The sequence below is a fragment of the Enterobacter sp. CPE_E890 genome (assembly GCF_046521475.1).
GTDB classification, from domain to species: domain Bacteria; phylum Pseudomonadota; class Gammaproteobacteria; order Enterobacterales; family Enterobacteriaceae; genus Enterobacter; species Enterobacter adelaidei.
In genome coordinates this window covers 1-97517 of record NZ_JBKFZW010000004.1, presented here as the reverse complement: position 1 = coordinate 97517, position 97517 = coordinate 1, and the positions used below count along the sequence as shown (strand labels likewise).

General features: G+C 45.7%; 95 protein-coding genes and 1 pseudogene. 55 read left to right on the top strand and 41 right to left on the bottom strand.

The features are described 5' to 3' along the window. From ACLHV9_RS26780 to ACLHV9_RS26730, 11 genes are all read right to left on the bottom strand, one after another. On the bottom strand, positions 1-2604 hold a 2604-nt coding region (locus ACLHV9_RS26780; RefSeq protein WP_410397582.1), incomplete at its 3' end, for a DotA/TraY family protein. Between the two features lie 2 nt (positions 2605-2606). Next, entirely contained in the window at positions 2607-3821 is a 1215-nt protein-coding gene (traW, locus tag ACLHV9_RS26775) for a conjugal transfer protein TraW (protein WP_326979379.1), read from the bottom strand. Position 3822: 1 nt separating this feature from the next. Next, positions 3823-6855, bottom strand: coding sequence for a hypothetical protein (locus tag ACLHV9_RS26770; RefSeq protein ID WP_326979380.1), 3033 nt, complete (start codon positions 6853-6855; stop codon positions 3823-3825). A 1-nt stretch (position 6856) separates the two neighbouring features. Next, the gene (locus tag ACLHV9_RS26765) at positions 6857-7285 is read right to left on the bottom strand and encodes a hypothetical protein (protein WP_326979381.1); all 429 of its coding nucleotides are present in this window, start codon (positions 7283-7285) and stop codon (positions 6857-6859) included. A gap of 43 nt (positions 7286-7328) precedes the next feature. Continuing rightward, a complete protein-coding gene (locus tag ACLHV9_RS26760) occupies positions 7329-7688 on the bottom strand; it encodes a TrbC/VirB2 family protein (protein WP_326979382.1) in 360 nt (119 codons plus the stop codon). Positions 7689-7709: 21 nt separating this feature from the next. After that, a complete protein-coding gene (gene traQ, locus ACLHV9_RS26755; RefSeq protein ID WP_326979383.1) occupies positions 7710-8225 on the bottom strand; it encodes a conjugal transfer protein TraQ in 516 nt (171 codons plus the stop codon). Next, positions 8225-8944 (bottom strand): hypothetical protein, encoded by a 720-nt coding sequence (locus ACLHV9_RS26750; RefSeq protein ID WP_326979384.1) that lies wholly within the window; start codon positions 8942-8944, stop codon positions 8225-8227. The genes traQ and ACLHV9_RS26750 overlap by 1 nt, the downstream gene beginning before the upstream one ends. 43 nt (positions 8945-8987) lie before the next feature. Further along, complete coding sequence (locus ACLHV9_RS26745; protein WP_326979385.1) at positions 8988-10298, bottom strand: DotG/IcmE/VirB10 family protein; 1311 nt, start codon at positions 10296-10298, stop codon at positions 8988-8990. A gap of 3 nt (positions 10299-10301) precedes the next feature. Then, the gene (locus tag ACLHV9_RS26740; protein ID WP_326979386.1) at positions 10302-11420 is read right to left on the bottom strand and encodes a DotH/IcmK family type IV secretion protein; all 1119 of its coding nucleotides are present in this window, start codon (positions 11418-11420) and stop codon (positions 10302-10304) included. Between the two features lie 24 nt (positions 11421-11444). After that, complete coding sequence (locus tag ACLHV9_RS26735) at positions 11445-12158, bottom strand: DotI/IcmL/TraM family protein (RefSeq protein ID WP_326979387.1); 714 nt, start codon at positions 12156-12158, stop codon at positions 11445-11447. A gap of 350 nt (positions 12159-12508) precedes the next feature. Continuing rightward, entirely contained in the window at positions 12509-12904 is a 396-nt protein-coding gene (locus tag ACLHV9_RS26730; RefSeq protein ID WP_326979388.1) for a hypothetical protein, read from the bottom strand. Positions 12905-13022: 118 nt separating this feature from the next. Between ACLHV9_RS26730 and ACLHV9_RS26725 the strand changes: the two genes are divergently transcribed. The 3 genes from ACLHV9_RS26725 to ACLHV9_RS26715 all read left to right on the top strand — a co-directional run bounded on the left by ACLHV9_RS26725 (position 13023) and on the right by ACLHV9_RS26715 (position 15572). After that, a complete protein-coding gene (locus ACLHV9_RS26725; RefSeq protein ID WP_045336782.1) occupies positions 13023-13286 on the top strand; it encodes a hypothetical protein in 264 nt (87 codons plus the stop codon). Positions 13287-13591: 305 nt separating this feature from the next. Further along, positions 13592-14815 carry a replication initiation protein gene (locus ACLHV9_RS26720; RefSeq protein ID WP_326979389.1) on the top strand — a complete coding sequence of 408 codons (1224 nt, stop codon included), beginning with the start codon at positions 13592-13594 and terminating at the stop codon, positions 14813-14815. Between the two features lie 85 nt (positions 14816-14900). Continuing rightward, positions 14901-15572 (top strand): hypothetical protein, encoded by a 672-nt coding sequence (locus tag ACLHV9_RS26715; RefSeq protein ID WP_326979390.1) that lies wholly within the window; start codon positions 14901-14903, stop codon positions 15570-15572. 2038 nt (positions 15573-17610) lie between these two features. Here the strand turns inward: ACLHV9_RS26715 and ACLHV9_RS26710 are convergent. The 3 genes from ACLHV9_RS26710 to ACLHV9_RS26700 all read right to left on the bottom strand — a co-directional run bounded on the left by ACLHV9_RS26710 (position 17611) and on the right by ACLHV9_RS26700 (position 19332). Continuing rightward, complete coding sequence (locus tag ACLHV9_RS26710) at positions 17611-18402, bottom strand: tyrosine-type recombinase/integrase (protein ID WP_326979391.1); 792 nt, start codon at positions 18400-18402, stop codon at positions 17611-17613. A 432-nt stretch (positions 18403-18834) separates the two neighbouring features. Further along, positions 18835-19110 (bottom strand): hypothetical protein, encoded by a 276-nt coding sequence (locus ACLHV9_RS26705; protein WP_407221243.1) that lies wholly within the window; start codon positions 19108-19110, stop codon positions 18835-18837. A gap of 21 nt (positions 19111-19131) precedes the next feature. Next, on the bottom strand, positions 19132-19332 hold the full coding sequence (locus ACLHV9_RS26700) for a hypothetical protein (RefSeq protein WP_326979393.1): 201 nt from the start codon (positions 19330-19332) through the stop codon (positions 19132-19134). Between the two features lie 421 nt (positions 19333-19753). Between ACLHV9_RS26700 and ACLHV9_RS26695 the strand changes: the two genes are divergently transcribed. From ACLHV9_RS26695 to ACLHV9_RS26670, 6 genes are all read left to right on the top strand, one after another. After that, on the top strand, positions 19754-21082 hold the full coding sequence (locus ACLHV9_RS26695) for an FRG domain-containing protein (protein WP_407221242.1): 1329 nt from the start codon (positions 19754-19756) through the stop codon (positions 21080-21082). A 12-nt stretch (positions 21083-21094) separates the two neighbouring features. Continuing rightward, positions 21095-21436, top strand: a complete 342-nt coding sequence (locus tag ACLHV9_RS26690; protein WP_326979395.1) for a hypothetical protein — start codon at positions 21095-21097, stop codon at positions 21434-21436. Continuing rightward, positions 21433-22002, top strand: a complete 570-nt coding sequence (locus tag ACLHV9_RS26685; protein ID WP_326979396.1) for a hypothetical protein — start codon at positions 21433-21435, stop codon at positions 22000-22002. The genes ACLHV9_RS26690 and ACLHV9_RS26685 overlap by 4 nt, the downstream gene beginning before the upstream one ends. Positions 22003-22423: 421 nt before the next feature. Continuing rightward, positions 22424-22930, top strand: coding sequence for a hypothetical protein (locus ACLHV9_RS26680; RefSeq protein WP_326979397.1), 507 nt, complete (start codon positions 22424-22426; stop codon positions 22928-22930). Between the two features lie 23 nt (positions 22931-22953). Then, positions 22954-23718: a hypothetical protein gene (locus ACLHV9_RS26675; protein ID WP_407221241.1), complete on the top strand. Its 765-nt coding sequence runs from the start codon at positions 22954-22956 to the stop codon at positions 23716-23718. 46 nt (positions 23719-23764) lie between these two features. Then, positions 23765-24469 (top strand): IS6-like element IS26 family transposase, encoded by a 705-nt coding sequence (locus tag ACLHV9_RS26670; protein ID WP_001067855.1) that lies wholly within the window; start codon positions 23765-23767, stop codon positions 24467-24469. A gap of 51 nt (positions 24470-24520) precedes the next feature. Here the strand turns inward: ACLHV9_RS26670 and ACLHV9_RS26665 are convergent. Continuing rightward, positions 24521-25780: pseudogene (locus ACLHV9_RS26665) on the bottom strand (Tn3-like element TnShfr1 family transposase); the annotation flags it as partial. A 158-nt stretch (positions 25781-25938) separates the two neighbouring features. On the opposite strand from ACLHV9_RS26665, the gene ACLHV9_RS26660 reads away from it, so the two are divergent. From ACLHV9_RS26660 to ACLHV9_RS26650, 3 genes are read left to right on the top strand one after another with little or no spacing between them, the layout of a single operon-like run. Continuing rightward, positions 25939-26229 (top strand): nucleotidyltransferase family protein, encoded by a 291-nt coding sequence (locus ACLHV9_RS26660; protein WP_001247892.1) that lies wholly within the window; start codon positions 25939-25941, stop codon positions 26227-26229. Then, a complete protein-coding gene (locus ACLHV9_RS26655) occupies positions 26226-26627 on the top strand; it encodes a DUF86 domain-containing protein (RefSeq protein ID WP_001293886.1) in 402 nt (133 codons plus the stop codon). The genes ACLHV9_RS26660 and ACLHV9_RS26655 overlap by 4 nt, the downstream gene beginning before the upstream one ends. Continuing rightward, positions 26617-26973 carry a cupin domain-containing protein gene (locus ACLHV9_RS26650; protein WP_000215515.1) on the top strand — a complete coding sequence of 119 codons (357 nt, stop codon included), beginning with the start codon at positions 26617-26619 and terminating at the stop codon, positions 26971-26973. Before ACLHV9_RS26655 ends, ACLHV9_RS26650 begins: the two co-directional genes overlap by 11 nt. A gap of 182 nt (positions 26974-27155) precedes the next feature. Here ACLHV9_RS26650 and ACLHV9_RS26645 read toward each other — a convergent pair whose 3' ends face one another. The 6 genes from ACLHV9_RS26645 to ACLHV9_RS26620 all read right to left on the bottom strand — a co-directional run bounded on the left by ACLHV9_RS26645 (position 27156) and on the right by ACLHV9_RS26620 (position 30770). Continuing rightward, a complete protein-coding gene (locus ACLHV9_RS26645; protein ID WP_001067855.1) occupies positions 27156-27860 on the bottom strand; it encodes an IS6-like element IS26 family transposase in 705 nt (234 codons plus the stop codon). A gap of 151 nt (positions 27861-28011) precedes the next feature. Continuing rightward, positions 28012-28341: a helix-turn-helix transcriptional regulator gene (locus tag ACLHV9_RS26640; RefSeq protein ID WP_326979411.1), complete on the bottom strand. Its 330-nt coding sequence runs from the start codon at positions 28339-28341 to the stop codon at positions 28012-28014. 71 nt (positions 28342-28412) lie between these two features. After that, positions 28413-28901 carry a lytic transglycosylase domain-containing protein gene (locus ACLHV9_RS26635; protein WP_326979412.1) on the bottom strand — a complete coding sequence of 163 codons (489 nt, stop codon included), beginning with the start codon at positions 28899-28901 and terminating at the stop codon, positions 28413-28415. 4 nt (positions 28902-28905) lie between these two features. Then, on the bottom strand, positions 28906-29565 hold the full coding sequence (locus ACLHV9_RS26630) for a hypothetical protein (protein WP_326979413.1): 660 nt from the start codon (positions 29563-29565) through the stop codon (positions 28906-28908). Positions 29566-29589: 24 nt separating this feature from the next. Further along, positions 29590-30336 (bottom strand): hypothetical protein, encoded by a 747-nt coding sequence (locus tag ACLHV9_RS26625; protein ID WP_326979414.1) that lies wholly within the window; start codon positions 30334-30336, stop codon positions 29590-29592. Next, positions 30333-30770, bottom strand: coding sequence for a hypothetical protein (locus ACLHV9_RS26620; protein WP_326979415.1), 438 nt, complete (start codon positions 30768-30770; stop codon positions 30333-30335). The genes ACLHV9_RS26625 and ACLHV9_RS26620 overlap by 4 nt, the downstream gene beginning before the upstream one ends. A gap of 437 nt (positions 30771-31207) precedes the next feature. Here ACLHV9_RS26620 and ACLHV9_RS26615 point away from each other — a divergent pair, with 437 nt between their 5' ends. The 9 genes from ACLHV9_RS26615 (at position 31208) to ACLHV9_RS26575 (ending at position 41278) form a co-directional block, all read left to right on the top strand. Next, entirely contained in the window at positions 31208-31564 is a 357-nt protein-coding gene (locus ACLHV9_RS26615; protein WP_326979416.1) for a plasmid mobilization protein, read from the top strand. Between the two features lie 2 nt (positions 31565-31566). Continuing rightward, positions 31567-34125 (top strand): LPD7 domain-containing protein, encoded by a 2559-nt coding sequence (locus ACLHV9_RS26610; RefSeq protein WP_326979417.1) that lies wholly within the window; start codon positions 31567-31569, stop codon positions 34123-34125. A 29-nt stretch (positions 34126-34154) separates the two neighbouring features. Next, complete coding sequence (locus tag ACLHV9_RS26605; protein WP_326979418.1) at positions 34155-34961, top strand: hypothetical protein; 807 nt, start codon at positions 34155-34157, stop codon at positions 34959-34961. Positions 34962-35324: 363 nt separating this feature from the next. Further along, positions 35325-35588: a hypothetical protein gene (locus ACLHV9_RS26600; protein WP_326979419.1), complete on the top strand. Its 264-nt coding sequence runs from the start codon at positions 35325-35327 to the stop codon at positions 35586-35588. Next, positions 35585-36178 (top strand): hypothetical protein, encoded by a 594-nt coding sequence (locus ACLHV9_RS26595; protein WP_326979420.1) that lies wholly within the window; start codon positions 35585-35587, stop codon positions 36176-36178. Before ACLHV9_RS26600 ends, ACLHV9_RS26595 begins: the two co-directional genes overlap by 4 nt. Before the next feature lie 236 nt (positions 36179-36414). After that, positions 36415-38436 (top strand): acyltransferase family protein, encoded by a 2022-nt coding sequence (locus tag ACLHV9_RS26590; RefSeq protein WP_410375996.1) that lies wholly within the window; start codon positions 36415-36417, stop codon positions 38434-38436. Positions 38437-38489: 53 nt separating this feature from the next. Next, complete coding sequence (locus tag ACLHV9_RS26585) at positions 38490-38717, top strand: Hha/YmoA family nucleoid-associated regulatory protein (protein ID WP_326979422.1); 228 nt, start codon at positions 38490-38492, stop codon at positions 38715-38717. Continuing rightward, positions 38714-39670: a hypothetical protein gene (locus ACLHV9_RS26580; RefSeq protein WP_326979423.1), complete on the top strand. Its 957-nt coding sequence runs from the start codon at positions 38714-38716 to the stop codon at positions 39668-39670. The genes ACLHV9_RS26585 and ACLHV9_RS26580 overlap by 4 nt, the downstream gene beginning before the upstream one ends. A gap of 204 nt (positions 39671-39874) precedes the next feature. Beyond that, positions 39875-41278, top strand: a complete 1404-nt coding sequence (locus ACLHV9_RS26575; protein ID WP_001567368.1) for an ISNCY-like element ISKpn21 family transposase — start codon at positions 39875-39877, stop codon at positions 41276-41278. A 28-nt stretch (positions 41279-41306) separates the two neighbouring features. Here ACLHV9_RS26575 and ACLHV9_RS26570 read toward each other — a convergent pair whose 3' ends face one another. Beyond that, on the bottom strand, positions 41307-41939 hold the full coding sequence (locus ACLHV9_RS26570) for a DUF6904 family protein (protein WP_001567369.1): 633 nt from the start codon (positions 41937-41939) through the stop codon (positions 41307-41309). A gap of 196 nt (positions 41940-42135) precedes the next feature. On the opposite strand from ACLHV9_RS26570, the gene ACLHV9_RS26565 reads away from it, so the two are divergent. Both ACLHV9_RS26565 and ACLHV9_RS26560 read left to right on the top strand, forming a co-directional pair. Then, entirely contained in the window at positions 42136-43542 is a 1407-nt protein-coding gene (locus tag ACLHV9_RS26565) for an ISNCY family transposase (protein ID WP_000125669.1), read from the top strand. 51 nt (positions 43543-43593) lie between these two features. After that, positions 43594-44640 (top strand): DUF3800 domain-containing protein, encoded by a 1047-nt coding sequence (locus tag ACLHV9_RS26560; RefSeq protein ID WP_000627692.1) that lies wholly within the window; start codon positions 43594-43596, stop codon positions 44638-44640. A 235-nt stretch (positions 44641-44875) separates the two neighbouring features. On the opposite strand, the gene ACLHV9_RS26555 is transcribed toward ACLHV9_RS26560, so the two are convergent. The 3 genes from ACLHV9_RS26555 to ACLHV9_RS26545 all read right to left on the bottom strand — a co-directional run bounded on the left by ACLHV9_RS26555 (position 44876) and on the right by ACLHV9_RS26545 (position 46064). Beyond that, positions 44876-45520 carry a pentapeptide repeat-containing protein gene (locus ACLHV9_RS26555; RefSeq protein WP_096891228.1) on the bottom strand — a complete coding sequence of 215 codons (645 nt, stop codon included), beginning with the start codon at positions 45518-45520 and terminating at the stop codon, positions 44876-44878. A gap of 229 nt (positions 45521-45749) precedes the next feature. After that, positions 45750-45872 carry a damage-inducible type I toxin DinQ gene (dinQ, locus tag ACLHV9_RS26550; RefSeq protein ID WP_326979424.1) on the bottom strand — a complete coding sequence of 41 codons (123 nt, stop codon included), beginning with the start codon at positions 45870-45872 and terminating at the stop codon, positions 45750-45752. A gap of 45 nt (positions 45873-45917) precedes the next feature. Next, positions 45918-46064 (bottom strand): hypothetical protein, encoded by a 147-nt coding sequence (locus tag ACLHV9_RS26545; RefSeq protein WP_326979425.1) that lies wholly within the window; start codon positions 46062-46064, stop codon positions 45918-45920. Between the two features lie 504 nt (positions 46065-46568). On the opposite strand from ACLHV9_RS26545, the gene ACLHV9_RS26540 reads away from it, so the two are divergent. Further along, a protein-coding gene (locus ACLHV9_RS26540; protein ID WP_114139429.1) for an IS3 family transposase occupies positions 46569-47776 on the top strand; the annotation gives its coding sequence in 2 pieces (ribosomal slippage) (positions 46569-46890 and positions 46890-47776; 1209 coding nt in all). Between the two features lie 198 nt (positions 47777-47974). Here the strand turns inward: ACLHV9_RS26540 and ACLHV9_RS26535 are convergent. The 6 genes from ACLHV9_RS26535 to ACLHV9_RS26510 all read right to left on the bottom strand — a co-directional run bounded on the left by ACLHV9_RS26535 (position 47975) and on the right by ACLHV9_RS26510 (position 60521). After that, positions 47975-55231 carry an SNF2-related protein gene (locus tag ACLHV9_RS26535; RefSeq protein WP_407221240.1) on the bottom strand — a complete coding sequence of 2419 codons (7257 nt, stop codon included), beginning with the start codon at positions 55229-55231 and terminating at the stop codon, positions 47975-47977. Positions 55232-55286: 55 nt separating this feature from the next. Further along, a complete protein-coding gene (locus ACLHV9_RS26530; protein WP_410397581.1) occupies positions 55287-56573 on the bottom strand; it encodes a ParB/RepB/Spo0J family partition protein in 1287 nt (428 codons plus the stop codon). Beyond that, positions 56566-57633 carry a ParA family protein gene (locus tag ACLHV9_RS26525; RefSeq protein ID WP_326979428.1) on the bottom strand — a complete coding sequence of 356 codons (1068 nt, stop codon included), beginning with the start codon at positions 57631-57633 and terminating at the stop codon, positions 56566-56568. Before ACLHV9_RS26525 ends, ACLHV9_RS26530 begins: the two co-directional genes overlap by 8 nt. A 92-nt stretch (positions 57634-57725) precedes the next feature. Beyond that, positions 57726-57896: a hypothetical protein gene (locus ACLHV9_RS26520; protein WP_154816632.1), complete on the bottom strand. Its 171-nt coding sequence runs from the start codon at positions 57894-57896 to the stop codon at positions 57726-57728. 196 nt (positions 57897-58092) lie between these two features. Beyond that, positions 58093-58476: a hypothetical protein gene (locus ACLHV9_RS26515; protein WP_326979429.1), complete on the bottom strand. Its 384-nt coding sequence runs from the start codon at positions 58474-58476 to the stop codon at positions 58093-58095. Continuing rightward, entirely contained in the window at positions 58473-60521 is a 2049-nt protein-coding gene (locus tag ACLHV9_RS26510; RefSeq protein ID WP_410397580.1) for a DNA topoisomerase 3, read from the bottom strand. Before ACLHV9_RS26510 ends, ACLHV9_RS26515 begins: the two co-directional genes overlap by 4 nt. Positions 60522-60597: 76 nt before the next feature. On the opposite strand from ACLHV9_RS26510, the gene ACLHV9_RS26505 reads away from it, so the two are divergent. The 5 genes from ACLHV9_RS26505 to ACLHV9_RS26485 are packed head-to-tail and all read left to right on the top strand — an operon-like array spanning position 60598 to position 67565. Next, positions 60598-61749, top strand: a complete 1152-nt coding sequence (locus ACLHV9_RS26505; protein ID WP_326979431.1) for a hypothetical protein — start codon at positions 60598-60600, stop codon at positions 61747-61749. After that, positions 61742-62806 (top strand): hypothetical protein, encoded by a 1065-nt coding sequence (locus ACLHV9_RS26500; RefSeq protein WP_407221237.1) that lies wholly within the window; start codon positions 61742-61744, stop codon positions 62804-62806. The genes ACLHV9_RS26505 and ACLHV9_RS26500 overlap by 8 nt, the downstream gene beginning before the upstream one ends. Then, positions 62803-64062, top strand: coding sequence for a DNA primase (dnaG, locus tag ACLHV9_RS26495; protein ID WP_326979433.1), 1260 nt, complete (start codon positions 62803-62805; stop codon positions 64060-64062). The genes ACLHV9_RS26500 and dnaG overlap by 4 nt, the downstream gene beginning before the upstream one ends. Next, complete coding sequence (locus ACLHV9_RS26490) at positions 64059-66182, top strand: hypothetical protein (RefSeq protein ID WP_326979434.1); 2124 nt, start codon at positions 64059-64061, stop codon at positions 66180-66182. Before dnaG ends, ACLHV9_RS26490 begins: the two co-directional genes overlap by 4 nt. A gap of 21 nt (positions 66183-66203) precedes the next feature. Beyond that, a complete protein-coding gene (locus ACLHV9_RS26485) occupies positions 66204-67565 on the top strand; it encodes a helicase HerA domain-containing protein (protein ID WP_407221234.1) in 1362 nt (453 codons plus the stop codon). Between the two features lie 51 nt (positions 67566-67616). Here ACLHV9_RS26485 and ACLHV9_RS26480 read toward each other — a convergent pair whose 3' ends face one another. From ACLHV9_RS26480 to ACLHV9_RS26455, 6 genes are all read right to left on the bottom strand, one after another. After that, positions 67617-68201, bottom strand: a complete 585-nt coding sequence (locus ACLHV9_RS26480) for a hypothetical protein (protein WP_326979436.1) — start codon at positions 68199-68201, stop codon at positions 67617-67619. Positions 68202-68534: 333 nt separating this feature from the next. Continuing rightward, complete coding sequence (locus ACLHV9_RS26475) at positions 68535-69044, bottom strand: hypothetical protein (RefSeq protein ID WP_325814577.1); 510 nt, start codon at positions 69042-69044, stop codon at positions 68535-68537. 610 nt (positions 69045-69654) lie between these two features. After that, positions 69655-70386 (bottom strand): DotD/TraH family lipoprotein, encoded by a 732-nt coding sequence (locus ACLHV9_RS26470; protein WP_326979437.1) that lies wholly within the window; start codon positions 70384-70386, stop codon positions 69655-69657. A gap of 15 nt (positions 70387-70401) precedes the next feature. Beyond that, positions 70402-70611 carry a hypothetical protein gene (locus tag ACLHV9_RS26465; protein ID WP_326979438.1) on the bottom strand — a complete coding sequence of 70 codons (210 nt, stop codon included), beginning with the start codon at positions 70609-70611 and terminating at the stop codon, positions 70402-70404. A 248-nt stretch (positions 70612-70859) separates the two neighbouring features. After that, complete coding sequence (gene traJ / locus ACLHV9_RS26460; RefSeq protein WP_326979439.1) at positions 70860-72029, bottom strand: plasmid transfer ATPase TraJ; 1170 nt, start codon at positions 72027-72029, stop codon at positions 70860-70862. Then, a complete protein-coding gene (locus ACLHV9_RS26455; protein WP_326979440.1) occupies positions 72029-72874 on the bottom strand; it encodes a type IV secretory system conjugative DNA transfer family protein in 846 nt (281 codons plus the stop codon). The genes traJ and ACLHV9_RS26455 overlap by 1 nt, the downstream gene beginning before the upstream one ends. A 379-nt stretch (positions 72875-73253) precedes the next feature. Here ACLHV9_RS26455 and ACLHV9_RS26450 point away from each other — a divergent pair, with 379 nt between their 5' ends. The 26 genes from ACLHV9_RS26450 to ACLHV9_RS26325 all read left to right on the top strand — a co-directional run bounded on the left by ACLHV9_RS26450 (position 73254) and on the right by ACLHV9_RS26325 (position 93897). Continuing rightward, a complete protein-coding gene (locus ACLHV9_RS26450; protein ID WP_326979441.1) occupies positions 73254-74102 on the top strand; it encodes a toxin co-regulated pilus biosynthesis Q family protein in 849 nt (282 codons plus the stop codon). A 3-nt stretch (positions 74103-74105) separates the two neighbouring features. Then, entirely contained in the window at positions 74106-75797 is a 1692-nt protein-coding gene (locus tag ACLHV9_RS26445) for a PilN family type IVB pilus formation outer membrane protein (protein WP_326979442.1), read from the top strand. Beyond that, positions 75787-77184, top strand: a complete 1398-nt coding sequence (gene pilO2 / locus ACLHV9_RS26440; protein ID WP_407221249.1) for a type 4b pilus protein PilO2 — start codon at positions 75787-75789, stop codon at positions 77182-77184. The genes ACLHV9_RS26445 and pilO2 overlap by 11 nt, the downstream gene beginning before the upstream one ends. Beyond that, positions 77150-77590 carry a type IV pilus biogenesis protein PilP gene (gene pilP / locus ACLHV9_RS26435; protein ID WP_326979444.1) on the top strand — a complete coding sequence of 147 codons (441 nt, stop codon included), beginning with the start codon at positions 77150-77152 and terminating at the stop codon, positions 77588-77590. Before pilO2 ends, pilP begins: the two co-directional genes overlap by 35 nt. Before the next feature lie 9 nt (positions 77591-77599). Continuing rightward, positions 77600-79144, top strand: a complete 1545-nt coding sequence (locus ACLHV9_RS26430; protein WP_326979445.1) for a GspE/PulE family protein — start codon at positions 77600-77602, stop codon at positions 79142-79144. Then, complete coding sequence (locus ACLHV9_RS26425; RefSeq protein WP_326979446.1) at positions 79137-80201, top strand: type II secretion system F family protein; 1065 nt, start codon at positions 79137-79139, stop codon at positions 80199-80201. The genes ACLHV9_RS26430 and ACLHV9_RS26425 overlap by 8 nt, the downstream gene beginning before the upstream one ends. A gap of 11 nt (positions 80202-80212) precedes the next feature. Continuing rightward, on the top strand, positions 80213-80722 hold the full coding sequence (locus ACLHV9_RS26420; RefSeq protein WP_326979447.1) for a type 4 pilus major pilin: 510 nt from the start codon (positions 80213-80215) through the stop codon (positions 80720-80722). 49 nt (positions 80723-80771) lie between these two features. Continuing rightward, the gene (locus ACLHV9_RS26415) at positions 80772-81719 is read left to right on the top strand and encodes an ATPase, T2SS/T4P/T4SS family (RefSeq protein WP_326979356.1); all 948 of its coding nucleotides are present in this window, start codon (positions 80772-80774) and stop codon (positions 81717-81719) included. 2 nt (positions 81720-81721) lie between these two features. Beyond that, a complete protein-coding gene (gene pilV, locus ACLHV9_RS26410; protein WP_407221248.1) occupies positions 81722-83026 on the top strand; it encodes a shufflon system plasmid conjugative transfer pilus tip adhesin PilV in 1305 nt (434 codons plus the stop codon). Positions 83027-83045: 19 nt separating this feature from the next. Further along, the gene (pilM, locus tag ACLHV9_RS26405; RefSeq protein WP_326979359.1) at positions 83046-83465 is read left to right on the top strand and encodes a type IV pilus biogenesis protein PilM; all 420 of its coding nucleotides are present in this window, start codon (positions 83046-83048) and stop codon (positions 83463-83465) included. A gap of 2 nt (positions 83466-83467) precedes the next feature. Then, positions 83468-84187, top strand: a complete 720-nt coding sequence (locus tag ACLHV9_RS26400) for a prepilin peptidase (protein WP_407221247.1) — start codon at positions 83468-83470, stop codon at positions 84185-84187. Next, on the top strand, positions 84163-84648 hold the full coding sequence (locus ACLHV9_RS26395) for a lytic transglycosylase domain-containing protein (protein ID WP_326979360.1): 486 nt from the start codon (positions 84163-84165) through the stop codon (positions 84646-84648). The genes ACLHV9_RS26400 and ACLHV9_RS26395 overlap by 25 nt, the downstream gene beginning before the upstream one ends. A 139-nt stretch (positions 84649-84787) precedes the next feature. Next, positions 84788-85264 carry a thermonuclease family protein gene (locus ACLHV9_RS26390; RefSeq protein ID WP_326979450.1) on the top strand — a complete coding sequence of 159 codons (477 nt, stop codon included), beginning with the start codon at positions 84788-84790 and terminating at the stop codon, positions 85262-85264. Between the two features lie 81 nt (positions 85265-85345). Continuing rightward, complete coding sequence (locus ACLHV9_RS26385) at positions 85346-85678, top strand: hypothetical protein (RefSeq protein ID WP_326979361.1); 333 nt, start codon at positions 85346-85348, stop codon at positions 85676-85678. A gap of 4 nt (positions 85679-85682) precedes the next feature. Beyond that, positions 85683-86420 carry a hypothetical protein gene (locus ACLHV9_RS26380; RefSeq protein WP_407221246.1) on the top strand — a complete coding sequence of 246 codons (738 nt, stop codon included), beginning with the start codon at positions 85683-85685 and terminating at the stop codon, positions 86418-86420. Between the two features lie 72 nt (positions 86421-86492). Beyond that, the gene (locus ACLHV9_RS26375) at positions 86493-86873 is read left to right on the top strand and encodes a hypothetical protein (RefSeq protein ID WP_326979364.1); all 381 of its coding nucleotides are present in this window, start codon (positions 86493-86495) and stop codon (positions 86871-86873) included. 95 nt (positions 86874-86968) lie between these two features. After that, on the top strand, positions 86969-87274 hold the full coding sequence (locus tag ACLHV9_RS26370) for a hypothetical protein (RefSeq protein ID WP_326979365.1): 306 nt from the start codon (positions 86969-86971) through the stop codon (positions 87272-87274). Positions 87275-87561: 287 nt separating this feature from the next. Continuing rightward, positions 87562-87990 carry a translesion error-prone DNA polymerase V autoproteolytic subunit gene (umuD, locus tag ACLHV9_RS26365; protein WP_326979366.1) on the top strand — a complete coding sequence of 143 codons (429 nt, stop codon included), beginning with the start codon at positions 87562-87564 and terminating at the stop codon, positions 87988-87990. Continuing rightward, positions 87990-89258 carry a Y-family DNA polymerase gene (locus ACLHV9_RS26360; protein ID WP_326979367.1) on the top strand — a complete coding sequence of 423 codons (1269 nt, stop codon included), beginning with the start codon at positions 87990-87992 and terminating at the stop codon, positions 89256-89258. The genes umuD and ACLHV9_RS26360 overlap by 1 nt, the downstream gene beginning before the upstream one ends. A 330-nt stretch (positions 89259-89588) precedes the next feature. After that, positions 89589-91505 carry a ParB N-terminal domain-containing protein gene (locus ACLHV9_RS26355; RefSeq protein WP_407221245.1) on the top strand — a complete coding sequence of 639 codons (1917 nt, stop codon included), beginning with the start codon at positions 89589-89591 and terminating at the stop codon, positions 91503-91505. Positions 91506-91570: 65 nt separating this feature from the next. Continuing rightward, entirely contained in the window at positions 91571-91900 is a 330-nt protein-coding gene (locus ACLHV9_RS26350) for a hypothetical protein (protein WP_326979369.1), read from the top strand. Positions 91901-91939: 39 nt separating this feature from the next. Continuing rightward, positions 91940-92227 carry a hypothetical protein gene (locus ACLHV9_RS26345; protein WP_410397579.1) on the top strand — a complete coding sequence of 96 codons (288 nt, stop codon included), beginning with the start codon at positions 91940-91942 and terminating at the stop codon, positions 92225-92227. 3 nt (positions 92228-92230) lie between these two features. Further along, positions 92231-92677 carry a hypothetical protein gene (locus ACLHV9_RS26340; RefSeq protein WP_326979370.1) on the top strand — a complete coding sequence of 149 codons (447 nt, stop codon included), beginning with the start codon at positions 92231-92233 and terminating at the stop codon, positions 92675-92677. Between the two features lie 89 nt (positions 92678-92766). Further along, on the top strand, positions 92767-93099 hold the full coding sequence (locus tag ACLHV9_RS26335) for a type II toxin-antitoxin system RelE/ParE family toxin (RefSeq protein ID WP_326979371.1): 333 nt from the start codon (positions 92767-92769) through the stop codon (positions 93097-93099). A 71-nt stretch (positions 93100-93170) separates the two neighbouring features. Further along, complete coding sequence (locus ACLHV9_RS26330) at positions 93171-93455, top strand: DNA-binding protein (protein WP_407221250.1); 285 nt, start codon at positions 93171-93173, stop codon at positions 93453-93455. Positions 93456-93495: 40 nt separating this feature from the next. Continuing rightward, positions 93496-93897, top strand: a complete 402-nt coding sequence (locus tag ACLHV9_RS26325; protein ID WP_326979373.1) for a hypothetical protein — start codon at positions 93496-93498, stop codon at positions 93895-93897. A 32-nt stretch (positions 93898-93929) separates the two neighbouring features. Here ACLHV9_RS26325 and ACLHV9_RS26320 read toward each other — a convergent pair whose 3' ends face one another. The 4 genes from ACLHV9_RS26320 to ACLHV9_RS26305 form a co-directional block, all read right to left on the bottom strand. Next, the gene (locus tag ACLHV9_RS26320; protein WP_326979374.1) at positions 93930-94610 is read right to left on the bottom strand and encodes an SOS response-associated peptidase family protein; all 681 of its coding nucleotides are present in this window, start codon (positions 94608-94610) and stop codon (positions 93930-93932) included. 83 nt (positions 94611-94693) lie between these two features. Further along, positions 94694-95764, bottom strand: a complete 1071-nt coding sequence (locus ACLHV9_RS26315) for a hypothetical protein (protein ID WP_326979375.1) — start codon at positions 95762-95764, stop codon at positions 94694-94696. Positions 95765-96109: 345 nt separating this feature from the next. Next, positions 96110-96508 (bottom strand): hypothetical protein, encoded by a 399-nt coding sequence (locus ACLHV9_RS26310; protein WP_326979376.1) that lies wholly within the window; start codon positions 96506-96508, stop codon positions 96110-96112. A 204-nt stretch (positions 96509-96712) separates the two neighbouring features. Continuing rightward, the gene (locus tag ACLHV9_RS26305) at positions 96713-97300 is read right to left on the bottom strand and encodes a hypothetical protein (RefSeq protein WP_326979377.1); all 588 of its coding nucleotides are present in this window, start codon (positions 97298-97300) and stop codon (positions 96713-96715) included. Between the last annotated feature and the right edge of the window lie 217 nt (positions 97301-97517).

Below are 97517 nucleotides of genomic sequence, written 5' to 3'. Positions count from 1 at the left end.
CATATCTCTGCCGAGACTTTGACTCATATGTCCTCCTACCCAGTTGATAACTTGATCAGGTACAACATTAATCAATGAGAAGGAAGAACCCACGAGAGCAATAGCTGTTCCACAATATAAAACTAAATATCCGATAAGAGTTGCTATTCCTGTTATTGAATCAAACTGAGCATTAGCCATTGCGGCGGGCATGAATTTGTTTAGTAACGTTCCGCCAATGATGACGATACCTCCGCCTAATAAAAACCCTCCAACCATTAATGTTGGTCTGAACATTAGATTCAAAATGAAAATGTAGCCGTGGGTAGTTTTTTGCCCCATGCCTTCACCATTGCCTAACAAATGGGCAAAGGCCCATAAAGCTGAAGCATAAATGGCCTCGCCTATTATGACGAAATAATTTACGCACGCTGCAAGCCATATTAAGAACGGCATCAGCGGAATGTAAATTGCTAATGTTATCCCGCATCCAATTAACATTATAAAGCTAAGGTTAATATAAACACCCAGAGACTCAGCTAACGACTCAATTGCTTTACCTACACCTGAGAATTTGTTAATAACATTTCCAAGAAGTGATTCGTTTGCTCCAGCCATAAATGCTTTGATAGCGGCGAAGCTCAGTATTCCAGCCTCTGAACTTGTTATGACGTAATCGCCAAGGTTTTTCATAGCAATGACTGGGTTCACTTGTCCAGACTCATTTTGTGACAAATTGATCAGTTTGGTTGTAAGAGACTGACCTGCTGTATTAAATACGTATCCAAGAAAACTTGATGCGTCAGTAATGTTGTTAGCTTCGTATGATGATTTTGCTGTTAGAACTCCAGCACTTGAATTGTCAGTTACGGAGCGCTGTGCCTGATATGCGCTCATGACGAGTCGATACTCATCATCCACTGCAGGGCCTTGCCCCGTTGATGCACCAAATGCCGAGCCTTTAGCGGCTGCTGTATTCCCAATACGATTATTCGCAACGGCTAAAGTTTGATACCAGCTTCCTAACGACATCCATCCTTCAGTCTTGATGGTGTCCCCGACCTGGCTGGTGAGGTTTTTCAGTTGGCTATTAATATTTGATGACCTGATTGCCGCTGTTACCTTGTTCTCGTAAATCTGACTGGCGTTCTGGATGATAGCTTCCGCGTTTACCAGATTGGCGTTTTCGTTCTGCTGGCGGGCCAGCACACCGTCTACGAATTGTTGTGCGCCATCACGCAGAGCTCGTTGCATCTCATTAAGGCCGGTAGCGTGAGCTTCACGAATCGCATTAATGTCAACATCAGCTGAAATGCCAAGCTTTGCCAGTAATGACTGATCTTCTTCCACGGCGATAGTCGCTCCACCGCACGTATAGCTACGGGACTTGAGAATGAAACCATTGTCACCGGCCAAGCCAGACTGGTTGATATAGTCGCCTGCTGAAGAAAAGCCGCCAACAGAATTAAGGTTATCGAGGCTGGCATTGATGCCGAACATGCAGAGGTTCGCCTCAAAAAGAGAACGTGATAATTCGACAGTTGAAGGCGCTGCAGGTTGCAGTACAAACGACTGACCATTCATAAACGCATCTACTGTGAGGTCTGTGGCAATATTCGCTCCGCCCACACCAACTTTTGCCGCGGCGTAAAGCATTAGCAGTGCGCTCAGACTCCACCCATTAGGTAGTGGAGTTAAGAGTGAAAATGCCGCCAGGACGCGGATAGGCATCCATACTGATGCCTGGTCCTTATCAAGAAATACACCATCATGCGCTGTCTGGCTGGTCTTCCTTAGAATGATATAACCGCCCATGGCTGTGCCGACTATAAGGAGAGTAGAGCTGAAGACTTTGAGAACCTGAGAGACAAGGCTGTCCCCTCCGTCCTCAAGAATACCGTTCAAAGGGTCATTAACGATCTGGCCAAAAAGCGTTACCATTGCCTGCCGGCTAATGTCGGTACCGCGATCGGCAGCAGTTGTAAGATCATCGAGATTCTCCGCATGGCCAGCTATAGGTGCACCCAGGGAAACAACAAGCAGAGCCGTCAGAAGAGTTCTGCTTACCTGTGATTTCAGGCGCGGATTAAGCGTATCGCGCACCCAGTTTGTTTCAGCCCGAAAATCAGCAAATCCCCCCTTCTCGCTTTTGCTTAAACGCCGGTTGTCAATTTGCCAGATACGGAATTGTGCCGGCACGGCAAACAACATCATCGATGCTGAGAAAATTAACATACCCATGCCAAACAGCATGGAGGTACGCATCAGGGTAAACGTGCCCCCCAGAAAAATTAAATATGCCAGCGCCAGGATCATTCGCTTCCGGATGACCAGCATCTGTCGCACTTCTGCGAGACTGTATTGTTGTCCACGGATGGCCGCATTTCTTTCAGCAAGCTGTACAGCCTCTTCAAACGACAGTTCTGCACTGTCTTCCTGTTGGTCCTCCGTCCGGGCCTGGCCTTTGCGCGCGGCCAGCTTTTGCCGTATGTCGGCATGGAGAGCACCGATAACGGCGCGGCTGTTATCGTGAGTTCGCTGCAGTCGCTTTATGGTGTAGACAAGCGGAAGTAACGGTACCCAGATTGGAGAGGATACGGCTTTGCCAATTGTTTTTAATTTCATGATTACTCTCCACCCATGCGTGCACCGATCGCCTGATACTGCTTATCGAGTAACGGACCATATTCAGCCCTGACCTGTGAAGCGAGCTGCTGTCCGGCCACGACATTACCAGCCTGAATTTCATTACGCAGTTCCAGAAGCAGTGAATTCTGGAGGGCATTTACTCGGATGATTTCCCGCTGAAGATTTTCCCCGTCCATCTCCTGCAGGTCCTTTTGATATGCAGTATTTGCATATCTGCGACCCACTTCGAATTGAAGGAATTCGGCTTTCGACATTTTCCCCGTTGAACGGGCTACGTCTGACGCGGTTTCGTCGAAATAGGATTTCGCGCTTGGTGACTGAAGGGCTTCCTGCAGCAGCTCTTTCGTTTCATCAAGTGGCTGGCGTTCAGCAAGCATACGTTCCTGAGGGTCAGCCGCAGCGCTGATGGAAGCATTCATTTGGGTTGTGACGCCCAGGTACACTTTCCCGGCCGCACTGCTTGCTTCAGCTTTTGTCAGGTCTTTGCTTATCGAGCGGCGCGTCGAGTTCTGGATATACATCCGGGCAACGTCGGTCTGCTCCTGAGAAAAGGTAAGATCAGGTTTTTTCCCATCCTTACCTGCCCCTGTCATAAGAGAATCAACACGCTTGTCTGCACCGGGCATACTGGTATTTACTGCCGGGCAGGCATCAGAGCCGCCGTATGCCGCATAATCAATCGCGTCACAGTATTTCGCGTGAACGGCTGCAGAGCGAGAAGCGTCAGCTGTCGGGTTTACTGCTGGTTTATTTACGGCATTATTGATACTTGCGTTAGCCACCCCGCCCCCACCAGGGCGCAAAGAGCCCTTCGCTGCACTGCTGCCGGAAGATACAGAAGTGGCACCACCCGATGCGGATTCACTACAAATACTGCTGGAAACCTCCAGATCGTGCTTCGTTTTATTGATGCGCTCCTGACGGCTTTTCTCCGTCTGAAATTCCCGATCGGCTTTTGCGGCAGCTTCGACGGTCGTTGCCACTTTGCTGCCGTTCTGATTGATCGAAGATCCAATTTGAGTGAGTAGTGTCCCCATCTGCGTCTGGAATGTACCAATCTGAATCGCAAGTGCATTGAACCCTGTTTTTACTACAGTAATCAGAGTTGTATCTGTTACTTGCATAGCTGCCCATACTCCGCCGCTGACAGTACAGCCAAGTACTAGGACCAATAGTTTCTTTCGAAAATTCATCTTATGCTCCGTCCCGGATTTCTTTCGATATCTCTTCAATCAGGTAGCCCGCTACGGTCTGGTTTTCCTGATTAAGCCCACGTTCCTTGATGCGTTCCTGGTAGCTTGAGGAGCTGCCTGAGGGGAAGCGTTTAACCAGGTGCGATCGCGCAACGTCTGTACCAAAACGTTTATAAAGCTCATCACGAATGATTGTGTCTTTCTGGCTGGTACTGAAGGCCCACAACTCAGTAGCGCTCGCGGTGTTATTCAGGATGTGGCAGACATTACCAAGCTGGGTCTTGAAGAAAGCAAGGAAGTTGGCGCCGTTCGGCCCGGGACCACGACATTCCCGGCGCAGGCGAATGATTGTTTCAGGCGTGACCTTAAATTCTTCCTGAAGGATTTTTTCATCACTGGCGCTGCCGCCACGCAGAACAAAGACGTCAGTCGCTGCTTCGCGGATCAGGGGGTGATGGTCTTTGAGGTATTGTGATACCAGCTCAATGACAAGGCCCAGTTTTCGCCCCTGGCGCCCATCTACAACAAACTGATTTGACGTGAAGGGATCGTCGCTAAAATTGTGCGTTTCATCGGCGGCGATCATGCGTTTCTCAGCCCGGTTGGCCAGGATGCGCGCTTCATGATGCGCCTTATAACGGTCGGGGCAGTAAGGCATGAATGTTTCGGTATCGAGGAAGAAGCTACGGGTACCGAGATGCCGCGCCAGCATATAGAACAGACCAGCATGTTCTTTCTTGGTCGCCAGCACCTTTCCGAGTTCAACGGACAGTATTCGGGTTTCAGAAGATATTTCGAAACGCGTGCGGCCAGCGAACATGGGGAAGGTGGTCGCTACGTCACGTAAATGACGGATAACATACTGCTGGATACTTTCGCCGGTTTCACTGACTCTTAATTCTGGGTACAGGTTGCTGAGTTGCTCTGATGCAGCAATACTCGACAACATGGTGAACTCGGGTACAGCAAATCGCTGGGCAGACGCTGCCAGTTGCGGGTGACCGGCGTCGAAAAGCATATCAACCACTTCCCACCAGGTGACCGTTTCCCACCAACGTTCATCACGTTCGGATGTCTGACGGATCTCAGCCAGTGCCGTGTCCACTTTGTGGTCCCGACCTGGCTCGTAATGGAACTGAGATTCAGGGTTTTCAGTAGCTTTGTAAGCCATGTCGATGAGCTGGGAGACAAAGCCTTCGACCCCTTCAGGGATCTGCAAAGAAGTGACACCTTCTTCACTGGTTTTCCGCTGTGCGCATAGACGTTTGATAAAGTTATTTATGAATTCCCTTTCGTGAGCCAGGGGCAGACGAAGTCCGAGCTGGGTGTCGAAAATATTGGTGCAGTATTCGCGACTGTTTTCGAGCTCAATGGCCATCACTTCATTTTTACGATGCTCTGGTAGTTCATCTTTGATGAGATAGATCGTGCCAAACGAGCTTTTACCCACATCGAGCATCAACATCAGAGGCAGGCTGGAGTAGCCCGGAGCGACTGCGAACGCGAAGTTTGTCACGTTCATCTTCAGGGATTTACCTGAACCAGGTGTTCCTGAAGAAATTCGTATCCAGGTGTCCTGCAGGTCAGAATAGGAATGGAGGGGGATAATCTTCCCATCCGGAGTACACATCGGAAGCCAGCCGTTAATAAATGGTGAGGCTGGCCGGGAAAGTGGCAGCATTTCAGCTGCTTCTCTCAGAGGCGGTGTCATTACTGTGGAGGGATTTCCTTTAGAAAAACCGGGCACTGTGGCAGTCCAGTAAGCTACCGGATCGCCGGTTGCACCGGACATTGAACAAACCCCCCATCCCTGGATAGCCGAATCCAGTGTGCTGACACGACGTTTTAAGGTATCTGTATCACGCGCCCAGGTGGATACATTAAACTGCATGGCCATAACCGGGTCGTGCTCATCTGTCTCTTTCAGGTAATCGAGAGCCTGTTTAACCTTCTTTGGCTGGCCAAAGAAGCCAACAAGCTGAGTGGTGAAATCCCTGAGTTTGCAGCTATCAAGGCCGCGAGGAGACAGGTGGAACGTACAGCGAAATGGCATGGTGCGGTCCATGTTCTGCAGGAGTTCGCTGAACTGGCGAATTTCCTGCGGCGCCAGCTCCATATGCATATTCGCGTGCGCGAATTCACCCGTATCAATGTACGGGGTACCCTCGATAATGGACGGGTTCGATACGCATATTTGCCATTTCAGCTTGGTCGGAATGAAATCATCAATGTGCTTCAGACGGCCACGTGGTGTCGGGCCGTCAGTAATAAGTTTGGGAACCCAGTTCTGTGAAGTGCGCTCTCGTTCAAGCATTATGCGAACGCCTCTGGCCGCCTCATGAACATCGAGTCGGCGCAGCATAATACCGGAGGTCCCGCTCTTGTCGCACAGCCTGAAATTATCAATTACACGATCCACGTTTGTGATGTGCAATGTGCGCAGCGATTCGTAGATCGTGTCGAGATCCTGGCCGTATTGAGGAATTAGGTTGGATTTGAGCGCCTTACGTTTGCGGGCTTTCTCCCCCATCTCTTCCTTCATCGTCTCTTTGGCAAGTGCAAGAAGACCGGTTTTCATCACAAGAAAATTTTGTTCAAAATGGCAGCGGCTTGCATTTTTGGAGATGCGCGAACGGATGATATCCTCAACTTTAAGACCCATTCTGCGACTGGCCATAATTTGCGGAGCTACGATACGCGCAAGTTCGTCATAAGCGCGGTCGGGGTCTTCCTCATAGGAAATCCAGAAATCGATACCATATTTATTGCATAGAGGGCGTAGACTCATGCAGAGCTCATTCAGCATTTCAGCAAAATGGTCCTTCCCTACGATCTGGAAAACACCCTGCAAGTCGAAAAAGGTAATAAGTTCACCTTGTTCAGTCGTGAAAATGTAGGGCTTTTCCAGAGATGTATCGTTATCCAGGTCGCGTTTTGTAAGTGGAACGACAGAATCCCAGCCTGAATATTCCGGGAGTGGTTTATTGAAAGTGGATGAAGCTAATGAGGCTAAAAATCGGGTGAACCCGTCCATTTTATTTTCTCCAGAATAGGAATTTGTTGATAAAATTTTGCTTTTTGAAAGTCAGAAGGGACGGGTTGAATACCAGAAAGAGGTTTCTGTTAACTTCTTTCACCTGCTCAATCTGCTCTGGAGTCATGCTTTTAAGTACGCGATAAACCGCTGCCGGACTTGCGCTCTGATAATGTTCCCTGACAATGGCCTGGTGGGATAAAAGCCATTTCATCAGCGCTTGAGCCGCTTTTACTTTTTCCGTGTCACTGCTATGCAATTCTTCAAAAATGCCGAACTGCAGATTGCACAGATTTTTCTGCAGGTGATTGGGTAGAAAAATGAAGGTGGCTTCATTTGTGATGTGACTAAATAAGCGCCACTTTTCGAAAGGAGAATCCGTTGTGGCAAACTCCCTGAATATTTCGTCAGCTGTCAGTCGTTTGGCCATGTCAAAAATTCCAGGCCCAGGGTTGCCCCTGAGCCATGTAATGTTAAATATTGGATTGGATTTCTACGCCGAGTGAGTCAGCAGTGGTCTGAACCCAGAAAGCTCCGCCGCCTAGAATAATAGCTGCGCAGAATAAGCCGATAATCTGATACATTTTAACTTGTTGATCACCTTCAGCTTTTGCTTTCAGTTTTAAACCGGCGACAATGATACAAATTACAGCTACAACATAACCCAGAACGATCGCTAAATCCTTGCCGCTTGACAGGACCTCCTTAGCTTTGTTCATGATGTCCTGCAAAGTCGCTGCGCTTGCAGGAGCACTAAAAAGTAAATAAGTAGTCAGCATCAGAACTGCATACTTCATAATCTTTTTAAAATTTGAAATTGAAAGTTTACGCATGAAATATTCCTTGTGTATTTATCAGATGCTGTTGGCAAAAGCCGATAACAGCTGTGCTATTTGAACTAAAAAACCGCCACTAACAATATGAATAATGGCCTGCATCGACAGATCGCCGCTTTTACCTTCGCCACTGGCTTTTTGTTTCAGCAGGTAAAGTCCCTTCATACCGAAAAGACCGCCCATCATAGAAACAAAGGTAAGAGCAGCATTAATTACACCTGCGAATTTACCTAAGTTGCCCCCTTCATCTACATAAGAAAGCACCCCGAAACTAACATCTCCGAGCCCGGCACTATTGCTGAATGCGCCAATCCAGCTACCATAATTTGCAATAAATGCCGCAATGGCCAGTACGCCAAATATCTCACCGGCTGTAACCGCTGGAGCGCCAGGTGCTGTACCTCGTTTCATTTTCAAACCGAGGGAAATAATCCATACCGTTCCCATTGCTCCGCCGATGGCCCAAAGGAGTGACCAGAAAGGGACCGTGATATTGTTTATAAGATTTATAAACGCAACCGACATCTCTTCCATTATTCAATCACTCCTTTGGCCGTAATGACCTTCCTGAGAACAGGATCTATTTCAATTACGATCGCATTGTTGACTTTATCTCCTTTTTTAACTGAATAGACCGTGTTCCCTTTCTTCACAAAAGCGTATCCGTCATAAACAGAGACAAGAGAGACACCTTTAAGCACTGGCAGGACAGCATATTCCGGTTTATTAGTCGTATTTCGGCCGTTATATTTGTTCTGATTATCCTGAAGTAACTTGTAATCCGCCTGTAACTGAATGTATGCCCTGGCCAGGGCTTTATACTTCTCATCCCTGATGGCCGTGTTTTGCTGGGCAGCGTTAAGCTGCGCCTTGAGTTGTGCAACGTCCTCAAAATCCTCTTCCTGAGGCTCATGCTCGATCGGTTTTGCTGTAACTGAAGCGGCAGGTACGGTTCCGGTTCCTGTAGCCTCAAGATTTGTTTCGTGAGAAGCCTGCTGCGTCTGCTGTTGTCTGGCTGTTTCTGAACTGTCTGCCGTTACGGCTGCCCAGATGAACAGAATAACGAAAAGCAGCACCAGTCCACCAAAACCGTAGATAAGGTAACGGACAAGATTGGTCCCCTTTTTCGGGTTTTTGGCTGGTCTGGTAGCTACCATTTCTTCAGGAGCTACCGGCTCAGTTTCCGGAATGTCATCAGCCATAAATGCTTCAGTGAAATCATTGGTATCATCGAGACCATTGTTAGCTTTCATTACAAATAATACCTATTAAATGATAATTTTGGGATAAATTTTTTTAATTGATTTGCACTGAACCAGGTCCAAACACAGGTCCATTTTCTGAAGCCGGAGTTGGCGAAAGCATGTTGCTCTGCTGTAGTACCTGCCGCTGGCTGTCCATCTGCTGTTGTGCTGCGGGCTGTTGTGGAACTGAAGGGGTGGTCTGTTTGCTCTTATCCACTGAGTCTGAGCTCATTACCGGTGACAGGAACATAATCCCAAAAGTCGACTCATCCCGTGTCGCCTGGACAGGCGGTACTCTCGCGTTATCCGCTTCAAGTACTTTTGCCGTTTGTTCAGCAAGACCTCCGATGAACGTCCCTCTCACCTGATCGGCATCAACCTTGCCAGAATTGTCAGTTACTACCGTGCCATTGCTGACATAGGTTGTGCTGTTTGACTGGTTCTCATAAAGGCTTCCGACTTTTTGAGTCGCTCTGGCCAGTGCCGGCACAAGAATGCGGCGAATGTAGTTGTTATTGATCTCTGCAGATAGCATTGAGCGACCAGTATCGAGATCTACTGGCTTAGCCTGAACTTTGTAGGTTTCACCCTTGTAGGTCATGAGTGAGAACGTCATATCAATGTCCTCACCTACCAACTTGTACCCGCCGGCGAAGATCGTCGCATTGGCCAGTTCCTTGCAAATGAGCGTTGCCCGCACGGCTGAGTTGGTGTTGGTATCAAGCTTGACCAGCGATTTAGCCGGACAAATTTTAAGGGCTTCATACAGACGGTAAGGTGCGATCGTGGGTGCCACAACGGGGGCCGCCGCGTTCAGTGATGCGTTAGTCGTTACTGTTGGCATGATGCGTTGCGCGTATTCAGGTGCAGTTCTCACTGGTGCATCAGACGGTTCAGAGTATGACCACGAGGTAGAAAGCTGCGCCAGAAGCTCCTGCGCTTCCTGACGTGCAATGTTGGCAGGTTTCATTCCGGTAGATATTTGAGAGCTCTCTGGCTCTTTCAACACGGTTTGCTTTACCGGCGCACTGGCTCTTTGCTGGGCCGGCGTATCAATTTTTATGTCGTAGTACGCGGGTATGGAAATCCAGCTTGAGCCGCTATTCGTCGCCTCCTCTGCTTTCCTGGTGTTGAAGGTTTCTATTTGCTTGGTATAAGCCTTGTTCTCGCCGGTTGAGATATCCTGCCGGCTTGTGATTCTGGCCATCTGGGATTTTGATTCTTCTGAGGGCTTAGAGCTAACAGAAACAATCCACATGATGGCAATTGCAAAAATGATGAAGGCAAAAAAACCACCGGCGATATAAGCGTTCCGGGATTTATCACCACCCATTATGGATTTAAGGATTTTCGATTTGGCCATGACCTATAACTCCACTTTGACCGTGATAGTGCTGCCCTGCTCCATCATCGTAATGAATGGAGATATCTCCATTTCATAGACGTGGGTACCATCTGCAGAGGAAAGCGTCTTGGAAAACTGGGTGCGAGACTCAAGTACAGAACGGACATACAGCTTGTCAGCCCGGCGCCAGACTGAGACTCGTTTGTTGTCTGTTTTAAGCTTGTTGGCGTCTTTTGGTGGTATACCATCCAGCAGTGACTGCAGTTCGGGATCGGAGAGTGCGATTTTGTTTACTGTGGTGATTGTATTGACTGGTGCAAGGGGACCGCGACGCGGGATACGAATGTTCACCCGGCTGTCATATTTATACACTTTGTCAGCGGATGAGGGCTCTGCGTTTGCCAGTACTAAAGCAACAGGCACAGGCAAATCTTTCAGTATCACACCGACATCGCCATTCCCGTATGTGACCAAGGGCTGAATAGTCACAAAAGGCTTATCTTCAAAGCCACTGACATAGAATCGTTTTGCACCGCTATGATTTATCGGGGGATACTCAAGTGGCCATGGCGCGCCGGTGATATCTTCAAAAACAATGTATGTCGGTCGCCCAGGTGCGACACGGACTACAGGTGTCGCATCTCCCGGAGAAAGACTGATGGTTTGAGAGGTGATCTGAGGGACTGCATTTATTACAGGAGTGTTCAGACTGGCGCTCATCTCATCCCTGGCGGACAACGCTTCCCTAATATCCTCCGGAGACAGATTTCCCGGGCGAATTCCTTCCATCAAGGCCTGCTTGGTTGACATCATCTCCTGCTGATTACCGCTACGTCCCGAACGTGAGGACGCGCCACCTGTCGATTGAGAATCGGCTTGTGTTGGCTCGAAAGACGTCTGATCCGGGAAACGCCGCGAAGTTGCGGCGCTATCAGCTGTGGTGCTGTTCAAAGACGCACGCATCTGCGCCTGGTCACCGGTACCCTTTTCTGCACCAGGACCATCAGGAAAAGGAACCGCTGAATCGGTAGGGTCCACTGAGGGCACAATTGACACATTGCCAGAAGACGAAACGGCCGCATTCAATGGCTGACAAATCAGTCCCAGTAGTGTGGCCACGAATGCTATCTTGTAATTCATTATTACCACCCTTGGTTATCTCGCTCAGTTAACGGCCGAATCTTTAACAGGCCGGGTAATTCCCTGTGAAATAGCCACCCCTGCGGGGTTTACCTTTGGTTCGACTGCTTTAACGGTTGTCAGCAGCGTGAAGTTCATAGGCCTTGTAACTGAGCTTTGACCAACGAATCTGATCGTGATGGGGTATTCAAGTTTCCAGTAGGCAACTTTTGATTTGCTGATGCCTTTAGCAGTAATAACTGCGGGGCCAAATTCAGTCCGTATGTTAACTCGGTACTTTTTCATGATGTCGAATATTCCGGCTTCCTTCATCGCCTGAAGAATATTTGCCAGTCCTTCATCAACGAAGCCAGAACGCCCTCTTTCAATATCCTGTTTATACGTATCGAAATTGAGATTCATAATCAGGTAGAGAGAGTCACGTGCTACTAGCTTTACGCCGTCGTCGGTGATTATTGGTCGGTCCAGAGCAACAAGTGGGGTAATTCCACCTTCGGGATTTGTGGCAAAATATTCACGTTTCTGCGTAAGGATTACCATGAACATGATCGCTACGAGTACGACCAGACCGAGATTCGTCACGGTATTTATCAACGATGCCTTGGATAAGCGACGACATGAGAGAACGGACTCACGTGCCTCATCAAGAAGCCTCTGAATATCTGAGATTTCTTCCGCTGTTCTCGTTAATTGATGCTGTTCAGTGGGGCTTTTTTTCGAATTTTGTGAATCATCCATTATGAATTTCTCGCGGCCGCAAAAGTTACATGTAATGCGTATTATATGTAATTATCGCGAAAAAGGAACCCTGCTATTTTCTATCAATAATTTTTCTAAGAAACTATATCTGACGCCCCGTATCGGGTTGTCCAACACCTCCCCTGCTCTGTATTGCATTCAGATCAAGGTATGTGTTTCAGGGGGGGAGATCTTCAGGTGCTGTTTCCAGCGGCTACAGGATGCGCTTATCATGTATTTTACGAATGGAAATGGTGTTCTCTAAGTGCAATTATGCATTAAAGGAGGGAATGCTGAAAAATGTGCGGGATCCTGTACCGCATTTCATGCTATATGTACTGCGTGAAATTTTAGGGCTTTTTAGAGGACCCTGTCCCTTTTGCGGTCTTAATACGGTCAAAATTATGCTTCCTGGCGTAGTCGTTGATAGCAGTAATCAGTACTTCATGCTCGGTCAGTTCCAGGGACTCAGCCAGTGCTTTTGCTCTTTCACTCAGGTGTGAACTGAGCCAGAAGCTGACTTTAGGTGGGTTGTTTTTTCTGCCGACGAGAATGAAGTCCTCTTTAGCCGGAGGGGTAGCCAGAAATTGTTCAACGGCTTGATCGTAGATTTCACCCACCGGGATATTCAGAGAGCGGGCCATTAGTTTGGCCGCGATATGATATTTACCTGGAATTATTGCACGGCGAAGTATCCGGTTGTTACGGAGTGAAGCGAGTTGATTTTTGGCTACCGAACTGTTCATTTTGTACTCATTTTCTACCAGATCGAAAAGATCGGGATTTTGCTAAAAATACCTTGCGATACAGGCATTGTATACTGATAATAAATGATTAGTAAATGTCGCAAAGGAAGGTAAAATCATGCAGTTAAAGGTTTTTACTGAACTGGCGATCTCAGGTGGCGTTTCTGGCGTAATTATCTCAACGGATCGATCCGATGAGAGAAAGCGAAAGGTTGTGGATGTTGTGACTGTCTTCAATCAGACGGTCAGGCTTTCAACGGCGAACAAGATGCCCCGCTATTTCAGAAATACAGCTCATGCGCTGGAAACATTGTCCTCGCAAACCGGAGAACTCAAGAAAGTAAAAGTTAAGATAATCGACGAAGATGAAGTCCAGGGCTGAAAAGACAAAGGACTTTGTGCTGGTAACACAAAGTCCCTGTATTTAAGTCTTGTACAACTAGTTTGTCGAGCCGATTCGAGAGGAAGTAAGAAAGAGACGCGTGGTAGGCGCTGGTAACGTCCGCTACAAATCAACAACAACAATGCTCTGGTAGGCACGTGTTGTCATCTTACTTCCTCTTTTGAAGGCTCGCAAGTTTTCTGCGCACCTTAAAAAGGATTTATGATGATTTTTTCGTCTAAAACGTGCTCTACGGTCTGCCCGCCTCTGGCGACTATCATTTTATGCGTACTGGATGTAACGCCATGAGCGTTCAGCCAGCTGCGTGGTCCCGCTCCTCTTCAGCTCGACGGTTGCTGAGCGAAGCGCCGTTCCTGCCGAGATGCAGTGACAACAAAACGGCCGCTATTGTCCGACCGGTGGCGTATGCCATTCGCTATCCCTATATGCAGGTTAACCGCAGTGGAATGGTGTCCTGGTTGATCTTCGATCTGGACCATTCGAATGCGAACATCTGGGACGATCAGGGACTGCCGGCACCAAACTTCATCGTCAGAAACCGTGAAAACGGTCATGCTCACCTCTACTACGCAATAATCCCTGTCTGCACAACAGAGAATGCCCGCAGCCGTCCCCTGCAGTACATGAAAGCCATCTATCGTGCTATGGCCATAAAGCTCGATGCAGACGTCGCCTATTCCGGGCCTGTGGCCAAGACACCGTTCCACCCCTGGTGGGACACTACTGAGATTCATGATCGCGAGTTCGAGCTGGGTGAACTTGCTGACTATGTTGAATTACCCCAGAGGAGCTGGAGCAAGGGCCCGGACCTCGACAGCGTGGCACATTCCCGTCACTGCACCTTGTTTGAAGAGCTGCGTTATTACGCCTACTCAATTGTGGCCAGAATGCGTGAATCCTCGAGCTATCAGCGCTTCCAGCAGGAGGTCGCTGCCTATGCGTATAACCATAACAATTTCCGCGCCAGGGGCTTCAGTGCCAACCTTTCCCTTTCACAGGTCAATGCCACTGTAAAAAGCGTGTCACGGTGGACGTGGGATTTCTACACCGGTAATTCACGATGCCATCGTGGTGCGATGGGGCTGGATAAATCGCTTCCCATCGAGGAAAGACAAAGACTGTCAGCAACCAGGACGCATGAGAAACGTCGCAGTAGTACGGAAGGAAAGATTCGCCTGGCCGTGGCCAGACTGACGGAACTTGGTACTTCAATCACCCTGACTGCAATCGCAGCGGCTACTTCACTCAGCCGTCAGACGGTCGCGCGATATCAGCATGTCATATCCATGAAGTTGGCCAGCAAACGGGATGTCATCCCTCTTCGGGAGGCTGTTGTCGGGCATGATCAGAACGTTAATTATGGTGTACATCAGATAACTGCCCCCAGCTTTTGTTTAGTATCCGTAACTGCCAAAGGTATAGATCCTGGTCTTGAGGGAGGTGATTCTGGGCAATCCAGCCAGATTAGGGTGCGTTCTGAAAGATGTGCAGATGATGACAGTAGTTGATCTGTTAATTGTTAATTCGAGATAGCATAAATTCCATTCAATACGTATAGCGTGATAGCACTTCACAGCCTGTAAGGAATTACTTATGTCTACTCCTGTAACACCGGCTGATTACTTTCAGCCTGTTCTTGCTTCTGCACGTTTGCAAAATGAGCTTAGTGACGAATTAACTGCTTCAGATCTCCGGCTTAAAGTAGCAGAGAATCTTCGTATTAATTTCCTTCGTATTTTTCAGCCGAACACCGTGACTGACATCCCGGAGCCGGCATCTATAACAACGTCTCCCGACAATGTTGAAAGGGTCGATTCTCTTTTATCTCAGCTCCATGATAGATATGCAGATTTACTTAATAAGCCTCATGTCTTTAATTATTACCTCGAGGATGATGATCTGGCGGTAGCGGATAAATTCAGAAGCGGAGAGGCACTGCGATTTCTAACGGAAACACTTGCACCGTATCTTGCGGATCTCGCAGAACGAGGTATCTGTACTGAGGACGTGCTTCAGGAGAAGTACAACGAGTTTTTGGGGATCTCTCCGGTCACCCGTACCATCGCAGCGGAAGAATTCTGGGACTCACCTGTCGTTATGTTTTATACCAGTCATATGGCATATAAAGATGCCGCGGAAAAACTGCGTATGGAGAACGAAAGCGCACCCGTTTCATGGTTTGAAGAACAGCTAAATAGTGAGGATAATCAATTGGATATGATAAAAAAAACTGATAGTTCAAATCTTCAAAAACCTTCAATGTGACACCACATGTTCTCCTGGCCAGCCTGGTCAGGAGAATTTATGGACTCCAAAATTTTCGTATACGAAATTCTTCGCCTTGCTCTGGCCATCATCATCTTCTTCGGATAGTTCGGAAGCCCAATAAAAAATAGAAAAGCCGGGCAACCCATCAACAAACCACCCCCGTGGAAAGGTCTTTGAGCAGCACCGGCATGTTGGCAGTATAACGGATAATACAGATGATGCTGAATCTAAAATTAAAAAATTCAGAATACTGTAATGTGCTAAAAGTCATTTGGTCTGTCAGTTTACAGATGATATTTATCATTTGTACCAAATTAATGGACCTTTAAAAAACACTTTTATATGGCAGTTCAACTCTGCAAATCCTGTTTAAATTTCAATTTTACGAATAATCTATAGTGCAGAATGTTGCTCTGTTTTTGGATAATGACAGTAAGCAGAGGAATCCATAATTACAAACGGTGTAATCTAGTATCAGATAATTGGCCTGTGACAGACCCGGTGCAATTAAATAATCCCTGTATTCGGTATTAATGACAAGTAATGATGTTGAAGGTTTTAACGTATGAGATAGCCGATTCGTACAGGATTTATGGTGTAACCAGAATTACCACTTAATCGGTTTTCACCACGACATAAAATACACTTTTCACATACTTTTGTGATTTACCACAAACTGGCTGGACGATACAAATCGGGTGGATTTTTCGTATACGAAAAAGATGAACTTCGCTCTAACTTATAAGCCACTTCTTTAATGGCCGTCTGTACTGCCCTGGATTCGGATGTAAAACTTTTCGTATACGAAAAACGCAGACGAGCCCCATGCTTAACTTGGCGGTATGACCTCGGAAGAGCCCAGGACGAATGAGAAAATTGCGCCTATAAATTTTCGTTGACGAAAAAAACGTATCGCGCTTTAACAGATTTACTGTAACCTACTCGTCCCCTTTTCTCCCTTGCTTATAGACTTCAAAATTTTCGCGTATGAAAAGTCATGGTCTGCCCGCCCCCTTCCCTTCATAAAATAAATACACAGGCACATGTCAGATGGATAAGGTTCAGCAAATTTTCGTGTACGAAAATTAAAAGCGGAAACGGCGTAACTTGGGCTAATGATACCGGCAGCTACTACGAGAGCCGGACATATTCGAGGCTATACAATTTTCACTGAGATTGTATGGTGTAGCATGGCTGAAGATGAGCCATAATCTGATCGACCTTTTCTTCTGCTTATAGACCTTAAAATTTTCGTGTACGAAAAATTAACACGATCATAGCTCAACCTGGTCGAATGAAGTGGCAGATCCTTCTATAGCCGGGCTGAATGACGACTATGCTATGTTCACTGCCGAAGAATGGTGTAGTACTGCCGGAAGTGAACGGTGACCAGTTTGAACTTATCTGCTTTCTTCCATGGAACACTGGAATTTCGTGTACGAAAATCCAGGTTCAGGGAGTTTTTACTTGTCGTTACAACTATCTTACTGGTTCGGAGTAGTGACGTCGGCAGAAGATAAGTTTGTGTACGATAAACTGGTGAAGCCCTTCCTGGTGCTTATGAGCAGGCATCGGGAGAATAGCTAGATATTTTCGTGTACGAAAATCAGTAAGACATAATTCCATCCGGTACGGATGATGCTAATACGTCTGTGAGCCTGGGGTAAAAAAAGGGCGAAACCACAAACTTTTCGTATACGAAAAGTCCTTCAGGGTATCAGGGCGCCAGGTGCATTCATAAACTCAATGTTCGTGTTGAAGTATGACTCTACCTTGTTAACTCTAACGGCAACAAAAAAATCAGTTATACGGGGCATAAACGTTTAAACACACCCGAGGAAAAGCCAATGCTAAAAATTTTCGTATACGAAAAAGTAGCAAAGAGAAATCAGAACCATCTCGGTGTAAGAGAACCGGCTACGAAGATCATCAGGTGAGATGTAATCCAGAACCGGCCATGGGCGTTATGAGTATTAATGCAGGGGAGTAGTGCGGCAGCGGACAAAAATTTCGTACACGAAAATTTCGTCCGAGTCTACCCGGATAGAAGTGAGGTGTCTGAACTGCCAAGACGTAAGGCCTCAACGGCCGTCTGACTGTCGAAGCTGAAGGTGATGTGATTGCCGGCTGCAATGTCGAGAGTGAAGATACGGGTGTAAATTTGCGTACTCTCAGCGCACTTGTGACCCATCAGTTCCTGAAGCTCACGCTGATGCACGCGGTTATAGAGCAGGTGAACAGCAAAACTGTGACGGAGTGTTTTCGGGTTAATGACCGGAAGGGTAAAGGTGACGCCATCCTGGGCTGCACGGTCAACGGCACGCTTCAGCCACCGGCCAACCGTATCATGCGACTCCTGCCAGAGTGGCGCAGATTTAGCGGTAGGGAAGGTGGCAAAGAACTGGCGCATGAGTTTCGCATACGACGGATCGAACAACGGCACCGAGCGTTTAACAGCTTCATCCTTCGAAGGCCTGCCGCGGCCGCGGCTTCTCTGCTTCAGCGTTCTGAGGGTAACGAAAGGCTGAACTGCATTCATGTCAAAATCCTGGCGGGAGAGGGCGAGACCCTCGTTTGGCCTGGCGCCGGTATTCCAGAGCGTGGAGAAATACGCCAGCTGCCGGAGATCTTCCATATACCAGAGGAGGGCAGAGACTTCCGGCGCGAGAAGATACATCGGGCCCGCGCCGCTGGCGATCACCATCCTGCGAAGGGTGATTGCCCGGTTCCAGTCTGTCTGATGCCAGAGTGACGCGTTGTTCTGGTCCCCGATCACCACATGGCCTGAAAAATCGCGCAGCGCGCTACGTGAATTCTGCTGAGTCATAGCCCTGAATTTTCCTCAGAATTTAAAATCCGCACGCACCCAAATTTTTGTATACGAAATTTTTTCGCAGGTTCAGGTACGGATAACTGTGTCTCTGTACAGTATTGTGCATCATCATTCTGGCCGCTGCACGGAAAATAAATACCTGACGGAAGATCCTCATTGCGTAACTTTTTGCCATTAATCGAGTTTTAACGCATAAAAAAGATCCTGCGTCCCTGATTAATTCAGGTGTACGCGGCAGCGGGCCACTTTATGTTGTGGTCTGAGGTAAGGGCAGGGGGCATATCCAGGAAATTCTGGAAAAAACGGGGCAGGGGAGGGCGTGCGGATCTATAACACTTTTGACGCAGAACAAGAGGGGGAAAAAACTGGTGGGGAAAAGGCAAATATCACTGTACCAGCTGATATTTGCCTTTCAGGCTAACGGTTTCAGGTTCCTTCAGGAACAAAATCACCTCCGGAACTACGCTCTGTTGTACTGCTGGCTGTGCATTCGGAAATCACAGCCTGTGCCGTTTTCTTCCTGAGAACTTTTTTCTTCAGCTCGGGCACTGCCTCACATAATGCCTTAATGTGGTGAGGTTCAAGTTGCATACCTTCTTTTTTGAAGGTATCGCTGATTTTCTTGTTCCCGGCTTTACCCTGCTTCATCTCCTGAATACGGGCGATGTTGCCGGTGAACGTATTGTTATCAAAAAATCCCATTTTCTACCTCTTTTCAGGGGGTTAGCCTGTCTTGGATGCAATGTGAGACGCGTTGGCCAGCGTCTGACGCAGCAGCTCTTCCACACCACCAACAGCCTTCAGGCGTTTTTCGCGAGCAGCACCACCGGAAATTTGTGTGCCGTCAGCCAGTGTGAGCGGCGAACACCACGGATCACGTTTAGCAGTTTCCTGCTTTGGTTTGAATTTAACTACTTTACCCATCTCGGAATTCCTCTAACGGAGTGAAATTTACAATACATATGAACCTGGGGTTCGTCATCAGTATTGGGCGAACGGGTTGGTTTGTCCATCCTGTGGTTTTAACCAGCTCGTTTTAGGCGTGAGGTTAGATTATGGATAAAATCTCAGAATTATTGGTGATAGTGGGAAATACTGGCATTCCAGGGGGTATAAATGGCATGTTTTAAGGTGGTTTGAGATGGGTGTGGGTTAATGTAGGGTAAAAACATGAACTTTGATTGTTGCAGCCTATCAAATATAAAGAATTTGAATAAAACAAACATTCAAAAATTTGTGACTTATGAGAGACAAACAAGCATGGACAAGCGAGGATACTTTCATACAGAATGGAGGGGTATGATAAATATAATCAAACTTTCATGAATAAAATCAGGGCATTACCATGTTTAGTTTAATCATGGCCGGCGAACCGGCTGTTTATGACCGCTGGGACTGTATGAACCCGAATATCATCGAGGGTAAGGACAGCTTTCCAATATCCAGAATGCTGGAAGGTACACCGAGTGAATTATACAGCAGGTTAATACCTATCAGGCGCAACACATTTGGGTTTCTGGAAAGACTTCCTGTGCTGTTTATGACTGAAGTCTATACGAAGGAGGATGATAATAATGAGTACATCAGTATCAGACAGGGTGTAATAAGTGAGCTTAAAAAGTCTGGAGACGATATTTGTTTTTCATTTAAAATCAATCATAATTTAGGTGAAATATGTAACCCCGATATTCAATTATATAAAAAAGTACTTGAATTAGGGCCTTTTGCGCTCAGTCGTACACACTGGGCTGTGAAAGACAAAGGTCTGAATGATGTGTTAAATGAGCTTGGTTTAGACGGTGTTGATAAAAGCAAACCAGGTGTTCCAACACTCAAGAAAGTAAAATACCGCGCTATAAGTAATGTGAAATCATACCTTGATTTTATAGGGAAAAATAATAATTCTGGAATGGAGAAATACTATAGAGGGCATTCTAAAAGTGAATATGAACTAATTCCATCACTTTTCAGAAAACATGGTAATGGAACGTATAAATATCTGAATTCAGAGTCTTTCATGATTCGTGAAATACTGACAGCCAGACCTAATGAATTTAAAGATGATGTGTTCACTATTGATAAGCTTGTTCGAATGCAGCATTTTGGATTACCAACACGATTGCTTGATATTACCTCTAATCCATTGATTGCACTTTACTTTGCCTGTTGTGAAGACCATGATGAAAGTGGACAGGTTATCTCATTCTCAACGGAAAGAAAAAATATAAAGTACTACGATTCTGATACAGTGAGTTGTATTGCTAACCTGTCACTTATACCTTATGAAAAATTGCGGGAATTATCAGCGTTAGATGCTAAAGGGAATGCCTGTGGTAATGGAATGTTAAGTGAAGTTGTGGCAGACCTGGTTATGAATGAAAAATCGTATTTCAGAAACAGAATTTCATTAGAAGATTTAAATAAAATCGTATTTTTAAAGGCCAGAGTAAACAATGAGAGAATGCAGTTACAGTCCGGCGCATTTCTTTTGTTTGGTCTTGATTCGGTTCTACCGGAAACAACAGACGATTTTCCTCTGGACAGAGTCGAAATAACTAATAAGCTTGAAATACTCGAAGAACTCGCTCAGCTAAATATATCCGAAAGTACCGTTTACCCCAGCATGGAGAAAACGGCAGAGGCAATTTCTAGAAGGTATTTATCGAAATCATAAAGGGATTGGATTATGGCAAGGCAAACTAAGACTCTTAAAGCGGCTCATAGGGGAAGGTTTCAGGCTCAGGGGCAAAATCTGGAGGCATCAGAGGCCTGGGCTGTTCCCATCCCCCCTTCCAAAGAAGAGGGTGAGGCAATGCTTCAGAATTTAGAATCAAAACTGGAACGCGTGGATGCCGAAAAACGCCAAGCAGCCTTTAATGATGCAAGGAGCTATATTCAGACCGCTTACAACGCAGGCGGAGTATATGCACCAATAAATAAAACATTCATGGTCAGGAACACCCGAAAAGAAAGGGTCGATTTAGAGATCAATGGCGGTTCGGCCTTTAAAGTGGTGAGGAATGCATGAATAAAGACTTCAATGAATCAATAGTAATACTTGAAGATAAATATGCAGCTCACAGTTTCTGGTATGAAAAAATACAGGAAATTTTACGTGATCCTGTACAAGGGATGAAATATGACGGGCAAATAAGGAGGTTAGTTCCTCGGCTTAGGCGTATAATAAGAATGTACCCTGCTGAATATCGTCAAAGAACGCGAGTGTTAGACCTGGAGCGCAGATGGGATAGTACAGATGGTAATCCAATATTTTATGGATATTTACCACTCTTACGCAAGTCTATTCGAATAATTCAGTCGCCGCCACTTGATGACACCAATCAGTTAAGCGCCTGGGTCGAGAAATCATTTACTAATTTTAAAGGTGATTTTAAAGATGATTTCAAAGGATTGAACACTGAAAAAACAGAAGAACTGGTCATTTATATAGAACTAAACCCAACAACATATCGCTATGCCATGCTGTTTATTTACTTCTGGGTAACACGTCGTGCAGTGTCAGGAAGAATGCAAGAAATTCTTATTCAGCGAATTTATGATAAAAAGATTCGTGGTGAACACTCACTGGACTAAACAAGGTTTAATTTTTAGTGAATCTAAAGGAACGACTTAACTGATAACGCAGAACATAGCTTGGTAATGTGAGATAGAAACAACGTTTCAGACAGACCTTACGATATAAAAGGCTCCTTAAGGGAGCTTTTTTGTCACATTTTCATATCGGGCTTGCCTACTTACTCGAACCGATGCAGTACCTGGAAACCTTCGTCATTGTTCACAGATATCGGGTAAATTTACCTGCAGACTTAAGAAGGTCTGCGGGTTACTGCTGCAAGCCACTGAGCGAGCACAGGGCAAACTATCACCTTGGCTCAGATGATTAAACCACCACTAATCAGGGTGTTTTTTGAACGTCGAGTACGTGACCATTCCTTATAAATTACATATAATACGTATTATATGATAGTTGATGATGTTTCATTATGGAGGAGTTATGGAAACGAAAGGTAAGGTTATGAATGAGTTATTCAATACTGTTACTCAGGGGGCGCTGAATGAACGAAGTGAACAGGAGGCACGATTTGATAAGATACTGGGAAATATCGAGGATAAAAGCGTACTGATCCTTACCAGTGATCCATTTATCATCAGTAAATTAAATGGAGACAATCCTGATAGTGCTGAAAACAAAGAGAAGATCGCATTCATCGAAAAAGAGAATAAGAGTTCTTCTTTCCTGGCTTCCGGTAAGCAGTATAAGGCATGGATGAACGAGAATAAGGAAAGAATTATTGAACTGTTTGCCCTGGAGGACGCATCTTCATACGTAGCCGAATTAAGCATTCCGAAGGATGATCGTAATGCTTATTACGATATTGTGGACAAAGCTCTCGAAGCGATGCGCCAGAAATCCGATGTTATGAATGCTATCAAAGAAAGCTGCCGGTACCCTGGAGTCAGTGAACCCTCCGTTACTGCCAGATCACAAATGAAGCCATAACAATCACGCCCGGAGCAAAATAAATGAATATTGATAATTCAATAGAACTGGCAAAGATTGAGGGGCAGATTGATGTTATCAGGGCCCTTTATGAGAACGAACTGATTACCGCCGAGGAGTGCGAATCCCGCCTGGGTACTGCCGTAGGTGAGTTTGGTGCTTTATATGATGCCGGTGCTGTCGACAGTAAATTTAACTACGACCTGGCGTTATCTATCTCCAGCGCAGTAGAACAACTGAGCATGAAATGTGATGAAAACCGTCCAGATGCCGAGGTTTTCTGGACAATGCGTGATGTGGCTAAACCCGGTGAGGAGGTCCCGGATGTTGAGGATGTATTAGCCAGATCCCGTAAAATACAGGAAGATGCCAGACTCAATGAAATACGGAAAGGCAGAGAATTACGTATTGTCACGGAAGGCAGCCATAAGTGTTTTGACGATGATGGTTTTTCAACTTACTGGGCTGACATCGAGTTAGAGATAGGTGAAGGAGCTAATACGATCCAGGAGGCTCTGGCTATCGTTGAGAAGTTTCAGAAAGAAACAGCAGAAACCAATCATAATTATTTTGATGGCTATGAGACTGTCCCTGGGTGCTACAGTCCCAAGTTGTTTACGGTCTATAATCCATTGGGAGATCCTTTGTTTTCCGGGTTCTGGCAGTCAGATAAACAGGCATACATTATTCCCGAACCCTTGACAGATGCTGCTTATCATGAGCTTCATGATAAAAAGGCCCGTCTTAACAAAGAGCTTCCGGAAAATCAGCGGCACTGTTGCAAATAGTCGGTGGTGATAAACTTATCATCCCCTTTTGCTGATGGAGCTGCACATGAACCCATTCAAAGGCCGGCATTTTCAGCGTGACATCATTCTGTGGGCCGTACGCTGGTACTGCAAATACGGCATCAGTTACCGTGAGCTGCAGGAGATGCTGGCTGAACGCGGAGTGAATGTCGATCACTCCACGATTTACCGCTGGGTTCAGCGTTATGCGCCTGAAATGGAAAAACGGCTGCGCTGGTACTGGCGTAACCCTTCCGATCTTTGCCCGTGGCACATGGATGAAACCTACGTGAAGGTCAATGGCCGCTGGGCGTATCTGTACCGGGCCGTCGACAGCCGGGGCCGCACTGTCGATTTTTATCTCTCCTCCCGTCGTAACAGCAAAGCTGCATACCGGTTTCTGGGTAAAATCCTCAACAACGTGAAGAAGTGGCAGATCCCGCGATTCATCAACACGGATAAAGCGCCCGCCTATGGTCGCGCGCTTGCTCTGCTCAAACGCGAAGGCCGGTGCCCGTCTGACGTTGAACACCGACAGATTAAGTACCGGAACAACGTGATTGAATGCGATCATGGCAAACTGAAACGGATAATCGGCGCCACGCTGGGATTTAAATCCATGAAGACGGCTTACGCCACCATCAAAGGTATTGAGGTGATGCGTGCATTACGCAAAGGCCAGGCCTCAGCATTTTATTATGGTGATCCCCTGGGCGAAATGCGCCTGGTAAGCAGAGTTTTTGAAATGTAAGGCCTTTGAATAAGACAAAAGGCTGCCTCATCGCTAACTTTGCAACAGTGCCCCGCGCAGCACCTCGATGGCGTCCAGCACATCCTTGGCAGCGGGCGCAGCCCGCAGCTTGAGCACGGCGAGGAATTCCGGCGCGTACCGGCGTAACGTGGCGTAGCTCTCGCCGATGCGGTGCAGGAAATCGAAGTCCTCGGGCTGCGCGAGCTTCTGCGCTTCGGTGACATTTTCGGCGAAAGCATCCCAGGATAGTACGCCCTCGATTGCGGCGAACGGATCGCGGCCCGCTTGCTTGGCCTCGATCAGCGCCTGACCGATGCGCCCAAACAGCCGCACCTTGGCGTTGATCGCCTTGCCGGATGCCTGGAACTGCTGCTGATGCTTGTTCTTGGCGGCGTTGAACAGCTTGCCCAGGATTCGATCATGCAGGTCGATGATTTCATCGGTGACGGTGGCCATACCCTCGATGGCGAGCGCGACCAGGGTGGCGTAGCGCCGCTGCGCCTCGAACTTGGCCAGGTCGGCGGGTGTCATCTGGCCACCCTCGCGGGCGATCTTGAGCAGGCGATTCTGGTGCACCGACCGCTCGACGCCGGAAGGCAGGTCGAGCGCCTGCCATGCCTTGAGGCGTTCGATGTGTTCGAGCATGTGCCGCGAATTGGGCTTGACGGGTGACTGGCGCAGCCAGGCCAGCCAGGTCGTTTTGCCGTTGTCCCGGCGTTTGAGCAGATCGTCAAGGCGGCGACGATGCGCGTCCGATAGCGGTTCGGACAAGGTTTCGTAGATTTGCCGGTTGGCGCGGGTGATCGCCTCGGCACAGACGCGCTCGACAACATCCAGCGTCGGCAAGATGACGTGTCGGTGCCGCAGGTCGTCGAGAACACTGTTGGCCAGCATGATGCCCTTGTCGGTTTGCAAGGCCAACTCGGTCGCGGCATGGACAGCCTGCCGATAGTGCGCCAGGCCGAACGGCTCCATGCCCAAATATGCACGCAGCTCAAGCAGATGCTCGCGCCGGGTTTCTTCCCTCTCTGCATACTGTGGCCAGCACGATGGATCGATGCGCAGTTGCCGTCCGATCCATTGCAGCAGGGGCATCGGCACCGCAGCGTCGGGCAGCAGGCCCTGACCGGGAAAGCGCAATAAGCATAATTGCACCGCGACACCCAGGCGGTTGGCGTCACCGCGCCGCTGGCGGATTAGTGACAGGTCGGGTTCGCTGAACGTGTAGAGCCGGATGAGTTCGTCTTGGGTATCGGGCAACGCCAAGAGACTGTCGCGCTCTGCGGCGGAGAGGATTGAACGGCGGGGCATGCAGTCTCCTTCTTCTCAAAAACGTAGGTTTGTGACAAACCCGCCAAGGCAACCGGCGCGGCACGGGAATCAAGGCATTGCGATTCTCGAAAATAGTTCTTGAAATTCTATTCTTGATTGCATATCATCTCAACGAGTTTCGATAAGAAAGGATGCGCATGCGACCGTCTGTTGTGCTTGACATGAAGCGAAGCGCAGTGCGTGAAGCGGTAGGCCGCTTTCGCGCCGCGAACCCGCGCGTCTTCGGCTCGGTGCTGCATGGCACCGACCGGGATGGCAGCGACCTCGACCTGTTGGTCGATGCGCTGCCCGGTGCCACGTTGTTGGACTTGGGCGATTTGGAAGAAGAACTGAAATCGCTGCTCGGCGTTGACGTCGATCTGCTGACTCCCGGCGACCTGCCGCCGAAGTTCCGGGCCAAGGTGCTCGCGGAGGCGCAACCGATATGAGCGAGAACCGCCTGCCCGATTACCTCGACCACATTCAGCAGGCCGCAACCGATGCGCGCAGCTTCGTGGAAGGGATGGCCAAGGACGACTTCTTGGCCGACAAGCGCACCCAGCAGGCCGTCATCATGAGCCTGATCGTCATCGGCGAGGCGGCCACAAAGGTGATGGATGGCTACGTCGAGTTCACCCAGGCGCATGCCGACGTGCCGTGGCGCAGCATGCGCAATATGCGTAATCGCATGGCTCACGGCTATTTCGACATCAACCTCGATGTGGTGTGGGAGACGGTACAGGAATGGCTGCCGGCGTTGCTCCAGCAATTGCCCGCCGTGCGTCAGGATGCCGACGATGAAGACCGTAACGACAACTGTGAAAGAGGGATCTCCGATGACTGTTGAATCGAGAATATTTTCTGTAGCCGAGTATGTTCAGCCGTCCGAAGGCGAGCCTATTCGTTCCGTTGTGCTTGAAACCCGAGACTCAATTATCGTGGTTTGGCATGTCCATCCCGGGCAGGAAATTGCGGCTCACATTCATCCTCACGGCCAAGACACGTGGACTGTTTTGTCGGGAATGGCTGATTACTTTCAGGGCAATGGGATTGTTCGTGCCCTCAGGGAAGGTGAGATAGCCGTGGCAAGACCGGGCCAAGTGCACGGGGCGCGAAATACAGGTACCGAGCCATTTGTGTTAGTCTCGGTTGTGGCATCAGCCAATGCCGGTTTCGTATTGGCTGAGCGATAGAGCCCAATCTCTGGAGTTGGTCCAATGAGCGGTCGGGGAGATAGGTAACAGACATGCAGCGGACACGGCTGCTAAACCAGGTCGCAAACCTCCTTGCGTCGCAGCGTGCCGCAAGCGACGCGATCAATCGGGCACTGTTGCAAAGTTAGCGATGAGGCAGCCTTTTGTCTTATTCAAAGGCCTTACATTTCAAAAACTCTGCTTACCAGGCGCATTTCGCCCAGGGGATCACCATAATAAAATGCTGAGGCCTGGCCTTTGCGTAATGCACGCATCACCTCAATACCTTTGATGGTGGCGTAAGCCGTCTTCATGGATTTAAATCCCAGCGTGGCGCCGATTATCCGTTTCAGTTTGCCATGATCGCATTCAATCACGTTGTTCCGGTACTTAATCTGTCGGTGTTCAACGTCAGACGGGCACCGGCCTTCGCGTTTGAGCAGAGCAAGCGCGCGACCATAGGCGGGCGCTTTATCCGTGTTGATGAATCGCGGGATCTGCCACTTCTTCACGTTGTTGAGGATTTTACCCAGAAACCGGTATGCAGCTTTGCTGTTACGACGGGAGGAGAGATAAAAATCGACAGTGCGGCCCCGGCTGTCGACGGCCCGGTACAGATACGCCCAGCGGCCATTGACCTTCACGTAGGTTTCATCCATGTGCCACGGGCAAAGATCGGAAGGGTTACGCCAGTACCAGCGCAGCCGTTTTTCCATTTCAGGCGCATAACGCTGAACCCAGCGGTAAATCGTGGAGTGATCGACATTCACTCCGCGTTCAGCCAGCATCTCCTGCAGCTCACGGTAACTGATGCCGTATTTGCAGTACCAGCGTACGGCCCACAGAATGATGTCACGCTGAAAATGCCGGCCTTTGAATGGGTTCATGTGCAGCTCCATCAGCAAAAGGGGATGATAAGTTTATCACCACCGACTATTTGCAACAGTGCCTAAAAAATAGCGATAGGGTAGAAAATTAAGCATGTTATCATGGCATCAATGATGTACATAGGTTCTCCTTTTTGGGCTAAGCAGGTCATTAGCTAATTTTCAAGGCATGGATAGCCAGGCGGGCAAAATATGGTGCCTTAATTTTTTCGTAATCGATGTAACAACGTAGAGATACACCGAGCATCTTAGCCGCGTTTGTCTGTGTCAGTTTATGCTCCTGTCGCCATTTCAGGAAATCTGTGTCTGAGTTTCCGTTCACTTTCTTTTCGAGGGCCAGAGCGGCGAGAGCAATTAACCTGGGAGGTTGATGGTTTTCATAAGTAATGTAGCTTCGTACTGAAATCCCCAGTTCTTCTGCTGCGCGCTCCTGACTCCAGTCAAATCCACGGCGCCAAAGGCGTAATTCAAATCCAGTCATCTTCGTTCCTGATTGAAAGTATCACTAACAAATTCTGCAAAATCTGCATGTTCTGATTACAAGCCATTGAGCTACAGATCGATTTTTCTTACGCGGTCCATCTCCTGGAGCTTCATGTAGATGGCACGTACTTGTTTTGCATACTTCTGCCGTTTTCTTTCCTGTTCTGGTGTCTGTTTAACACCGGCATTGTAAGCACCCACAGAGAACCAGTTCACTCCGTACTGATCAAAGTTTCGACGGAGAATGTACGCTCCCGCATAGACGTTGATGCATGGGTTGCGCAGCAATACGTTCTTATCTATCCCAAAGTGTCTGAAGATAGAGTCAACGTTTCGGCTGTTAATCTGCATCAACCCGTAGTCATAGGTAATCGAGCCTTTGGTGTCAGGTTTGTTAACTCCGATCGCGTTACTGTTCAGGTGGCTTTCCTGTATCGCAAACGCGAGAAGCAGGAGAGGGTCCACTTTCATTGCTTCCCCGGCTTCCCTAAAGCAATATGCATGACCCGCTGCCGGCACGAGTAAAAAGATGAAAAGACAAAGGGCAAATGCTTTCACGCCGCTACCTCATAACCGACTTGAGCTGGGCAGCCAGTGCTCCCGCGTCAATATGAACCTGAACTGGTAACGACAGGACTCCCACACTCTGGAGTATCAGTATCAAAAGAATGGCTGTTAATGTGCCGGCCAGGGGAAGCATGAACAGGCGGAACAGTGTACCAGAGAGCGATTTCTTAACTCTCTGGCCAACCATCTCTGCATTGTTGATCGCCTCGTCAGAAGCTCCTGAAAGTGCTTTTATTGTAGAATTAAGCTGTTGGTTGAGAGTCAGACCGTTTTTACTCAGCTCATTTTTCAGGATTCGGCCAGCCATGTTTTCCAGCTCCTGCTGAGCTTGTTTCAGAATGTCTGCCTGGACCTCATCTTTCAAATGACCAATGCTTTCGTACTTCTTATCCAGGGCATCAGCTATGAGTTGAACAGATGAAATGAGTGCTTTTCTGACCCCGGTACCCAGCTCATCAAACTGAAGAAGAAAGCTATTAATTTTCTTCTCAGTTTCTTCCATACGTGTCGTGTTTTCCTCATAGGCTTTTTTTACAGCGGTATAAACCATATAGCCGAGAATTTTGTATTCAGACTCACCACCCCGAACATCTATTTTAAACTCTTTGTAAATTTCTTCACAAAACAGGTCAAAATTATCAAACACGCTATTCATTTTCTCCTCCCTGTTTCTTTGGCATTAAAATTTAATGGAATCCAGTTTTGCAAAGACGTCTGCAAAATGCTTTTTAATCCTAATACGAGAGACAAAGCTAAAAATCTCACTGGATTCAACCTCCTGTAAGGTAAGTCTGTTGGTTATCATAAGAACCAAATCCTGCCCCAGTAATTTCTCATTTGGTTTAGTAAGAAGCATATATGCGAGTATGCTCTGTTTATGCTCGTAGGAATCACTGTTGAGTTCAGAGTTCTTCAGCTTTTCAATTGCCGGTCCAAAGTATTCGTTGACCCAGATGATTACTGGGATACTCAGGTTTTCAATGATAGCTTTCGCGCCATTAAGTGTGTCGTTGTAATCTCCTGACCCAACAATGACGGTATGAATATAAACAGAAAAATCCATACCATAAAAAATATCAAATATCTGATTCTGTACAAGATAATTTAGAAGGTTCAGGAATGTATTTGAACCCGTATCAACAACTACGACCTCGGCATCATTATCAATAATTTTTTGTACGACATCATCAAGCAGGCGTGGATTTATCTCATTGAGATTATCAACTTCAGTGATTCGAAGGTGTTTAACATCGAGATTCTCGTACTGAGTAAAGGTGGTATTAACCTGATCGATGTCATAAAACGCGCACTTCTTCTTTTTATTGATTTTAAAATACATACCTAGAATCAAAGCCAGAAGCGATTTACCGCATCCACCTTTTCCCTGAATGATAAAATGTATTTGTTTTTTACCTGAAGTTTTCATTCTTTATTTCCTGCGTTGCTTTGATAGGGGGCGTACTTCGCTGTTTTTTCTGTCGGTCGAGAAAGTTCATCCAGACTAGCTGGCGCTTTGGGCTGTGAGGATGTGGGTTGCTGGAGATGTAAAGTGTTTCCAGCAAGTTTAGGTTTTGCGACTTCACTCTCGCTTTTAGCTATCTCATCGGAACTGAACTTACGGATGTACCTTCCAACAGTGGTGCTATGAGCGGTTATGCCAATGATCTTCATGAATGCAGCAATCTGATCGTGAGAGTAACCATCTCTATGTAATAACAAAATGTATGGCTTAACTGGATCCAGTTTTGAAAACCTGTGCCCTTTCGGCTTATTGGCTTGCATGTATTCAGCAAGCTTTTCTTCGTTGTTTATCTGTTCCCCAGAAACAGAATTTACATTGCTGCTGTTTACTTTTTGCATTCCATCTAATACGCACTAGTTGTAATTTTTTTGAATGCTATGCGATAATCGATAAAAAATCAATCTTGGAAGATTATTTTTATGCTGCGTTTGTGCTGCATGACAGATGCGAGGTAATGCGAGTAACAGCGTGCTCCTGCAAGGCAATGCAAGGTTCTGCGGTAGCCTGCACTAACGCTGCGCGTAAATGCACAACCATGCGCTGAAGGAGCGCGAGGAATGCGCGAATAATGCGGGGCAATGCGCTTTAACTGCGTTAGCACCTGCAAAACAGTGCCTTAAGGGCCGTCAGACCTTAAAACACAGGCACGTTCGTCATGTTCGACAAAAACTACGTTTTTTCTCACATGACCGCGCCAAAGGGTGCCCCTTTGAAACCCGGAGCTGACGCTCCTGAAAATCAACACCATTAACTCACGTTAATTTAGGGTAGAGAGATGGCAAGGCCAACAAAGACTGAAGGCGAAAAACTAACAGAAAGAGTTGCATTCAGAATAACCCTTGCGACCAAGAATGAGTATGAGCTCCGCCTCGCGCAAAGTGGGTTATCTAAATCGGATTTCTTCCGTGAATGCGTTATGACAGATCGGACTGAGATCATTGTTCCTGCTCCTGTTACAGGTGATATGCGTGAAAGTCTTCGCTTACTGAGCAATATTGCCAACAACTGCAACCAGATTGCTCATGCCCTCAATATCGCTAACCAGGCTGGGTTGATTTCAGATGCCCTGGTTGAAACAGTCCTATCAAAAGTGTCTGCTCTTTTAGAGACCGCAAAGTCACAAAGGAAATAAAGATGCTTGTTCGTGTTCGCGGATATAATAGTGGTTTCGCTAACTACCTTCGCACAGGGCAAAAGAATGGAAATCATTTGCATCGTGACGATCTTGATAAGCGCCTGATTCTTTCTGGTGACCTTGATATAACGGATGCGATAGTTAACGCTATGCCTGACACCGGTGATGACCGTTATCTGCATATAGCACTTCCTTTTAAAGAAGATTATATATCAGAGGAAGTACTTAAAACAGTTGTTGAGGATTTTAAAAGTAGCCTTATGAATGCGTATCGCGAGGACGAGTATGCTTTCTACGCCGAGGCACATATACCAAAAATTAAAAGAGTACTTAACGAAAAAACCGGTGAAATGGAAGACAGAAAGCCACACATTCACGTTATTATACCAAAAGTGAATCTTGTTGACGGTTCGTATCTCAATCCACTCGGGTATTACCCTCATAATGAGAAGTATGTTGAAGCCATTCAGGAGTCAATTAATCATCGCTATGGGTTCGAAAGCCCAAGAGATAACCATAGATTTAATGTTACTGATATAAGTGATTTCATATCGAAATATAAAGGTGATTTTTTTAAATCGGATGTGAGGAATTTCAAAGAAAATTTATTGACTGAAATCCTTTCCGATAAAGATCTTGATTACGCGAAATTTATGTCCAAGCTTGATGAGCTAGGGAAAGTTAAAGTCAGAAATCAGGGTGAAAAACAGTATCTCAATGTCACTCCAGAAGGGCATGTTAAAGGAGTTAATCTAAAAGACTATGTATTTACCAAAGGCTTTATTGATTTACCCTATGATGAAAAATTAAACTTCATTACATCAAACTCCGGCCGTCGCGATGAGGAAAAGAAACTGCATGATTTTGAACGCGATGAGAAACTTTTAACTGAATGGTTAAATCGTCGTAGCCATGAAATAAAACACTTTCACCCAAATTCTAAGGAGTTTAAGAAGTATAAAAAATTACCCGATAATGAAAAGCAGGTTGTTATTGATAATCTGTTATCTGTGAATAAAACTCAAAATAGTCAAATTCCCGTTTCTACTAGTGTGCGGGAAATTAATATTCAGAACCTACTTATTGAAAGGATGAAGGAGAAATACAATGTCAGAAGAAAAAAAGGTAGTCAGAAATCCAGCGTTTTACGCGATGATGGAGCAGGGTTACTTCGACTCAACTATCAAGCGACACAAAAACTTTCCCAGCATAGCGTGCGCCAACTGCAGTTCGGGCAACTGGATTCTACCCTCTACAAACAAACCGGGTTGCTTTTGCAAAGTAACCAATCTGTGGTCATGGATGATTGGGAGTCCGGAATTTCCGATCCTGTGCGATACCCAATTGACCGAGCTGATGCAGGAAGAGGAGGGCGGGGAGTAGTCACCGGTGACTGGCACGCACTACACGAAGCAGCAGTTCGATACACATTTAATGACATACACCGCAGTAGCGATAACTATCTTGAATCTGTGAGGTCTGACGTTGCTGAGAGGCTCATTGAGCACGCCGCTTCTGGAGAGGCAGACTGGCAGTTGATCCGGACAAGGATGAATGGCCACGAATTGTTGAAAAGCCTTCAGCATACCCACGGGCTTGATACAGCTAAATACTCAGTGACAAAGTCCCGGAATGGGGAGGATCGGATACGTTGCGGTTCCCGCTCATATAGCGTAAACGACTTCCTGACAAAGGAACTCAGCCTCAACTGGCAGGAGGCCAGTGAATACTTAAAGCTTGAATATGCCCGACAGATTCGCAAAGAGGTTATCAATGACTTTGTTACACCATCGCGTAGCTACTGGCATCAGTTTAAAGAGTGGGACAGTGAGCAAAATCTTTATAGCACTGGCTGGAATGAGCTAAAAGAACACCATGTCAGGCAGCGAACCCTGCTGAATAAATCCTTCCGACAAAAAGCGTCTGAGGTTTGGAAGGACAACAGCCTGACACTGGCAGAGAAAAAGAGCAATGTTGCGGCTCTACGTCTCCAGAAGCTCAGGGCCAGGCAGGTTTTGCAGCAACAACAGAAAGAAGAACGTACTCTTTTGAAGGCGTCCCTTTCAACTTACAATCGATTTCTGGAATATCTCAGAATTCTTGCTGATGAAGGCGATCGCCATGCCCTCGAGGAGTTACGTAAGGCTTCGAAACGACAGACTACAAAGCCTGATAGCAATTACTTCGAGTCACAGCCTGACTCCATCACAGTGTTGCTGGATAAAGTGACTTATGCGGTCAAGAACAATGGTTCTGTCTCTTATCTTATTAATAACAAAGAAGCAGTCATTGATTCACGCGAGTGGGTGTCGGTTGTTCAGAAACAAAATGATGAAGCTATTGAACTCGCTATAAGGCTGGCACTTGAAAAAAATGGTTATCGGCCTTTAACCCTAAACGGTGATGTATCATTTATCGAAAATGTTCTCAGGGTCGCTAAAGAGAAGAATATTCATGTCAGCTTTGAAAGCGAAGATGTGAATAAGAAATTTATATCCATGAATGAAAAACAGCAAAGTGATGTTCATTCGAATAAGATGTCACCTAAAAACCACTAATTCCGATCTTAGTGAGGAGAACAGTCAGTATGACACCAGAAATTAATCTGCGAATCCAGGCATTCCGCCGCGCGCTGGAGCTGGCAGCCGGTGAACGGTCTGGCGAGCCGGTACCGTCCGTCTGGCGTGACGTGCTGAAGGACTTCCCGGACGGTTGCTGCGAGCTGGCCAGCCAGACACTGGTGCAGTACCTGAAGGAGCACAACGAAAAACTGTTTCCCTATGTCATCGGCATACAGTGGGATGACGGTCCTGACAGACACGGCCATGTCATTGTCGCCCTGGACGGGGACTATATCGACCTGACGCTGGACCAGTTTGACGGGTATCACGATCGGATTGTGGCGGAGCCCGTCGAGTCCGACGGGAAGATCGCGGGATTTATTCAGAAGGTCCGAGACCAGGGCGGGACTCTCACCACGCGTGAACTTACGTTCGACGGCATCCCGGATCAGTCGTGGAAACTGTATGACTGGCTGAGAGAGGTGGCGGACGATCTGCTCGCTGCGTCTGGAAAGGGCAGGGTACCGGACAGTATGCCTCTGCTGGTCTCCACGGAGATCGTGCCTCAGTACAGCGCCGGAGCGGTGGCCGGTCAGTCAGATAAGGCCACTCACGTCACTGAGCAGAAAATACGGCAGCCAATGACACACGTGGGGATCATTACAGAATGCTACCGGCCCCGCGAAGTCAGGCTGCGGGAAACCGACACCCAGTGGGTTAGTGAATGCGGTCTGCGCTTCAGAAAGTCCACCGGCGCTGCGGTTGGAAGCGGCGTCTGGAGTGCAAACCGTCTTAATTTAAAGAGCATCCGGGTAATTAAGTCCGGTGAATAATCGCAAGGCCGATCTCGCGGTTTACCACCCTCAAGGAGATGCATGATACCTTACGGTAATCAGTACACCTCCCCAAAAATTCCCGAATTCACGATGCACACCGCATTCATTACGACAACCATAAAACTGCAGGGCGACCGTGATAGCTGCCCGGTCTTCCGGTTCAGCATCTTTTCGGATGCTGCGTGGCGGGAAAACGGTAAGTAATATGATAATTAAAAAACATGCACAAAATCATGCCAGATGTGATATTTATCGTTATTCATAATAATCATACATGATATGATATTTTTCAGTTAATACAGTAATCATACGAAGTATGATTTTTTGTTAAACCGAACATTATCAGACGGAGCGTGCAGGATGGATGAGAAAGAAGTGACGTTTTCACTCAGCTATGAGCAGCTGACCCGGATAGCGGAAGAACGTATCCGTGGATGCGAGCTGGACAGCCAGGGCGCTAAATACATCAGCGAATCGAGTAAGGCCGGCATCCTTCTGACATTCTGGTATGAATTGGCCATTACAGGTGCCCCAATGAAAAATTACGAACAAACCAAAGCGCTCATTGACGTCGATCATCAGCGTCTCAGAAAACTCATCTGGCCGGAGACGGATAAGCAATGACACAGGCGCGCCGACCGTCGCCGCTGCAGCGGCGGGTGCTGATTGTGCTGGCCGCCCTCGGGGCGAAACGTCCGGGGCCGGTGGCCACACGGGATATCGAGCGGGTGCTGGAGCAGGGCGGGGACGCCCCGGTGTACGGCCCGAACCTGCGCGCCTCCTGCCGGCGCATGGAAACGGCGGGCTGGCTGCGCACCCTGCGCGCCCCGAACCTGCAACTGGCTGTCGAGCTGACGGACGTCGGTCGTTCGCTGGCCGCCCCGCTTCTGGCCGACGAACAGGCGCGCATCCTGACGGAGCAGCGCGCAACGGAGGTTAATGTTCTTCCCCTGAAGCCGGACCGTGAGATGAATAGCGTTCAGACCATAACGGAAGACCAACCGGTGGTTCTTGATGGCGTCAGGCACAATGCGTGTATGGCGGCTTTTGTGATCCGGATCGATGGTTCCACTTGCCTACAGCTTTGGAATGCTTCTGGTTTAGTGAAGCGGCTGGAAGGTGACCCATTGCAGATAGCGCAGTGGTTAAATATATGCCACGATGCCGGGATCTATGTTCGCGTACAAGTGAATGAAAGCTTATCGAGGATTTGATGATGGCTGTTGAATTGAACTACCAATTTCAAAAACTGGGGGCAACTAAATGGGGCCCGGTTACGAGGACGATGATTCAGGGTCAGTAGTTGATTAATTTTGCTCTGAAGTTAAAAAACTACACGAGTTACACGGGGCGGTAAGGATAGTGCTGGGATTTACGGGTTAAAAGCCGTTCTGTAAATACAGTATTACGATAAAACCAAAATATTAAAAGATGTAAGGTGCCATTATAAATGGATTTTGTAGTTGAAAATCAAACAAAAAGTCAGGCGTTACAAGGCTACAGGCAGGATATAGATGGGCTTCGTGCCTTAGCCGTCTTGCTTGTTATATTTTTCCATGCTGGATTGTCTTTCATTCCTTCTGGATTTATCGGCGTGGATATATTCTTTACAATATCAGGGTTTCTTATTACAGGGAAAGTTATTGGAGAGATTGAAAAAAAAACGTTCTCTATATCTAATTTTCTGAATGGTAGACTGTGGCGATTACAACCAGCTTTATTGGCAACAATTGCAGCTGCTATTGCAATTGCTACATATTGCTACATTCCTGATGATTATTCTGCCTTTACTAAAAGTGCAAAATATACCACTCTGTTTTTATCTAATCAGTATTTTGATAAACTTAGTACCACATATGCGTCTCCTGATTCAAATTATTTCCTTCTTTTGCATACATGGTCCCTGGCAATTGAATGGCAATGGTACTTTTTTTTGGCAATCTTTGCGGCCATTTTGATACTACTTGCCAGTAAATTCAAAATCAAAATATCACAAAAGGCTTTACTCAAAGCATGGCTGATAGTCACAGTCATCGCTACTCTGGCAGTGGTTCTGATAAGTCTTTTGTCACACGAGCAGCATTATTACTCTTTGAATATGCGTGCTTTTGAATTTCTTATTGGCGGAAGTGCTGCTTTGATGAGGAACAATGTTCCTTCATTAAATAAGTGGTTGAAAAATATACTGGCAATAGGTGCTCTGGCTGTTATTGTCTGGATTTCCGGGAAGAATATTTCCGTGGAGTTATACCCAAATAGCTGGACCCTTCTCGTCTGTGTTGCATCTTCAATTCTATTTCTTAGTCAAGATTCGTTAGTGAATCGTACTCTGCAGCTAACACCAATAAGTTACACTGGGAAAATTTCATACTCACTCTATCTCTGGCATTGGCCTGTATTTGCAACGTTCAACTATCTAGGTTATACCTTTTCTGGACAAACTTTATATAGTGCTCTATTAATCACCGTGGGTTTGGCTATAGTTTGCTACCATGGTATCGAAAATCGTCTCCGTAAAGTGAGGTTATCCTTTGGAATAAGTATTGTCTTGCTGGTTTTGGCACCACTTGCTCTGTGTTTAGTCCTATTCAATTATACAGAAAAAACTGACGGCTTCCCTCAGCGTTTTAATGCGGAATATAATCGCTCATTTGAACTTTTACACTCTGCATCTAAGCAGGCGGAAATGAGAGAAGAATGTCATAGTGGAAAGCAGGTTCTATCTGATTGTTACTTCGGAGATAATTCAGGTTCTAGGCGAGCATTTTTGATTGGAGATTCTAACGCAAGCCACTTCTGGGGTTTTTTTGATGTTATGGCTAAAAATGCTGGAATAAAAATGTACGCTTTAACAACATCTTCATGTTTGGCCTTACCAGGTATTTATCAATTTGATTGGTGGAAACATAAAGGCATTAAGTACGAAGAATGTCATGATAATGTTGCTAAATATTATGAATATATAAATTCTAATCATTATGATTATGTCATTATTGGACAGGTATGGGCGAACTACTTTGGCACACATTTGATTAATAATGATGGTGACATGAGAACCGAGGCACTTTCAAACAAACGTTACGAAGAAGCATTGCGCGAGGCCTTACGAGTAATTGTTAATGCAGGCTCAAAGCCAGTAATCATGTTTACAATAGCGAATATGCCTGTTAACTATCAGAATTGTATAAATCAGCATGTTATTCACAGACGCCCATTTGATATTAATGAATGTGATAATCAAAATCCAAAAAAGAACAACCCAGATAAACTTATTAAATTAATGGCCAAAATGAAGAGTGAGTTCCCTGGTTTGATGTTTATTGATTCAAAATCAATTCAATGCGTAAGTGGGAAGTGTGTTTCGAATATAGATGGTGTTACTGTTTATCGTGATGAGGGACATTTAACTGACTATGCATCATACAGATTTGGTCAAATGTATATTAGAGAGTTTGGTAATCCTTTCAAGTAATCGTACGTAAGGGGCACTTATTGTGCCCTTCTATTTTTTTATCATTAATCAAAATGACTGAATTAGGTGCAATTTTGAAAACAAAGATGGATTATGTAAGGCAATTTCGACAAATTAATGATGCAGATAATCTAGAAAAGGTTATTGGACATATGGAATCAAAGTTACCTGATAATGAATTTCAAATTGCCCTCGCTGCTGCCGATCACAGAAAGGCTGAAATGGCCCTGAATAGATTTTTTGACAAAGTCCCTAAAGAAGCATGGAGATATGTGCGATGATTCCTGATGAAAAAGTTAAACTAATCAAGGCTAGACTAATTCTTGCACAACAACTGTTAGAAGAAGCTGACGCTTTACCTGGCGTTGAAGGCTATAACTTCTACAATCCAGATAATAATTCTGATGACCCTTTCTTCCATATGCGTCACGAAAGAGAAGCGCTCGTTGTTTACCTTCTCCTAACTTGTTTTGACCTTTTGGGGCAGTCACAATCGCACGTTCCATTTATGAAATGGCTAACAAGTAACGATCCTGTACTTGTTGAGGAAAGGAGAGTTGCTGCGGAAGGTCTTGACTCTGAAAACAATGATTGTGTTGCTCATGCTCTAGGGCTGGTTGAATACTATAATAGGCATCACGGTGCAACAGTAGCCTTTTATTCCGGAATTGATCAGCTTCCCGAAAGTTCAAGAAACCATTTGCTGTCTACAGTAGATGTTGCAAAAGAAGATCCGGATGCAAGAAAACCTGAAAATAAAGACAAAAATATAAGTTATTGCCGTATACCAATCAATAATGATTCTAGGGTACTAAAACTCCAGAAGGAGTATCTATATACAAAAAGAAATGAATTTACACATCAGTTATCACAGACACACTTTTCATCAGTCCCGATGATGTCAGGTTTTGGCCGTGCTCCTGATACCAATAATATTCGTCAGGAGTCGGGAGCCTCGTGGACCATTTATGTTAATGACGGGAAGATCCATTACGGTGGCATTAACCAGGAAACTAGAGATAAATATGTCTACACGCTTTCAGACTGGCCGTTTGTTTTATTTGAAGTTCTCTATTCAGCGATTGGTGAAGAGTTTGACAGGACCTCTATAAAATTGAAGTTCGTCATTCAAGTTTCGAATACTGGAGAAGACTTTGTCGTAAATTATCCCTCTGTTGAGCATGAAAAAATAACTGAACTCCTGTTACATGAGCATGGCGTCACCAGAAGCTGATAGATTGCATTTTCGTGATTCGGTTGTGTGGGGGAGGCAGCTGTTGAAGATGAACTTAATGTCCACCTTACGAGATTTAACATAACGATCATTAAGCGCACTTAACGTGTAATGGCTCAATAGTAATGTCCGCCTGTGGCTCAATTCAGATGTCCGCGCTATGGTAAGCTTCACTGGTCCGTTTAAACTACCGGGAGGCATATCATGAGCGCAGAAAGCTCAGGAGTGTTTACTTTGAAAGAGATCAACCGGATCAAGATTATACAGGACGTCATTGAACGTCGCATCACAACGCGCCGTGCGGCCGAGCACCTCGGTATCAGCGACAGGCAATGCCGCAGACTTCTTGCCCGTTACCGTGAAGGCGGACCGCTTGGTATGGCCAGCAGACGATGTGGCATGCGTGGTAACCGCCAGTTGCCACCCGGGCTCGCAGATCAGGCTCTGGAACTGATCAAGACGCGTTATGCTGATTTCGGTCCGACTCTGGCGCGTGAAAAGCTCGAAGAACTCCACGGACTGTTTCTTGGCAAAGAAACTGTCCGGCGCATCATGGTGCGGGCTGGCTTATGGGTTCCCCGTAAACAACGTGCCGCAAGGATCCCTCAACCACGGTACCGGCGTCCGTGTACTGGTGAGCTGATACAAATAGATGGCTGTGATCACGACTGGTTTGAAGGCCGTGGCCCGGCCTGCACCGCGCTGGTCTATGTTGATGATGCAACCAGCAAACTGATGGAACTGTTGTTTGTTAAATCGGAGTCCACGTTTTCTTACTTCGAAGCCACGCGGCGCTATATCGATAAGCATGGTAAACCGCTGGCACTGTACAGCGATAAAGCCGGTGTTTTTCGTGTTAACAATAAACACGCCACAGGCGGAGACGGGCATACTCAGTTTGGGCGAGCCATGCATGAACTGAACATCCAGACTATCTGTGCAGAAACCAGTCCCGCCAAAGGGCGTGTAGAACGAGCTCACCTCACTTTACAGGATCGTCTGGTCAAAGAGCTGCGGTTACAGGGCATTTGTTCAATGGAGGCTGCAAATGACTTCGCTGAGGCCTATATGGCTGACTATAACCGCCGTTTTGGCAAAGTACCGCGACATGATTTTGACGTACACCGTGCTGTAGAACATGATGAGGACCTGGGGCTTATTTTCACTGTTCGTGAAAAACGTAAAGTCTCAAAATCGTTGACGATACAATATGATAAAATGTTGTACCTGATTGAAGACAGCGAACTGAGTCGCCGTGCAATAGGTAAATATATCGATGTGTATCACTATCCTGATGGCAGAAAAGAGCTGCGCCTGAACGGTACGCTACTTCCCTACTCTACCTACGACCGACTGTCAGAAATCGACCAGGGCGCGATTGTCGATAACAAGCGTCTTGGCCGAACCCTGGAGTTTATCAGTCTGGTGCAGAGCAAGCGGGATAACACGCGCTCTCAGTCAATTCCCGCTGGAGATGGCCCTTCCCGACGACGGCCAAAGCAGGAAGGGAAGAAATCCCAGCGCTCACTGGATAATGATGACATGCTCGAAGCACTCAAACAGCTTCAGTCACGTTCAGAGGACATTTTTGGTAAAAGAGCCCGCTGATGGTACTCACTGGCCGGACAGTGGTTGCTCACCAGTTGATATTGTCCGGCCAGACCCATGATGTATTATTCATTTCGTTCAGCATCTTTATGTCCTGCTTTTCACGGGCATACTTACCCCATAATGAATGAAAAGAACGAACAATACTGATTAACTGCTTTTTTCTTTGCTCCGGAGATAGGCTGATAAAATAGCAGCACCTGCTGTCAATATTATCCTCAATGAAATTAAAATCAGAGTCTGATGCATATTTTACTGTTAGCATAATATCATTCGACGTTGTTCTCTCAGACTCTGTTAATGCTGATTCTATCAGGTATTCAAAGGCATACATGACAGACAGCTGGTTTTTGTCTGTCTGAATATAACCCATTGAGTTTCTGAGTATTGAGGACTGTACCAGGACCAGAGGCCATAAAAGCTCAACACCATAAAGCTTATATGTATCATGTTGATCATACTGATGTTGCTCAACACGACGATTACCTTCCCGTGCTTTACGAATATCATAGGCAAGGGATAACATAAATCCGTCTTTAACTTTAATCAGTGGGCTTTCATCCACGATGTAATGAATGAGTTCATGTAATTCATTCAGGGCTTCTGAATCTCCCCACAGTATAAAACCTGCATTGTTCGGCGTTAACTCGTATCGAAGCATGGGCTCAATCATCCTGTTGTTTCAGTCGGAGGAAAGTCTATCAGTAAAGAGAATGAGAGATCAAAGTGGTCATTTTAATTGAGCTGGATAACGGACATTTCAATTGAGCCTTGACATAACGTGTAACGGCAAAGTTGTAATGTCAGCCTTGGGCTAAGTTAAGATGTCCGGCGTGTATAATCAAGTAAGGATTACCATGACGGCTCTCGCAGCGGAGTTTTTCACTTTGGATGAAGTTAACCGACTCAAGATTATTCAGGACGTCATCGACCGGCGTCTGACAACACAGATGGCAGCGCAGCGGCTTGGTATCTCCGACCGCCAGTGCCGTCGTCTGCTTGCGCGTTATCGTGAAGATGGTCCGCTTGGCATGACCAGCCGCCGTCGTGGTAAATCCAGCAATAATCAGCTGCCTCAGGGACTGGCCGCATACGCGCTGAATATTATTCGCGAACGCTATAACGATTTCGGTCCGACTCTGGCCTGTGAAAAACTGGCTGAGGTTCACGGCGTTCATATTTCCAAAGAAACGGTTCGTAAGTTGATGACTCAGGCCAGTCTTTGGGTTCCACGTAAGCAACGTGCACCAAAAATCCAGCAGCCGCGTTACCGACGTGCCTGTGCCGGTGAACTCATACAAATTGACGGCTGCGACCATCACTGGTTTGAAAACCGGGGACCCAAGTGTACAGCACTGGTTTACGTTGATGACGCCACCAGTCGTCTGATGCAGCTTCGTTTCGTAAAATCTGAATCGACTTTCACCTATTTTGAAGCGACACGGGGCTATATTGAAATGCATGGTAAGCCACTGGCGCTCTATAGCGACAAAGCCAGTGTCTTCAGGATCAACAATAAAAATGCCACTGGCGGCGAAGGCGAAACGCAGTTTGGACGTGCGATGCACGAACTGAACATTCAAACCATCTGTGCAGAAACCAGCGCAGCAAAAGGTCGTGTTGAGCGGGCGCATCTAACCCTTCAGGACAGACTGGTCAAGGAACTCAGGCTTCAGGGCATCAGCACAATGGAATCTGCTAACGCATTTGCCGAAGAGTTCATGAACGATTACAACCGACGTTTTTCAAAAGCGCCTCGCCAGGAGTTCGATGTTCATCGGGAACTGGATGTCGATGATGATCTTGATATGGTGTTTACTTGGCGTGAAGCCCGCCGCGTGTCGAAATCACTCACTGTGCAGTACGACAAAGTGCTTTACCTCATTGAAGACAATGAGTTCAGTCGTCGGGCGATTGGTAAATACATTGATGTCTGGCATTACCCTGACGGACATAAAGAGCTCCGGCTTAATGGCGTATCACTTCCCTACTCCACCTATGACAAACTGTCTGAAATCGATCAGGGTGCCATTGTGGACAATAAACGTCTTGGCCGTGCGCTGGAGATGGCGCAACTTGTGCAGGCCGAACGGGATAATAACCGGTCACAATCAGTGCCATCCGGTGACGGCCCTTCACGCAGGCGCAAAGCCCCTACGACGAAGAAATCCCAGCGTTCTTTGGACCAGGACGATATGTTCAATGCACTTGTAAAACTTCAGACACGAGCTGAGGAGATTTTTGGTGAACGCAACCAAAAATGATGTTTTGATACGAACATTTCAATGGTTAATAGATAGAGTGGAGATGGGCAGATGATAACGTTTTCTATGGATGAAAGTGGCTATACGGGTTATGACTTACTCCACAAAGAGCAAAAATTCCAAGGCGCGTCATCAATATTAATAAACCATGATGACGCCAGTCGTCTGATAAAAGAATATTTCCCCAAACTTCAAGCCGATGAATTGAAGTACAGCTCGCTGAAAAGAAGAGATTCCAACCGCAAGCCATTATTTGAATTGCAAAAGCATCTCTTATCTAATTACCCATGTATAACATGCGTAGGTGATAAACGCTTTTTACTAATTCTTATGTTCATCGATTATGCTGTTGAACCATTCTATTATGATTCTGGGATTAATCTTTATGAAGATGGCGGTAACTTCTCAATGGCATCAATGGTGTATTACGTTGGACCAGCGTATTATGGCTCTGCCTTTGATGATGTTCTGCTTCAGTTTCAAAATGCTATGAAAGAAAAAACATTAGATTCAGTGAGTTTGCTAATAAGCAAAATAAGGAGGCTTGATTGGCAAAGGTTAAAAGAGTTTTTTGGTCCTTTGGCATTTAACCACCCAGATTGTATTGATGCCATCATGACTGATGGAATTAGCACTGATGCCTCATTTACTATTTTAAATGCATTAATTTCTCGCACGGAAATGATGTCCTCTGGAGAGTATGCAATTGAGCATGATCGTTCTAAAAATCTGCTAACTTACAATGAACGCCTTAACTTTTTGATCAATTGTGATAAGGAAGGAGAGTTTAAACATTCCGAGATAGCAACTATCTCATTCCCTCTAAACCTTAAAAAAGTCTATCAAATTGATTCGAAAGAAAGCCCAAGCGTGCAATTGTGTGATGTTCTTATAGGTGCATGTATTGAATCAGTTTATCAATTAATGGACTCTAAGGTGCTCAATCAAAATTCCGTTCTTTCACTTTACCAAGATAGCCAGTTAATACATTTCATACCTGATATAGATTTTGAAGGACAGAAAAAATTTAGGAAAGGCAGTCAAAGTGAGGAGTATCTTACGTTTATTCAAAATGAAATCTACTCTAGTAAACTTTAAAAAAAGGTTCTGAAAATCAGAACCTTATCGCACCACCAGACATAGAAATGATTCGTGAAGCTATTTTATACAGAACCAAAAACGCAAAGGCCAAAACAGTCATGATATCTAATACCATAGGCATTACCTCCACTAACGTATTCAAAACAAACGCTTTATACCCGCATCAGTCCGTAGACAGGCATCTGTTCGTCAGTTTGTGGATTTCTATGGGTGGTGAGACCGGGTAGAGACATCATACCTGTTTTCTTAGAAGCTGGTCAATATAGCTGATCGTGTGAAATTCACGTTCGATTTTCATACAAACATTTGGCAACTGTTCGATAAGAAAGTTTTCATCGAAGCGATCTAGAAGGTACGTGAGGGTAATAGTATCAATTTTATTCAATTTTCTATGTAAAACTGAAGAACGCCTCACAAAATCGTTTTTCCTTAACTCTTGAATAACATCGATCAAAATAGGGTTGAATAATTCTTTTTCTGGAAAGGACTTGTAAACTTTCGAATCAATAATTTGAGAAGGATCTAAGCGGTTAATTAAATTATTACTGCTAACTATGTAGCACTTATCAATCATCAAACCTTCCGTTTTGCAACGGTCTAAATCACAAGCGTTTATTATACATTCTTTAAATACAACATGTCGCAGGCTCCCGCCTCTAAAAAGGACTCCTCTTAATAAAGAGGATTGGAAAAGACTGCCAGTAAAGTTACACCATTTCAATGAAGCACCAATAAAAGACGTGTTCGTGAATTTTGACTGAAAAAAATTTGAATGATAACTGTGTGTCTTATTGAAATTTTTATTTATAAAATTCCTACTCGCAACATCACGATTATTGTAGCTGAAAGCATTTTTGTTCTTCTTATTCCTTGCCATATTTATGTCTCAGACTTTATAAGTCTAATGATATTCCCACGAATTGCTTTCCCTGTGAAGTTTTTGTTGACCAAGCAAAGCAGTTTATGGACATTTGAACTTTGCCCTACCCCGGACATCTGAACTTAGCTTTGACATAACGTGTTGATATACATATGTTTTTTAGTCTTCTGAAATTTTAAAGGGTGGGGAGTGGTTGCCCCCACCCTTAGTTACGTTTCCGTCACGCTCAGAAGAACATGCGGATCAGTTCCAGAAAGACGATTAGCGCTTTCAGAACGATGATTGCCTTTTCAATTAAAGCACCCATCCGTTTCTCCATAAATGGAGCGATACGCCACAGCTTACTCATACAGCGCCTGTCGCTGTGGTTTCTCAATGTTGGTTGTTGAGAGTCTCACTCCTGCCAGAGCATCAGACACAGCACCACCTGTTTGTCTGACCAGGACTTGAAAGCGTTCATGCCGCTGAAAGCGGTTTGCAGGAGTAAGGCAAAAACAGAGCCAACAGGCGGCAGTATACCAAGCCCTGCGACTTTTGACACAGGGAAGTATCTACCATATTATGTATGTGTTGGTTGTTGAGAGTCTTACTCCGGTCAGAGCCACCAACTCAGCACCGGAAATGTATTAAAACCCGATTTCACCAGTCGGGTTTTTTTACGTCTGCCTTTTCCCGCTTCGCGAAACCCATTCTAGATGTCGGTATCTGAAAAGCCAACCATACAAGATATGGGAATTTTCAATGAGTTTCTCTCCGTCAGGAGCGAGTGTACCTTATTAAATTTAACTGTTTCAAATAATCCCTGTCACGAATGGAGTGCTAAAACGCACCGCGTACCCCCGCCACTATGAAATTCCCTGTGTCACCTTTTCAGTAGCCTCCTGGCGGGCAGCGCGCCATAGCTGAATGACGACCCGGTTCCGGTCAGCATATACAGCGAGAACACTCGCGTATTGATGTAGCCCCCTGAAACACCGGACAGTAGCTGTATCTCCAGATAAGAGATAGGCTTGAATATATGTCTAACACTAACGCCAATTTTGAGATGACCGGGATCCTGTTAGGGCAAGAAGTCCGTAAACGTAAAACTCCTCAGGAGAAGATCGCCATTATCCAGCAGACGATGGAGCCGGGTATGAATGTCTCCCATGTCGCCCGCCTGCATGGTATCCAGCCCAGCCTGCTGTTTAAGTGGAAGAAGCAATATCAGGAAGGCAGCCTCACCGCCGTTGCGGCTGGAGAGGACGTCGTTCCTGCTTCTGAGCTTACTGCTGCTCTGAAGCAGGTCCGGGAGCTTCAGCGCCTTCTGGGCAAGAAGACGATGGAAGTTGAGATCCTGAAAGAAGCCGTGGAGTACGGTCAGTCGCGAAAATGGATAGCGCACGCGCCCTTGTTGCCAAAGGACGGGGAATAGCCATGGTCAGCCGGACCATGGGCGTGTCGCGTGCGCAACTGTCACTGCGGATTAACCGTTCTGCCGACTGGCAGGACAGGCGCTGTAACCGGCGTAATGAAGAAGCAGACGCAGAAATACTGTCGGCTATCCTCAACATTATCAGCGATATGCCGAGTTATGGTTATCGACGCGTGTGGGGCATCCTGCGCAAGCAACGTCGCACAGAGGGACAGCCACCTGTGAATGCCAAACGGCTTTACAGGATAATGAGCGAGCATAACCTGTTGTTGTTGCATCACAAACCAGAGCGACCGAAGCGTGAACATAAGGGCAAGATAGCGGTGGCAGAAAGCGATATGCGCTGGTGTTCAGATGGCTTCGAGTTCGGCTGCGACAACGGCGAAAAACTGCGGGTAACGTTCGCGCTGGACTGCTGCGACCGTGAGGCCATAGACTGGGCAGCAAGCACGGGAGGCTATGACAGTTCGACCGTGCAGGATGTGATGCTGAGGTCGGTGGAAAAGCGCTTCGGCGACAGGTTGCCCGACACAGCGGTGCAGTGGCTGACGGATAACGGTTCAGCGTATACCGCGTATGAAACGCGGAGGTTCGCGAGAGAGCTGAATCTGGAGCCCTGCACAACAGCGGTGAGCAGCCCGCAGAGTAATGGCATGGCCGAACGGTTCGTGAAAACGATGAAAGAAGACTATATCGCGTTCATGCCAAAACCGGATGTGAGAACAGCACTGCGAAACCTTGCAGTAGCGTTCACGCATTACAATGAAAACCACCCGCACAGCGCGCTGGGATATCACTCCCCGAGGGAATACCGGCGGCAGCGGACATCGTTAACTTAAGATACAAAAGCTGTTCGGAGATGGAGGGTCAAGATCACGTATAGACTTCGGTACTCCGGGCATAACGGTGACCAAGCAGCGACTGCAAAAATGAGAAAACGCCGCGTCATGCGGCGTTATTTTTCACGGTGACTTGCTCAGATTGTCAAACGGCACATCATTTTCTTTCAAAAGTCGATGTACCGTACTTGGTCATGATCAGTGTAATCTGTTACGAATTCCCTTTGGGATGCCACTCATTTCCGTTTGTGGTTGAGTCGCCAGTTCTTGCTTCTTTGATTCAATCTGCCTGCGTCTAAGTGTCTCGAATTTCTCCTTTTCAGACCTACACTTTTCATTGATGTCAGCAAGAGTTTCTTCACATCTGTGGAGTTCATCTTTAAGAGACACTGTGAATTTTTGAATTTGTTCTATAAATTCAGGTAACACAAACTTCTCTCGCTCACCTTTGCGATAGACCAGTTCCTCCGGAGACCAGTTACGTTTACCCGTGAGTGTAAAGCGCATTTCATTCTCGACTGATCTCACGCTAATTTGCATCCCCTGGTAACTGCCGGCAATCTGTTCAATTGGCCTTCCTTGTTCCTTACGCATTGTTACAGCGTCACGTATTGTGCTCATGATATGGCTGTTCATGGCATGTAAATCTGAAATAGATGCATTAACCGGATCGTAAACCTGGCCAGCTATTGTGAACACTGGCGCATTTTCTTTCATATGTTCCAGTTCATTTGCCACGTTTTCTTTTTGGACCTGAGCATCCGCCACCTTCTCGTATAGCAGGTTCATTCTGCTGAAGAACCTCTCTTCTGAACCTGATTGCTTCTCGTTTTCTGCCAGAATTTCGCTAAAGCCGCTCATCACAGATAACTTCTGTTCTGACAAAAGCCGGTTAACACGTTCACGTGCCAGGCTACTAAAATCGGGGTCCGAGAGGGAGTAATAGTGGGCGGCCTGCTTTAAGTCCACAGTATGGCCATACATGCCGGTTTCAAAAAGCTCCCCAACTTTATAGCGGGCCTCATCATGGCCACCTTCAGCAGCTGCGTGCAACAGGTCAATTGCAGTTGTCGGATCAGCTTGAACACCGATACCGTCGAAATAGCAGAATGACAGCAAATATTTCCCTTCCATGCTCCCTGCTTCTGCCAGTTGCCGGACTGAATCAAACAAATGCAGATCCGAACAATTACCTTCCTGCTGTCTTGAAAAGAGTTCATTCGCAGTAATTTCCATCGCTGCAATTTCGTCGTCAGTCAGTTTTCTCTGGGAGTCGGCCGACTGTACTTCGGTGAACATATCTGTTTGCAGCTTAGCGGAAGTATCTGGCGCCGGCGGAACGCTTTCTGTAGCGACCAGACTAACAACAGATGGCAAAGGTAGTTCAACCTGGAGTATCCCGGCAGCTGCGATCGCTGATTTATCAGTAAGACGGCGTACCCATCGTCTGTCCTGGGATGGGGCGAAAGAAAAACGCCCCTGCTCACTGAGAAGCTTCATTACCCTGTATTCATCACTTCCTTTTTCAGGGCGGTTACTGAATTTAACCTGCAGGCGGTTCAGGTCTGTATTGTAAATGACTGACCCATATTTAAACGGAATAGTCAGATACGTGTCCTTGCTTTCTTCTGCAGGGTTTAATGTTTCGGCAGCCGCCAGGGTATTTGCAGTTTCAGAGTCAGCGGTCCTGGTGGTGTGAGATGACATTACTACCGGGGTGTCAGGTGCAGCCGTTTTAAAATCCATCTCCAGTTTAACGGTTTCGACGTCAGTCGGTTGAGACTCTGGTGTGCTGTCAGGATTATTTTCCGTATTGGTGTGATCGTCGGTCTCTTCAGGAGGTTGGAAATCCAGTTCTATTAACTCTCCTTCTGCGGGCTCCTTGGTCGGGGCGGCCGCTACTGGTTTACTCTCAAAAGCTGCGCTGGACGGTTGCCAGGTCGAAATATACTCTTCATCATCCTGCATACGTTTGAGTTCCGCCATTACCTCGATGGAGTCCTGGCGAAGCGCATCCAGATAGGCTTTCTGCGGATAGTCACCACTGATAGCCTCCTTAGCGACATCCAGATCCTTTTTGAGGCGCTCGATATTCGCGACACACCGGGATTCAGAATTAAATGAGTCGTTCAGAAGATTATCGAGTCGTACAAAGAGTCCGGTAGGACTGAACGAGTCGCCGGCACTGTAGCGAATCTCCATCCCGTCGATGCTGAGTTTTTGGCCGTCAGCACGCTCAATAACGAAGTGCGTATAAAGACCCTTTGCGTTTGAACCGGCTTTGACGCTCAACTTCAGGCCGCGATAAAGGCCTACGAAAACCGGGTCACGAACATCAAGCGCCATGTTGTCGACCGATTTGCGCATTTTATCTTTCAGGTAGGTTTCGAGGAGCTCAACCGCATTTTCTGGTAGCTTTACGTCGTCTGCTTTTCGCCAGTGGAACTTGGTAACGCCTGTATCAAGCCCCGTTATTCCTTTATGCTGATCAATGTACTGAAGGTCGTTGCGGATTGGTTCCAGTAAATCTTCCAGCTCACTTATCTGCTGAGGAAGACGAGTAACGCTGGCTTCAAGTGAATGACGGCTACGCTGCCAGTTCCGGTACATTGTCTCTTGTTTTCGTTTGTCAGCGTCAATTTTCACCTGCTGGAAGATGAGCTGATTACCGGTGGCACTGGCTTTCATTTCAGCTGCATTAGCCGCGTCGCCGGCAATATCCTCAATAATGCGATCAGTCAGTGAGCCGTTGCGGAATTGTTCGATGCCCCGCGCTTTAACCTCGATCGTTTGCCACATTCTTGCGTCGTAGGTTCGCTCTGTTGCGTAGCAACAAATCTCAAGCTCAAAGTTCTCTTTATCCTGCTCAAAGAACATATTTCCCTGACGAATGCCGCGGCCATGGCGCTGCTCTAAATCTCTCGGGCGCCACGGGCAATCCAGGTCATGCAAGGCAACTAAACGACGTTGTACGTTGGTCCCTGCCCCCATTTTGGATGTTGACCCAATGAGAATACGCACGTCGCCGTTGTTAACCGAACGGAACAACTCCTGCCGCTTCTGGTCGTTAGTCGCATCGTGAATAAATTTAATTTCATTGGCGGGAATGCCGAGATCGATAAGCTTCTGACGCATGTCGGCATAAACAGAGAATTTATCCGGATCGATACTCTCGCCCAGAATTTCGTCCATCGAGAAGCTGTCTTCCGGTGCGGCCACTTCTGTTTCGGCATCATTGTTTGGCCTGGCGGTGAACTTACCTTTCGGCGTAGACAAATCGCAGAAAACCAGCTGGGTTCCTTTACGGTAGGTGTTCTCTTCCCATATTTTGTGAATACGACGGACAGCTTCGTTTACCTTACTTCCCTCGTCGTCAGGGGCGTGTGGGTCTACCAGGCGGAAGTCGAGTGCTGCGATTCTGGCATCATGAGTAACCTTCAGGGCGTTATCGATACGGGGATCTTTAGGCATGTTCTCCATGCGGTAAATAATCGAGCCCGGATTCCAGTCTTTGATTTCACGGCCAAGGTTGTCCAGTGCGGGACGTCCTGTAGTGGCATCAATTACGGTCTCCATTTCCCCCATAAACTGAGCCTGGAGATGTGAGCGCGGAACAATCACTGATGTAGGTTTGCCGCCCTTTAACTTCGGTACCAGACGTCCAGTACCGTCTGCCAGCGCCTGATTAGCTAAATCAGTATGGGTTACTACATCTGCGAATGAGCGGTACATGCGCATTAATTCAGGAACGTTAGTGAACTTGGCAAATCGGGCATTAAGGCGATAATTCACGCCTGTTGCATCCAGCTCCCAGCCTGTTACTACCTGTCCAAATGTTGAGGACCAGCTGTCGAACGCTGCGATATTCTTGCTCTTAAGTTCATCGTACTGCATGTAACGTTGCAGGGTATAAAGCTCAGCAAGAGAATTGCTGATAGGTGTGCCGGTGTAAAAATACACACCTTTCCCATCGCGTTTTTTCTGGATCCAGCGACACTTAAGGAACAGGTCCATGGCTTTTTCAGAGCCCTGCAGGTTACCCAGCCCTGCAATACGCGTCTGTGATGTAACGATGGCCAGATTTTTAAATTCATCGGCTTCATCGACAAAAAGCGCATCAACACCCAGCTGATCGAAGGTAAGTAGATCGTCCTTCTTACCGGTGTCAGAGATTTTTTTGATTTTCTCTTCAAGCCGCTTTTTCTGCTTTTCCATCTGTTTGACAGACGGATCCCTTGAACCAAGCGACTGTTTGAAGTCCCTTAGCGACTGGCTGATATCATCAACCTGCTCTTTAAGGAATGCAGATTCATCTTCCGGGGACAGAGATAAGAACTTAAAGGAAGAGTGACCGAGAATAACAGCATCGAAATCACCGGTGGCTATCGTCGCGAAAAGCCGTTTACGGTTGTCCTTTTCAAAATCGGACTGCTCTGCAACGAGAACGTTGGCGCCCGGGTACAGCTTATAGAACTCGTCCTTCCACTGGCCCAGTAAATGATTTGGAACGATAACGAGAGGTTTGTTGACCAAACCCATACGCCGTTGTTCCATGATCGTCGCTATAGCAGTTAAGGTTTTACCGGCACCAACGACATGATCTCCCAGGCCACATCCCTCCTGGATGCCTCGCCAGATTGCATTTTTTTGGGTACCACGAAGCTTTATATCTCCACTTGCCTGAGGAAGAGTAAGATGGGAGCCATCGTAGGTTCCTGGTACATGGGTGTTGAACCTGTCGTTATATCGCCTTGCCAGCCTCTCTCTTCGTTCCGGGTCGGTCCATATCCAGTCAGTGAACTCGTTTGCAATTTGCTCGGCCTTTCCTTGAGCAGCAAGTGTTTCTTCCTGATTCACCTTGTAAATAGGAGAGCCGTCGTCATTGAAACCAGCAACGTCTTTGACTTGCACCGGGGTGTTATTAAAGAGTCGGTCTAGAATCTCAAGGGCATCCATTCTTTGGGTGCCCCAGGTATTTTCGAGTAGATCTTTATTGCCCCCTTTAAATTTCGTTATCCATTTGCCAGCTGGAGGGACATAAAGAGCGCTGCACTCTTTATCGGCGATCCCAAGGTGGCCAACGATAAATGCCTGAATATCCTTTTGTGGTAGCCAGGTGCTAACCAGTTGAACAGATATGTCGATGGCATCAATATCAGCTGGTAAGCTGGACTGGAGAGCTTCAGCACTTACCTGCAGCTCGCTGAGCAAAAAGTCTGTGTCAACCGAGAGAAATTTTTCAGCTGCCTCTGGCTTGAATCTCTGACGCAGGAACGCGTCACGAGTCTGTTCTGTTAACGCGGGGATACCTTCGATAATCCCCCTGGTTCTTTCCAGTTTGAGCTTAACGTTACCGGAAAGGAATGTCTCTGCAGTCTCGTATTCAAGGGTTAATGGGTTTCTGTAAACCAACCCAGATAAATCCCTCAGAGCGACCTTAGGCTCGACTGAGGCAAGGTCTGAGATACGATCGATATCAACGCGGCCACTTTCGTTCAGGCAGATTACAAGCGCGTCTTTTACCGTTTCGGCCGAACGCTCAAGTGTGTTTGGCTTGTTAACGCGTTTAGTGAATATGGCTGCTTTTCTGGCAGAAGGCTTACGAGGGACAGTCCCTTCTTTATCAGCCATCACTTTGGTGACGCCCTTATCGTATTCTACTTCTAGCGACTGAAGTAAGGGATATGCGGGGTCAGTTTTCAGGACTCCCTTATTCGAACGGCTTGAAATAAAGTCATAATTCTTAACGTGCCGGTCATATAGCTTATTCAGTTCACGGCGCACTGCGTCCATTTCTGCCTGGGACGTTGTCTCCTGGGTTTCAAGTTGAATGAGTCGCATGAGGGTATCGCGAATTTTTATTGCGCTACGAATGCGATCGTTTTCTGCAGTGGAGCGAGGAACATAATATTCGTAGTCACCCTTGCCCAGCATGTCGGGTTTTCGAATACCGATCTTATCGTCAGGAGTAACAAAAAAACTATCAACTTTGATACCAGTATCCGTGAAGTCCACCTCCGGGCGAGCGTCAGCAAATTCATCGTCCGCAACGGTTGTTTTTGATGTAAAACAGTTGCGCGGCAGGACTGAAAAACGGTTGTTGATCTCGGCTCTGAGATCAAGTCCCGACTCAGCTACGCATTGAGGTGAATGACCAAATGCGTTCGATTCGAGCTGCATATTGCCGATAATCTGCTCGGGGTGGTTCACATACCAGGAGTTGACTTCGAATGACTCACCGGTTTTGGGGCAACGCATAAATCCAGTATCCACCCAACTTCGGTCTGGTATTTCGCCGGGCCTGGCCTTCTGCAGGAAGACAATATCAGTTGTAACTTCCGTAAGCGCATTCTGGCGGAAAGCGTTATTTGGTAAGCGAATGGCCCCAAGGAAATGAGCACGGTCGGCAAGGTATTCCCGATGGTCACTTTTCTTTGAGTCCATAAAGAATCGGCTTACCACCATTGCCGAAATACCGCCCTCCCGGAGAGATTCCAGGCTCTTGGCCATGAAAAAGTTGTGAATTGAAAAGCGGCTTATTGCAGGGTTTCGTGAATCGTTTACCCTGAAATCACCAAAAGGCGGGTTGCCAACAGCAATATCAAAATATCCTTCAGGGGATCGGAAATCCTCAAATCCTTGCTTAATCGTGGTAAATTTAGGATAAAGTTGGCGAGATATTCTCGATGATATTGAATCAAGTTCGTTCAGAGTCATATCGGCTTTGAACGGAAGTTTACCTGCAAAGTGGCCTATCCCGGCTGCAGGTTCGAGAATGCGAACACCATCGCCTACGCCAAGACGACCAAGGGCATCATAAATGCCATCAATCACCTCAGGAGCGGTGTAGTGGGCATTGAGTGTTGAAGCACGTGCCGCTTCATAATCGGTGGAAGGAAGAAGCTCTAATAACCTGTTGTATTCACTCTCCCAGTCCGAGTTCGTTTCGTCGAAGGCCTGAGGAATGCCACCCCAGCCTACATAACGGGCCAGAATGCTTTGTTCGGTCGGAGTTGCCTGGCGCTTTTCTGCTTCCAGTTTGTGCAGAAGTTCAAGCGCCGCAATATTATCCCTGTACTTTGTCCTGGCACCGCCGGCGCCAATATCTTTAACGCTGCTTAATCTGAAATTATCAGGTTGGTATTGACTCCCTGAAGCTCCAGCTGCTCCTGTTCGCTCATCCCCTGATTCAGGTCCTCTGCCAGGGCGTTGATCTCCTGGTCCTGTTGGTTGAGCAGTGTCGAGTAAAGAACCAGGAAACCTTTCGCTTCCAGCGTTTTCAGGTCCGTTGGCTGGTTCACTGCCCAACGAGCCAGAATTTTCCACCCCTGACTCATTAAGGAGCGATCTCTCTGAAGTTGTATGATTGTCTCCGGAGACAGAATTCTCGCTGCTGTGGTCGTGTGACTTTCGTTCCCGATTATCATTTGTTGGCTCCTCAACTTTTTTGGTCATATAACCCTCTCTATTCCAGTTGGTACGTATTAACTGGAATGATGAGGGTTAGCAGTTATTTAGTCAACGAGGCATGATGCAGGGAGCAGTCACTGATTGGTACCTGCATTTCTGGCATCCCTTCGCGTTCGCGGCAGAAAACATGGACTTCACCATTCTCGATAATACTCGGTTTATCAATGAGTTCGAAAACATCGTCATCAATTTTTACGTAAAACGTAACTTTACGTTTTGCGTCTTTTACGAGTTCCTGACCTCCAGCGTTCTCTTGCAACGAGGTAGGGATATGGCCTGGGTTATGCGCCCCGCCATCGCTAGGCTGCTGAGTGCCGTTGTTCCCGGCCTGCTGTGTGCCGCTAATGTCAGGCTGCTGGGTGCCGCTATTGTCAGGCTGCTGGGTGTCGCTATTGTCAGGTTGCTGCGTGCCGCTATTGTCAGGTTGCTGCGTGCCGCTATTGTCAGGTTGCTGCGTGCCGCTATTGTCAGGTTGCTGCGTGCCGCTATTGTCAGGCTGCTGCGTGCCGTTATTGTCAGGCTGCTGCGTGCCGCTATTGTCAGGTTGCTGCTTGCCGTTGTTTGCAGGCTGCTGGATAACCGCCTTACCTTTAAGAGCTTTAAGGAATTCCTGGGCCTCAGTACGACTTAGCTCTCCTTTACTACGAGCTTCATCTACCAGTTCGAGTCCGGACTCTCTCGATACGGCAAAAACACTGGTAATGATGTTCAGGGTCTCGATGTAAGTGACGATGCCATCTTCCATCAGGTTTCGAACTTCTTCAGGCATTTCCAGAAGTTTAAGGTGTTTTGAGACATATGCAGCTGGTCGTCCAATGCCCTCTGCTATTTGGCCCGGTTTGAGATTAAACAGATCGCGCATATTACCGAGTTCTTCCGCCATTTCCATCGGTGTAAGAGGTTCGCGTTGATCATTCTCTTTGATCTGTTCAAATCTAACTTTTAGCTGTTCAGGTGCCAGTTTTGCATCAATAGCTGTTTCTTGTGGAACCACTTTTTTCTGGCGATTAAGGATAACTGCCAGGACTGGTTCGTTATTTAAAACCGCTGCTCGCCAACGCCTTTCGCCGGTTTTGATCTGATGCCGACCGTCTGCATCAGCTGGATAAACGGTTATGGCCTGAATTTGCTGGCGACCTTTCATTGAAGAAGCCAGGTTCTCAATGTTTATGAATTTTTTTCGAGCCTGGGCAACACTGTAGACTTTTTCATGGGGTAGCCAGTCCAGAGTGAACTCTTCTTCCTTCTGCGTTGTACCGCGGATGAGCTGAGAGATCAGTGCATCCTTTTTTCCACCCCCGATGGAATCTTTGAAGTTTTTAGCCATGGATTCCTTCCTCTTCAACCTTAATACGGCGCAGTAATTCCTGAGACAGCTGGGTAAACTGCAAAGTCGTCTCAGACTTAGGAGCGTACTCGATCAGCGGAACACCGATAGCCTGTGACTCAACAATACTGGTTGCCAGTTTAAGAGCCGGAGAAAGCATCAGATCGCCATACTGTTCTTCCAGTAATTCGCGGTAGTTCTCCTGAATACGCAGCAGTTCGTTATCTTTCCTGCTGGTATAGGTGATTTTGTTGACAACGATACCCAGTAGCGTCAGATCGGTATTGAATACATTTTTCGTATTCATGGCCGTGCGCAGCTGATAGGTAATACCTTTCTTTGAAAATCTGGCGAGTTCGGTCGGGATAACCAGCCAGTCAGCAGAACGGTGTGCCGCTGCCAGAGCATTACCAAAGCTCGGTAATGTATCAAGAATTACCAGGTCAAAATCTTCCTGGAGCTTATTAATGCTTTCGTTGAAGTTGCTGATGACTGATTCCGGGTCACCAAGCTGAATGTCTGCAAGATCGAGGCTTGAACCTACCAGATAAAGGTTGTCGCTAATCTGTAAGGGGTTAACTGGAACATTGCTCTGGAACATATTCCAGACGTGAGCAGGGCCCGGTGAAAATTCGTCCCCGTCCGGGTCCGCGAGAATTTCAGAAGGGAAATCCTGGTCTTCACGGTAATATTGCTCTGTCAGGTTACCCTGAGGGTCCATGTCGATAACCAGAATCCTGTAGCCCATATTGGCGAAAATTGACGCAATGATTGCGACAAGCGAGGTTTTACCGACACCACCTTTCTGCGAGCTGATCGATATGACTTTTTTCTTCGGGAAATAGAGACCAGCGTTATTGCGGTCCAGCTCATGGCCAGAAATGTTTTCAAGCTTGTGCCAGACCTCAGCTGGCATTTCACGGTACCCCTTAGTACCTGGCGCCGCTACATAGCTCAGGATTGAGCGTTCAGTGATCCCAAGAGCTTTTGCCAGAGCTTTCCACGTCATACCGTTGGAAAGCTTAAGGTTACGAAGAGCCTGTTCCTGTGCTGAAATCATTACGTTGAATCCTTATTAAACTTAGCTGTATGCCGCCAGTGTTAACTGGCGACATACTAAAAATTTTCGTATACGAAATTTTGGGTGAGGGGTTAGCCAGCGGTGGCCATGTTGCGTGAGCGTCGTGCATTCATACGCTGAAGAACAAGGTCACGTGAGGGCTTAGCACCGAAAAACTGAGTGAGCTGTGCGTTAGTCATCACCGGGCACCAGGAACGGCTTTTATTGTCGCGGGAAAGTGCTACAATCTGAGACAGTTTCATTGAAATCTCCTTCAGTGAAATTTGACGAGAAGAGTTCTTGGCGGAGGTCTTCTTGTCAGTGTAGTTAGTGTGTAGTTGATGTTTTACATGCTACACACTAACTACACACACCGCAAGGCTAACTACACTCAAATTTTGTCTTACTTCACAACTTTTTTTGCTACTCACTTACTTTCAAATACTTACCCGCTTAGTTTTAAGAATCTACGACCGGCAAACTAATATTTTCGGCGCCATAAACCTTCCTGATTGTGTTGATCAGCATGTCAGAACGCTGAATGCTGTCGCAGATAAAAAGAAGGAATCGCTTATCCAGTTTGTAGTACTGAGCAACAAATGCGCGTATCTCACGTGTTGAAAAATCACGTCGAAGATGTACGAGAAGCGTATCTTCAGCAACCGTATCGGCGCAGCTCACTCCTTTGCTGGCAAAGAATTTATGAACCGTTTCTTCTACTACAGGTAAAACAACGGGGGACGTGCCAACCCAACCGCTTGGCGAGCAAATGAATGGCAGCGGTTCCGGGCTGGTATCGGTTTTTAACAAAAACACCTGGATAGTTGTTCCAAAATCGGTCATTTTTTTGGCCCTTTTCGCTTTGCCGGTGCCTTTTTGTCACTCTTCACCAGCTCTGGTTTCCCCTTTACGTCATTAAAAGATTTCTTACATTCGGGGTAACCGGTACAACCCCAGAAGAAATCACCATCTTTCTTTTTGATACGGCGAAGATTTTTCCCGCAATCCGGGCATTTGGGAATAACCTTATCCAGATTAATAGTGGCCAGATCCCCAGTAAAAATTTCCCGCAATTTTTCCACCATTTCAGATCGGAAACTATCAAGTGATAATTTTCTGTCCGCAATAGCTTCCAGCTGCTGTTCCATATACGCCGTGTTCTCCACGCTTTTTACAGCTGCAGGAAGAATAGTGAGAACAGCCTTTCCTAACTCCGTAATCCGAATTTGTTTGCCCTTTTTGACTACGTAGTTGCGGTCAAACAACGTTTTAATAATCGCTGCCCGGGTGGCATCCGTACCGATCCCACAGGTATTTTTAAGCACCCGCTTCATATCGATATCTTTAACAAGAGACGAACAGTTCGTCATAATCGCGATAAGCGTGGCGTCAGTGTAATACCGCGGTGGCTTCGTTTTTTGCTCCAGAATCGAAAGAGAATCAAAGATGACTTCAGTTCCGGCTGGAAGCTCAGGAATTTCTTGCGACTCTTCGTTTTCGCCAGCATCTTCGTCTTTCGCTGGACGCAGGTACTCGAGCCACCCAGGGTTTGTCAAAGTTGACCCCTTGGCCATAAAGATGTCGCTGCCTTCGGAAGAATGAATTTCCAGAGAGACTTTCCGGTATTCAGCCGGTGGCATGAACTGGATGATAAATGAGTCGCGAACGAGGGTATAAGCCTTCAGCTCGTCGGCTGTGAGTTGCGTTAAATCACCCCGATGACTGGTTGGTTTCAGACCATAGTGGGCACCTACCTTGCTATCATCCCAGGCATCTGAGCGCAAAGAAGTGTCGAGACCATCAATGGCTTCGGAAATTGATGGGTCCATCGCCTTAAGCGAATCAAGCGTCGCCTGCAGGTCTTCCAGTTCGCCGGTCGGAAAATAACGGCATGACGTTCGGGGGTAACTAACCAGGTGGTGTTTATCGTACAGATCCTGAAGTAAGCTCAACGTCTTATCAGGAGAGAATCCGAATTTGTTAGCGCATTCAATTTGCGCTTCTGAAAGGCTGTATGGAAGGAAAGGCTTCTCGCTGGCATTGTTGGCGGAACAACGAACAACTGTCCCTGATGCGCCCTTAAGGTTTTTCTCTCTTGCTTTCGCAGGCTCAATATCGAGAAGTAATTTTTCGGAATTAAGCAGATCTCCTGGTACCAGCCACTGACCGCTAAATGAAGTTTCCGCAGTAGTAAAAGTGGCTTTTAGACGGTAGTGGTCTTTACTGACAAAATTAGCTATTTCCTCTTCCCGTACACCAATGATGTTAAGCGCTGCGCTTTGCACCCTTCCTGCCGACAGGACAGCATTCATTCCCTGCTGCTTGCCCAGAATTGTAGCCATACGGGTTAAGTTCATCCCGTATAACCAGTCTACTTGTGCCCGCGCCAGGCCTGCATAATACAAAGGCATACCAGTGGCACCGTCAAAGGTAGAATTCACGGTTTTTTTGAGGGAGGCTTTGTCCATTGCGGTGATGTTGACCCTGTGAACCGGTTTTGTATAGTTGCAATAAACCAGCAGTTCGCGACCAATCACCTCCCCTTCGCGATCAAAGTCAGTGGCCAGGACGATTTCATCAGCCTGCTCGATCAGCTTTTTGACTTTGAAGAACTGACTTTTGGCGGCTTCGAAATTCGTAACAGCTTTGCGCCATTTCTCCGGCACGATAGGTAATGTTTTTAGATCCCAGGTTTTGAACTGCTCGGAATACTCTTCAGGTTGAAAATCCCGAAGCAAATGACCGAAGGCCCAGGTGAATTTGATATTACCGTCTGCAGAAATGTATGCACCTTCTGCATGGCTTTTATTGCCAGAAAAACCCATAGCTTCGGCAAAGGCCGCTGCAACCTTAGGCTTTTCAGCAATCCAGACTACCAACTTTCCCATCATTTATCCTTGGTTGTACTGTAAGGTTAGTTCCGTATAATACGCATTATGTGTAATTTTTGAAAGTGGGTGTTTTATGGCTAGTGATGGTCAGGGAAATAGCTCCGATGATAGCATGTGGGTCGTGTTCATTATGATTTTCATAATTTTCTGTCTGCCGGTGATCATTTGGAATATGAATCACACCAAGTTTAGCTACTGGGGATTGTTTTTTGCCTGGAAGCAGCTTGCAATTGTTGACTGGCCATTTCTGCCTTGGGTGCAGGAACTGAGGGCAGAAATTGCCGTTCAGGCGGCTAGGCCGTCGGTTGTTTCGTTCGTGGATGTATTCTGGAGGATGACACAGGCAGGCGTTATCTGTGGTTGGCTACCGGTTATGGTAACCGTCTATACCATAAGAACAACAATACGTCATCGTTCGGAGAAAATCCGCAGGGCGGTCACAGTTAATACATTGCCGGAAATAATGTCGGTGCACTGCCCTGCTGTCATTCCAATTGGATACTATGGTGATCTGATGAATGAAGATATTCCAGGGCATCAAAGTCGAGAACATCCAGCAGAATATGCAAGACGTAATAAACTCATCAGCAACAATGAGCTTGATGTCGAGAAAACTCGTTCAGTGCTACTAAATCAACTTGGTAGTAAGATTCAAACGCTTGCTGACCTAAATATTTATGAACAAGCCCTGTTCGCTATTTTTGCAAGCCGTGTCTTTGATACTTTCGAAAATAACTGGAAAGCTCAGGATATGCTGGACAGGCTTAATCGTTCTTGTCATTCAGGGAAATGGAATGGTATGCCAGGCTATCCCGAATTCTCTGTTATAAATTCGGAGATTAAAAGCTATATGAATGTTCCTGAAGCTAAGGAACTGATTCAATATTTTCAGTACAGCTCAACCTTTCTTCATATGCTCCATTTAAAAGCAATGGAGCGAGGCAAGCTTGTGAGCTCTAACTTTCGGTGGCTAAAAGGTATCGACAGAGGCCTGTGGTATGTACTCAATGCCACTGGCCGAAGGGTTCCCTGCATAGAAAGCCTGATACAAATTCAAACTTATCGCACTGAGCACCTTGCATGGAAACAAGGGTTGAGTCTGGTAGACCCGCCTGTTGATGAATGTATTCACGCTTTGCGCTTAGTTCTCATTAAAGAAGGTGTACTGCCAAAACCGGCTGTACAAGTTGAAAATAATTCCTCTGAGGAAGCAAATAATGTCTAAATTTACAGAAGCCATGAATATTCTTTTCTCTAAAAAGAATATTGTCATAGGCAATACATCGTTCGAGCAAAAAAACGAAGATGTAGTACACCTTTGCGATGGGGGTAATCGCTGGTGCATAGATCCTTCTGAGTTAGGTGTTATTTATATCAAGGAATATATTGGTGATATATCAGAAAGTCAGTTGGTTATTGGTTTCGTAGGAAACAGTTCGGTACATATTCATCTTAAAGATAGCTATGACGTAAACGAAAGAAAATTAAGCTATCTTTTAGAATTAAAACGAAGAGGTTGTAAAAAAGGATTTGCCTCGAAAAATGGATTGGCGGTACTCTTAACAATAACAAACTCTATAATTGTCCTCTTAACGGCGATGATGCTATTCAATACCGCAACTGGTAGCGAGGGGCATAAAAAGATAGATGAAACCGTTTTTCCAGATAAAACGGTTTCATCTGAATCAACTGGTGACGTCCAGACTACTCAAAACCAGATTACTTCTCCGGTGGGAAATATAAGCCCAGAGCAGCAATTACGTGCACGTAATGAGCAATTGACCCGGCCTAACCCTGAACTGGCTGCGCTCCTTCAAAGAGGTGTTAATGCCGGAGATTACTCATTCACGCTTGGTGGCCCGGTAAAGCACACGGATAAAGGTACTTTGTATGTGTTTTCTGACCCGCTGTGCCCTCGATGCCAGGATCTTGAACCTCTTTTAGAAAAACTTTCAGCTGATTATCAAATCCAGGTGTTTCCGGTTTCGGTTATTGGTACAGCTGCCACGATTGAAGCTTCCTCACGTCTGACCAAAACGGTTTTATGTGAAGCGCCTGAAGCTCGTTCAGCGGTATGGCAAAAAATAATGCGGGACCCAAACACGCCAGCTGCAGATTGTGAGGCAGGACCGATCGCCCTTAAAAATAACATTGATACTTTCCACGCCTACAATTTTATCGGGACACCAGCGCTTGTAAGAGCCGATGGTGCATCATTTGACCTCACGAAGAGAAAAAGTGCTGAGTCTGTTACTCATTGGTTAGATGAGGCCGCGCAATGAATATCCCGGTCTCTATCCTTAATGGGATAAAAGACAATATTCAACTTTCCGAGATCATTGGAGAGAAAATTAAGCTTCTTAAAAAGGGGAAAGTCCATAAGGGACTTTGTCCCTTTCATGATGACAAGAACCCATCCTTCGTTGTGGATGATTCGAAATCACGCTTCCGGTGCTGGGGATGCGGTGAATCAGGTGATGTATTTGATTGGTTAAGAAAGACCGAACATGATCACTTCCCGGGTGCGGTCCGCAAACTCGCAGCACGGATTGGAATGAGTATTCCAGATACAGAACAGAGTTCGGAAATAACTGATAAGTCTTTGTTTAAGGTTTTGTATGCAGCACAAAACCTTTACACCGGTGGATTGCGTCGCAATCCACCGGCTGCCGACTATTTGAAATCCCGCGGTATAACAGACAAATCCTGCCTGGAGTGGGGATTGGGTGTTGTGGCAAGTGGGATTGCACCCTCTATGTTGAAACGGTTTACCCAAGAGGATCTTCTGGGTACGGGTATCACGGCAATATCAGGCGATGGAAGTATGTATGAACGTTTGCGCCAACGAATCACCATTCCCGTGTATTCTGTAAGCGGACGGCTGACTGGATTTTCCGGTCGAAAAATCCACTCCTGGGACTCATCCCCGAAGTATCTTAATCCGCCACAGACCCCATTTTTCAATAAGTCACGGCTACTTTATGGCCTGAATAAAGCGTCTGCCTCAATTCGCAAAACGGGCACTGCCGTAATTGTCGAAGGCTATTTTGATGTAATCGCCCTGCACCAGGAGGGCGAATCTCGTGCTGTGGCCGGAATGGGAACAGCGATAACAGTCGAGCAGCTGATGATCATCTGTAAGATGGCCACCAGGCTCTTTTTCTGCATGGATTCTGATAAAGGAGGTCGCGCAGGTATACGTCAACTTCTGCCTCGTTTATTGAATGTCATATCAGATCGCCATGACGTCTACTTCCTGTTTATGCCCGAGGGAATGGATCCAGATGATTACATTCGAACGAACGGATTGACGGCCTGGGAGAATGCTTTGGTTTCTGCTGTGCCATTGAGTTCTCTTTTACTGCAGTACGTCACACGTAACTACAAAATCGAAACGATTGAGCAGAAGAAACAAGCAGCTGTCAGGGCTGAGGAAGTCTGCCGTTCAATTAAACATGCACCCTATCTTCGGCAGTTACTCATTGATGCCTTCCGTAAGGAGTGTGGAATCACCCTAATTCTAGAGGATAATTTATGAGCCAACATGAAATTGACTCCAGCAAATTACGGAGAGACACACGCTCATTTGAGGAAAAAGTCTACGAATGGCTTCTCGACCTCAATAATGTCCGCCTGCTGCTGATAGGCAGAGTTGCCTTGCAGATTCTTTTGGTCGCGATCTGGCCAGTTTCGCTAATTACGTCGCTCATCTTCTGGGCCATTTTACTGGACAGAAAAACACGGGCTCCAATGCGTATTCCTAAAGATGTGGGTGGATACGACATTTCTGAGTATTACACGATCAGGACAGAATGGAAGACATGGATATTCCGGGGAACACGGGAAAGGATTAAGTATGCAACCGCAGGGGGTATACTTTACTGGGGAGTCTTACGTACAAACAAAAAATACCTTATGGGATCGGAGATCTGGTCTACTAATAGTGACTGCCGGACCCACGTATTTCTGGCAGGTACAACAGGCTCGGGTAAATCTGAATCACTTTATGGCATGGTCTACAACTCACTGTGCTGGGGTTCAGGAGCAGTGTATGCGGATGGCAAAGCAGACATCAGTTTACCTTTTACTATCTGGTCTTTGTGCCGGCGTATGGGGCGAGATGACGACTTCCTGCATCTCAATCTGTTAACTGCAGGACGTGACCCTTATCTCGATCTTCTGGAAGAAGAAAAATATCGCCGCATTGGCGAATCCTACTTTAACCCTCAGAACGGCGCCCGATCGAACTCACTTAATCCATTTTTCTCCGGGACCGCAGATTTCCAGGTTCAGCTAATGACCTCCCTGCTTCCAAAAGCAGACGGCAGTGGGGCTCAGTGGCAGGAGAAAGCTGTTAACCTGGTAGATGCCATCATCAGATGTCTGCGTTATAAACATTTGCGCGGAGACCTAACCTCCGGTATCCATGCCATTCAGAAATATCTTGGCCTTGAAAATTTGCTGGAGCTCTACAAGGAAGGGGAAGCCGGGCTTTTGCCTTATGCAGCATACTCCCCTATTGCTAACTACCTGAAAACCGGTCTGTCGTTTGATTTTAGCCTCATTGATGAGCCACAAAAATGGAATTCAGAAGTTAGAACCCAACATGGTTACCTTACCTCTCAGTTCCAGCGTACTCTGCAGATGATGATCGAGTCCTACGGCTTCGTCTACAACGTTAAGCATCCTGATATTGATCTTAGCGATGTATTACTTAATAACCGAGTGCTGGTTATCTCAATACCCTCTCTGGAAAAATCCTCCCAGGAAGCTGAAGCTCTCGGGAAGCTCGTGCTCAGCTGTATACGGTTAATGATGGCCGAAAATCTCGGTACAAAGTATGAGGGCACTAAGGCCGAGATTCTTCAGGCCAGGCCAACGTCTTCGCCAGTACCGTCGATTATTATTACTGACGAACTTGCTTATTATTATGCTTCCGGTCTGGCAGTCATGTACGCCCAGGCGCGATCGCTGGGCTTCATGATGGTTGCGGCCGTTCAGGACATCCAGGGTCTGAAAAGGGGTTCCGCAGGTGAAGAAACAGCTTCGTTGCTGGCTAATACGAAGTTCAAATATTGCCTGGCTCTGGAAGATGGTGACGATACCTTCTCGTTGATTCAAAAGGTCTCTGGAGAGGGATATTTCTCAACTCTTTCTGGGTTTGATTATCAGTCAGGTACTGTCGGTACCTGGTCAGCGAGGAAGGATTTACGTGTTGAGTCACGAAATCGCATCAGCATTACAGATGTTAAGAGATTAAATTCAGGTGAAGGCTACCTTATCTTCAAAGATTCATTAATCGAGATGGCAGCTTTTTATATCCCGGATAATGAAAAGCATACAAAACTTAGCCCCAGAATTAACCAGTTTATCGAAATAGATCCTCCTGTATCTCTGGAAGGGTACAAAACGGAAAAAATCATCGCTTCGTCAGAACTTCCTCTGGCCAACCTTCTGCTTGCCGGCATCACGGCCGCTAATACTGAGTGCTCTATCAATGGCGCCATCGTCGATGTTGAGTATCAGATTGAGGAAGAACTGCGTAGCAGTTATAGCGACGACACCGAAACCTTCACTGTTTCCAAATCACTGACCCTTGAAGGTCAGAAGAAAAGGCTACTTCTGGCGGCATTGACCGCCATGCGCGAAGCAGCATAACTCATTCATTAAGGAGAAAGCATGGCAACTCAATTCACCGTAGGATTTAATGATTTTCAACTTAGAAAAGGTGTCAAGGAGCCATTTATCTGGAACCTGGGGCAGCTCGCAAATGGCCATGTAGGTATTACCGGTACATCAGGCTCTGGCAAAACTTACCAGATTCGTCGGTTCGCTGAGGCGTTTGCTTCTGATCCGCAAACGCGAATTTCTATCTTTGATTACCATGGTGATATCGAAATTCCTGGCGCCAGCGAAGTCCTTTTCAGTGAGTCGACCCGTTATGGCTATAACCCGTTCGTGGTAAACCCTGATCCTCATTACGGCGGTCTGCGTAAATCGGCGAATCATATCATCGATATCATGAGCACGAATCGCAAGCTCGGTGAGCAGCAGGCAGCTGTGTTACGCCAGCTGGTAATGGATTGCTATGCGCTTAAGCGCATGTATCAGGAAAAGCCGGCCAGCTGGGTAAAACGTAATGCGCCAGAATCGGAATGTCAGGATCTTTATAATAAACGTGAATGGAGTGCATTGGCGCAGTGCTACCCGACGCTCACCGATTTGGAGCGACTTATTACCAAGAAGCTAAAAAGCGGCTTATTCGGGCTTGATGAGAACAATCAATCTAATCTGGCACTAAGAGGTTTTGAGGGCTTTATGCGGGCCGCAAGGGCGCTGGATAAGGCAAAGGAAAGGAATATCAGGGAAGACACAGAGAAAACTCAGCAGGCGCTGGAAAAAGCGAAAGATAATGCCCTTAAGGAATATGAAAATGCACTTAATCAGACGCGCACGGGGTCCGAGTTTGATGAAATCCTCAAATATGATTCAGTAGACACCCTGCGCTCTCTGTCAACTCGACTTGAGAACGTTAAAGCCTTAGGGCTGTTCAATGCAAACGAACCACCATTCATCGGCCGCATTCAACGATACAATATCAAACCATTAGCAAGCTCAGAGGATGAGCTGAAGATGTTTGTTTATAGTCGTATGATGGCCATCTTCCATGAAGAAATGCAGCGTGGTGAGAGTCATGGTAAGGTTCGCCACGTTATCATCCTCGATGAAGCGAAAAAATTCTGCGATGAAGAAAGCTCTAACCCAATAAACATCATCGCTAACGAGGCGCGTAAATTTGGCATTTCACTGGTGCTTGCCAGCCAAAGTCCGAGTCATTTCAGCGAGGATTTTATCAATTCAGCCGGCACACTTCTGGTTCAGAACATGGCCCCGGGAGACTGGCAGCGCGCAGCAAACAAACTGCAGATAGAGAAATCCAAGCTCGAATATCTCAAGCCAAGAGAAACTGCATTGCTGAAGCTCCAGCGGGTAGGTGAGCGGATCAATTGGTTCCAGGTGAATCTTAAAGAAGCGGCATGATCGTCCAACGAAACCCCGGTAACTCCGGGGTTGAGTGTTGTCAAACAAACATTATTCCCACACAATTTTCGTATTTTGATTGAATCGGCAGCTAGCGCCGACAAGTCTGGCTTCCACCTGATCTATTCTTACACTTGCCACTGTTAGTGTCGGGGAGGCATTGGGCTTTATAGAATGAATAATGACAGAATCGCGGAAGCGGCCAAGATGGTTCAGCATTTCAGGGAGAAACAGTGGATTATCAATAAGCGCTTTTTCAAAGCTACCATGCATTTTTATGCTGCTTATAAGTTCCGGGCTGCTTTCGGATATTTCGTGAGAAAGGGGCACCTGTCTTGCTTTGGTTAGTTGTTTAAGATTTATCATCATTCCCGGAGGAGGGCTTTCGGTCTCTGTAAATTCACTGCATGAAAGCGTGAAATCTACGATTGTGTATCGTTTTCCAAGGGAGTCAGCAATTTCTTTTACCGGTTTGAACCCCTTAGTTTGAGCAAAACTACCGAAATATCCGCTTAGAAGCCCAGGGATGCCGGTCGCCAATGTGGTATCTCTGAGATTAATCACTGCAGGTTCGACTTCAGTGTCATAGAAGAATGCTGTGGTAAGCTTGATAAGCCTTTGTCCATCTTGTTTCATTTGACGTCTCCGCGGTCAATATTTTATATGCTTGTGTTACGGATAATACATATTGAATGGAATTAATCAATAAATTACCTTCACACACAAACAAGATCATACGTTCGGCTGCGGGGTTGCGTTTAAAACAAAAGAGATAGATAGGTCTCAGACGTTTAGGTAAGGGGAACAGGTCAGATGTGATATTAGGAATATTACTTAAGGGAAATTAAAAAACGTTACACCGTTCAAAAAATTTTTTAAAAAACACTAATGCGGGAATTCAACTTCAAAGTAAACTATCCCCGCTTATCGTTAGATTTCGCGGGGGGGAGAGGTATAGTTTACGAATGGCTATTTTGTATCCCCTTTCACTTTTTTCTTGCTGGCCTTCTCCTTCATAGCTTCTTCTCCAGCTTCAATAACTGTCTCTGACTTCTGCGAAATTTTTCTCATAAGAAACAGGAGATCTTTGCCTTTTGCACCCGTACGCTTCAGAGCCTGAGCATACGCTTCAATATCACGCTGGGCAGAGTTTTTATCCATGATTCGATACGTACCAGGAATGGACATACCGAAGAGTCGAGCAAACTCTTTCTTGTCACGCGTGTTATTAGCAAAGCCCAGTTCATTGAACAGGCCTACGTAGTCGAAGCTTGGCGCGACAGGAATAGTTTCTGGGAACTGCGTATAAATATGGAAAAGGTTGAGGATTCTTGCGTTGGTGATAATTTCATCATTGCGTACCAACGACTCCCACTTGGCTCGTTGGATGCCGAAACACTCGGCCGCAGTACCAACGACGAAGCCGTGGTCATATCGCCAGCGCTCAAGATCCTTCCCAGTGACAATCTCTTTTGCCATTTAATCCTCTTATCAGCTAATTTTTAACTGGTATTTACGTTTGGTACGTATAAAATGTAAGCGTTGCAACAACAGATCCGGTTATTCAACCATACATTCAACAATATAACTATCAGCTTACCATGAAAATTCAAAAGATAATCATCATAGCAGGCCTACTGATTTCGTCTTGTTCTTATGGTGCTTCCTGCCGGAGTGGAACAGCAGCCGCAGAGGGTGCTCAGAGTGCTTACGAATCAGCAATCGCGAAGATTAATTCAGAAACAGACGCACTCAAAAACTCATCTGAGGTGATAGGAACGTGCATTAGCGCCGTCACCGGTGTGGTTACGATGCCTACATTCCCTGATCTCGGATCAATCTGGTCAGACATAATGAACCAGGTTTGTAAGACTGCTTCAGATAAAATCTCCGACTCATACAATGACGTTATTGGAGGTATTAACAATAATATTAGCGACCTAATGAATGGTGTTAATAACACAGTTGATTCGAAAGTAAACGACGCTAAGGATAATGTAAAAAACATATGGAATTAATATATCAAAAGCCGGGCAGTACCGGCTTTTATTGTTAAATAATGTTAAGTACATCATCATTTCATGGTGCGTTACAGCTTTCTCCAGCGGCCATTGCTACAGGATATGGGCTTACCCTGTTTGTCTCTGCTTAATACCCCTCTTTCTGTGCATTTTTCGCCTATTCTGACTGCTTCTTGATCCTGCGGGATGATTGAATCTCCACCATTGAAAATGCCATTATTGCCTTTCGAAGGTGCTGCTGTAGGCGAAGAGATTACTGGTGATACTGGACGATATGGAGCTGCTGATACCGTGCCAGTGCGGATAACTTTCGCAGTAGACGATGCCTCAAGATTGGGCGTGTTGTAGTTGAGTGTCATCGTTCGAGAAGTGTTATCAACAATGATGGAAGCACGGTACCCGATCTGTGTCTGTATGTTATCCATAACTTCTTTGTACTGGGCCCGCGAAACTTTTAGTGATACAGGTAAGGGAAGCTTTGAACCAGAAGAACGGAACGTAAATGAGCGCTGCTTGGCCATTTGTTCCAACAGTTCATACCCATCACCATTCCAGTTCATATCAATGCGCACGTTGTCATGATAGATACCACCGGTGATACCAACGGCTTTTTCATTTATCGCACCATACTGATACAGTTCAGCTTGCGTTTTCTGGATTGACGAGACTGCAAGTTCAATATTTTTATTAATAACATCATCTGTTGTACTTGCTGGTTCTGACTTTTTTCCTATAAGCGCACACCCTGAAAGTAATGATGCACAAGCAGAGATGGTCAACATGGTTTTTAAAGTGCTCATAACTAATCCTGTTATTTAATGTGAAGTTGGTTTTTCGATTAAATGAAGTAATCGCCGGTATTCAGATTCATCTTTTTGAATACCAATGCCATGCAGGTATATCTCAGCAAGCAGCTTGATTGCTGATTTGTTTCCTTCATTTGCCCGCTTTTTAATTGCTTTTAAAGCAAGATCGAAATTGCCATGCTCAAGCTCAAGAGTGCTCAACTCAAAATGAATCATCATGCCCTCTCCATTGCTCACGGAACCACCAGGGACGTGAATAGATTATGTTTCCTCGAATCTTGCTCATAATACTGTAATATATTCCGGAAACAGAATATCCGCGCCAATATAAATAAGCATAAAACATATTAAGGCAAGTTATCACCAAGAATAAAGTGGAACTCCAGTAATAAATTAGGGTAAGATATGCGAATAAACCAGAAAATGGAATCCCAAATAAAGTAGGGTTGACATTATTACGCCATTTATTAATCATGATTGACACCTCCAGAACGTTTTACAAATTCGTGATAAGATGCCTTAGATATGAAGACGTCTTTATCAATAATACCTTCTTTATAGATGACCCATAATTTATCGATGATAGTGGCATTGTTTTTGTGTAAATGATTTTCAACCCAACGCGGCCATTTACTGTAGTGAATATCTTCCAGTTCACTTCTTATTTCTTGGGTAAAAACAAGACCTTCGCGGAGCATTACGCGCTTTCCATCTGTCGATTTGAAAAGGTTCTGAACAATGACAACGCGTAAAACCGACAAAAGATCTAGAGCAATCGAAGCCTGCTGGTCGACAGGGAATGCCTGGATGATTCGACTAAATATCTCTCCAGTTTTATTTATATGGGAGGTGAAGTTTAATAGATGCCCGGATTTTGCTGCATCGATTCCAGCAAGATAGGTTTCTTTATCGCGAGCTTCCCCGATTCCTATAACTTTAGGTGCGCGGCGCAGCGCATTGCGAATACCTGCAGCATACGAAGCTATGTCCCGGGGAATTTCACTCTGACAAGGCTGGAGGCCCACCCACTTATGCCCACCCAGGATAAACTCGACCGGCTGCTCGAAGAGAATCACCTTGCGGTCAGGCATTTTCATCCCAATTTCCATATACAGAGCCGTCAAAGTGGTGGTTTTCCCACTGCCTGTTGGGCCGGCGATGACATTTAGGCCGTCAGCAGAAAAGAGCTCCCGTACGAACTCATCTTCTATTGGGTATTTTTCAAGAGTCGGTAACTCTGAAGGAATAACTCGCGCGGATATCTGAATCGATAACCCACGACCCACGTGACCCTGAACAAAGTTAGTTCTGAGTCGAATAGATTCTCCCCTCTCAAGCCCATATTGTTCGCCAGTTATGGACAGTGGCCTGTCCTGCTCTTCTCCGCTGACAACTATGGTGACGATATCCGCACCCCATAACAAAGTTATTAACTCTGAAAGATGAGAATGTGTGATAACCATATTTGAGGCCTTGACCAGACGCCCATGGAGCTCGACCCAAATGTAATCACCTCCCTGAATGGTCACGTCTGAAACGTTATGTCTCCAGCAATGAACAAAGAATTTCTTCATTATTTCTGGATAAATCTCACCATTCGGAAAATCATAAGGAAAGCTGGAATGCAAAATATCCATTATCTGCCTCCGTACTGATACTGACCTGACGTATCAGAGGTAGGAGATTTAGTTATAACTGGTTTCCATTTGTCAGGATTAACTTCGAACTGTGCCTTTTTCATGATCTCTCGGTGTTTTTCACCGATTGTGAGGCTATCTTTGTTACTTTCAGGTGACACTGTATATACCTTCGATGCTATTTCGGTACGGGAAATCATGCCCATTCGAAGTAAAGCGTTAAAACGCATCATTCCGTTGTAGTCGCGTCCAAGGCGACTGAAATTCTCATCAAGAATACTCTGCGCCTGGGAAACACCATCGTTCCAGCCTTTCTTTAGAGATGTCTCCCAGGCATTTTTCTCGGCGCTTGTTTTCGGGCGAGCATCATCAGAGGGATAGATAACCTCAGACTGTTGTAATAGCCCAGTGAAAAGATAATCACGCCAGGTAGGAGGAACTGAAACAAACTCTTCGGGCTTTACGATGTTAAAAGCTTTATTGGCCGTTCTGAACTGATCCTTTGAAACTGAAGCGAGATCATTTGCTTCCACGATCACCGGAGGCAATGAGCTGTCTTTGGTCATTAACGAGCTGAAATTATAAAGACGGTCCAGAACGGATTCTTGTTTCTTAAGACCCTTCGCGATGTTTTGAGCTTCCCATACTAAGCCAGTTCTGAAACCGATGGTTTCTCCCATATCACGTAAAACTGTGATCCGAACGGTGTCCCCTTCAGAATTATTAAAACCGTTCAGGATCTCATTAAATGAAGGAGCCGGATTCTCGTCATATGGAGCGTCTGCGGCTGCTGCACCTGCCCAGGCTAACGCCAGTGAACAGACTAAGAGTTTGATTCTAAACATGGTGCACATCTCCGGATTACATATAGTGCGTATTATACGTAATTTTTCAATGTCAACAAATAGAAGGGGGAAAAAAATGCTGCTTTTCGTGAAGTCGCAGGCGGGAATGATTTTGAATGCAACTCTTATGGTTAAGTAAGTGGAATCCAAAAATCTGCCTCTCACCATTACATCCAATACGTATCAGTTGAAATTATTGAGTGCGTTGTGCAATAATCAAAACGCATGTTTCTATATAGGTTTTGTTCACTTCGGTGCGTCGAGGCACACATTTTTACCGATGCGCTGGATTTTGAGGTCTGCATGTAAGTGTAAGGCATGGCGGTAGCGTGGAAGACGGGAAGGTTTGAACCAATGCTTCAATGGGAAATGACCAGATATGACTAACAGAAAACTTATAACAGCCCTGATGGCAGCTAGTGGTTTATTAGCCAGTAATAACGGCCAATCTGCACCGGTAACAAATGTCGAATATGATACTGGTTGGATTAGATTCACTGAAGATGTACCGGAACCAAAACCTGTCATCTCTTCTCCAAAACCTGTGGTGCGACATAACTCAGCAAACCAATCTACAACTATGCCAGTCCTGCCAGTGCAGGCTAATAAGACCGATCTGACGCTACCAGTGCCGGATAAGACCGGATTTGTTTATGTGAGCGGAAAGGATGTGCCCTTGCTTCAAGGGATGCACCAGGTTGTGCCGAAAGAATGGCGTATTCGACTTTCTCCTGATGTAGCGCGCAGTTTCAAGAAAACTGTTTCTTGGCCGGCAGGTGAGCAATGGCCAAAGGTACTGAATGACATGCTCTCTGCCGAAGGTCTTCATGCAGAATTTGCAGATCAAGCCCGCGAAATTAACGTTGTATACCGGGTGAATGAGAAATCAGTATCTTTGTCCCCTACTTTATTAGCGCTGAACAAAACTAATCAAACATCAGTACCTCAACCAGCTCAACCGAAAATCTGGAAGATTGAAAAGGGTTTGACCTTAAAGGACGGCTTCATTGCCTGGGCCAAGTCTGATAACTGCCCAGGGAAAGACCATAAATGGAGTGTGCAGTGGAAAACCGACACTAACTATCCCATCGATTATCCACTTAGTTTCTCAGGGAATTTCGAAGAAGCAACAACGAAATTATTCACTTTATATCAGAAAGCACAATCGCCACTTTACGTAAGTGCGTATCGCAATCAGTGCATTATCATCATCGATGACAGGAATTAAAGCATGACAAGAAAATTACTCTCCATTGTTATCTGTTCAATTCTGGTTAACGGTTGTGCAGTGCAAAGGATGAACGAAGTCAGAAAAGATGCTGATGACACTGGTATTAAGGCATCCACACTTATTAAGAATATGGGCGATAATGCCCCAGTAGTTCAATTCACAAGTGCTCAATATATTAATACTACACCGCTACCTAAGCCGAAATATGACGCTCCGCGTGAAGTGGTCAATTGCCAGGTTACTTACAAGACAGTTAAGCCGCAGGATATTTTCCAGTTCGCCCAGGATATGAGCGAACAATGTCGTCTCCGGGTACGTGTTACTCCGGATGCTGCGGCATATTTGGGTGGCGGGGGTGAAAGCGGCTCGAAGACACAGAGGATGTCATCAGTACCCTCACCTGTTATGAATAGCGGTGAGATGAAACCTCTAGCAATGTTCGGTGCTGAGGCTAGCGGCAACACGGGCTCTTCGCCTGCGACTGTCAGTCGTTTAATAACGGATGTAAGTTATTCAGGAAATTTCGGCGGGATCATGGACCTTGTGACCGCACGGATGGGGGTGTCATGGAAATACAGTGGTGATGAGCCCGTCATTTATTACCTCGAAACCAAGCGGTTTGATATTCAGCCGGCCGATGCAAAATATGATCTAACAGGGACAGTAACAAGCGGTCTGTCCAGCGCAACAGGCACGGATAGCGGTAACAGTGGTGGAACATCAAGCTCAGGAGTTTCAGGCTCAGGTGGGTCTACGATGTCATCAACAGTTGCAATGGGCAACAACCTGTATAAAGACCTCCAGAATACAGTTCAGAGCATGTTAACACCGGGTGTTGGTCGTCTAAGCCTTAATGCGACTACTGGCACGCTAATGATCACAGACGTTCCTGATGTTGTTAGCCGTGTTGGGGAATACCTGGACGATGAGAACAGCACTTTAAGCCGTCAGGTTGTCCTTAAGGTTGTAACTTACACAGTAAATACAGATGTCAGTGATATGGTCGGTATCGACTGGAATTTAGTATGGAAGTCACTGAATGGTAACTATGGAATGAAGCTGGACAACACCAACAGTGGCGTTTCCAGTGATGCTATTTCCGGTGGGTTCAATGTTCTCGATACAGCCACAGGCACAGCGGCGCAATTTGCCGGGTCGTCTTTCCTGCTCGATGCATTATCAAAGCAGGCGCAGGTGTCAGATGTTAAGACCAGCACGATCATGACAACAAACATGGCGGCTGCCCCAGTGCTTGTAGGCCAGCAAACAACGTATTTGAAGAAAGTAACGACTACACCATATACAACAGGTAACACAACCACGCTTCAGCAGTCACTGGAGCCGGGAAGTGTAACTACAGGTACAAATATAACTATTCTTCCAAAAATTCTTAAAGATTCAGATCGTCTGATGCTCAACATGTTTATGGATATTTCTAGCCTTAAGCAATTAAGGGTTATCAGTAACGATACAGAAAAAATGGAAGCGCCTGATGTTGATACGCGTTCATTACAGCAGCGTGTTTGGATGAAACCAGGGCAGACACTCATCATGTCAGGATTTGAGCAAAACGTTAATAACTCAAACCGCCAGGGTGTTGGTTCACCAAGTAATATCTTGTTTGGTGGGGCGTTGTCAGGGGCGAAAACAAAACAGAGTTTTGTTATTACGGTGACTCCATATGTACGCTAAAAAAAAAGCAATTAAGAATAAATTAGAAGGTCAGGATAACAAAAGCGATAAATCAATACGTGTACTAGTTATAAACAACAATCGCTTTGTTGTTGGGCTTGAGTGGGAAACGATTAAGGCACATCGTAAGTTAATGCAGGAAGTTCGCGATATTGGTAAGGAGCGAAATCTTGATGTAGTGGCAATTCGTAAGGCCGATGCAATTCAGGCTGGATTTGCACCAAAGTCAAAACTGAAGCTTCGTGGTTCTTACTCGCTTATCGTATCGTTAGCTTCACTGCTTGAAGGCGTCTGTATTGCTGTAATTCCACTCGGCCAAAATGATAAAGGTGAAGAGGAATATACTCTTGTGGGTCGTACTGAAAAAGGTGCGATTCATTCCATGTCAGATATGATTTATCCCGCATCGCATATCAAGCAGATTGTTCTTGACTTAAAGCAAGAGTTAAGAGGAAGCAAACAAAACACGGAGATACCTGTTTATGGCGACACAGATAAGTTAACCTGGCTTACTGATACACTGGATCTAAATGAAATACTCAAATCCAGTAATTTAAGTAAAGAATTTCGGCTTAAGCCCCTGCATTGGGGAATGACGAAAAATCAGTTAATTGGTTTTGCAGCCGCGCTGCTGATGTCGGGCGTGGCTGTATTTTTTATTCAGGATCATCTTGATGAGCAGGACAGGCTTAAAAAGGCTGCTGCTCAGGCGATGCTCATAAAGCAGGAGGAAATTAATAAAAATGCCCGTTACCAGGCAGCACTGGATAAATTGAAACATCCTTGGATTGTAACTTCCTCTATTCCTGTTTTTTTAAAGGGATGTGAAGAAAATTTAAAAAAAATAGACCTTTCAATCAAAGGGTGGACACCTGCAACAATTCAATGCACTCAGGGTGGTTTAAATGTGAACTATAACAGGCCGGATAATTCGGCAGTAACTGCGGAGGATTTTGTTAAAGCTGTTCGGGTGTTATTCGGTGCAGATCCTGCATTTAGTATCACACAAACTTCAATGTCGGCATTTTCTGTAGAGCATAATTTCCCTCCAAACGGTGATGATCCGTTTCAGAATATGGGAGAACAATTGCTTAAGATTGTCTCCTTATTTCAGGGGGTGAACATTCCAGCAACACTGGCTGAAGTATCAATTAAAGATGTTGAAAAGAATGCCGAAGGTGAAGACTTGCCGCTTCAAGATTGGCAGGAATATACCTTTGATGTTGAAACAGATGTGCAGCCACAACTTATTTTCAAAGATGGCGATTTTATCGGGATGAGGATTAATAGCATTATCTATGAAATCGGGCAGGATCAACGTTCCATCACTTACAAAATCAAGGGGTCTGTCTATGGAAAACGTAAATTACCGAAAGTTAGCCAATAAAATAGTAGTTCTTGCTTTCACTTTAATCTCTTTTGGTGTTTTTGCTGAAAACGGTACAGTCTGGGATTTGGATAATATGCAAAAGCAACGAGTTTTATATGAGGCAAAGGCTGCTCTTAATAAGGCAAAGGCTGAGGCGGAAAGCCGGGATTATGGTGTTCAAACTCCGGCCAGTTCATCTATGAACGGTTCGGGGCAAGCAGTTGTTGCCCCTGTAACCGACACACTCCCTCAACTTGTAAAAATTAACGGTCGAAATGCGATCGTTAGCATGGCTGACGGTAATACAACTTCTGTCGCTGCGGGGCAGCTTTTACCTGGTGGCAGATGGCAGGTACTTAGTGTTGGTTTAAGTGGTGTAAAGGTGAAAAACATAGCCACACAACGGACGCAGGTGATTAATTAGGGGGGGGTTATGCAATACTCTGAACGTTCACATACTCTTGTAAATACTTCCCAGTATTTACAAGGGGTTAACATTCCAATTGAAATAACTGACAATTTGTGTCTTCTAAAAGACAATAATGAAGGTAGCTATCATCTTTTTGTCGTATCTCAGTTTGATAATGATCCGCATTATTTTGATTTTAAGAAACAGTTACGAAAAAAAGAAATTAATCCTAAGACTATCTGGGTAAGTCGAGAAGAGTTAGCTGAAGTGTCAAATGCCTTTGACTCTACAGAATCTTCAATGTCAGATAAGAATACCCCAACGCAAAATAAAGTCATTTCAATCATTAAGAATGCCGTTGAATTGCGTGCTTCTGATATTCACTTCAGAATAGACCCATCGTACTTTCAGGTTTCATTCCGTATTGACGGAATAAAACGCCCAATGACGATGTTTGGTGATTCTGCCGAACAGGGTCGGCTTCTGGTTAATACTTTGTATAATTCAATGTGTACAGAGCAAAGCACTCCGACTTTGAGCACTACAGAATCCAGTGATGCGCGTCTTAAAGAAGAGTATGTATCTGAGTTCGGGCTAAGTACAGGGCGATTCGCCAGCCGCCCTGGGAACTCTGACACGTTGCTGGCAGTTGTCCGGTTGATTACAAAGCGCAAGCAGCAGCTTGAGTTAGAAGATCTTGGATTAACACAGAAACAAGCTTCAGCTATCAGGAGAACGCTTTCCAAGCCGTCAGGGGCGATCTTTTCCAGTGGACCAACGGGACATGGGAAATCGACACTTTCTCAATGCATGGCCGAAAGCGTCACTCGTGATGATTCTGGTATTAATCTGGTTACAGTTGAAGATCCTATTGAGTCCCCCATACGTGGAGCTGTGCAGACACCCCTTATACTTGCTGATCGCAGTGACCGTGATTTAATGGGGAAAGCATGGGGTAAAGCAATTTCCAATCTCATGCGTTTAGACCCTGATTTCATTTATATCGGGGAAGTCAGGGATAGCACATCAGCTACAGGCGTTATTGAGGCTGCGCAAACAGGCCATAATGTAATCACGACTATTCATACCAGTCATCCCATTGACATTATTCAGCGTTTGCGGCGGTTCGGTGTTGATCAGGATTTGCTGACGGATGCAACACTGATTACATGTCTTATTGGTCTACGGCTTGCGCCGTTGCTGTGCCCACATTGCCGACTACCTTATGGTGCGAATAATGAGGGGATTGAAAAGGAGCTTAGAGAGCTTATCGATAAGCACACCGATTCTCAAAATGCCTTTCTCATCAATAAGCAAGGCTGTGAGCATTGTGATGGCACTGGTGTAAAGGGGCGTACTGGTGTTTTTGAAGTAATAGAAACAAATTATTCATTTATGTCTCTGTATGAGAAAGAAGGTAAATTCGCAGCATGGAAATACTGGCGAAAAAACGGAGGTGAAACGTTATGTGAAAATATAACGAATCTGATTAATCAGGGGAAAGTCGATCCTGTTATTGCACATAAAAAAATATGTAATCTTGACAGGGATGAAAAATTCAATGAATAACTTCGAACGATATATATATCAACGTACTTTCAGTGCAGCAGACCGTATAGAGCTATATGATGATTTCAGGCAATATCTTCTTGACGGTCTGAGTTTGCTAGCAACGTTCGATAAGTTAATTGAAAACTATACCAGGAGAGGGAAGAATCCCGGTAATCCTATAGGACAAATATTAAATGAATGCAGGCAAAATGTTAATGCTGGCTATTCACTTGCTGATTCGTTAAGAGAATGGATTCCTGACCAGGAGTTAAGTATCATCGAATCATGTGAAGTTGCAGGTAAAGTTTCAGATGGGTTTCTAAACGCTACATTTATTGCCCAGGGTTCTGAAAAATTACTTCAGTCTATAAAATCTTCACTAATGATAATGACGTATATGTTTTCGTTATCCTTTAGTGTTGTGGTTATGTTTTCCGTCTTGCTTGTTCCTGTTTTAAAGCAAAATGTTCCGCTGGAAAAATGGAACATGGCACAATTGGGTGTATGGTATTTTTATGTCATTATCACCGAATACTGGTATGTCATTCTGTTTGTACTTGTGACGGTGAGTTATGCAATATATAAATCACTTTCACAATGGACGGGAAATGTCAGATTCATTTTTGATAAATTCCCGCCGTTTTCAATTTATAAGCGCTTAAATGGTGCAACATTTATTTTGAATGTGAATGCCATGCTTTCAGCAGGTATCCCGATGGAAACCGCTATAAATTACATGGTTAATTCATGTGAATCTCCGTGGATGCTCGAACGTCTGGAAGCGATTCTTAGAGCCATTGAAGAAGGCGAAGAGAACTTAGGTTCGGCGCTGGATGTAATCGGGTATGAGTTTCCAGGCGATGCAGCAATCATCAAGATGAAAAGTCTTTTTGAAACATCTAATTCTGAGGGGTCTTTAAAGCGATTTGCAGGTAAGTGGCTCGAAAAAACAGTTTCATCCGTTGAGAAAACGGGAGAGCTGATCCGATTGCTTTGTTACTTCGGGTGCGCGGCTTCAATCGGGTTATTAATATTAATCATGTCTGACTTAATTCAACAAGCATTTTTTCACTAAGGAAAAAAATCATGAAAATTGTAAAAATTAAACGTGGTATTGCAAACATCACTGATTCTGTTTCTTCACTGGGTATCACGATGGTTTTAATCGCTGCTGTAGCGGCGTTGATGTATTTAGGTTACTCTAAGTTCTACGCAACGAATGAAGTTACTGTTATCAGCAACCTCATTAATGAAACTAAAAATATGAGAGCTAATAGTGGATATGGTACTTCAGACTATAACCAGGCACTTATTAATGCTGGAGCCTTACCTAGCACTGTTGCTTACTCTGGTAGCACGATTAGTAACCGCAGCGGAGGTACAATCTCAGTCAAAGGCGCAGGTGTTGGTTTCACTATAACAGACACAATGCTTTCAAATAAGGACTGTATCAACCTTTCACAAAAGTTAGGTACGTCTGAGATGGCTTCAACGAAAATCAACTCTCAATCGTTCACTGGTGAAGTTACAGCGGTAATGGCTACTTCAGCCTGTACTACGGATAGTAATACAGTGGTGTTTACTACCAAATCATAATAATAACTTTAATAAAATGCCCCTTATGGGGCATTAATCAGGCAAAGAAATGAATATGCTAAATGACTTGAATTTTATCGATTTGATTCTCGGTTATGATTACTCTGAAATCAAAGGTCTTAAAGGAGCCTCATCATTTATTTCTGAGCTTCCGGTGGCGTATGTAGAAGATGCAAATAAACTAAAATATGAATGTACTAAAATATTTGAAGAAACAGGTAAGACTGAGTTCCCGTTGCGATACGGCCAGCGTGTTTACAGAATTACTGTTTTAAGCAGTGCTTTTGACGGTGTTAGTTTTGTCATTCGTCAAACACCAAAACATATACTCGATTTTACCGATATTCCATTGACAACAGATTTACGTCATTCCATAGAGCTAAAAGCGGCCACAGGGCTAGTCCTCATTGCTGGAGAAATGGGATGCGGGAAGACGACAACGGCAGCATCAGTTCTGAAACGGCGTATCGAGATAACCGGAGGTTTAGGCGTTTCGATAGAAGACCCGATAGAGACATTACTTAATGGTCGGCATGGTGCTGGGCGTTGTATGCAAATGGAAGTGGGTCAGCATGAGTCTTATTCTTCAGCGACTAAAAAAGCTTGGCGAACCGGCGCTTCGTGTATGTTGCTTGGTGAGATCCGTGATAGCGAAACCGCGCATGAAGTGCTTAAAGCCTCTCTAACTATGTTTGTAGTTTCTACTATTCATGCCTCATCTATTTTTGATGCAATTGAACGCTATGTTATGTTTTGCGAAGAGATAAACCCTAATGCAAAACACAATATCGCTAATACGCTTTACATTATTGCTCACCAAACAATGAGAACATCAATTCGTGATGGCGAGATAGTTGGTCATGATATTGATATCAGCGGATATAATTTAGTCCACCATACTCAAAAGGATTCTATCAGAGCAAAAATCTCTCAGGGTAATTATAAAGCACTTACAGATGATTTTAATCGTGCGAGTTACAATTTAAAAGGTGTGTAATTATGAAAAAAGGCGTTGCACAAATAAGTGATGCGGTTTCAGCTATTGTGATATTCCTTCTCGTTTTTGCTGTGATTATTGTTCCCATGAGTAATTGGATTCTGGATCAGTCTAGGGCTACCGTTGCGGCCTCACAAGCAAAGCGGGTGCAGCAGGCAGTAAATCTTTATATTAAAGATAACCAAAGCACGATTGCTGCCGCAGCGACTGCTACAACGCCATTTATCTTTGGTGTCCCTGAGTTAATTAACGGCGGCTATCTTCCAACTGGATTCTCTTCTCAGAATAATTTTTCAGCAACGTATCAAACTCGAGTCTTTGAACCTACAACAAATAAACTTAATTCAATGACCTTTTTGAATGGTGGCGTGTCACTGTCAAAAAGCCTGGCACGAAAGATTGCTATAGGGATTGGTTCAGATGGTGGAATCATAGACAACGGTATTGCACAAGGTGCATTAGGAAGCTGGACAATGAACCTGTCGGCGTTCGGTGGGTATAACCCTGGTGATGGAAGCGTGGTTATCGCTGGATTTTATGAGGATGGGAATAACGTCAGTGATTACCTGTATCGTAAAGCCGTTCCGGGACATCCTGAGCTGAATACAATGAGTACCGCACTTAATATGGGGGCTAAGGACATTACCAATGCCGCTACAACAACTACAGCGACACTTAACGCTACTAACGTTAATTCCACGAACGTTACGGCAACCAATGTAAACGCTCAGACAACCCGTACTGCGGGAGAAACCTATACAGGCGGTTGGTTCCGCACCACAGGTGACACTGGCTGGTATAACGAAAAGTGGGGAGGTGGGTTTCAAATGACTGACTCCACCTATATCAGGGCATTTAATGGCAAATCAATTTATACCAGTGGCCAGGTCAAGGCTGGAAGCCTGCGATCAGATGGTGATGCCTCGGTTGCCGGAGTTCTGACGTTAGATAAGATAAACGTATCTGGTGCGTCCTGCCCGGTAAATGGTGCATATAGCCGTGATGTAAAAGGTGCGCCACTATCTTGTCAGGATGGAGTGTGGGCAGGCTCAGGCAAGATTAAAGTAGATATTGTTTGGGGAGAAACAACTTGTGAGAATCAAACCCAGATAGTTGCTAACTGCCCTGCTGGTACGGTAGCCATTGGTGGTTCTTACGGATTAAGGGGGTGGTCAAGTGGTTCAAGTCACAACTCACCAGATTCAATGACACTCGATCCAGAGCATAATCGTTTTGTTGTAAATACTCCAAATAACAGCAAAGGCGAAACCTGTTTTCAGGTAGTTGCCTCCTGCGCCTCATTTTAGCAATTACATGGGGGTGAAAATGAAGTCTATGTTAATTGTTGCATTCTTTACGCTTTTGGTAGCTTTTTATCAGAATTCTGATGATAGTAAAGAAAGCTATAATGAATCATTAAGAACAAATAAAGCTTCGTTGTTTCTTAACTATACATCAGCGTTTGATACATATTATCTCACGCACAGCAGCGCAAATGGTGATGTAACCAGCCAGGTTACATTACCAACATGGTTACCCGTAGACACCACAGTGAAAATGAATGTTAGTGGTGGTTACGGGTATGTTTATATGCCGTCAATTAGTGGTGTTCTATCTGAGGTAATGAAAGCAACGGACAACAGTGCGCTTGTTGGTATTAGTGATAACACAGTCATTAAAACAAACTCTGGAACTATAGCTAAACCTACTTTCATTCCGGCTGGTTATATTGTTTATGTGAGGTAGTAATGAAGTCGTATTTTTATTCACTTACATTCAACTTTATAATTGTTTTTTTTGCGATTGGTTTTGGTGTCACGTATCTGTATACGAATTATTTAGTTGATCATATGCTAATTGGTTTTATTTCATTGTCATTAATAGCAGCGTTTATGCTTACTGTACTACTTCCTTCCATTTATCGATGGCAGAAAAAAAGAGCTATTGAAAGCTGCATCGAACTTATGGCAGAAAAAGAGGTGGTTAAACACTTACCTCATTTTTCAATTCTAGTGTTCTCAATAGCCGTTTTGGTTTATTACCTTTCATCTGATGTTCTTTTGTTTGTTTTTTGCCTGACGTTAGCAATAACCGCGTACACTGACGCGTGTACACGATGGATTCCTGATCCTGTTATATATGCATTAATCGCAATATCAGTGTATTCACTAAATTCAAAGGATTTTTCGGAATCGTTGTATTCCGTTGCATTTTACGTAATGCCGGTTTTACTGTTAAGTTTATATGGCTATGTAGTAAAGAAAGAATCATGGATAGCATCGGGGGATTATTATGTGTTTCTATCAATCGGCTTGATGCTCATACCTGAGTACGCAGCGGGAACTATGCTAGTTACTCTAGCTATTATGTTGATTTTGATGCGGTGGGTTAAGCAGATCCCTCTTGTCACGGTAGCGTATTTCACCTTCACAGGATTCAATATATGCTTATTCTCAGGCTTCTTGTAGTCCAGATCTTTTTTATTTCTTTCATTAGCTTCGCTGCTTCATCACCTTCTGAAAGCATTTACAAACAATGCTTTATTCAGGCTTCTGAGCGCTTTCAGATTGATCACCGATTGCTTATTGCAATTGCTCAGGTTGAGAGTGGTATGAATCCAGGAGCAATTGGATATAACCGTAAAAAAGGTGTAGTTGTTAGTGAGGATCTCGGACTAATGCAGATTAACTCGTCATGGCTTCCTACGTTGGCTCAAATGGGAATTACGAGGTATGAATTATTACAAAAGCCATGCCAAAATATTTATGTTGGTGCATGGATACTAGCGAAGAATATTTCTGCAAATGGTGTTAATTGGGAATCTGTGGGTGCATATAATGCTGGTTTTAAAGGAGCCAATGCGCCATTTCGTATGAAGTATGCGAAAAAGGTATATGAGAAGTACCTTGCTTTAACTGGTGAGGGATAGAAATATGAAGGTTATACATATTGTTGGTCAGTTAATTGACAGCTCTGAGTCTATATTGATAGTAAAAAAGCGTAAAGGAGGTAAGATATTAATAACTGATGGTTCATGTTATTCAGGTTTAATGTTAATTGTCTTGGTTATGACCGCCTTCGTTTTATTGTTATGTGTAAACACAGTATATGCCGCAGAAATGAAGGGTAAAGTGGTGCGGGTTCTCGATGGCGACACTATAGAGGTTAAAGCCTTGCCTCAACACTTGCCCGTTGATGAAACCCCGCTGCGTATTCGTTTAATGAATATTGATGCTCCTGAAACAAAACAGCCTTTTGGTCGATGGTCAACGGAGCAGCTAAAATCCTTGATTGCCGGACAAGTCGTAACGGTCACTTATAAGCAGACTGATCGTTATGGGCGAATCTTGGGGAGCGTGTTTACGGCGAACGGTACGGAGGTCAGTCACTTTATGGTGCAGTCTGGCGCGGCATGGGTGTATGACTACTACAACGCAGATCAGGCATTACCAGCTCTGCAACTGGTCGCCATAGAACATAAGCGCGGCCTGTGGGCTGATAATCAACCTGTTCCTCCGTGGGTGTGGCGGCATAAACAGAACTGACGGGATTCGCTTGTCCAAACCCTTCACCGCCTTAAATAAATATCAGGCAGTGAAGAGGTTAACTGTATAAGGATTGTGCTTATGAAATCGTATGATAGTAAAATTAATGAATGGTGTGAGCGTAAATATCAGGATGTTGTAAGCGTATTCGGTACAGATAGCGTTGATATCCATATTTACGCTTACACTCGTTGTAATGAATGGATAGTGTGTGACATTTTCGCTCATGGTGACAAAAGTAAAGTTGCAGATACAACCTTTTCATTCGGTGATGATACGATTTTAGATGATTTGTATTCACCGCAAATAAAAAATCTTGTCACCCTTTTTGAACTTCTAGAAATGCTGGAGAAAACGTTTAAAAGCAGAATTCATTTTGGAATGCCGCAACCAACAGACAATAAAAAGGAATAAAACAATGATGACTGAATCTGATAAAGAACGTTTCAATAATCGTATATGTGTTGGTCATGTGCTTGTAAGTGCAGATGTTTACGTTACACAGAGCATGACAGAAAGTGCGGCTGAAGTAGAGTTAATAGTTCCTAATGACGATTATAAAAATCTAATGGATTTATATGATCGCATTTGCCAGTTTTCTTTGCTTCATGGTGAGGATTTGCAAGGATTATTCCAGACGGACAGATATTACTATATGTCTTGTTTCGTGCGTGATATTGAAGCATTTAAGAAAGAATTTGAAAACGAGGAGGAGTTAAAACCTTTATTCAATCATGATAAGGGTGAAACGGCTGAGCTTCTTATCAGCTTCCCCGAAAAGGCCAACTATGATGATAAGGAACCAGTTAAAAAATCATTTCTTGAAATTACACAAAAACATGTCGATTCATTAGATGAACTGACATGGGGAAATTTTGAACACAGAGCATTCACGGGTGGAACGGTAGGTTTTGATGATGAGCGTGATAATATAACAAAACTATCTCGTAAGGATTTCGTCGCGTCTAATCTCACTGATTCTTTCGAAGATGATTTTTATGTTAATCCTTTGTTTGAAGGAGCGCAAAGCATCGGTGAAATTAATAATCACCCAGTATTTTTTAACTCAAGAGGATTTTATTTTTACTGGAACAAACAAACCGAATACCTGCTTGAAAGCTGGTTGACATTCCCTGCTTATCCGTATGGCTGGTAAGGGTGAGTATATGTACTTTGTTTAGTTGACTGACTTTGTCGGAGCAAGCGGTTATTACATAAGGTGGTTGTTATGGATTTCAGTAAAATTGATTTTACTCATGATTGTTATGTTGATTTACACGTAGGTAATTACGGCTCTTTGGCTGGCTTGTTTTTTTCTGGTAAAACCGACTTGGCTACGCTTGAACGACTTTTTACTGATTCTCACGACTGGCAAAAATCTTTTCAGCGTGAAGGTAAACAATATGTGATGGGTTTTGTTGATCCGGGTAATGTCCAGTTCATAGAGTTTATGCAGTTTTCCTTTATGTATGCAAAGGCTCAAGAAGAAAAACTCTATCGTGAAAATGGTTCTTACGAACAATCACATGATTTTTATGATATATGGTTTGATAATGATGTCAGCGACGTGCAAATCAGCTTCCCTTATTTAATCCAGGATGTAACTTGATCCACTAACAGAACTGACGCGTTTCTCTTGTCCAACCCCTCCACCACCTGAAATAAATGTCAGGTAGCAGAGGCGTTTACACTTGACGGTAAATAATGATGAATAAAGCACAGGCAGAATATGAGCTGGAAATTTTGCTTTCTAAAATTGAAAACCCTATAAAGACTCTTGATGATTTAGAAACGGCACAGTGGCATTACATGGATCTTGTCGGTATTACATTAAGTGGTCTTTTTGATAGTAGTATCCTGGAACAAGAGAGAAAAGAAAGTCCTCACCTTCTTAACGTACAGGATGGACTACCTGTTTTTGATGATAATCAATGTGCTGAGTTTATGTCGACTAAACATAGTCTTCCATTACAGCTTTGCATGGCATATGTATGGGGCCATAAATGGTGAGGGCAAGTAATCGAAACATTGCCTGCAGAGTTTGACCTGGGATTGAAGACAATCCTTTTCAAACCATCACCCCATTGTCTTGCCGCGTTCACGGCAAGACAATGATGGCTACACCCTCCACTTGTGCTTTGTCACCTCCCCTCGCCTTCGACGATCCTTCCACCCAACTCGGTAATCCTTAAGCTGTTAAAAATCATTAGATTAGATAAAGTCCAAGATTCTACTCTTGCAAGAATTCCAAAAACTCCAATAATACTGTATGCACATACAGTATTATTGGAGGGCTTATGCTCCGGATCTATTCAGCAGCATTCACACCAGAAAGACTTTCATTCCCTCTTTTCCTGGAAAGATGCCAAGCAGGCTTCCCCTCTCCGGCAGCTGATTACACAGAGTCCGAGCTGGACCTGAATGAGTATTGCATCCAGAGGCGCAGTTCTACTTATTTTGTCCGGGCCATCGGCAACTCGATGCGAGATATTGGTCTGCACAGCGGCGATCTGCTCATTGTGGACAAGGCCGAACGCCCACAGCACGGCGACGTCGTAATTGCCGAAATCGACGGAGAGTTCACCGTAAAAAAATTGCTACTGACACCCCGACCGGGACTACAGGCGATGAATCCCGATTACCCTACTCTCTGGCCAGATCCTGATCATCTCCAGATTTTTGGGGTGGTGACAGCCTTCATCCACAAAACCCGGGGGCGAGACTAATGTTTGCCCTGGTAGATGTGAACTCGTTTTATGCGAGCTGCGAGAAGGTATTCCGCCCTGACCTATGGGGTAAACCAGTTGTCGTGCTATCCAACAATGACGGTTGCGTAATAGCAAGATCGGCCGAGGCAAAAATGCTTGGCATAAAAATGGGCGATCCGTACTTCAAGTGTAAGGACTACTTCCGGCAGCAGGGCGTGGTTTGCTTCAGCTCCAATTACGAGCTTTACTCGGACATGAGTCAGAGATTCATGTCCACGCTTGAGGAAATGAGCCCTCGCGTGGAAATTTACAGCATTGACGAGGCCTTTTGTGACCTGACCGGTGTTCTGAACTGTCGGATGCTTGATGAGTTTGGCCACGAACTGAAGGATGCCGTGAGAAGGAATACCGGTCTGGCTGTTGGTGTGGGAATCGCGCAAACCAAGACTTTAGCAAAACTGGCGAATCACGCCGCAAAGACCTGGAAAGCAACCGGCGGAGTCGTTGACCTGTCGAATGTTGAACGTCAGCGTAAGCTTATGGCGCTATTGCCCGTAGATGAGGTCTGGGGAGTTGGTCGACGTATCAGCAAGAAACTGGAAGCCATGGGCATTAAAACGGCTCTGGAGCTTGCAGACACGCATATAGTCGTAATCAGGAAGCACTTTAACGTGGTACTGGAACGTACCGTGCGCGAGCTGCGCGGGGAGACATGCCTGGAGCTGGAAGAGTTCGCGCCGGTTAAACAGGAGATCGTGTGTTCCCGGTCATTCGGGCAGCGCATTACAGATTACGAGGAAATGCACCAGGCCATATGCTCTTACGCCGCACGCGCGGCAGAGAAGCTGCGCGGTGAACATCAGTACTGCCGATACATATCGACGTTCGTTAAGACGTCACCATTTGCCGCCAATGAGCGCTATTACGGCAACAGTGCATCAGTGAAGCTTCTCACGCCTACCCAGGACAGCAGAGACATCATTGAAGCGGCAGCGAAGTGTTTAAATCTAATCTGGAAGGATGGCCATCGATACCAAAAGGCGGGGATCATGCTTGGGGACTTCTTCAGCCAAGGTGTTGCTCAGCTCAATCTCTTTGACGAGAACGCGCCTCGTGCAGACAGCGAGAAGCTTATGAGCGTTATCGACTTGCTTAACGCCAAAGGCGGGAGGGGTACGCTTTTCTTTGCCGGACAGGGCGTGCAGCAGCAGTGGCAGATGAAGAGAGAAATGCTTTCGCCAGCATATACGACCAGATGGAACGAAATTCCTGCTGCAAAGTTATAAAAGATTAAATCCGTCTGGTATGGGGGTGGCCTCCCTATGGGCGACCACCCCCAATAAATAGGCTATTTCTAAAACATCAGTAAACAACTAAATCGGAACCCAAAGGGACCCCCGATTTAGTTATTGACTGAACATACAGGAATTAGTTTTTTTGATTATAATTATTCAGGGTGTTATCACATGGAAATAAATATTAATTATTGCGCTATATTTTGTTGTGTTCAATGTTTTATCCTGGCATAATATCTTTATTGAAATGACAAATGAACGTCCATTGTGGATTCATTGTTGTTCACTTCCGGCACTGGCCATTCTCAAAGGAGAGCTAACATGTTAAATAATACCGCTTCCACTATCAGCAATATCAATGCTGTTTCTTCTACTGTACCATATAAAAAACTGCGTCAGACATCACTTAATGCCCGCAAACATAATGTTGATACGTTAAATTTTAAACGCGGTATTATTAGTCTTGCGAGATCAATAGCAGCGCGTAATCTTTTACAAAACTTAATCGTGTTCAGCGATGACGAAGTTGAGCAGAACTGTTGGTTTGTCGCCGCAGGTCAGCGTAGACTTATGGCTCTTGATTACCTCCATCGTGTTGGTGCAATTGACGACGATTATCCTGTGCGCGTTGATTTCATTGATAAAGCTGATGCGCTTGTAGTCTCAATCTCCGAAAACAATGACCGCGTTGATATGCATCTGTCAGACCTGATCGTATCCGTCAACGAACTTGCTAATAATGGTGATTCAGTAGAAGTGATTGCAGCCAAGTTTGGCTATAAAGCCTACTATGTCAGGAAGTTGATGAAGCTGGCTAACATGGCTCCTGAGTTAATGCAGCTACTGAGGAATAATAAAATTTCATTAAATCAGTTAATTGCTTTGAGCATTACTGACGACCACGACCTCCAGTTAAAAGCATGGGAAAATTGTTCTTATGATAAGAGTCCGAAGGACTTGCGTCGTCTGGCTTTGAATGAAGAGGAACCTGTTAGCGATAATAAATATATCAAAGTCATTGGCATAGATGCTTACCGTGATACAGGTGGTGAAATTAAACATGATCTCTTTACCCAACATGAGAGTCATGGTGGTTATATTTTGAATCCGTCCCTTGTTCAGGAGTTGGCACTTAATAAATTGCAAGTTCTCGCTGAGCAAGTCGCTAATAATGAGGGATGGAGCTGGTACGGTAGTCAGGAGCGTCTTGAGAGTTGGGGTGATGATTCAAAGCGTTATGAATTCCCGCGACCACAGCTTGAAGATTATGCATTTACTACAGAACAGCAGAATCAGTTAGAGATTATTTACGATAAGCTCGAAAATGTTAAATTTGCAATGGACGAGGCCGAAGAACTCAGCGGTGAGAAAAAATGGGAAGCCCTTCGTCCTTTATCAAAAGAGCGTAATGAGCTTGAACAGCAGAAGAGCGAAATACTGGATGCGGCCGAGTTCACCAAGGAATATAAATCACAGCGTGGCGTCATTGTTTCAATTGGCTATCATGGCGATATTGTTTTTACGCGTGGGTTGATGAAGCTTGTTGATAAAGCCAGTAAAGAAAACAAAGCCGTAAAAGTAAACACTGACGGTACGGTCGTTCCTGTCACACAAGTTTCAGCTGCGCTGGCCAGATCACTGTCATGTGAACGCACTCTGGCAGTCCAGGCTGCTTTGCTACAAAAGCCGGAAATTGCATTGGCTCTGACCGTTCAGAAGCTTGCTCTGTCAGTTTTCAGCGCTGGTTATCATCAGAATCCAGCTTGCATCACCATTCAGGAAACAACTAGCACGATGATCGAAGCCGCCCCTGGTTGCGAAGATGGTGAGGCAGTTAAACAGCTTAGAATGGCCAAGGCCAAGTGGTCCGAATCACTCCCTAAAGGTTGGGAAGACGATTTCACACTGTTGACGTCATTAGGAATAGACCAGTTACTCGAGCTACAGGCTTTCTGTGTCGCTGCTACGCTGGACGGTTCCGTATCTCAGTACGAACCCAAGAAGAAAAGTAATCTTCAAAAACTCGAATTTGCAATGAACTTCGATATTCATGAGTACTGGAAACCTACAGCTCAAAACTTATGGAGTCGTCTCAAGAAAGAAGGAATGATCGACCAACTTACTCAGGCTGGCGTCAGCGTTAACAAAGACGAGTTTATGGCTTTCAAAAAAGGTGATGCAGCTAAGCGTGCTGAGCAACTGATCGAAGGAATTAAATGGGTTCCTGATTTTATGTGATTATCCCGGGGTGGTATGTATTTGCCACCCTCTTTACGCTTTATATAACGAAAATAGGAGATTGAATGATGGAATTCACCAAAGAACAGTTAATCGCGCACATCACCACAAAGGCTGCGCGAATAAAGCCAGATATGCAGCATAACATTAGCCTCCGCATTGAAGCGCTGATGAACAAGCGCGAATTGGAAATCGCGCTGGCATCGCTTACCGTACCGGACGATATACCGCCACACGTACTGGACGCGATGAGCGATATGTGTGACGCAGGATTTGACGCGCAAGGTATTTGGGATTTATGTCGCAAATCAATTTTTCCGCCTGAGCCTTGTCCTCGCTGCGGTACAGTTTCAGACAGACCCGATGGGGCGCACTATTGCCATTCAAGGGGCTAATTTCCAGCTCCGTGGTACCAAATTTGAAGGAGAGTGAGCATGGCCACTTTGCAGGAATTAATCGATCTTACGCCGGCGCAGGAAAAGGCATGGAAACGCCTAGAGAAAGCGGTAAAGGATTTCCGAGCTGCCGGAGGAAAGTTCTATAGCGTTCTGGACACACTGAGCGCATACAACGGAGAGCACGTTGCCACCATTAATGGCGACAGTGGCTATCACACTGCAAGCGTGCATATGCCAAGCATTGATTCGCCGGGATTCACCAGCTGGGCCGATGATTGGCACGGTATAACGCTGGAAGATGGCATTGAAGTGGAGGAAGAATAGTTCATGCGAGATTTTTCAAAACTTGCTGCCAGTTTCCGCATACAAATAGCAAAGCAGTGGTCAATCCGGTGTGGGTTATCACCGGCTCTGGCCATAGAGCAGGTTGTTAATGAGGCTGTTTGTGTCGGGTTACTTAATGAGCCTCGTATGCTCCCGGGAAACACGTTTACAGACTGGGCCAGTACAGGAAAGTCACCTGCATGGGCGGCACAAGCAATGCTGAATCTGCTTCTTAAGTCTGGCTGGGTTCCCGGAACTGAAAGTGAGTGGGCTGGCGTTGCAGCTATCCAGGTCCGTGCCGGGAAGTTATTGCCTGATGAAGGTTATGTTGAAAAGCTGTGTAAGCTCTCCCCTGCTTTGGATCGGCTGACTGCAGCTGGCTGGATACATGCCGCACTACTCGAGAACGAAATTTTCGTATACGAAAAAAAGGCGGGACCAAAGCGCTAAAAGAAAGTGACTCTTTTAAGTTACACTCACTTGATTTTATGTCTCTTATAAGTGACAATTGAGTGAATCAGGGAGTAAGGGGAAACGGGATGTTTAAATCTCAGTTCTACCAGGATACGAATGGCGATAAACCATTTAGTGATTGGTTAACAAAGCTCAAGAAAAAAGACCGTATCGCTGCGTCGAAGATAGACACCAGAATTGACCGGGCCGAAGCGGGTAACTTTGGCGATCATAAATTTGAAAGGGATGGCGTCTGGGAGTTACGAATTGATTATGGCCCAGGCTACCGAGTTTACTACTCGATAGAAGACGGTGAAATCATCCTGTTATACGTCGGCGGAACGAAAAAAACGCAGGACGCCGATTTAGATAAAGCAGTTGAATACCTCAAAGACTTTAAAGCGAGGGCGAAAAAATGACAGTAGCGAGTAAAAAGGAGATCGCCAACAACGCGGTCACAATCGCACCAGCAGTAGACCGTGACAAACTCATGATTGAAGAGTTACGAGCCGATCCTGATTATGCTGAGCTCTACCTGAAGACCGCACTCGAAGAGATCAACGAAGAAGGCGGTTTAGGCGGATTTCTCATAGCGTTACGCCGTGTGTTAGAAGCGAAGGGCGGTATAGGCGAAGCGGCCAAGAAGACAGGTTTAGCCCGGCAAAGTATATACCGTGCATTATCTGAAAAGGGCAACCCAACAATTGCAAATTTGGCGAAGCTCGCTTCTGCCGCGGGTGTGAAGCTGACTTTAATTGGTGAAGCCCACCATTGATATTCAGTAAATTTTGAATTGGTTAAGTTCCGCTGCCGTTATGGCGTCAATAGAAGGGCATATGATGGAAAGCTTACGTGAATATTTTCCAGCACAAACAGTAATGATCCGGCAGTCGCTGGATATGTTTGGCGTCAAACGTAATGAGGACGGTACGCTTCTTTTTCCTCGTCACTCCGATAAAAATTTCCCCATTGCGCGTATCCGCAAGCGGCTGGCTGCTTTCGGCTGGCGAGGAGAACGGCTTAACAATGAAGTTGCGCGTATAGTTGCAGGTCCTGGTGACAAATCTATTCAAACAGGTAACCACATTATTTTCCCTTACGGATGGGATAAGAAGCAACTGACACGGGAGATGCGGAGAATGTTTCCCCGTAAAAGTGGTCGCCGGGTGTTGATTATGCTTGATGAATTGCATCAGTTGTTCAAATCGCGGGATTAGTTTGCATGAATCATCTGTAGGGGCTATCTACTTCAAGTTGAGCTGGGGACTGGCTCGATCAGCTCACGCCCCTGGTTCTTAACATTACCCACCGCGCGTGAAACTGCGTGCCACGTAAAATCTTCTGCAGGCACTACGCCATCATTTGCGATACCTACAGCGTTTTTTCCGTCATGATCCTGCCGAAGCCACTCTTGTGCTGCTTCATATGTAAGAACCAGAGGGCGCCGATCATGTATATCAACAAGCCCTTTGTCTGCAGCTGTAGTCACTATTAAAAAACCTTCCTGCTCATCACCACGTTCAAAGGGCGTACTTCCAATAGCTGCCATCATGATCGGTTTTCTGTCTACGTGGTGAATGAAGTAAGGTTGCTTTTTGTCCCCTTCTCTCTTCCATTCAAACCAACCGTCGGCAAAGCAAATTGCTCGGCCATTTTCCCAAAGAGAACGGAACATGCGGCTTGAGGCCGCGGTTTCAACGCGAGCATTAATTAATGGCGGTTTATCCCACCATGGCGGAGCGTAACCCCACAAAACAGGATCGATATGCAACGCTCCACCACGTTGGTTGAGTATCAGAACCTTCGTCCCAGGCGCGACATTGTATCGAGCTATAGGCGCTGGGTCGAAAGGGATATCCTTGTCGACGTCGCCGGTAAGCACGCTAAGATATTCTTCACGGCTAAGCGATTGAGAAAAGCGGCCACACATACGAACCTCCAGTCCCTCCAGTCAGTACTCAATTATAGGCCATTTAAGTACCCACAGACCCCGTAAGAGGTGGCAATGCCTAGTTAAGACGTCTTCAACTGGTAATCCTTATTGATAACCCCTACGGAGCTCCCCGGATTGATGACTGCCGGTCGGACCCAGATCACACGTTCCTTTAGTCGCCTTATATGACCTCTCCTTAGATGGGTACGCCTTGGGGTTCCTGCCGCAGCATCAGTTGCACCGGCGCTGGATTTTGAGTGACTCGTTCTTTCATCTGAGATCTGAAGAACCTTGTATTCGAACTTAGGCTTAGGTACTGGCTTAAGCTTCTTACGCGCGGATGGAGGGAGTTTCCTCGATGTATCAGGGGTGGTTGCAATGACAGGTTCGACGATGACGTTAGCGCAGTTAAGAAGGCTACAGGCACCTATGTAAGCGAAAACTTCATCCCGTGTATTCAGAATGATATCTGCGAATAGTTTATCCCGTCCCCCCATGGCTCTCTCCATTTCACTCGCGAACTCCGGCAATGCGATGAATGGCTCAACGATAAACTGTGTGAGGTTTTTGTCTGGTAGTTGACCAGCTGATTTAAGTTGTTCTGTGGCCAGAACAGAAGCTGGTAGTGACTGGAGCTTTGCTTCACTTAGCTTCTCAAGATGGTTATCGTATGGAACGAATGAGCCGCCCTGGCATAAAACCCACGATTTATCGCGGTCATTAAAGTAGATAGAGAAAACCAATACACCACCCTGTGGAAAGCTTTCCAGCAGTCTATCGAGGTTAGGTACAGGGCAAAGATGTTTATGCTCATCTGAATAATCGATGCACAAGGCAATGCGTTTGGTTGAAAGTGTATTGGGGAAATCTTTGTATTCCTTTAATGGAGTATCTTTTACCCAGGGGATTTCAAAGGTTACTACCGGATATGGAAGTCGTGCTAAATCGAGATGTGTTTGGCTGAAACTTTCGACGTCTATAAAGTCAGCGCAGTTAGGTAATATAAATTTTGTGCTTTTTGAAATAAGGTCTATTACTTTCCGCATTACATACGCTGATAAGGGAAATATTCGCGAAACATTCCGTTCTGTTTCATTAAGAAACTTTATCGCTTCTTGGCTGTAATTAAGTAATTCAATGTTCCCATTCATAAACAATTCCATTTTACAGTTTAGGATAAGCTAATCGCGGTTTCATATGATGTCCATTGAGCAGCTGGTACTAAATTACCAAATGATACAGTTACTGTCAGGACCACTAGAAGGTTTTTTGATATTAGTTATCGCGGAAATGTCTGGTAATGGTGGCTTCGTTGGCCAGGTGCATGGAAAGGCTATGATTGGCTCAGCATGGGGGTAGCCTCCTTGCGGGTTCTACCCCCCATTAAAAGGGTTTTTCAAGGTATCGCCGTCAACCACTAAATCGGAACCCGGAGGGACCCCCGATTTACCAATTGACTGCATGAACGGCAACCTGGTGATAGTGCGTCAGGCTATTTAATTAATGGCTGTGATGCGGCCATCAACAATGAGGTACTTAACAGCTGGCATCAGACCCTTCTCTCCAACTTTCCCGATCGTCGTTTCAAGGTCATTCCCACACCACCACTGAAAGCGAATTTCGGTTCCTTCTCCGGCCGCGACGGATGATCCTGGTCCTGCGGTCACTGTTGAATCTGAACCAGTGATTACGTTGCAAAAAGCGCCAGTATCAATGCTGCTGTTGTCTCCTGCGATAACAACGCAGTTGTTTCTGCACTGTATGTAAGATTCAGCCCCTGCAGTTATGCTGCAGTTGTCAGCAATGAATACGGTGAGGTGGAAGCCGGCCTTGATTTGGATGTCATTGGAGAAGGTGAAGTTGCGGTGATCACCGCAGGTGATTTGTGTTTGCATAGGTTTCAGTCCCAAATATTAGTGCATTAAGCGCGCCAAAACTGGTTCCAAGCAGGATTGGTGGCGAACTGAACATGGTTTGGAACCCGGATGCACTACCGGCCGCTACAAGTAGCGCCACGCCCAGCCCGCCATTGCTGGGGACTGTACTATGCATCACGGGGTTCCAAGCCCGACCGTCGATTGTGCGACGGATTTACGACATTATAAGTTTACTGCTTTGAAATTCAAACAATGATCATCAGCAACGGCAACTTTGCTGAGTGCCCAAGCTTGAGAATCTTGAATCTTTGAAGCTAGGGTTAGCGCTACGTAAACAACAGCTGTGCATACAATAAATGACAGCAGGAAATGTCCATTTATCATCAAGGTCGTTGCAACCGCTATATAGGCCATCGCAGTGGCAATGCTCAGTGCAGTAACCTTTGCCAGTACACTGTTTCCATACTTAATGGAGGAGCCTATGATGCCGGCGATTAACACTAATCCTAAGAGCGCCCCGATAATCGGTATGGCGCAAATCACAGATGTAATCATGAAAATGAGGCTTAGTTTTTTCGTGAAACCGGACTTGGTCAGATTTACGTCTGTTTCGTATAGTATTTCAGTGGAAATATTAAATACACGAACCATGCGACCGTTTGTATAAACAATTCTCACTGTGTCGCCGAAAGATAGCCCTGATGTAATTTCATCATTTAGCTCAATGTATTCACGCTTGTCACCAACTTTTAAGGTGACAGCATTACCTGTAATTCTTTCCACTACGCCAGTTTTTAAATTATTTTTCATTTTAACGGCCTCAGGGTATTTAACTACTTATAAAATAGCACATATCTTAAGAAGGGGCAATAAATACCCCTTTTAATGATGGTTATTTTATACTGTTTTTTGGTGCGCCACCGTTAGAATTGCCTGAAGGATTTGATCGCGGTTGTCTACTCCCTGAATTAAGTCCACTTTCAGTTTTATTAGCCAGAACGTTAACTGAATGTGCAGCTTTGTCAGA

Bases quoted from the DNA above. Each gene is read 5' to 3' on its own strand.
- traW (WP_326979379.1), bottom strand. From the start codon at position 3,821: ATGAATTTTCGAAAGAAACTATTGGTCCTAGTACTTGGCTGTACTGTC.
- ACLHV9_RS26770 (WP_326979380.1), bottom strand. From the start codon at position 6,855: ATGGACGGGTTCACCCGATTTTTAGCCTCATTAGCTTCATCCACTTTC.
- ACLHV9_RS26765 (WP_326979381.1), bottom strand. From the start codon at position 7,285: ATGGCCAAACGACTGACAGCTGACGAAATATTCAGGGAGTTTGCCACA.
- ACLHV9_RS26760 (WP_326979382.1), bottom strand. From the start codon at position 7,688: ATGCGTAAACTTTCAATTTCAAATTTTAAAAAGATTATGAAGTATGCA.
- traQ (WP_326979383.1), bottom strand. From the start codon at position 8,225: ATGGAAGAGATGTCGGTTGCGTTTATAAATCTTATAAACAATATCACG.
- ACLHV9_RS26750 (WP_326979384.1), bottom strand. From the start codon at position 8,944: ATGAAAGCTAACAATGGTCTCGATGATACCAATGATTTCACTGAAGCA.
- ACLHV9_RS26745 (WP_326979385.1), bottom strand. From the start codon at position 10,298: ATGGCCAAATCGAAAATCCTTAAATCCATAATGGGTGGTGATAAATCC.
- ACLHV9_RS26740 (WP_326979386.1), bottom strand. From the start codon at position 11,420: ATGAATTACAAGATAGCATTCGTGGCCACACTACTGGGACTGATTTGT.
- ACLHV9_RS26735 (WP_326979387.1), bottom strand. From the start codon at position 12,158: ATGGATGATTCACAAAATTCGAAAAAAAGCCCCACTGAACAGCATCAA.
- ACLHV9_RS26730 (WP_326979388.1), bottom strand. From the start codon at position 12,904: ATGAACAGTTCGGTAGCCAAAAATCAACTCGCTTCACTCCGTAACAAC.
- ACLHV9_RS26725 (WP_045336782.1), top strand. From the start codon at position 13,023: ATGCAGTTAAAGGTTTTTACTGAACTGGCGATCTCAGGTGGCGTTTCT.
- ACLHV9_RS26720 (WP_326979389.1), top strand. From the start codon at position 13,592: ATGAGCGTTCAGCCAGCTGCGTGGTCCCGCTCCTCTTCAGCTCGACGG.
- ACLHV9_RS26715 (WP_326979390.1), top strand. From the start codon at position 14,901: ATGTCTACTCCTGTAACACCGGCTGATTACTTTCAGCCTGTTCTTGCT.
- ACLHV9_RS26710 (WP_326979391.1), bottom strand. From the start codon at position 18,402: ATGACTCAGCAGAATTCACGTAGCGCGCTGCGCGATTTTTCAGGCCAT.
- ACLHV9_RS26705 (WP_407221243.1), bottom strand. From the start codon at position 19,110: ATGGGATTTTTTGATAACAATACGTTCACCGGCAACATCGCCCGTATT.
- ACLHV9_RS26700 (WP_326979393.1), bottom strand. From the start codon at position 19,332: ATGGGTAAAGTAGTTAAATTCAAACCAAAGCAGGAAACTGCTAAACGT.
- ACLHV9_RS26695 (WP_407221242.1), top strand. From the start codon at position 19,754: ATGTTTAGTTTAATCATGGCCGGCGAACCGGCTGTTTATGACCGCTGG.
- ACLHV9_RS26690 (WP_326979395.1), top strand. From the start codon at position 21,095: ATGGCAAGGCAAACTAAGACTCTTAAAGCGGCTCATAGGGGAAGGTTT.
- ACLHV9_RS26685 (WP_326979396.1), top strand. From the start codon at position 21,433: ATGAATAAAGACTTCAATGAATCAATAGTAATACTTGAAGATAAATAT.
- ACLHV9_RS26680 (WP_326979397.1), top strand. From the start codon at position 22,424: ATGGAAACGAAAGGTAAGGTTATGAATGAGTTATTCAATACTGTTACT.
- ACLHV9_RS26675 (WP_407221241.1), top strand. From the start codon at position 22,954: ATGAATATTGATAATTCAATAGAACTGGCAAAGATTGAGGGGCAGATT.
- ACLHV9_RS26670 (WP_001067855.1), top strand. From the start codon at position 23,765: ATGAACCCATTCAAAGGCCGGCATTTTCAGCGTGACATCATTCTGTGG.
- ACLHV9_RS26660 (WP_001247892.1), top strand. From the start codon at position 25,939: ATGCGACCGTCTGTTGTGCTTGACATGAAGCGAAGCGCAGTGCGTGAA.
- ACLHV9_RS26655 (WP_001293886.1), top strand. From the start codon at position 26,226: ATGAGCGAGAACCGCCTGCCCGATTACCTCGACCACATTCAGCAGGCC.
- ACLHV9_RS26650 (WP_000215515.1), top strand. From the start codon at position 26,617: ATGACTGTTGAATCGAGAATATTTTCTGTAGCCGAGTATGTTCAGCCG.
- ACLHV9_RS26645 (WP_001067855.1), bottom strand. From the start codon at position 27,860: ATGAACCCATTCAAAGGCCGGCATTTTCAGCGTGACATCATTCTGTGG.
- ACLHV9_RS26640 (WP_326979411.1), bottom strand. From the start codon at position 28,341: ATGACTGGATTTGAATTACGCCTTTGGCGCCGTGGATTTGACTGGAGT.
- ACLHV9_RS26630 (WP_326979413.1), bottom strand. From the start codon at position 29,565: ATGAATAGCGTGTTTGATAATTTTGACCTGTTTTGTGAAGAAATTTAC.
- ACLHV9_RS26625 (WP_326979414.1), bottom strand. From the start codon at position 30,336: ATGAAAACTTCAGGTAAAAAACAAATACATTTTATCATTCAGGGAAAA.
- ACLHV9_RS26620 (WP_326979415.1), bottom strand. From the start codon at position 30,770: ATGCAAAAAGTAAACAGCAGCAATGTAAATTCTGTTTCTGGGGAACAG.
- ACLHV9_RS26615 (WP_326979416.1), top strand. From the start codon at position 31,208: ATGGCAAGGCCAACAAAGACTGAAGGCGAAAAACTAACAGAAAGAGTT.
- ACLHV9_RS26610 (WP_326979417.1), top strand. From the start codon at position 31,567: ATGCTTGTTCGTGTTCGCGGATATAATAGTGGTTTCGCTAACTACCTT.
- ACLHV9_RS26605 (WP_326979418.1), top strand. From the start codon at position 34,155: ATGACACCAGAAATTAATCTGCGAATCCAGGCATTCCGCCGCGCGCTG.
- ACLHV9_RS26600 (WP_326979419.1), top strand. From the start codon at position 35,325: ATGGATGAGAAAGAAGTGACGTTTTCACTCAGCTATGAGCAGCTGACC.
- ACLHV9_RS26595 (WP_326979420.1), top strand. From the start codon at position 35,585: ATGACACAGGCGCGCCGACCGTCGCCGCTGCAGCGGCGGGTGCTGATT.
- ACLHV9_RS26590 (WP_410375996.1), top strand. From the start codon at position 36,415: ATGGATTTTGTAGTTGAAAATCAAACAAAAAGTCAGGCGTTACAAGGC.
- ACLHV9_RS26585 (WP_326979422.1), top strand. From the start codon at position 38,490: ATGACTGAATTAGGTGCAATTTTGAAAACAAAGATGGATTATGTAAGG.
- ACLHV9_RS26580 (WP_326979423.1), top strand. From the start codon at position 38,714: ATGATTCCTGATGAAAAAGTTAAACTAATCAAGGCTAGACTAATTCTT.
- ACLHV9_RS26575 (WP_001567368.1), top strand. From the start codon at position 39,875: ATGAGCGCAGAAAGCTCAGGAGTGTTTACTTTGAAAGAGATCAACCGG.
- ACLHV9_RS26570 (WP_001567369.1), bottom strand. From the start codon at position 41,939: ATGCTTCGATACGAGTTAACGCCGAACAATGCAGGTTTTATACTGTGG.
- ACLHV9_RS26565 (WP_000125669.1), top strand. From the start codon at position 42,136: ATGACGGCTCTCGCAGCGGAGTTTTTCACTTTGGATGAAGTTAACCGA.
- ACLHV9_RS26560 (WP_000627692.1), top strand. From the start codon at position 43,594: ATGATAACGTTTTCTATGGATGAAAGTGGCTATACGGGTTATGACTTA.
- ACLHV9_RS26555 (WP_096891228.1), bottom strand. From the start codon at position 45,520: ATGGCAAGGAATAAGAAGAACAAAAATGCTTTCAGCTACAATAATCGT.
- dinQ (WP_326979424.1), bottom strand. From the start codon at position 45,872: ATGAGTAAGCTGTGGCGTATCGCTCCATTTATGGAGAAACGGATGGGT.
- ACLHV9_RS26535 (WP_407221240.1), bottom strand. From the start codon at position 55,231: ATGACCAAAAAAGTTGAGGAGCCAACAAATGATAATCGGGAACGAAAG.
- ACLHV9_RS26530 (WP_410397581.1), bottom strand. From the start codon at position 56,573: ATGGCTAAAAACTTCAAAGATTCCATCGGGGGTGGAAAAAAGGATGCA.
- ACLHV9_RS26525 (WP_326979428.1), bottom strand. From the start codon at position 57,633: ATGATTTCAGCACAGGAACAGGCTCTTCGTAACCTTAAGCTTTCCAAC.
- ACLHV9_RS26520 (WP_154816632.1), bottom strand. From the start codon at position 57,896: ATGAAACTGTCTCAGATTGTAGCACTTTCCCGCGACAATAAAAGCCGT.
- ACLHV9_RS26515 (WP_326979429.1), bottom strand. From the start codon at position 58,476: ATGACCGATTTTGGAACAACTATCCAGGTGTTTTTGTTAAAAACCGAT.
- ACLHV9_RS26510 (WP_410397580.1), bottom strand. From the start codon at position 60,521: ATGGGAAAGTTGGTAGTCTGGATTGCTGAAAAGCCTAAGGTTGCAGCG.
- ACLHV9_RS26505 (WP_326979431.1), top strand. From the start codon at position 60,598: ATGGCTAGTGATGGTCAGGGAAATAGCTCCGATGATAGCATGTGGGTC.
- ACLHV9_RS26500 (WP_407221237.1), top strand. From the start codon at position 61,742: ATGTCTAAATTTACAGAAGCCATGAATATTCTTTTCTCTAAAAAGAAT.
- dnaG (WP_326979433.1), top strand. From the start codon at position 62,803: ATGAATATCCCGGTCTCTATCCTTAATGGGATAAAAGACAATATTCAA.
- ACLHV9_RS26490 (WP_326979434.1), top strand. From the start codon at position 64,059: ATGAGCCAACATGAAATTGACTCCAGCAAATTACGGAGAGACACACGC.
- ACLHV9_RS26485 (WP_407221234.1), top strand. From the start codon at position 66,204: ATGGCAACTCAATTCACCGTAGGATTTAATGATTTTCAACTTAGAAAA.
- ACLHV9_RS26480 (WP_326979436.1), bottom strand. From the start codon at position 68,201: ATGAAACAAGATGGACAAAGGCTTATCAAGCTTACCACAGCATTCTTC.
- ACLHV9_RS26475 (WP_325814577.1), bottom strand. From the start codon at position 69,044: ATGGCAAAAGAGATTGTCACTGGGAAGGATCTTGAGCGCTGGCGATAT.
- ACLHV9_RS26470 (WP_326979437.1), bottom strand. From the start codon at position 70,386: ATGAGCACTTTAAAAACCATGTTGACCATCTCTGCTTGTGCATCATTA.
- ACLHV9_RS26465 (WP_326979438.1), bottom strand. From the start codon at position 70,611: ATGATGATTCATTTTGAGTTGAGCACTCTTGAGCTTGAGCATGGCAAT.
- traJ (WP_326979439.1), bottom strand. From the start codon at position 72,029: ATGGATATTTTGCATTCCAGCTTTCCTTATGATTTTCCGAATGGTGAG.
- ACLHV9_RS26455 (WP_326979440.1), bottom strand. From the start codon at position 72,874: ATGTTTAGAATCAAACTCTTAGTCTGTTCACTGGCGTTAGCCTGGGCA.
- ACLHV9_RS26450 (WP_326979441.1), top strand. From the start codon at position 73,254: ATGACTAACAGAAAACTTATAACAGCCCTGATGGCAGCTAGTGGTTTA.
- ACLHV9_RS26445 (WP_326979442.1), top strand. From the start codon at position 74,106: ATGACAAGAAAATTACTCTCCATTGTTATCTGTTCAATTCTGGTTAAC.
- pilO2 (WP_407221249.1), top strand. From the start codon at position 75,787: ATGTACGCTAAAAAAAAAGCAATTAAGAATAAATTAGAAGGTCAGGAT.
- pilP (WP_326979444.1), top strand. From the start codon at position 77,150: ATGGAAAACGTAAATTACCGAAAGTTAGCCAATAAAATAGTAGTTCTT.
- ACLHV9_RS26430 (WP_326979445.1), top strand. From the start codon at position 77,600: ATGCAATACTCTGAACGTTCACATACTCTTGTAAATACTTCCCAGTAT.
- ACLHV9_RS26425 (WP_326979446.1), top strand. From the start codon at position 79,137: ATGAATAACTTCGAACGATATATATATCAACGTACTTTCAGTGCAGCA.
- ACLHV9_RS26420 (WP_326979447.1), top strand. From the start codon at position 80,213: ATGAAAATTGTAAAAATTAAACGTGGTATTGCAAACATCACTGATTCT.
- ACLHV9_RS26415 (WP_326979356.1), top strand. From the start codon at position 80,772: ATGAATATGCTAAATGACTTGAATTTTATCGATTTGATTCTCGGTTAT.
- pilV (WP_407221248.1), top strand. From the start codon at position 81,722: ATGAAAAAAGGCGTTGCACAAATAAGTGATGCGGTTTCAGCTATTGTG.
- pilM (WP_326979359.1), top strand. From the start codon at position 83,046: ATGAAGTCTATGTTAATTGTTGCATTCTTTACGCTTTTGGTAGCTTTT.
- ACLHV9_RS26400 (WP_407221247.1), top strand. From the start codon at position 83,468: ATGAAGTCGTATTTTTATTCACTTACATTCAACTTTATAATTGTTTTT.
- ACLHV9_RS26395 (WP_326979360.1), top strand. From the start codon at position 84,163: ATGCTTATTCTCAGGCTTCTTGTAGTCCAGATCTTTTTTATTTCTTTC.
- ACLHV9_RS26390 (WP_326979450.1), top strand. From the start codon at position 84,788: ATGACCGCCTTCGTTTTATTGTTATGTGTAAACACAGTATATGCCGCA.
- ACLHV9_RS26385 (WP_326979361.1), top strand. From the start codon at position 85,346: ATGAAATCGTATGATAGTAAAATTAATGAATGGTGTGAGCGTAAATAT.
- ACLHV9_RS26380 (WP_407221246.1), top strand. From the start codon at position 85,683: ATGATGACTGAATCTGATAAAGAACGTTTCAATAATCGTATATGTGTT.
- ACLHV9_RS26375 (WP_326979364.1), top strand. From the start codon at position 86,493: ATGGATTTCAGTAAAATTGATTTTACTCATGATTGTTATGTTGATTTA.
- ACLHV9_RS26370 (WP_326979365.1), top strand. From the start codon at position 86,969: ATGATGAATAAAGCACAGGCAGAATATGAGCTGGAAATTTTGCTTTCT.
- umuD (WP_326979366.1), top strand. From the start codon at position 87,562: ATGCTCCGGATCTATTCAGCAGCATTCACACCAGAAAGACTTTCATTC.
- ACLHV9_RS26360 (WP_326979367.1), top strand. From the start codon at position 87,990: ATGTTTGCCCTGGTAGATGTGAACTCGTTTTATGCGAGCTGCGAGAAG.
- ACLHV9_RS26355 (WP_407221245.1), top strand. From the start codon at position 89,589: ATGTTAAATAATACCGCTTCCACTATCAGCAATATCAATGCTGTTTCT.
- ACLHV9_RS26350 (WP_326979369.1), top strand. From the start codon at position 91,571: ATGATGGAATTCACCAAAGAACAGTTAATCGCGCACATCACCACAAAG.
- ACLHV9_RS26345 (WP_410397579.1), top strand. From the start codon at position 91,940: ATGGCCACTTTGCAGGAATTAATCGATCTTACGCCGGCGCAGGAAAAG.
- ACLHV9_RS26340 (WP_326979370.1), top strand. From the start codon at position 92,231: ATGCGAGATTTTTCAAAACTTGCTGCCAGTTTCCGCATACAAATAGCA.
- ACLHV9_RS26335 (WP_326979371.1), top strand. From the start codon at position 92,767: ATGTTTAAATCTCAGTTCTACCAGGATACGAATGGCGATAAACCATTT.
- ACLHV9_RS26330 (WP_407221250.1), top strand. From the start codon at position 93,171: ATGATTGAAGAGTTACGAGCCGATCCTGATTATGCTGAGCTCTACCTG.
- ACLHV9_RS26325 (WP_326979373.1), top strand. From the start codon at position 93,496: ATGGCGTCAATAGAAGGGCATATGATGGAAAGCTTACGTGAATATTTT.
- ACLHV9_RS26320 (WP_326979374.1), bottom strand. From the start codon at position 94,610: ATGTGTGGCCGCTTTTCTCAATCGCTTAGCCGTGAAGAATATCTTAGC.
- ACLHV9_RS26315 (WP_326979375.1), bottom strand. From the start codon at position 95,764: ATGAATGGGAACATTGAATTACTTAATTACAGCCAAGAAGCGATAAAG.
- ACLHV9_RS26310 (WP_326979376.1), bottom strand. From the start codon at position 96,508: ATGCAAACACAAATCACCTGCGGTGATCACCGCAACTTCACCTTCTCC.
- ACLHV9_RS26305 (WP_326979377.1), bottom strand. From the start codon at position 97,300: ATGAAAAATAATTTAAAAACTGGCGTAGTGGAAAGAATTACAGGTAAT.